Annotated in this window: 82 protein-coding genes (2 of these 82 only partly in view); 46 read left to right on the top strand and 36 right to left on the bottom strand. The window is 52.1% G+C overall.

The window, feature by feature from the left end; translation table 11 throughout:
• From ACQ4MZ_RS05445 to ACQ4MZ_RS05425, 5 genes are all read left to right on the top strand, one after another.
• On the top strand, positions 1-1,081 hold the 3' portion of the coding sequence (locus ACQ4MZ_RS05445) for a homogentisate 1,2-dioxygenase (RefSeq protein WP_430843567.1). It extends 80 nt beyond the left edge of the window; only the last 1,081 of its 1,161 coding nucleotides appear in the window; its start codon lies off the left edge, out of view; its stop codon occupies positions 1,079-1,081.
• A gap of 172 nt (positions 1,082-1,253) precedes the next feature.
• On the top strand, positions 1,254-2,381 hold the full coding sequence (hppD, locus tag ACQ4MZ_RS05440) for a 4-hydroxyphenylpyruvate dioxygenase (RefSeq protein WP_430843566.1): 1,128 nt from the start codon (positions 1,254-1,256) through the stop codon (positions 2,379-2,381).
• An 18-nt stretch (positions 2,382-2,399) separates the two neighbouring features.
• Positions 2,400-3,128 carry a phenylalanine 4-monooxygenase gene (locus ACQ4MZ_RS05435; protein ID WP_430843565.1) on the top strand — a complete coding sequence of 243 codons (729 nt, stop codon included), beginning with the start codon at positions 2,400-2,402 and terminating at the stop codon, positions 3,126-3,128.
• A 12-nt stretch (positions 3,129-3,140) separates the two neighbouring features.
• Positions 3,141-4,376, top strand: coding sequence for a fumarylacetoacetase (gene fahA / locus ACQ4MZ_RS05430; RefSeq protein ID WP_430843564.1), 1,236 nt, complete (start codon positions 3,141-3,143; stop codon positions 4,374-4,376).
• Between the two features lie 80 nt (positions 4,377-4,456).
• Positions 4,457-5,059: a TetR family transcriptional regulator C-terminal domain-containing protein gene (locus ACQ4MZ_RS05425; RefSeq protein ID WP_430843563.1), complete on the top strand. Its 603-nt coding sequence runs from the start codon at positions 4,457-4,459 to the stop codon at positions 5,057-5,059.
• 69 nt (positions 5,060-5,128) lie between these two features.
• On the opposite strand, the gene ACQ4MZ_RS05420 is transcribed toward ACQ4MZ_RS05425, so the two are convergent.
• Together ACQ4MZ_RS05420 and ACQ4MZ_RS05415 are read right to left on the bottom strand one after the other, a co-directional pair.
• A complete protein-coding gene (locus ACQ4MZ_RS05420) occupies positions 5,129-6,289 on the bottom strand; it encodes an efflux RND transporter periplasmic adaptor subunit (RefSeq protein WP_430843562.1) in 1,161 nt (386 codons plus the stop codon).
• Between the two features lie 13 nt (positions 6,290-6,302).
• Positions 6,303-10,688, bottom strand: a complete 4,386-nt coding sequence (locus ACQ4MZ_RS05415) for a CusA/CzcA family heavy metal efflux RND transporter (RefSeq protein WP_430843561.1) — start codon at positions 10,686-10,688, stop codon at positions 6,303-6,305.
• Between the two features lie 84 nt (positions 10,689-10,772).
• On the opposite strand from ACQ4MZ_RS05415, the gene ACQ4MZ_RS05410 reads away from it, so the two are divergent.
• Positions 10,773-11,228, top strand: coding sequence for a hypothetical protein (locus ACQ4MZ_RS05410; RefSeq protein ID WP_430843560.1), 456 nt, complete (start codon positions 10,773-10,775; stop codon positions 11,226-11,228).
• Positions 11,229-11,327: 99 nt separating this feature from the next.
• A complete protein-coding gene (locus ACQ4MZ_RS05405; protein WP_430843559.1) occupies positions 11,328-11,699 on the top strand; it encodes a hypothetical protein in 372 nt (123 codons plus the stop codon).
• A gap of 61 nt (positions 11,700-11,760) precedes the next feature.
• Here ACQ4MZ_RS05405 and ACQ4MZ_RS05400 read toward each other — a convergent pair whose 3' ends face one another.
• Together ACQ4MZ_RS05400 and ACQ4MZ_RS05395 are read right to left on the bottom strand one after the other, a co-directional pair.
• Entirely contained in the window at positions 11,761-12,228 is a 468-nt protein-coding gene (locus ACQ4MZ_RS05400; protein ID WP_430843558.1) for a hypothetical protein, read from the bottom strand.
• Positions 12,229-12,312: 84 nt separating this feature from the next.
• Positions 12,313-12,600: an SDR family NAD(P)-dependent oxidoreductase gene (locus ACQ4MZ_RS05395; protein WP_430843807.1), complete on the bottom strand. Its 288-nt coding sequence runs from the start codon at positions 12,598-12,600 to the stop codon at positions 12,313-12,315.
• A 166-nt stretch (positions 12,601-12,766) separates the two neighbouring features.
• Here ACQ4MZ_RS05395 and ACQ4MZ_RS05390 point away from each other — a divergent pair, with 166 nt between their 5' ends.
• Positions 12,767-13,519: a hypothetical protein gene (locus ACQ4MZ_RS05390; RefSeq protein ID WP_430843557.1), complete on the top strand. Its 753-nt coding sequence runs from the start codon at positions 12,767-12,769 to the stop codon at positions 13,517-13,519.
• A gap of 49 nt (positions 13,520-13,568) precedes the next feature.
• On the opposite strand, the gene ACQ4MZ_RS05385 is transcribed toward ACQ4MZ_RS05390, so the two are convergent.
• From ACQ4MZ_RS05385 to ACQ4MZ_RS05375, 3 genes are all read right to left on the bottom strand, one after another.
• Positions 13,569-14,120 carry a carboxymuconolactone decarboxylase family protein gene (locus tag ACQ4MZ_RS05385; RefSeq protein ID WP_430843556.1) on the bottom strand — a complete coding sequence of 184 codons (552 nt, stop codon included), beginning with the start codon at positions 14,118-14,120 and terminating at the stop codon, positions 13,569-13,571.
• 266 nt (positions 14,121-14,386) lie between these two features.
• A complete protein-coding gene (locus ACQ4MZ_RS05380; protein ID WP_430843555.1) occupies positions 14,387-15,448 on the bottom strand; it encodes a cobalamin-independent methionine synthase II family protein in 1,062 nt (353 codons plus the stop codon).
• A 98-nt stretch (positions 15,449-15,546) separates the two neighbouring features.
• Positions 15,547-15,939, bottom strand: coding sequence for a hypothetical protein (locus tag ACQ4MZ_RS05375; RefSeq protein ID WP_430843554.1), 393 nt, complete (start codon positions 15,937-15,939; stop codon positions 15,547-15,549).
• A 260-nt stretch (positions 15,940-16,199) separates the two neighbouring features.
• Here ACQ4MZ_RS05375 and ACQ4MZ_RS05370 point away from each other — a divergent pair, with 260 nt between their 5' ends.
• Positions 16,200-17,903 (top strand): hypothetical protein, encoded by a 1,704-nt coding sequence (locus ACQ4MZ_RS05370; RefSeq protein ID WP_430843553.1) that lies wholly within the window; start codon positions 16,200-16,202, stop codon positions 17,901-17,903.
• Between the two features lies 1 nt (position 17,904).
• Here the strand turns inward: ACQ4MZ_RS05370 and ACQ4MZ_RS05365 are convergent, their stop codons facing one another.
• The 3 genes from ACQ4MZ_RS05365 to ACQ4MZ_RS05355 form a co-directional block, all read right to left on the bottom strand.
• Positions 17,905-21,735, bottom strand: a complete 3,831-nt coding sequence (locus ACQ4MZ_RS05365) for a T9SS type A sorting domain-containing protein (RefSeq protein WP_430843552.1) — start codon at positions 21,733-21,735, stop codon at positions 17,905-17,907.
• A gap of 65 nt (positions 21,736-21,800) precedes the next feature.
• On the bottom strand, positions 21,801-22,823 hold the full coding sequence (locus ACQ4MZ_RS05360; RefSeq protein ID WP_430843551.1) for a phage tail protein: 1,023 nt from the start codon (positions 22,821-22,823) through the stop codon (positions 21,801-21,803).
• Between the two features lie 31 nt (positions 22,824-22,854).
• Complete coding sequence (locus ACQ4MZ_RS05355) at positions 22,855-23,364, bottom strand: phage tail protein (protein ID WP_430843550.1); 510 nt, start codon at positions 23,362-23,364, stop codon at positions 22,855-22,857.
• 240 nt (positions 23,365-23,604) lie between these two features.
• On the opposite strand from ACQ4MZ_RS05355, the gene ACQ4MZ_RS05350 reads away from it, so the two are divergent.
• Positions 23,605-24,000 carry a hypothetical protein gene (locus ACQ4MZ_RS05350; protein WP_430843549.1) on the top strand — a complete coding sequence of 132 codons (396 nt, stop codon included), beginning with the start codon at positions 23,605-23,607 and terminating at the stop codon, positions 23,998-24,000.
• A 279-nt stretch (positions 24,001-24,279) separates the two neighbouring features.
• Here ACQ4MZ_RS05350 and ACQ4MZ_RS05345 read toward each other — a convergent pair whose 3' ends face one another.
• The 5 genes from ACQ4MZ_RS05345 to ACQ4MZ_RS05325 form a co-directional block, all read right to left on the bottom strand.
• Positions 24,280-25,800 (bottom strand): RagB/SusD family nutrient uptake outer membrane protein, encoded by a 1,521-nt coding sequence (locus ACQ4MZ_RS05345; protein ID WP_430843548.1) that lies wholly within the window; start codon positions 25,798-25,800, stop codon positions 24,280-24,282.
• A gap of 19 nt (positions 25,801-25,819) precedes the next feature.
• Positions 25,820-29,164 (bottom strand): TonB-dependent receptor, encoded by a 3,345-nt coding sequence (locus tag ACQ4MZ_RS05340; RefSeq protein ID WP_430843806.1) that lies wholly within the window; start codon positions 29,162-29,164, stop codon positions 25,820-25,822.
• Between the two features lie 174 nt (positions 29,165-29,338).
• Positions 29,339-30,448 carry a FecR family protein gene (locus ACQ4MZ_RS05335; RefSeq protein ID WP_430843547.1) on the bottom strand — a complete coding sequence of 370 codons (1,110 nt, stop codon included), beginning with the start codon at positions 30,446-30,448 and terminating at the stop codon, positions 29,339-29,341.
• A 101-nt stretch (positions 30,449-30,549) separates the two neighbouring features.
• Positions 30,550-31,167 (bottom strand): RNA polymerase sigma factor, encoded by a 618-nt coding sequence (locus ACQ4MZ_RS05330; protein WP_430843546.1) that lies wholly within the window; start codon positions 31,165-31,167, stop codon positions 30,550-30,552.
• A gap of 135 nt (positions 31,168-31,302) precedes the next feature.
• Positions 31,303-32,079: a hypothetical protein gene (locus ACQ4MZ_RS05325; protein ID WP_430843545.1), complete on the bottom strand. Its 777-nt coding sequence runs from the start codon at positions 32,077-32,079 to the stop codon at positions 31,303-31,305.
• Positions 32,080-32,420: 341 nt separating this feature from the next.
• Here ACQ4MZ_RS05325 and ACQ4MZ_RS05320 point away from each other — a divergent pair, with 341 nt between their 5' ends.
• A complete protein-coding gene (locus tag ACQ4MZ_RS05320) occupies positions 32,421-32,903 on the top strand; it encodes a DUF7678 domain-containing protein (RefSeq protein ID WP_430843544.1) in 483 nt (160 codons plus the stop codon).
• A gap of 132 nt (positions 32,904-33,035) precedes the next feature.
• On the top strand, positions 33,036-34,061 hold the full coding sequence (locus ACQ4MZ_RS05315) for an ankyrin repeat domain-containing protein (protein WP_430843543.1): 1,026 nt from the start codon (positions 33,036-33,038) through the stop codon (positions 34,059-34,061).
• Here ACQ4MZ_RS05315 and ACQ4MZ_RS05310 read toward each other — a convergent pair.
• Positions 34,027-34,230 carry a hypothetical protein gene (locus ACQ4MZ_RS05310; RefSeq protein ID WP_430843542.1) on the bottom strand — a complete coding sequence of 68 codons (204 nt, stop codon included), beginning with the start codon at positions 34,228-34,230 and terminating at the stop codon, positions 34,027-34,029. The two genes, ACQ4MZ_RS05315 and ACQ4MZ_RS05310, sit on opposite strands and share 35 nt — an antisense overlap.
• A gap of 73 nt (positions 34,231-34,303) precedes the next feature.
• Between ACQ4MZ_RS05310 and ACQ4MZ_RS05305 the strand changes: the two genes are divergently transcribed.
• From ACQ4MZ_RS05305 to ACQ4MZ_RS05245, 13 genes are all read left to right on the top strand, one after another.
• The gene (locus ACQ4MZ_RS05305) at positions 34,304-35,548 is read left to right on the top strand and encodes an ATP-binding protein (RefSeq protein ID WP_430843541.1); all 1,245 of its coding nucleotides are present in this window, start codon (positions 34,304-34,306) and stop codon (positions 35,546-35,548) included.
• Between the two features lie 15 nt (positions 35,549-35,563).
• The gene (gene xth, locus ACQ4MZ_RS05300; protein WP_430843540.1) at positions 35,564-36,337 is read left to right on the top strand and encodes an exodeoxyribonuclease III; all 774 of its coding nucleotides are present in this window, start codon (positions 35,564-35,566) and stop codon (positions 36,335-36,337) included.
• 19 nt (positions 36,338-36,356) lie between these two features.
• A complete protein-coding gene (locus tag ACQ4MZ_RS05295; RefSeq protein ID WP_430843539.1) occupies positions 36,357-37,070 on the top strand; it encodes a hypothetical protein in 714 nt (237 codons plus the stop codon).
• 64 nt (positions 37,071-37,134) lie between these two features.
• A complete protein-coding gene (locus ACQ4MZ_RS05290; RefSeq protein WP_430843538.1) occupies positions 37,135-38,136 on the top strand; it encodes a TolB family protein in 1,002 nt (333 codons plus the stop codon).
• 324 nt (positions 38,137-38,460) lie between these two features.
• Positions 38,461-45,561 (top strand): SDR family NAD(P)-dependent oxidoreductase, encoded by a 7,101-nt coding sequence (locus ACQ4MZ_RS05285; protein WP_430843537.1) that lies wholly within the window; start codon positions 38,461-38,463, stop codon positions 45,559-45,561.
• A gap of 26 nt (positions 45,562-45,587) precedes the next feature.
• Entirely contained in the window at positions 45,588-49,931 is a 4,344-nt protein-coding gene (locus tag ACQ4MZ_RS05280; RefSeq protein ID WP_430843536.1) for a beta-ketoacyl synthase N-terminal-like domain-containing protein, read from the top strand.
• Positions 49,919-50,215, top strand: a complete 297-nt coding sequence (locus ACQ4MZ_RS05275; RefSeq protein WP_430843535.1) for a phosphopantetheine-binding protein — start codon at positions 49,919-49,921, stop codon at positions 50,213-50,215. The genes ACQ4MZ_RS05280 and ACQ4MZ_RS05275 overlap by 13 nt, the downstream gene beginning before the upstream one ends.
• Positions 50,206-51,015 (top strand): alpha/beta fold hydrolase, encoded by an 810-nt coding sequence (locus ACQ4MZ_RS05270; protein ID WP_430843534.1) that lies wholly within the window; start codon positions 50,206-50,208, stop codon positions 51,013-51,015. The genes ACQ4MZ_RS05275 and ACQ4MZ_RS05270 overlap by 10 nt, the downstream gene beginning before the upstream one ends.
• 232 nt (positions 51,016-51,247) lie before the next feature.
• On the top strand, positions 51,248-52,444 hold the full coding sequence (locus ACQ4MZ_RS05265) for a glycosyltransferase (RefSeq protein ID WP_430843533.1): 1,197 nt from the start codon (positions 51,248-51,250) through the stop codon (positions 52,442-52,444).
• Positions 52,437-53,639, top strand: coding sequence for a glycosyltransferase (locus ACQ4MZ_RS05260; protein WP_430843532.1), 1,203 nt, complete (start codon positions 52,437-52,439; stop codon positions 53,637-53,639). The genes ACQ4MZ_RS05265 and ACQ4MZ_RS05260 overlap by 8 nt, the downstream gene beginning before the upstream one ends.
• A 3-nt stretch (positions 53,640-53,642) precedes the next feature.
• The gene (locus ACQ4MZ_RS05255) at positions 53,643-54,938 is read left to right on the top strand and encodes a condensation domain-containing protein (RefSeq protein ID WP_430843531.1); all 1,296 of its coding nucleotides are present in this window, start codon (positions 53,643-53,645) and stop codon (positions 54,936-54,938) included.
• Positions 54,935-56,221 carry a condensation domain-containing protein gene (locus ACQ4MZ_RS05250; RefSeq protein ID WP_430843530.1) on the top strand — a complete coding sequence of 429 codons (1,287 nt, stop codon included), beginning with the start codon at positions 54,935-54,937 and terminating at the stop codon, positions 56,219-56,221. The genes ACQ4MZ_RS05255 and ACQ4MZ_RS05250 overlap by 4 nt, the downstream gene beginning before the upstream one ends.
• Positions 56,218-57,489 carry a condensation domain-containing protein gene (locus ACQ4MZ_RS05245; protein ID WP_430843529.1) on the top strand — a complete coding sequence of 424 codons (1,272 nt, stop codon included), beginning with the start codon at positions 56,218-56,220 and terminating at the stop codon, positions 57,487-57,489. The genes ACQ4MZ_RS05250 and ACQ4MZ_RS05245 overlap by 4 nt, the downstream gene beginning before the upstream one ends.
• On the opposite strand, the gene ACQ4MZ_RS05240 is transcribed toward ACQ4MZ_RS05245, so the two are convergent.
• Together ACQ4MZ_RS05240 and ACQ4MZ_RS05235 are read right to left on the bottom strand one after the other, a co-directional pair.
• Entirely contained in the window at positions 57,486-59,243 is a 1,758-nt protein-coding gene (locus ACQ4MZ_RS05240) for an ABC transporter ATP-binding protein (RefSeq protein WP_430843528.1), read from the bottom strand. The genes ACQ4MZ_RS05245 and ACQ4MZ_RS05240 overlap by 4 nt on opposite strands.
• Positions 59,227-60,972, bottom strand: a complete 1,746-nt coding sequence (locus ACQ4MZ_RS05235; protein WP_430843527.1) for an ABC transporter ATP-binding protein — start codon at positions 60,970-60,972, stop codon at positions 59,227-59,229. The genes ACQ4MZ_RS05240 and ACQ4MZ_RS05235 overlap by 17 nt, the downstream gene beginning before the upstream one ends.
• A gap of 118 nt (positions 60,973-61,090) precedes the next feature.
• Between ACQ4MZ_RS05235 and ACQ4MZ_RS05230 the strand changes: the two genes are divergently transcribed.
• From ACQ4MZ_RS05230 to lpdA, 5 genes are all read left to right on the top strand, one after another.
• Positions 61,091-62,593, top strand: coding sequence for an arylsulfatase (locus ACQ4MZ_RS05230; protein ID WP_430843526.1), 1,503 nt, complete (start codon positions 61,091-61,093; stop codon positions 62,591-62,593).
• A 1-nt stretch (position 62,594) separates the two neighbouring features.
• The gene (locus ACQ4MZ_RS05225; protein WP_430843525.1) at positions 62,595-63,326 is read left to right on the top strand and encodes a DUF6597 domain-containing transcriptional factor; all 732 of its coding nucleotides are present in this window, start codon (positions 62,595-62,597) and stop codon (positions 63,324-63,326) included.
• 72 nt (positions 63,327-63,398) lie between these two features.
• The gene (locus ACQ4MZ_RS05220) at positions 63,399-63,839 is read left to right on the top strand and encodes a VOC family protein (protein ID WP_430843524.1); all 441 of its coding nucleotides are present in this window, start codon (positions 63,399-63,401) and stop codon (positions 63,837-63,839) included.
• A gap of 12 nt (positions 63,840-63,851) precedes the next feature.
• Entirely contained in the window at positions 63,852-64,244 is a 393-nt protein-coding gene (locus tag ACQ4MZ_RS05215; RefSeq protein WP_430843523.1) for a VOC family protein, read from the top strand.
• Between the two features lie 77 nt (positions 64,245-64,321).
• On the top strand, positions 64,322-65,731 hold the full coding sequence (lpdA, locus tag ACQ4MZ_RS05210; protein ID WP_430843522.1) for a dihydrolipoyl dehydrogenase: 1,410 nt from the start codon (positions 64,322-64,324) through the stop codon (positions 65,729-65,731).
• 34 nt (positions 65,732-65,765) lie between these two features.
• On the opposite strand, the gene ACQ4MZ_RS05205 is transcribed toward lpdA, so the two are convergent.
• Positions 65,766-66,749, bottom strand: coding sequence for an NAD-dependent epimerase/dehydratase family protein (locus ACQ4MZ_RS05205; RefSeq protein WP_430843521.1), 984 nt, complete (start codon positions 66,747-66,749; stop codon positions 65,766-65,768).
• Positions 66,750-66,838: 89 nt separating this feature from the next.
• Here ACQ4MZ_RS05205 and ACQ4MZ_RS05200 point away from each other — a divergent pair, with 89 nt between their 5' ends.
• Entirely contained in the window at positions 66,839-67,825 is a 987-nt protein-coding gene (locus ACQ4MZ_RS05200; RefSeq protein WP_430843520.1) for a helix-turn-helix transcriptional regulator, read from the top strand.
• 15 nt (positions 67,826-67,840) lie between these two features.
• On the opposite strand, the gene ACQ4MZ_RS05195 is transcribed toward ACQ4MZ_RS05200, so the two are convergent.
• The 3 genes from ACQ4MZ_RS05195 to ACQ4MZ_RS05185 all read right to left on the bottom strand — a co-directional run bounded on the left by ACQ4MZ_RS05195 (position 67,841) and on the right by ACQ4MZ_RS05185 (position 71,346).
• Positions 67,841-68,758 (bottom strand): cation diffusion facilitator family transporter, encoded by a 918-nt coding sequence (locus ACQ4MZ_RS05195; RefSeq protein ID WP_430843519.1) that lies wholly within the window; start codon positions 68,756-68,758, stop codon positions 67,841-67,843.
• A gap of 138 nt (positions 68,759-68,896) precedes the next feature.
• The gene (locus ACQ4MZ_RS05190; RefSeq protein WP_430843518.1) at positions 68,897-70,018 is read right to left on the bottom strand and encodes a YncE family protein; all 1,122 of its coding nucleotides are present in this window, start codon (positions 70,016-70,018) and stop codon (positions 68,897-68,899) included.
• 14 nt (positions 70,019-70,032) lie between these two features.
• Positions 70,033-71,346: a Gfo/Idh/MocA family protein gene (locus ACQ4MZ_RS05185; RefSeq protein WP_430843517.1), complete on the bottom strand. Its 1,314-nt coding sequence runs from the start codon at positions 71,344-71,346 to the stop codon at positions 70,033-70,035.
• Positions 71,347-71,899: 553 nt separating this feature from the next.
• Between ACQ4MZ_RS05185 and ACQ4MZ_RS05180 the strand changes: the two genes are divergently transcribed.
• The 6 genes from ACQ4MZ_RS05180 to ACQ4MZ_RS05155 all read left to right on the top strand — a co-directional run bounded on the left by ACQ4MZ_RS05180 (position 71,900) and on the right by ACQ4MZ_RS05155 (position 81,157).
• On the top strand, positions 71,900-72,448 hold the full coding sequence (locus tag ACQ4MZ_RS05180) for a DUF4136 domain-containing protein (protein ID WP_430843516.1): 549 nt from the start codon (positions 71,900-71,902) through the stop codon (positions 72,446-72,448).
• A 293-nt stretch (positions 72,449-72,741) separates the two neighbouring features.
• Positions 72,742-74,364 carry a L,D-transpeptidase family protein gene (locus tag ACQ4MZ_RS05175; protein WP_430843515.1) on the top strand — a complete coding sequence of 541 codons (1,623 nt, stop codon included), beginning with the start codon at positions 72,742-72,744 and terminating at the stop codon, positions 74,362-74,364.
• Between the two features lie 149 nt (positions 74,365-74,513).
• Positions 74,514-75,113, top strand: coding sequence for a TetR/AcrR family transcriptional regulator (locus ACQ4MZ_RS05170; RefSeq protein WP_430843514.1), 600 nt, complete (start codon positions 74,514-74,516; stop codon positions 75,111-75,113).
• 91 nt (positions 75,114-75,204) lie between these two features.
• The gene (locus ACQ4MZ_RS05165) at positions 75,205-76,386 is read left to right on the top strand and encodes an efflux RND transporter periplasmic adaptor subunit (RefSeq protein WP_430843513.1); all 1,182 of its coding nucleotides are present in this window, start codon (positions 75,205-75,207) and stop codon (positions 76,384-76,386) included.
• 136 nt (positions 76,387-76,522) lie between these two features.
• Positions 76,523-79,678, top strand: coding sequence for an efflux RND transporter permease subunit (locus ACQ4MZ_RS05160; protein WP_430843512.1), 3,156 nt, complete (start codon positions 76,523-76,525; stop codon positions 79,676-79,678).
• A 57-nt stretch (positions 79,679-79,735) separates the two neighbouring features.
• Positions 79,736-81,157, top strand: coding sequence for an efflux transporter outer membrane subunit (locus ACQ4MZ_RS05155; protein ID WP_430843511.1), 1,422 nt, complete (start codon positions 79,736-79,738; stop codon positions 81,155-81,157).
• A 111-nt stretch (positions 81,158-81,268) separates the two neighbouring features.
• Here the strand turns inward: ACQ4MZ_RS05155 and rpiA are convergent, their stop codons facing one another.
• On the bottom strand, positions 81,269-81,949 hold the full coding sequence (gene rpiA / locus ACQ4MZ_RS05150; RefSeq protein WP_430843510.1) for a ribose-5-phosphate isomerase RpiA: 681 nt from the start codon (positions 81,947-81,949) through the stop codon (positions 81,269-81,271).
• Positions 81,950-82,102: 153 nt separating this feature from the next.
• Here rpiA and ACQ4MZ_RS05145 point away from each other — a divergent pair, with 153 nt between their 5' ends.
• Complete coding sequence (locus tag ACQ4MZ_RS05145) at positions 82,103-82,339, top strand: hypothetical protein (RefSeq protein WP_430843509.1); 237 nt, start codon at positions 82,103-82,105, stop codon at positions 82,337-82,339.
• Positions 82,340-82,379: 40 nt separating this feature from the next.
• Here the strand turns inward: ACQ4MZ_RS05145 and namA are convergent, their stop codons facing one another.
• The 5 genes from namA to ACQ4MZ_RS05120 all read right to left on the bottom strand — a co-directional run bounded on the left by namA (position 82,380) and on the right by ACQ4MZ_RS05120 (position 87,465).
• Complete coding sequence (namA, locus tag ACQ4MZ_RS05140) at positions 82,380-83,444, bottom strand: NADPH dehydrogenase NamA (protein ID WP_430843508.1); 1,065 nt, start codon at positions 83,442-83,444, stop codon at positions 82,380-82,382.
• A 33-nt stretch (positions 83,445-83,477) separates the two neighbouring features.
• Positions 83,478-84,719: an RNA polymerase sigma factor gene (locus ACQ4MZ_RS05135; RefSeq protein WP_430843507.1), complete on the bottom strand. Its 1,242-nt coding sequence runs from the start codon at positions 84,717-84,719 to the stop codon at positions 83,478-83,480.
• Between the two features lie 63 nt (positions 84,720-84,782).
• Entirely contained in the window at positions 84,783-85,118 is a 336-nt protein-coding gene (locus ACQ4MZ_RS05130) for a YciI family protein (RefSeq protein ID WP_430843506.1), read from the bottom strand.
• A 56-nt stretch (positions 85,119-85,174) separates the two neighbouring features.
• Positions 85,175-85,627, bottom strand: coding sequence for a carboxymuconolactone decarboxylase family protein (locus ACQ4MZ_RS05125; protein WP_430843505.1), 453 nt, complete (start codon positions 85,625-85,627; stop codon positions 85,175-85,177).
• A gap of 137 nt (positions 85,628-85,764) precedes the next feature.
• The gene (locus ACQ4MZ_RS05120; protein ID WP_430843504.1) at positions 85,765-87,465 is read right to left on the bottom strand and encodes a T9SS type A sorting domain-containing protein; all 1,701 of its coding nucleotides are present in this window, start codon (positions 87,463-87,465) and stop codon (positions 85,765-85,767) included.
• Positions 87,466-87,654: 189 nt separating this feature from the next.
• On the opposite strand from ACQ4MZ_RS05120, the gene ACQ4MZ_RS05115 reads away from it, so the two are divergent.
• Entirely contained in the window at positions 87,655-88,092 is a 438-nt protein-coding gene (locus ACQ4MZ_RS05115; RefSeq protein WP_430843503.1) for an RrF2 family transcriptional regulator, read from the top strand.
• A 56-nt stretch (positions 88,093-88,148) separates the two neighbouring features.
• Positions 88,149-89,351 (top strand): NO-inducible flavohemoprotein, encoded by a 1,203-nt coding sequence (gene hmpA / locus ACQ4MZ_RS05110; protein ID WP_430843502.1) that lies wholly within the window; start codon positions 88,149-88,151, stop codon positions 89,349-89,351.
• Here the strand turns inward: hmpA and ACQ4MZ_RS05105 are convergent, their stop codons facing one another.
• Entirely contained in the window at positions 89,352-89,750 is a 399-nt protein-coding gene (locus ACQ4MZ_RS05105; protein WP_430843501.1) for a DoxX family protein, read from the bottom strand. It abuts the gene before it with no gap.
• A 124-nt stretch (positions 89,751-89,874) separates the two neighbouring features.
• On the opposite strand from ACQ4MZ_RS05105, the gene ACQ4MZ_RS05100 reads away from it, so the two are divergent.
• Entirely contained in the window at positions 89,875-90,216 is a 342-nt protein-coding gene (locus ACQ4MZ_RS05100) for a winged helix-turn-helix transcriptional regulator (protein ID WP_430843500.1), read from the top strand.
• Positions 90,217-90,285: 69 nt separating this feature from the next.
• Here ACQ4MZ_RS05100 and ACQ4MZ_RS05095 read toward each other — a convergent pair whose 3' ends face one another.
• Together ACQ4MZ_RS05095 and ACQ4MZ_RS05090 are read right to left on the bottom strand one after the other, a co-directional pair.
• A complete protein-coding gene (locus ACQ4MZ_RS05095) occupies positions 90,286-93,978 on the bottom strand; it encodes an FG-GAP-like repeat-containing protein (protein WP_430843499.1) in 3,693 nt (1,230 codons plus the stop codon).
• Between the two features lie 205 nt (positions 93,979-94,183).
• A complete protein-coding gene (locus ACQ4MZ_RS05090) occupies positions 94,184-95,692 on the bottom strand; it encodes a glycosyltransferase family 39 protein (protein ID WP_430843498.1) in 1,509 nt (502 codons plus the stop codon).
• A gap of 241 nt (positions 95,693-95,933) precedes the next feature.
• Between ACQ4MZ_RS05090 and ACQ4MZ_RS05085 the strand changes: the two genes are divergently transcribed.
• The gene (locus tag ACQ4MZ_RS05085; protein WP_430843497.1) at positions 95,934-98,285 is read left to right on the top strand and encodes an ABC transporter permease; all 2,352 of its coding nucleotides are present in this window, start codon (positions 95,934-95,936) and stop codon (positions 98,283-98,285) included.
• 68 nt (positions 98,286-98,353) lie between these two features.
• Here ACQ4MZ_RS05085 and ACQ4MZ_RS05080 read toward each other — a convergent pair whose 3' ends face one another.
• On the bottom strand, positions 98,354-101,794 hold the full coding sequence (locus ACQ4MZ_RS05080) for a ThuA domain-containing protein (RefSeq protein ID WP_430843496.1): 3,441 nt from the start codon (positions 101,792-101,794) through the stop codon (positions 98,354-98,356).
• 281 nt (positions 101,795-102,075) lie between these two features.
• Between ACQ4MZ_RS05080 and ACQ4MZ_RS05075 the strand changes: the two genes are divergently transcribed.
• From ACQ4MZ_RS05075 to ACQ4MZ_RS05060, 4 genes are all read left to right on the top strand, one after another.
• A complete protein-coding gene (locus tag ACQ4MZ_RS05075) occupies positions 102,076-102,819 on the top strand; it encodes an NUDIX hydrolase (RefSeq protein WP_430843805.1) in 744 nt (247 codons plus the stop codon).
• A 105-nt stretch (positions 102,820-102,924) separates the two neighbouring features.
• The gene (locus ACQ4MZ_RS05070) at positions 102,925-103,563 is read left to right on the top strand and encodes a response regulator transcription factor (RefSeq protein WP_430843495.1); all 639 of its coding nucleotides are present in this window, start codon (positions 102,925-102,927) and stop codon (positions 103,561-103,563) included.
• 51 nt (positions 103,564-103,614) lie between these two features.
• Entirely contained in the window at positions 103,615-104,259 is a 645-nt protein-coding gene (locus tag ACQ4MZ_RS05065; RefSeq protein ID WP_430843494.1) for a LuxR C-terminal-related transcriptional regulator, read from the top strand.
• Between the two features lie 91 nt (positions 104,260-104,350).
• Positions 104,351-105,007 carry a response regulator gene (locus ACQ4MZ_RS05060; protein ID WP_430843493.1) on the top strand — a complete coding sequence of 219 codons (657 nt, stop codon included), beginning with the start codon at positions 104,351-104,353 and terminating at the stop codon, positions 105,005-105,007.
• Here ACQ4MZ_RS05060 and ACQ4MZ_RS05055 read toward each other — a convergent pair.
• The 4 genes from ACQ4MZ_RS05055 to ACQ4MZ_RS05040 all read right to left on the bottom strand — a co-directional run.
• Positions 104,934-107,987, bottom strand: coding sequence for an ATP-binding protein (locus ACQ4MZ_RS05055; RefSeq protein ID WP_430843492.1), 3,054 nt, complete (start codon positions 107,985-107,987; stop codon positions 104,934-104,936). The genes ACQ4MZ_RS05060 and ACQ4MZ_RS05055 overlap by 74 nt on opposite strands.
• Positions 107,988-108,497: 510 nt before the next feature.
• Positions 108,498-111,521: a CBM35 domain-containing protein gene (locus ACQ4MZ_RS05050; protein WP_430843491.1), complete on the bottom strand. Its 3,024-nt coding sequence runs from the start codon at positions 111,519-111,521 to the stop codon at positions 108,498-108,500.
• A 40-nt stretch (positions 111,522-111,561) separates the two neighbouring features.
• Positions 111,562-113,220 (bottom strand): RagB/SusD family nutrient uptake outer membrane protein, encoded by a 1,659-nt coding sequence (locus ACQ4MZ_RS05045; protein ID WP_430843490.1) that lies wholly within the window; start codon positions 113,218-113,220, stop codon positions 111,562-111,564.
• A gap of 13 nt (positions 113,221-113,233) precedes the next feature.
• Positions 113,234-115,343, bottom strand: the 3' portion of a protein-coding gene (locus ACQ4MZ_RS05040) for a TonB-dependent receptor (protein ID WP_430843489.1). It continues 1,343 nt past the right edge of the window; only the last 2,110 of its 3,453 coding nucleotides appear in the window; its start codon lies off the right edge, out of view — the gene reads right to left on this strand; the stop codon is at positions 113,234-113,236.

The following is a 115,343-nucleotide window of genomic DNA, read 5'->3' as shown; positions in this document are numbered from 1 at the left end:
TGAAGAGCTCTTCGGAACCATCGGTTTCGAAGGCATGTCTTCCCTCCTCTATCACACCTGGCGGCCCACTCAAGTGAAATCGCTCGGCGAACCTTACGATGTGGCGCCGCGCATTGCGGTAGCCAACAATATGACCATGCGGAAGCTGATAGGCTTCGATGTAAAACCTGCCGCCGACTACCTCGACAGCCGCACGCCCCTGCTCGTGAACCGCGACCTCATTCTGGGCCTCGCTGCTCCTACCGGCGCGCCTATGTCCTATTTTTACAAGAATGCCGACGCCGACGAGCTGCTTTTCGTCCACCGGGGCTCCGGCAAGCTGCGGACACCTTTCGGGCAGGTACCGTTTACCTATGGTGATTATGTATTGATCCCCCGAGGCACTATTTACCAGATCGAATTCGACGGGCCCGACAACCGCCTGCTCTACCTCGAATCGCATACGCCGATTTATACACCCAAGCGGTATCGAAACCATTTCGGACAGCTCACCGAGCATTCGCCATACTGCGAACGGGACTACATTCTCCCCCGGGATTTGGAGACTTACGATGAGCACGGTGATTTTCTGGTTAAGATCAAAAAGCAAAGCCATATCCACCCTGTAACCTACGAAACCCATCCGTTCGATGTGATTGGCTGGGACGGGTACAATTATCCCTGGGCGTTTTCGATCCACAATTTCGAACCCATTACCGGCCGCATTCACCAGCCGCCGCCGGTGCACCAGACATTTCAGACCGACGCATTCGTAGTGTGCTCGTTTTGTCCGAGGCTCTACGACTACCATCCGTTGGCCATCCCAGCGCCCTACAACCACAGCAACATCGATTCCGACGAGGTACTGTATTACGTCGACGGTGATTTCATGAGCCGCAACGACATCGCGCAGGGGCATATTACGCTGCATCCGGGCGGTATCCCGCACGGCCCGCACCCGGGTGCATACGAACGGAGCATCGGCAAAAAAGAGACCCAGGAGCTTGCCGTGATGGTCGATACCTTCCGGCCCCTGATGCTGACCGAACAGGCAATGGCCATCGACGACGGGCGGTATTTTGGCAGCTGGGCAGAATCGTGACGTAGCGACTTTGTCAGGAATGGTCAGGAATAGTCAAGAGTGGTCGGGTATTGGCAGTGTTGTCAGGTGTTGTCATTTGAATGTCTTTTCAACAATCTATTCGGGGATTAACCTCATCCACTTATTCACTCATTCAATCATTCAGTCATTCAGTCATTCAAAATTCATCAACATGTCCACCCTAACAGCACCATCCGCCCCGCCCGTATCGACCGACTTCCTGCCGATTAACGGTACGGATTATGTAGAACTCTACGTAGGCAATGCACTGCAATCGGCACATTATTTCCGGAATGCATTCGGATTTCAGCCGCTGGCCATGGCCGGGCTTGAAACCGGGCTTACCGACCGTGAATCCTATGTGGTAGTGCAGGATAAGATCCGGCTCGTTTTTACCTCGCCATTGCACGGCGGCACGTCTATCGGCGCGCATATAGACCGCCATGGTGACGGCGTAAAAGCCATTGCATTATGGGTTGATGACGCTAAAACGGCTTACCGGGAGACCGTCAGTCGGGGCGCGAGACCGTTTCTCGAACCAGTCACGGAGAAAGACCATTTTGGAGAGACAGTCAAATCCGGGATATGTACTTATGGCGATACCGTGCACATATTCGTAGAAAGGAAGCATTACGACGGCGTTTTCCTCCCCGGATTCGTGCCCTGGCAACCTGAACATTCGCCGGAGCCGGTCGGGCTGCGGTATATCGATCATATGGTCGGAAACGTGGGATGGAACGAAATGAACCGGTGGGTGAAGTTTTACGAGGATGTGATGGGGTTCAAAATGATGGTTTCCTTCGATGATAAAGACATTTCGACTGAATATTCGGCGCTGATGAGCAAGGTCATGAGCAACGGCAACGGGCGTATCAAGTTCCCGATCAACGAGCCGGCCGAAGGGAAAAAGAAATCACAGGTAGAGGAATACCTTGATTTTTACGGTGGCCCCGGCGTGCAGCACATCGCCGTAGCCACAGACCACATTGTCGATACCGTACGCGCATTGCGCGACCGCGGTGTGGAGTTCCTTCGCGTTCCCGCTGCCTATTACGATAATTTGCTCGCCCGCGTAGGACATATCGACGAAGACATTGAAAGCCTCCGCGAACTCGGCATCCTCGTCGACCGCGACGATGAGGGATACCTTTTACAGATTTTTACCAAGCCGGTCATGCCGCGCCCTACCCTGTTTTTTGAGATTATTCAAAGAAAAGGCGCGCAGTCATTCGGGAAAGGCAATTTTAAAGCATTGTTCGAAGCGATCGAGCGCGAGCAGATGCTGCGTGGTACACTTTAATGCAAACCCTTTTCAATCATGAACCAGGCGTATGAACAATATACCGAAGCTGACCACCGGATGTGGAAACAGCTTTTCAAACGGCAGATGGAGCAGCTTCCGCACATTGCCAGCCGGGCTTATCTCGACGGGATTGACAAGGTACGGTTCGTGGCCGACCATATCCCGCATTTCGAAGATGAAACCAATCCGGCACTGCGCGCATTGACAGGCTGGGAAGTATACGTGGTACCGGGGCTTATCCCCCACCGCGAGTTTTACACGCATTTATACAACCGACAGTTCCCCGCGACAAGCTGGCTCCGAAAACCGGAGCAAATCGATTACCTCGAAGAACCGGACATGTTCCATGACACATTCGGGCACGTACCGCTGCTGAGCAACCAGGCGTTCTGCGACTTCATGGCGCATTTGAGCGAGGTCGCATTGAAACATATCGATCAGGAGGAAATTCTGCAGCGCATTTCGAGGCTGTATTGGTACACTGTCGAATTCGGGCTGATCCGCGAAAATAGCGCGTTGAAAATCTATGGCGGAGGTATCATTTCCTCCTCCGGCGAAAGCCGCTATTGCCTGGGCCACGATGTACCGAAAATCGATTTCGACCTTGCCCTCGTGCTCGACACGCCCTACCATATCGACCGGTACCAGGACCACTATTTTGTGATCCGGTCCTACGACCAGCTTTATGAGTCTGTGACAGGTATTGAGCCGTTACTGGAAGCCTATCTGGCACAACAAGCCTAAATCTCCGCCATAATGTTACAATCCTGGCTTCCGGTCGCACCCGATTCCGATTTTTCGATCCATAACCTGCCCTTCGGCATATTCAGCGATGAACGTCCTGCCCGCGCGGGGCTGGCCATTGGCCACTGGGTCGTGGACCTGGCGGCTGCCTATGCATTGAATATGTTTCCGCAATATCCCGAGGCAGGAAGTGCATTCAGGAAGCCGGTGCTGAATGATGTGATGGCACTCGGTCGTGGTTTTTCCGAATACGTGCGTAAAATCATCCAAACAGCATTGTGTGATCACCAGTCGGATCTGAAACAGCTTGCCGAGCACCTGCTGATCCCACAGAAAAAAGTGCAAATGCATATGCCCCTCAAAGTCGGTAACTACACGGATTTTTATTCGAGCGAGGAGCACGCATTCAGCGTCGGGCAGCTTTTCCGGCCCGACAACCCGCTGTTTCCCAACTGGAAGCATCTGCCGGTCGCCTACCATGGTCGCGCTTCCTCCATCGTCATTTCGGGCACGCCGGTACCACGGCCCTGGGGGCAAATCGGCCAGTCAAACGGCACGCCTGCCTTCAAGCCGACCAATGCACTCGACTATGAGCTCGAACTGGCATTTGTAATCGGTAAAGACTCGGTTATGGGCGAGCCTATTCCCGCCGACGAGGCAGAAGACTACATTTTCGGTGTGCTGCTTTTAAATGACTGGTCGGCGCGCGATATTCAGCGATGGGAATACCAGCCGCTGGGACCATTTACGAGCAAGAACTTCGCTTCGGGCATCTCGCCATGGATCGTTACCTGGGAAGCATTGCAGCATTTTCGCACACCCGCGCCCGCACAGCGGCCCGAGCCCTTTCCCTACCTTACGCACCACCCGCGTCAGAACTTCGATCTTTCCCTTTCGGTCAGTATTAAACCCGAAGGTTCGGGGGAATTTTTAGTATGCCAAAACAATGCGGCCGGCATTTACTGGACTGCCGCGCAACAAATCGCTCATCACACTGTCACGGGTTGCAACCTTCAAACGGGCGATCTGCTCGCCACCGGGACCATCAGCGGCAGCAGTATTACCCAAAAAGGCTGCTTGCTGGAATCCACCCGTAACGGCACTCAACCTGTAAAACTCCGTGAAGGCATCGAGCGGCGATTTCTGGAAGATCACGATGAAGTGATCATGCGCGGTTTTGGACAAAAGGGTGATATCCGGATCGGATTCGGGGAATTAAGAGGAAAAGTATTCCCGGCGCTCCGCTAACTTTTTACCAGTCGATTTTAAGAGTAAAATCGACATCCCGCCTATTTGTAAAAATAAATACCAATTGGTATATTTGTTATATGAACATAGGAACAACCAAAGCCGAGCGCACCCGGAATTTCATCATTGAGAAAACCGCCGAGATTTTCAACCGGAAAGGCTATGCGGGCACCTCCATGTCGGACATTACCGAAGCAACCGGCCTCACGAAGGGCAGCATTTATGGAAATTTCGAGAACAAGGAGGAAGTAGCGCTGGCTGTATTTGAATATAACCGGTCGCTGGTATTCAACACCGTACAGGCGCAGCTAAAAAAAGCGGAGACTTATTTCGAAAAACTGATGGTTTACGGCCGCGTGTACAGGGATGTGATCTCCAGTGTAGGCGATCGCGGGGGGTGCCCCATCCTGAACACGGCAGTGGAGGCCGACGATACCAATGTCCCGTTGCAGCTGAGTGCCGCCAAGGCATTGTTCAGCTGGAAAAAGAACATTGTTGAGATTATCGAAAAAGGGACCGAAGCCGGCGAATTCCGCCAGGACGTCAATGCTGAACAAATGGCCGTTTCCATTATCGCATTGATCGAAGGCGGAGTAATGTTTTCAAAGGCTACCAATGATTACGGCAATATGGACCACGTGTTGGCAACGGTACAGACACTTGTAAGGGTCATCAAAGCATAATCAATCGGTAGCCGCGCTAGGGCAGCCGCACCGCGATTAACCCAGCGCGGCTACCGATTGATCAACAATTTAGTGTCCTTCCTCCTCTTCCGAGTTTTTCAGCTTCGAAAGCAATGTATAGGCTCCCTTCAACACAAACTGAGGGCTTTCAGCGGCGCCGGCCGGCATTTTTACTTCTGTGAAACCATTTTCCGAGATACCTTTTGTAACCTCCACCATATCGAAACTCCTTTCGCCTTTGGGGTCTTTTACAAAAACATAAGATTTCCCTTCAAAATCGACCACGGCTTCATCTGGTAATGCATTCACCGGATTGGCGCCTGTTTCGATAATGGCTTTGACAAAATTCTGCGGCAGCAAGTTATTGTCCTCTCTTTCAAGGTGGCAGTGTACCCGCACGGTACGATCGTCGTTGATTTTCTGGTTGATGAGGTAAACTTTGGCCAGGTCTTCCTGTGCCGGATTATTGCTCACGCGAAACCGCACCAGTTGTCCCAGCTTCACTTTTGGAATATCCTGCTCGAAAACAGACAGTTCCACATGCAGGTGATCGGTATCTACAATCTCAAACATGACGTCCGTTGGGTTCACGTATTTGCCCAGGTTCACATTCACGACCGTCACCGAACCCGCAATCGGAGAACGAATAGAGGCAACACTCGTAATATTCCCTTTTTCCAGCCCGGCCAGATCCACACCCGCGGTACGGACGCGCTCCTTCAAGCCTGCCAGCCGCGCGCGCAACATTTTCAGTTCCGACGCAGATTGCTGCAATGCCTTCTGCGCATTCACATTTTCCTTGCTGAGGTCGCTCTGGCGCTGGTATTCCTGCTCTGCGAACTCCAGCTTGCTGCGTGTTTCGAGGTAATCCTGTTGAATGGGAATAAAATCGGGGTTTTCGATCACCGCGAGCACTTCGCCTTTTTGCACCTTCATTCCCTGCAAAAGCTCCGATTTGCGTACAAACCCGCCCAGCGGTGCTGAAATACTCACCAGATTCTGCGGCGGAATGTCGATGACCCCGTTCGCCGCGACCGTCCCGCTCAGTTTCCTGACAGAAAACCCGCCCGTTTCAACACCTGCAGTTTCATATTGGGCTGCTGTGAGTTCAACATGATTGGTTTCCTCCGCAGCATGCTCGCCCCTTGCCTCCGCGGCCTCCTTTTCGCTCCCCGGCTTGCAGGCAGCTATTACCAGGAAAAGTACCAGACCTGATACTATATTTTTCATCGATATATTCGGATTACTGCTCATTTAAAAAATATTCTATTTGGATAACCGATTGATTGTAAACACTCAGCAAATCGAGCCAGTTGAGGCGGATGCTCAGTGCGCGGTTCCACGCCTGTCCGTACTCGATATACCCGATCTCGCCCGATTCATAAGCTTTGGTAGCGTTGCTTTGAATGGTGCCTGCCAGCACGAGCGTACCGGTTTCATACAGATCGAGATTTTGCCGGGCTGTTTCCAGGCTTCGGATCGCCTGTTCCAGATCACTTCCGAGCCGCATACGCGCCGTCTCGACTTCGTTTCTTGCGACTTGTTCTCCTATCTGAGCGGCTTTGATTCTGGCTTTGGAAGCACCATTGAAAATCGGCAACTGCACACCTATTTGCACGCCCTGAAAACGCTTGCCTGAGCCGTAGAAAACTTCTCCGCTGCCCGTGTTCTGAAAGCCCGCGAGCGACTGGTTGAAATACCCGATATTAAACTCAGGTAATAGGGCCGCCTTTTGCAAGGCGGTTTGCCTGCTTCCCACTGCTACCTGCTGCGCGAGGAAGCGCAGGTAGGGATTGGCGCTCAGCGCGGCGGTGTCGGGCGCAGGTGCGGCTAAGCTCCTGCGTGTAAGCGAGTCCGTTTCGGCTTCGGCAGGCGCGTTGCTGTTCAGCAAAGTCTGCAACGCCCGTTGCAAATTGCGCAGATCGCCCTCATTCCGGATGCGCTGCGCACGGACATCCCCCAACTGGCTTTGCGCCGTAGCATATTCCAGCTGATTCGTTTCTCCGGTTTTGAATCGCATTTCGGCCGCCTTTACGAAACGCTCCGCACGAAGGAGCTCGGCATCCAGCAGTTTTTGGCGGGATTTGAGTAAAACCTGCTGCTGATAATTGATTTTGACCTCCTTCACGAGTTCCGCTTTGGTGACTTCCATAGCTGCCTTCACGCCATTCACTTCTTCGGACAGCAGCGATTTACGTTTTTTCACTGCCACAGGGTTCGGCAGGTTTTGGGATAAAAGAAAATGATTATCAAACTTGACACTATTGTACTGCCCCCCCATCCAGGCCAAATCCGTTTTGCCCGGATCGCCGGCGGTTTTCATCAGCGCCTGCTGATAGCCAATGCGGTACAAATCTCCTTTAATCAGCATATTGCGTTCCAATGCCTCATCCACAGCCTGGCGGAGTGAGATTTTCCGGGTCGGCGCCATCTGTTGAGCGCTGGCATGATCAGACAATAGCATTGCCAGCATGACGACGGTACCCGCCACCGCCACTTTGCTGCCACGCCCTGATCCCCACCGCCTTTCTACGATCCCATACCAAACCGGAAGGACCAGCAACGTAAGCAAAGTAGCCGACACCAGCCCGCCGATCACCACGGTCGCAAGCGGGCGCTGTACCTCCGCTCCCGCGCTCGACGACAGCGCCATCGGCAAAAAACCGAGCGATGCCACGAGGGCCGTCATCAGCACCGGCCTCAGGCGCGTTTCGGTCCCCTCAAAAATCACTTTGCGCAGATCCGCCTCGCCCGATTTGCGAAGCATATTAAACTCCGCGATCAGCACAATCCCGTTCAATACCGCCACCCCGAACAATGCGATAAAGCCTATCCCGGCCGAAATACTGAATGGCATGTCTCGTACCCAGAGCGCCAACACGCCGCCAACCGCCGAAAAAGGAATGGCCGTGAGCACCAGCAGACTCTGCCGCAGGGAGTGAAATGTAAAATAGAGTAGTACGAAAATCAACAACAATGCCACCGGCACCGCTACGGCCAGGCGGCTGTTAGCCTCCTGCAAATTCTGGAACTGTCCGCCATAAGTCACAAAATACCCCGGCTGCAATTTGATCTCCCGGTCGATGCGCCCGCGCAGTTCATTCACAATACTTTCCACATCCCGGCCACGCACGTTGAATGCGACGGTAATGCGACGCTTGGCATCCTCGCGCTGGATCTGGTTGGCACCAACCAGCATTTCGATGGTTGCTATCTGACCGAGTGGTACCTGCTGGCCTTCCGCGTTAGCAACGAACAGGCCCCGAACGTCGTCAATGCTCCGGCGATCGGCTTTTTGCAGGCGTACCACGAGGTCGAAGCGCTTCTCGCCTTCGTAAACCAGCCCTGCGCCGGCACCGGCGAATGCGGCATTGAGCGTTCGGTTCGCTTCGGCGACCGGAATGTGAAACTGCGCCAGTTTATCACGGTCGAAGCGAACGACGATCTGCGGCAAGCCGGTCACGGACTCTACATAAACATCTTCCGCGCCGCGCACCGCGCCCGCGAGCTTGCCTATACGCGCGGCCTGGCGCGCGAGTTCGTCAAGGTCTTCCCCGAAGATTTTGACTGCCACATCCTGCTTTACGCCCGTCATCAACTCATTGAAACGCATCTGGATAGGCTGCTGGAACCCGAATGTTACCCCGGCAATGGATTCGGTCAGTACCGCCTGCATTTTCTCAGCCAACTCCTCCCTGTTTCCAGCTTTTTTCCAAAGCGATTTTTCTTTCAGGATCACCATCATATCACCGGCTTCCACGGGCATCGGGTCGGTTGGGATTTCGCCGGAGCCGATTTTACCGACGACTTCCAGCACCTCGTCGGGGAAGTTCTTTTGCAGCACGGCTGCACCTTTGCGCGTAGCGTCGATCGTTTCGGAAAGTGAGCTGCCGGTAAGCACGCGCATTTCCACCGCGAAATCGCCTTCATCCAGCTGCGGGATAAATTCGCCCCCCATCCGCGAAAAGAGCCAGAAGCTCCCGCCGAGCAGCACAACGGCTACGAACGAGACCAACCACTTTTTTCGTAGCGAAAAATCCAGCGCGGGTAGGTAAATGCGCCGGAAAAAACCGACGATCCGATCGGATATGCCTGGCTTATATTCGTTTTTCTTGCTCAAAAACAAGGCCGACATCATAGGAACATAGGTTAATGACAGGATAAATGCACCAAGGATTGCAAAACTCACCGTCTGCGCCATCGGCCTGAACATCTTGCCTTCGATTCCCACCAGCGCCAATATCGGCAGGTATACGATCAGGATGATGATCTCGCCAAATGCCGCCGAATTCCGGATTTTGGAGGCCGATTCGTACACCTCCCGGTCCATTTCGTCCTGGGTGAGGCGATGCGTGTAACGTTTAGAAACAATGTGGTGCAAGGTGGCCTCCACGATAATGACCGCACCATCGACGATCAGCCCGAAATCGATCGCTCCTAGGCTCATCAGATTCCCTGAAACACCGAAAAGGTTCATCATACTGACCGCGAAAAGCATTGCCAGCGGGATCACCGAGGCCACTACCAGCCCGGCACGCATGTTACCGAGCAATAGTATCAGCACAAAAATGACGATCAGCGCTCCTTCGACCAGGTTTTTCGAAACAGTACCTATCGCATTGTTGACCAGCTTGGTACGATCCAGGAACGGCTCGATCACGACGCCGTCGGGCAGGCTCTTACGGATCTGCGCAATGCGCTCTTTCACATTGCCGATTACCTCCGAAGAATTAGCGCCTTTCAGCATCAGTACCAGCCCTCCTACCACTTCCCCCTCGTCGTTGCGCGTCATGGCCCCATACCGCACGGCGTTGCCGAAACCGACCTCCGCAATGTCGCGTATGAGCACCGGCAGACCGGTTCCGGTTTCTCCTACCTGGATTTTACGAATGTCATCCAGCGAACCTATCAAGCCTTCGCTGCGGATGAAATAGGCATTGGGCTTCTTATCAATATAAGCTCCGCCGGTATTCTGGTTATTTTGTTCCAATGCTTCAAAAATACGTGCGATGGAAATTCCCGCGCTCCGGATCCTCAGCGGATCGACAGCGATTTCATATTGTTTCAAAAAGCCGCCAAAACTGCTCACATCCGCCACTCCGGAGGTACCCAGCAGTTGCCGTCGCACGATCCAGTCCTGAATGCTGCGCAGCTCCATCGGTGAATATTTGTTTTCAAAACCCGGTTTGGTATGTAAAACATATTGGTAGATTTCCCCCAAACCCGTGGTAACCGGCGCCAGACTCGGCGTTCCCGAACCAGGCGGAATCTGCTCCACGGCACTGTGCAACCGCTCCGATACCTGCGCGCGTGCCCAGTAAACATCGACGTCGTCTTCAAAAACAATGGTTACCACCGACAATCCGAAGCGCGAGATCGAACGGATTTCTTCGGTACGCGGGATGGTCGCCATCACCGTCTCGACGGGAAAAGTAACCAGCCGCTCCACTTCCTGGGCGGCCAGCGACGGGCTTGTGGTGATGATCTGCACCTGGTTATTGGTAATGTCAGGTACGGCATCAATGGGCAACCGGGTAAGCGAGTAAGCCCCCCAGGCCACCAGGGCAAGCGTGAATATTCCGATCACCAACTTATTGTGGATCGAAAAATGAATGATTTTATCTAACATTTCTGATTTAAAAAGAATGGATATACCGCGTCACGCCGGATGCTCGAATGCAACAGGCGAACGACTTGTCCGATAAATTGCCCATTGGGGCACGGATTATACCCTTTCCTGCGGCGGCTGCCAGATGCCGGCCATATCGCCGCCGTACAGAATTTGGAGGTAGGAGAAACCTGCTGGTGGTATCAGTTGGGAAACAGCGTTTTCGGGCAGAGCGGCGACGTTTGCACTGATCGTCACGCTTGCGCAGCAGGCGCAAATGCAAAAGGGAGAACACAGGTCAATTGCTTCCCGGTGGGAGCCTCCGGCGGCCGTAGCGAGCGCCGTGGCCTCAGTTCCGTTGCTATCAGGCAACGGCAGGGCCTCGTCCTGGCAGGGAATGCAGGAGAGCGCGAGCACGCAAAACGCCAGCAGATATGCAACGATGACCTTCATGCCTCAAAAGTAGGGGAAATGCGAATGCAACAGGTAGGCAAAAACAAATTCGCGGCAAGTAAGCAGTGCATTGCCGTTAATCAGCCATTAACACCGATAGTAATTTAGTTACTGAAAATATAACATTGCCGGGATCGCAACCTATTTGCTTTTTTCTAAATTTGATGCCATTCCATTTAGTAACCAATCGCATAAACCATCAACACAATGAAAGTAAAGTATTTGCTAACCATGATCCTGGCCGTTACGATGTTCGCTGTAACTGCCAAAAACCTCAAAACAGCCAACGATCTTATCGGAACCTGGAAATATACCGTTTCCAACGTGCCACCTGAATATGAAACCGGCTTCATGACGTTCGAACAAAAGAACGACAAAACCACGGGCTACCTAGGTCAGCAGGAACGTATGGAAATGAAGGAACTGACCATCGACCAGGGCAAAGTTACCTTCAAACTCGACTTCCAGGGCGGCATCCTCACCGTGACCATGACGCAGGACGGCGAGAAGCTGAGTGGCACAATCGTTTCACAAGACGGCGAATTCCCGATCACGGCAACCAAGGAACCCGCGAAATAAGGTTTTGCAAATCAAACAAAAAAGCCGGAAGCAGCGCTGCTTCCGGCTTTTTCTTTGCATATTACTTCACCCGCACGTACTTTTCAATATTCAATCGCTCCACACCCGCCGACTCTACTTTCTCGACGCCACGCTGCACCAGCGTATCGTTGTGAATCGAAATCGTGAAGTGGAACTCGTTTCCTTCCCAGTCGCGGGCGGTACAATATTCCAGCTTTTCGGTGTAGGCGCTGTCTTTCAATGTGTAGGCTCCGCCGCCAGCCGAAAAACTTGCAGTGGAATCCTTGCCTTTGTTCAGATCGTGCTGCAAAAAGGCAAAATGGCTATCGTTAATGACTTTGATAAAGGAAAGCTTCTGTGTGTAATCCGTTACCGTCGTGTCGCCCTTCTCGATCAATGTGCCGCTCAGTAGTTTCCAGGTGCCTTCGAGTTCGTTGGGAGCTTCTTTTGCGTCCTGTCTGGCTTCCGGGTTTCCACAGGCTGCCAACATCGAAGCGGCAAGAAGTAATACAGAGAAATGTCTTTTCATAACTGGCTGAAAATGTTAAGAGTCCTGATGTAAATACCAATTGAACCTTCCAAAATCTATAAAAACCGGCTATTTTCATAACATTCACCTATTGCCGGCCGGGTAAACGACTTTTGTAGCCTCCCCAGCCCATTGCCACAGCCGCGTACAGCGACGGCAATGCCCCTGCCAGGGATCCATCAGCTCGCCGATGCGGGCGATCGCATAATGTCCCAGGAAATTCACCCCGAATTGCAGCTCGAAACCATCGTCGGTCATGGAAGGAGGCTGCGTCATTACGCCCGCATTGTTGATCAGAATATCGAGTCGATGATGTTTTTGAATAAATGAATAGGCAAAATCGCGCACAGCATCGAGCTTAGCAAGGTTCAGAACCGCGATTTCAAGACTTCCTTTTCCGCCTTACTTACGCAGGCGTGCCTCCGCGTCCCGTGCAATGCACTGTAGGTGGCCGGTCTGTCCCGGTTACTGTCATTCAAACAGCATTGTTTTACAGCCACTTAAAATCACTTTTTTACACGTAAATCAATTTTCAAAAATGACTTTAATTCAAAAATTACCCTGGGGATTGGCGCTGGCTGCTTGTATGATGATGAGTAGTTGTTCGCAGGAGAATGTGGCAGAGCCCGAGAGGGAAAAACTAAGTAACGGTTTCAGCGCGGCTCATGGAATACCAGTTATCATCCCGTACATCCCCACAACCAATGGTCCAGCGGGTGACAACATGTTTGCGCCTGGCTGGTCTAAATACATTACGTTCAATCCTGACGACCTGGTAAAGTATGCTACTGGAACGTCCACCGTGACCCACCTTTGGGGTGACCCTTCTACGCCTTGGCTGACACCCCTGCTTGCTCCGCTCCCGAATGCCAACAAGGTTATCACTGTCATGTACCAAAAAGGAAACTTTGGTTCGCCCGGTAGCACCGAATCACGTGTAAAAACGACTATCAAGAATTTGAAACCCGGCCACAAATATGCTGTGACTATTCTTGGGGCCAGCACCATCCGAATGCTCAACGGACAGCCTACGCAATATGCACCAGCCATAGGCCTAGAGATAACCAATGTCATTCATTTGAATCCGGTTTCGAATATTGCCTTGATAGATCTCGTTGGGAAAGAATGTGAATGGGTAAGTAAAACAATCACTTTTGAGGCCAAAGGCACGGAAGCCGATTTGTATGCTTATTGCACTTCGACAGCTGCATACTATGAATCGCAACAATCATTTTTTCATTATGCCAACATCTTTGTTGGAGATAACGCCGTAAAGGAAATATTCCAATAACGAACAAGGATCTTAACAGGAGAAAGCTGTCCCGCACGGGCAGCTTTCTTTAATCATACCCCTTCACCGCCGAATACCCGTTCTTCATCACATTCACTGCCCTGGCCCGGTACACATCCGGGTCGGTCGGCGCAGTGGTGGCGAGCCCGTCGACGTAGCGATTGAACATGCAGAATGCTGCGGCGATGAGTACGGTGTCGTGGATCTGGCGGTCATCGGCGCCGTACTCGCGGGCGCGGGCGATTTGCTCGGGCGTAACATGCTTGCCTCCGCGCTGGACGCTGCCCGCGATCGACAGCAGGGCTTTCATCCTGTCGGAGAGTGCAGTTTCGTCAAAATTCTCCTTGACACTTTTGACAAACGACCAGTCCTCGTCTTCCAGGTAGGCGCTGGCAATGGCACCGTGGATGGTCTGACAGAAAAAGCAATCATTTTGGGACGAAACATACGTCGCGATTAGCTCGCGTTCGCCACGGCTTAATCCTTCGTCCGAACACATCAGCGCGTTGGCCAGTGCATTCATCGGCTCGGCGGTGTGGGGACTGAACCGCATCGGGCCCAAAATGCCCGGAAAACCTTTTTCAAATTCGATATGTGGCATTGATAAAAGTGAATGAGTCAATGATAAGGTCAGATGTGGTCATGGCGGTCATATTTTGTCATTAATGGTCAGGTATTGTCATGTGTAGTCAGGTAAGGTCCGGAATGGTCAGATATTGTCAGTAAATGGTCAGGTATGGTCAAACGTAGAGTCAAATCAGCATCTGACAATACTTGACTACACCTGACAATACCTGACTACACATGGCTACACCTGACTACCACATGACTACACATGACCACACTGACAATCCCTGGCCATCCGAATTATAGCCTCGCTCCCGCCAGCCTCGTGCCTTCCACACGCGCGCGGATTTTTTCGAAAGCGATCTCCCGGGCGGTTGAAACGTCGTCGGCGAAGGGCGAGAAACCGCAGTCGTCAGTGGAACCGAGCTGATTGAGCGGAATATATTCGGCGGCTTGCAAGAGCAGGTCACGGATTTCCTCCGGCGTTTCGATTCTGGCATTCAGAACATCCGTTACGCCGAGAAATACACGCTGCCCCGGCCTGATATTCTGCCGGATCGATTCCAGAACGGAAACTTTGTCCTTTTCTCCGGCATATTCCAAGTAAAAATTGCCCGCCTTCAATTGAAAAAACAGGGGTAGCAAGTCCTGGTAAGGCACATCGGCGCTGTGGGTCGAATCGTGGTCGCCGCCGGGGCAGGTATGAATGCCGATCCGGCTCCGCTCTTCCGCAGTAAAACGATCGAGAACCTGGTTATTAAGCGAAATAAACTGTTGTAAAAGCCCCTGACTGGGATCGAGTTTCAGGGCCAGCCTGGCTTCGGTGAAATCGATCTGTACATTGTAAGCCCGCTCGTCGAGGCATTTGCGGATATCGGCCTCCGCCTGATCGAGCAAATCGGCGATAAACTGGCTTTGCGGGTAACCGTCGATGCCGCCAGCTGGGTATAGCAGGCTCATTGCCGAAGCAGAAATAACGGCTTGCTTGACGGGCAATGCGGTATGTTTACGTGCCTCCCGAAGATAATCTACCGCGAAATTACGGTAACGAAACGGCCCCGATGTCAATACGGGCAGCTGCCTCGTGTGCCCATCCTCAAACGGGATTACTACGCCCCCGCCGTCGAGGTTCAGCAAGCCGTGGATTGGGTACGTGGCGAAACTGGGTTTGCTCTGTTCGCCATCGGAAATGACCGGTGAGCCGGTGCCTTCCAGGGATATGATGGTTTCGCGGGTGGCTTGTGAAAAAAGCCGGGCGAGATCGTCGGAGGAAATTTCTGCCTGGGCATAAGCCTGCATGGCTTGTTGCAGGTAAGCGGGCCGCGGAATACTTCCGATCGGCTCGGTAGGTATAGTTGCCATTTTGAAAGAAATGATACGTGAATGAATAGGTACACATGTGCACGCAAGCACCGGGGGAATACGAGTACCCCAGCCGTGGCAGTGCATTTCAAAATATGTTATCCGATCATTTCCGGTGGAGGCGTGGCACAGTTCGACACACCGGCCACGGCGATGTGAAATGGTTCCGCAAAAGGGACTGCCGCAGGAGGCAAGTCGATCTCCCCTACCCAGTCACTGTGGATATGCGTGCCCGGCAGATAAGTCTTTGCCAGATCCCCAAACGTTTTCAAGACGCTTCCAAGAGGTGTAAGCGGCGTTTTGGCAAGCTGCATTTCCCGCATATGCTCCGACAATTCCGCAAACCGGTGCCAGGCCGACGCTTCTGACTGCAAAGTTTCGCTCCGTTCCGTACTACCAGCCGTCTTACCTGCAAAAAGCACTGCTACCGACCATCCCAACGAATGGGATAGCAGCAGTACTAACAGACCAAGGCCGGCAACCGTTTTCATAAATAAGAAGATGTACCTTAAATCTACAAGAATACCGCATCATTCGTTGTAGCAATTATTCATTTCATTTAAATCAATTTATAAAAAATCCCATTTCAGGTAGTTCAGTTTGAAAAACTTACCGGATCAAGCTCACAACCGCAAACTAATTCTATACAAAACCTCCATGTATCCAAAAGTGATTAGTGTTAGATTTACTCCGATAAACCCTTTATTCGCTGATCCGCCTTCTGTCGGGACAGACTCCCGTTACTGAACTAATGAAGCTATTCCGTTCCCTCCTGTTTTTGCTGGTGCTGAATACGGCCCCTGCATTCGCCCAATGGAATCATTTACTTCATAAAACCTACCCCCAGCGCTTCAGAAGCCTGGATACTGTGTATGTCAACATCCTCAATATGCGGGATACAACTGCCGCGTTTGCGTCGGTCACTTCACTGAAGGAGTTTGCGGTGCAGAATCATGATAGCGACCTGGAACTGGAGGCCGATCTGCTCAAAGCCTATTACCTCACATTTTGGTACAAAAGCCAAAGCACCCGCATTACAACCCTGCTCCAAGACCTTTCAGCCAGAGCTGCCGCACAAAATAATATTCAGATCAATACACGGGCACATAAGGTGCTGGGAGATTACTATTGGGCGGATGTCAAGAACTACGAGCTGGCATTTGAAACTTTTATCAAACAGGAAGCTCTGCTGAACACGGTCAGCAGTGAGGAGCTTCCCGACAAGACTTACCATTTGACGAATATTGCGCATGCCTACCACAATTTTTCGGATTACAAAAAAGCGCTGTTGTTGTTCAGGCAAGTGCTCGCATTGAAAATCAACCCGGATATGCACGCCGGGCACAACTCCGCGCTTTATACGATCGGCGTTATTTATCGCCAGCAGGGTAACCTTGATTCCTCCGATCATTATTTCAGGCGGGTGATCCGCAGGGAGTCGGAGGGCAATTACAAGTTCTGGGCCGCCATTGCGAAGGGCGGATTAGGCGAAAACAGTTATATCCGGGGCGATTATGCGGCCGCCTTACCGCTGCTGCAGGCCAATATCGACGAGGCTGTTGTTCAAAAAGACTTCGGGCTGGCGGCAGAATCGCTCATTACACAAGCCAATATTTACCTGAAAAATAACGCATTCGATAAAGCCGAGCAACTGGCAGTACTTGCACGCAGGTACCTGAGCGACACCTATCCCGATCGTTATCGTCACTTCCAGGACCTCTATCCTATTTTCGTAAAAGTATACGCGGCAAGGGGCAAAGCCGGGCTCGCCGGAGCCTACCTGGACTCCGCATTGTTTGCCCGCGACAGTCTGACCAACAAGTACAATGCCAAACTGATGATGCGCGCCCATCAGAAGATCGAATTGCAAGCGCATCGTTCAGAAATGGAGAAGGCTGATTCAGAGAAAAAACTTAAAATCACCGAACGCAACCTTTCACTCGCATTAATGCTCATCGTAGCGGCTGGTTCAATATATGTATACACCACGCAGCGAAAACGGCACCGCCAGGAGCAGCATTTAAAAGAGCTGAAAATCAAGCAAAAAGAACAAGAACTGGAAAACGCCGCGTTACAGCTTAATGAATTTGCCCGTAATATTTCTGAGAAAAGCCGGCAGATCGAAATACTGGAAAACAAGCAGGGCCCAGATGCCGAGGCCCTGATGCAACTGCGCGAAAGCACGATCCTGACACAGGAGGATTGGGATTATTTCAAAAAACTCTTCGGCAAGGTCCATGGCGATTACCTCCACCGGCTGCGCAAGAAGTTTCCCGACCTTACCCAGGGCGAAATCCGTTTTATCGCGCTGGCTAAACTGGGATTGGGTTACCAGGAAATGTCGGCTACGCTGGGAATCAGCAGCCATGCCGTGCGCACTACCAAATACCGCTTGCTGAAAAAGATCGACGTCCCCGACGACCGTAGTCTGGAAGAGGTAGTAATGCATATCTGACCTATTGGATCGCCACTTTTTGCGTTTGAATGCCTGCGCTCCCCTGCACGCGCAGGAGGTAAATGCCCTTGGTTAGATGCCCGACATGCAATTCCGCCTTTCCGTTCGCGAGTTTGCTGCGGATAACCGCAGTCCCTTGCGCATTCAATAACTCTGCATTACCCGTAAGCTGACCTGCCCCGGTACTTTCAATTTGCAATAGCGCGCCCGCCGGATTAGGGTAAATCCGCATTGGGACCGCATTACGATGCTCCACCGCGACGATGTGGCTGAATGCGAAAGAGCCATCCATGCGATCCGTCGCGCGGTCGATCATTTTCAGACGATAGTAATTCAAGCCGGCCATGGGCTCGTGGTCGATTGAATTATAGCGGTGGCCTCCGCTCCCCACAGCAGCGGGCTGCTCCGGCAGAATTTCCCAATGGCGGGCATCTGCGCTGCGGTGAATTTCAAAATGGCTTGTGTTCACTTCCTCCGCAGTCAGCCATTCTAGTTGCGTTGTATTTTCAACTGCTTTGGCCGTAAAACCAACCAGCTTCAAAGGCAGCGGATCGGCATTACTGATAAAAAAACCGCTGAAACCGGTTACGTCGAAACTGATTTCCCACCGGTTCAGGCTCCCATTCCATATTACATCGTTATCGTCGGGGTTAATTGTTGTAATGCCCCCGCTGTATGACCCGGGCTGTCCCGTGGCCGAAGTACCGTGGTACTGGACCACAAGCAGGTTCGCGATGCCCGTACCGTCCGAAGCGGACGCAGGCAGTTTCGAGCCACCGACCGCCAGGTTAAAGGCATCAAACTCCGATTGTTCAAAAAACAGCTTAACTCGTGCAGTAGCATTAGCCGCATTGTCGGATGGCAGGATTTCATAGTGACGTTGTACAAATTTGATTGCACTCCCCGTGATCACGCCTGCCTCCACGAATGTCTTCGCGCGCACATTTCCGCTCACGGGCGCACCTCCCACAGGCGTCACCTGCGTGATCACGCGACAGCCCGCGGCGACGAAACCGTTGGTAGTCCCGCCGGTGATTGGCTGGAAAACCTGGTCGCCGTTTTGAGATAAACTACTTCCGTCACGGTAGGACTGCAGCTCATAAGCACCCATATCGGTTGCGAGATCAAAAGTACGCGGCCGGGCGGTAATATCGATCGCCGGATCAACCATATTGAACCCGGCATTAATAGCGGGGCTGCAAAGCGAAAGCCGGAGGCCATCGTCGGCGGTCATCCATTTGTTGTCTTCGCCATCCGGATCCGATTGATGAGCAAAAAGAACATCCGAACTCAGGTTACCGGTCCCGGCGTGCCCTCCCTGCACCAGGCTGAAAGATACTGCCGGATTTGCAATCTGATCATACATCCCAGCGCCCTCCGAAGCGCCATTGCCCCATATGACGGCATTGACAAAAACGGGGTTTGACAGCAGGAAGTTAAATACTCCTCCACCCTGCGCCGAAGCAGAGTTGCGGGCAATGGTGCAGTTCAGATAAGTCGCTCCGGTTTTATATGCGTTAAAAACACCTCCGCCGCTACCGTTGGTGGCTGAGTTATCACTGAAAACACAATTACGAAAACCGGGTGAAATTCCTTCACCGGCCAGGAGTATTCCACCTCCCTGCTCCGCAGTGTTTCCTGTGATTACACAATTGGAAATCACGGCCGAGGAAAGGTACATGACCATCCCGCCACCCTGGGTCGCGGGAATCGAAGCGCCACGTATAGAGGGACTGATACCGACACCATTGCCGTTTCCATCACGGATGATGAAGCCATCCAGCAGTGCAGTGGGACCATTATTGACGGAGACCACCGTGTGATAAGAATTGTCGCTATTGTCACCCACCCCGAGGTTACCCGACAGGATCGTTTGATTGAGGCCCGGATTGCGTTGTGACAATGTCGTTTCATTCCCTGCGAAACCGCCATAGATCGCCAGGTTATCCAGCAGATAAAACGCATTGTGCCGCACCCCAAAAAGAGTGGTATTATAAGGCGTGCCCGTCGGAATGTAAGTGCCGGTTTTTACCCAAATCTCGGTAATTCCCGGGCAACCCGAGGCCGCATTCAGCGCTGCGCTCAGGCTTCCCAGCGCATCGCCCCATCCCGAGCCCTCACCCCATGCGCCCGCCGCGACGTACAGCCGGCCGGCGATCACATTCAGTGCTGCGCTGTTGGAGGTCACTTCGCCGCACGAATTGATTACTTTCACATTAAACTGGTTACCGTGGTCGCCAGGAACGATATGATAGACCGTCAGCGTCGCCGTTTGGGTTCCGCTGTATTTGCTGCCGTCGGACAGCGGCGTATCACCCCGGTACCATTGATACGACGGCGTTTCAAGGCTGCTGGCCGAGACGCTGAATGAAACCGAGGCGGAGCCGGCACAGGTGGTCAATTTGGCAGGATGTGTACCGATAACTGGAGCTGTTCCCGTCTGGATTGTGGCCCGGGCGTTGGCGTCCGTGTTCGTCAGGTAGCCACCTATTACGTTTACGCTGCCGCTGCCAATGCCGCTGCTGGTGTAAGTAGCCGTTGCTTTTCCATTTGCCTGAATCGAACTTTCTGCTGACGAAATGCTGCCATTCATCGCATTGAAACCAACTGGCAAGCCGATCACGGTGGTCAGGTTACCGACTGGCACTGGGGTTCCGGCAGAGTTATTCAAAAAACTGGCGGCCACTTGGGTCTGGGTTTGCGAAGTCGTGCAAAGAACCGCATTTGCGACAACAGGTTTCAGCACCAACCACGGGCCGGTTGTGAGCGTTCCGCCCCCTACGGTTCCTACTACCCTCGCGGCCTCGCTGCATGATCCCGGCGCTTGCGGGTCCGTATTGCATCCCCACCAGTTATTTGTGGCATTGATAGCTCCGTTACCGAATTTCCGCACAGAGAGCGCTTCCCTGCTCCCCTGCGCGATACTTCCTGAAAAGGCGTTATACTGGATATCCACCGCAAAGCTGCTGAAAATCGAAATAGCACCGCCTTCGCCGCCGCTGGTACTATTCCCCACGTTATTGTTAACAAACCGGTTTTTCTCGATTTTCCCGTAAAATGATGGACTTGCATCGGAATAACTGGCCCTCAGCCCAATAGCTCCGCCCGAGGTCGCGAAAGAAGCTTCTACGGAATTATTGGAGAAAACGCAGTTGGCAATGGTGACGCCTGCCGAAACGGGGGTTGATCCGCTTCCATAATAATCAATAGAAATGGCGCCTCCCGTGCCGTTACCGGACGATACGTCGGCGACCACCCTATTGTTTGTAAACGTACAGTATTCGACGGTCATCGTACCACCTCCCGACATCGCCAAAGCGCCTCCGCCAAGGAAATTGGTCATATTGTTGTCGAATGTGCAATTGGTAATGCTAATGACATTGTTTGGTCCTCCGCAAAGTATTGCTCCTCCCCCGTAGTGATCGGCGGGGTTCTTCCCATTGGTAAATTGAATACCCGAAATCGAAACCTGCACATCTTGTATCGTTCCCGGCGGGTTGATCAGGAAAATACGGTCCTGCATTGTGGTTGTCATGTTGATGATAGTAGAACCAGCTCCGGCACCGACGATCGAGATATTCTGCGCCTGTGACCCAAATACAATCGGCCCCATTGTAAGATTGTAGGTACCTGCCGGAAGGTTAATGGTATGCGGTCCGCCACCCAGGGCATCCGCAGCCAGGATGGCCCCACGCAGCTGGAAAGTGGCAGTACCATCGGTCGTTTGGGTCACGTTGAACGTATCGGCAATCGCCGGAATGTCCAGGATGGCCAAACACCAACCCAGCGCTACGGCTATCCATTGCATTCGTTTGTTAAATAATAGCTTCATTGGAATGTTCAGATAAAAATAAAGAGGAGGGTACGCTGCCGGAAAATGCCCGGCAGCGTGAGCGTTTATGCGATCACCGGATCATCCCCTCGTGAGCAGATCATGAACTCCATTGCCTGATAGGGCATCATATTGCTGTGGGCTTTGTTGTCCCCCATAAGTCCGAATGCCTTGGGATTCATCACCGCTCCATCCCCTTTTTCCTTTGCAAAGCTGTTGGAGGACGGGCGTAAAATTGAATTAACGGCCCACCCGCAATTGTTGGGTTGCTGCGAATTACAAGTCGCACTGGCCAGCGCCCTGTGATTATGCCGCGGAATCTGGTCTTTGGTCAGTTTTACCTCTGATTGGCCGGCCGTCTCTCCCATTTTGTAATGCGTGAGTTCCGGAGGCGTACCACTTGACACCAATGCACGGCCTCGCAAGTCTGGAAGCCGGAATGTCCTGTTTTCCACACCTCCATAGGTATAACCAATAACTTTGAATAAATCGAGATACGCTACGAGTTGCAGCTCCCTACCATCGCATCTTAGCCATACACCTTCATCCACGGATTTGCCAAATGGTCTGATAGCACCGGTAAATTCATTTACCTCCCGGTAACCGCCGTCGGGATGGTCGCCCCTGATTGCAATGCAATAGTTTAGTGGTAAATAAGGCGACATATTATTATGCGCGACGTCGCCGCCTGCATCGCTTAGCGTACCCGGGTGCATCTGATTATCTATGGTCGACACATAACCTACATCCGAGGCCCAAAAGCTGTCTTTAGGCTCGTATGTATCGACCCCCTTGGAACTTGCCACCGCAGAATGACTGTGTGCAGGCATTTCCTCAATGGTAAGGACGTGTTTTTCTTTGCCGGAACGCAGAAAGTCTGGTCGGGGCACTTCTCCATTGGCGATCATCACCTTGCCCCTCAGGTCGGGGAGACAAAAATTATCGCCGCTGCCGCCGAACTTGTGCCCTAGCATCTTAAACAAAACGACATTGTTCGCAACAGAGTAGGTCGCTCCATCACATTTGGCCCACCCCTCAGGAGCAAATGGAAAGGAGAATAGTCTGATTTCAGATATATATTGAGACATAAGCATGTAAGTTTGGATGTTTGAAGAGATATCAGGGACGGCTGGGATACATACCTGTCAATGCAATAATAAATGACACCGCAAACAGCGGCATGCGGTTCTCGTGTCCCTCTCCCTTTCCTTCTGCCTGGACGCTCTCATTGTTCATTTCTATCTTTCCGGGGACCGAATTGTACAAAAACCCCTTCGCGGCGGAAGCGCTCCAGAGTCCGTTCGCAGCATTTGGGAGATTGCTCGTGCTGGAGGTGCTACATGCCACCGGATGTCTGTGCTTGGGCAGATTTTCGGTGGTCAGTTTCACTTTTTCCTCACCGCCCGGTTTGCCCAGGTCGTAACCTGGCCCTTCCCCCAGCGGTATTCTCGATCGCAGATCGGGCAGACGGAACTTGGTGTCGCCGGCACTACGGCCGTAAATAAATCCGATCAATGAAAATAAGGCCTCGTACTCGCTCACTAGCAGCTCCGAACCATCGCAAAGGTGCCAGCCCTGCGGAACACGACTACCGGCAAACGGCCGGATTTCTCCAACGAAACTCTCCATAACGTGAAAGGTTTTTGAATAGGTAAATGATAGAAGATGATTGATATCCGGTTTGGCTCGATGGGTGCCCAAAGGCCGCCCCGGACATTAACAAATAAAGCAACGGATGTCACCGGAGGCCTAAAAAACGGTGTCACAAAAACGTCACAATTATCAAAATGCAGTCACAAAAGCACAAAAACCCGCCCTGAATCATTCCAGGACGGGCTTTGTTGATTATATAAAGAAATTCTGAAAACTATGTCACTCCCCGCAAGGTCACCTTATATACGCGTACTCCCACGCCCCCACACGCTCGACATTATCCTTAAAAACACCCATTTCCCTGACGGCCTTCTCAGCGAAACCAATCAAATCCAATGCCATGTGGAGTGGACACACGGGATTCCGGTTTTGGTATTTCAATTCAAAAGCGCTGTCCATGATTTCGGCGAACCGCTCGTTCCTGCTGAGCTGAGAAATAGCGAGCAAGGCTGGCTCGATCAACAACCCATTCAAGTAAGATTACTACTCGCCGATAATGTAATTACGGATCAGGTAACTGAGCGGACGTTTCTCCTTGCAAAGAATGAGAGCAATGAAATCCGGAAAGCCCTCGAACTGTCAAAAGCCAAAACAATGCCGTCAGGCATGTAATATCGGTACCAACCAAAATATACGTATTCGCGGGAATGCCCCTGGCATGTAACAACAATGTATCGCCTGCGCGTCGCCACGGCATTGTCGTCACATCCCTGACGGGATTTTCGTCCAGCCATAACCCATTCAATTGCTACCAATCTTACATCGCTACGCGATTTTCACCGCATTGGTCATTCCCCGTTCCACGGCGGCTCATTCAATCATTCAGTCATTCACTCATTCAATGATGCTATCATCGCTCCGGCGACCGGTCAATCATTCAAAACTATCTGGCTAATACCCCGGATTCTGCGGCGCCAGGTTCGGATTCACCTGCAACTCTATACGCGGCAACGGCATGAGGTAATCCCTGCCCGCATTGAATGTTTCGTGAGGTTCCAGCGAGTTAGGGCCTTTGAAAACCTTTTCTCCCAGGTTCCGGCGTTTGATATCGTACCAGCGTTTGTATTCGAAGGCCAGTTCGAGGCGACGTTCATCGAGGATCAGGTCGATTAACGCGTCTTTGGCCAGCCCCGCTTTCACATCCTCCGGGAAGGTCGTCTGCTTGCCGGCCCAGTTTCTGGCCCGCGCCCTGATCTGGTTGATATATCCCAGCGCCTCCGCATTCGGCCCGTTCACTTCCACCGACGCCTCGGCGGCTATGAGCAGGATCTCCGCATAGCGCATGGCCGCATAGTTATGATCGGAATAGCGGCCTTCAGAATTGGAATTACCTGCAAAACGTGCATATTTGGCAATATGCGGACGTTTCGTATTCGTAAACTCGGTGTATGGAACGAGCTTGCCGCCAACAAGCAGCGAATCGTCAAAACTCACCTCCTTGCGGTAATCGCGATCATCCCAGGTACTATACACTTTCAGCGACGGCACGATGACACTCCATCCGCTGCGCGGCGCATCGCCTCCGCGCACGCCCGTCATAGGCGCCATAATGTCGTCATTAGCGCCACCGTCACCGGATTTCAGGCCCAGGAAGTCGATGTCGAAAATGTGTTCTTTCATATTCGGGGCTTGCGGTGCCTTGAAGAGGGTTTGAAAATCCGGTTCGAGTGCGTAACCAAACTTGTCCTTGTTGTCGATCACCCATTTCGCTTCGGTGTAAGCCTTCTGATATTGGGCCATCGTAAGATACACCGAGGCCAGGTAAGAAGCTGCCGTACCTTTGGTGGCGCGGCTCCGGACTTCCGACGGCTGCTTGTCCGGCAGCCATTGTTTCGCAAATTCCAGATCGGCAATGATATTAGTGTAAATCGTAGCAGCAGGCGTTTTGGAAATAGACTTGACGGATTCCGGGTTACTGATAAAATAGTCGATATAAGGAATATCGCCGAACACCTGCACGAGGTGGAAATAGGCGAATGCTCGGATGAAACGGGCCTCCGCCATCAGCGGATTTCCGGTATTTTCGGGCAGGTTGAGCTGCTGCGCACCAAAAATGGCCGCATTCGTGGAGCTGATCACCTGGTACCATACCGGCCAGAACTGATTGACCATGTTATTGTTATCATCCATATTGAAGTCGTTCACCTGCTGGCGTTCGGCCGGCGTACCGCGGTCGCCGATGTCTTCCATATCACTTCGCAGCATGAGCGCCGATACAAACTGACGGCCATAGAGCCTTTCGGTGGCGATCCACCCGTAGGCGCCCATAATGGCCGTTTCCACATCTTTGGAAGTCCTGAACAGGGATTCGGGTGCCAGCAAACCTATCGGCTTTTCGTCGAGGTCCGCGCAGCCCAGCAGCAGCGAAACCGCAGCGGTCAGAAATATTGATTTATTAAATAAGTGCTTCATTTTGATGTCCGTTTAATGCTTAAAAACCCAGGTTCAGGCCGATGGTGTACGATTTCGCGTTCGGGTAGCTGCCGTAGTCGAGGCCGAGGTTGCGGTTGCTGTCGGTATTGCCGTCCGACGAGTAGTTCACTTCGGGATCGTAGCCTTTGTATTTGGTGAAAGTCAGGATATTCTGGGCACTGGCATAAATGCGCAGCTTGCTGATCCTGAGCTTTTCGAGCACGGGTTTGGGAAAATTATAGCCAACTGCCAGATTTTTCATCCTTATAAAACTGCCGTCCTTGACCCATCGCGTGGACACTCTGCGTGTGCGGCCGACAGCGGCTTTGGGCACGTCTGTATCGGTATGGGTCGGTGTCCAGCGGTCCAATGCCTCGGTTGTCGCATTGTTAATGGCCGACAGCAAATTGAGCTCCATTAAAGTATAGCTCAGCAGGTCGTTGCCTTTCGAAGCCTGGAAGAACACATTGAGGTCAAATCCCTTCCAGCTGAAATCGTTATTCATACCCCAGGTAAATTTCGGGTGCGGATTACCGATAATGGTACGGTCGTCGCTGTTCAACATGCCGTCGGGCTGGCCGGTCAGTTGGCCATTCGAGTCCTTTTTACCATTAATATCCCTGAATTTCTCCCCGCCTGCTACGGTTTCAAAACCACCGCCGGGAACGAAGCTGTCACCTTCCTGGTATACGCCGTCGTAGATCCATCCGTAAAAGCTGCCTACCGGGTAACCTTCACGCAGGATTTGCGTCTGACCCATCCCTACCATATGCCCTGGCGCCGAACCGTACAGAATGTCGGTTCCTGCGGGCAGTTTCAGGATTTTATTTCTGTTTAAGGAAAAATTGATGTCGGTGCTCCATTTGAAAGCGCCTACGAGATTGCGGGTATTCAATGTAAACTCAAATCCCTTGTTTTCGACTTCGCCGATATTCTGCAACTGGTTGGTATACCCCGAATATTGCGGCAGCTGCACACTGAAAAGCAGGTCTTTGGTCACGCGGCGATAGTAATCGGCCACGAGGTTAATGCGGTTGTTGAACAAGCTCACATCCGCGCCCACATCGAACTGGTGCGTCGTTTCCCAGGTAAGGTCGTCGTTGGCGACGGTGGTCGGGCGGACCGCATTCACCGGTGTACCATTGATAATCGCGTACACATTCGAGAAACGGGCCATGGTCTGATATGGCTCAATGGCCTGATTACCCGTCAAACCGTAACTCACACGCCACTTCCATTGGCTGATCGCGGAAAAGTTCTGCATGAATGGCTCGCCCGACATTTTCCAGGCAAATGCCCCCGACGGGAACGTAGCCCATTTGTGGTTCTTGCTAAAATTCGAGGAACCGTCCTGGCGAATATTGGCCGTGAAAAGGTATTTGTCGGCCAAAGAATACGTCAACCGGGCATAGTAGGATGCCAGCACCCATTCCGTCAACCCCGAATTCGGGCTTTGCCATACCGATGAGCCACCCAGGTTCCAGTAAGAGACGGCGTCTGTGATAAAATTCTGTCCCGAACCTCCCCAGGACTCGCTGGATGACTTCTGGTAGGAATAACCTGCCATCACCGACAAATCGTGCAATGCTCCTATCTTTTTGTTGTAGGTCAAATAATTCTCGTTCAAAAGCAAGGTGCTTTTCGAGCCGTTCACCGTTGCTGCTCCGCCTACATTGCGGCCATCATTCAAAGTCGTGGGCGTGAATGTACCCGTACGGCCGCTATTCGTAGTAGCGCCCAGCGTCACCCTGAATTTCAAGTCTTTGAGAATATTGTATTCCGCATAAAGATTACCCTGGATGCGATCGGCCAGCGACTCGTTTTGCAGCTGCGTCGCAATCGCATATGGGTTATCGATCGGATCGCTGAGGCGCCCCACGGTAAAGCGGCCATTGGCGTCGCGGATAGGCTGGTCGGGCTCGAATTTCAGTGCCGCCGACATCACGCCGGGCGTAAGCCCACCCGATCCCTCCTGGGTACGCGATTGCTGGCGCGACACTCGTTGTGCGAAGAGGTTCAGCCCTAGTTTCAGCCGCTTGGTGGCATTGATATCAATATTACTCGTCACTGAATACCGTTTGTAGCCCGAATTGAGAATAATGCCTTTCTGATCGTAGTAGGCACCCGAGACGTAATATTTCACCGCCTCGCTACCACCCGCTACCGACAACTGGTGGTTCTGAATACCGCCGCGGCGAAAGATCTCATCCTGCCAGTCCGTGTCACCGCCCAGCGGCATGACAGTCGGCCGGGCCTCCTGTATATAGTCAATGAACTGCTTCGCATTCAGCAGATCAAGACGGTTGATTTCCTTTTGGCTCGAAAACGAGGTATTAAAATCGATACGCGGTTTTCCGGAAGTCCCCTTTTTGGTAGTTACCATAATCACGCCGTTGGCGCCGCGTGATCCGTAAATAGCTGTTGCCGAGGCATCTTTCAGGATTTCGATGGATTCGATATCCTCGGGTGGAGGCAATGTACCGCCCACAAACCCATCGACTACGTAAATCGGGTCGCTACTGGCATTGATGGAGGTACCTCCGCGGATCCGTACTTTGAACGACGAGCCGGGTTCGCCGTTGTTGGCCTGAATCTGCACGCCGGCCGCGCGGCCCTGCAATGCCTGAACGGTCCCGAGCGCCGGATAGGCTGTCAGTTCCTGTGACTTCACGGACGCGACCGAACCGGTAATATCGCTTTTCTTGACAGTACCATATCCTACCACGAGCACCTCTTCCAGTGATTTCTCGTCGGTTTTGAGGGCAATGTCAATCTCCGTCCGGCCCCCTGCCTGCACCTCCTGCGGCTCGTAACCTACAAAACTGTAAATCAAGGCAATATCCGAATTATCAACTACCAAGGTGTAGTTCCCGTTAGCGTCCGTGGACGTGCCCGTTTGCGTACCCTTAACCAGAATATTCACGCCCGGCAGAGGCTCCTTACTCTCCGAATCCGTCACGCGGCCCTTGATGGTGATCTCCGCACCTGCCTGCAAGCCGCTTTTCACCGAAGCCTCCGGCTCCCCCGATCCCCATTTAGGCGTTTCCGACGGGCGTATCACAATATTTTTACCCGAAACTTCATAGGTAAGTCCCAACGGCACCAGAAACTCTTCCAATACCTTGGAAAGCTCCTGATTCGATTGCTGGATAGACACTTTCCTGCCCGATTGGATCAATTTGGAACTGAAAATGAACCGGACGCCGGCTTGCTTTTCGATCTGGTGCAGGACTTTCTTCACTTCCAGGTCCTGGGCTTGCAGGCTGATACGCTTATTGAGCAACTCCTGTGCGCGCACGTCCGCCGCGAACGCGCTCCCGACCAGCCAAACCGACATTACCAATTGCGCGACGCTTATCCGCATAAGAACTAACCATTTACGATGGAACTGTACCGGTATTTTCATAAATTTGAACGGTTTTGTTAATTGATACTTGGCAAAATCTTCCTCCTCATCCCATTTGCATGAGATGTGACGGTCTGCTAACCACTGAGGATATCCAAGCCGGCCATGTTGGCGCATGGGCCGGCTTTTTATTTAGTTATTTCTGCACCCTTTTCCTTCCACCACGATCCGCCCGTCGATGCTCTTATAGCTGGCATCTACGGCTTTGCAAATCAGGTCGAGCTTCTCGTAAAGCGACATTTCGGTAAGCGTGGCGGTGATGGGGCACTCGTCCATGACGTTCTTGTCGTAAATAATATCGATACCGTAAGCGCTTTGCAACACGCCGAATACGGCCGAAACCGGTGCTTCGTCGAATTCAAAATTTGGTGCTGCACCAGTCTCCGCAACTACTTCCGGCTCAGGCACGAGGCTTTTAGTGATTTTGACGGTTTTGCGAACAAATACTACCTGCTGATTGGGCTCGATCACCATGCCCGTCAGCTCCCGGGAACTCTGCTTGTCGGCCGCTTCGGGATCTTCCCTCGAAAACACAGCCACCTTGCCGGTCTTCACCGCTACCGAAACCTCTTGCTCATCAGCAAAGGACCTGACCGTAAAACTGGTACCCAAGACTTTGGTTACCAACTCATTGGCATACACAAAAAAAGGTTTGGAAGGATCTTTGGCAATGTCGAAAAATGCCTTTCCTGAAAGAAAAACTTCCCTGCGCTGTGTTCCGCTGAAACGCGCAGGATAGCTCATCCGGCTTCCCGGATCGAGCATAATACGACTGCCATCTTCAAGGTCGACCGCCAGCGGCTCCGCTGTGGTGTTCACCGTTTCGCGCATTTCCACGTTCGCCCCGGCCACAAGTTGGTCATAACTGATGACCTTAGGCTGTTGATGACGCAGCCAGAATAGCCAGGCAAATCCGGCCAGCAGCACCAGCATCGCAGCAATGCGTACTATGCGGCCTGCGTACCAGGACGATTGGCCGTTTTCCGGTTGGTTCATCGCATCTAGCTTTTCCACGATCCGCTCCACCGCCTTTCGTTTTTCAGGATTTGATAATGAGGCATTTGCCGGCCGGATCGAAAGCACCAACTGCCGGGCGCGCTCCACCATTTCACGCTTGTCGGGATGGGCGGCGAGCCAATTCTGCCAGGCTTCGTTGTCCTCCCGTGTGGGGTTCAACACCCAGTTGCGGAACGACTTATCCCATACAAACTCCCCCAAACTGAAATTGCGGTAACGGTCCATGTTCAAAATTTAGCTTTTCAAACACCATTAGACCGTTCCTGGGGCGGGATACTGTATTTTTCTGATTTTTTTTGAAATTTTTTAAATGAGGCATTTCAGGCTCAAAACGGCAGGGCCAGTACGAGTGAAACAATGGCCTTCCAATGCGATTTGATAAACTTGAATGCTTCTTGCAATAAATTGGAAACGGACTGGGGCTGAATGTCCATCACGAGCGCGATCTGTTCACGCTCCATATCATTGTAAAAACGCAGAAAAACGGCTTCCTTTTGCCGTTTGGGAAGTTCATTGAGCATTTTGGCCATCCGGGAAGCCAGCCGCCGGTCATTTTCGGATTCGATCAGTCGGTACTCAACACTGAACTCAATATCGAAAACGATGTCCGATTCATTGTAGTAATCCATGCAATCCATCCGTAAGCGGGAGGCAAGGCGATGCAACCGGCGACGGAGCGAGGCAAGTAAATACGGTTTAGGAGGAATTTCGGGGTTCAATGTACCCCTCTTTTCCCAAACACCGAGAAAAACATCCTGAATGCAATCCTTGATCAGCTCGCGATCGCTGTTGAACTTGGTTCCGTAATGGAAAAGGAGGTCGTACGTACGGTCGATAAGGTGTTCAAAAGCGGTGACATCCCCCACCAGCATTTCCCGCCACAGCTTCTGCTCTTCTTCCAAATCCAGGTCGAGACGGAGTTTCAAACGGGTTAAAGGCTTCATGAAAACGGATGAATTTTAGCCAGGTATGCAGACAAAAAGCAGCCCAGGCTGCATTCTTACTACCATTCCTCACATTTAATCTTAAGACTATTATACCCACCCAACTAACGCTTACAACATACGTTATCTCCCTCCTTACGATTTGAACATCGGCAGCGGGTTGAGTGGATGGCGCAAAAGGTTGGCGCTGATCTTCCGTATCAAAAACCAATGGAATCCTGCATTCGGGAACTTGCGGCGAAGGCGACGAAGCATTTGCGGGTCAGCACCGAATGTAAGCAGGCCAAGCGAGACGTCTGTCCAGTCCGCCTTCCGGAAAGTTTCGACCGTTACCGAAAATGCGCCATGATAAGGCCGGATTTTATGGTGCCAGTAGATCATGGCCGTGATTTCGCTCACGCCGGCGCCTCCTTGCGCGGTATTCAGGTAATGCTCGGCTTGCTCGATGGAAGGCGGAAGGTAGTCGATCGTACGGGCTGTCCAGATGCCGATATCGTGAAACACAGCTGCGATGGCATATTTATGACGGTTAGCAGGGTCGGTATCACGCATCACACAGGTTTCGAAAATCCGGTGAACGTGAAATGCGCCATGATAAGGCCGGATTTTATGGTGCCAGTAGATCATGGCCGTGATTTCGCTCACGCCGGCGCCTCCTTGCGCGGTATTCAGGTAATGCTCGGCTTGCTCGATGGAAGGCGGAAGGTAGTCGATCGTACGGGCTGTCCAGATGCCGATATCGTGAAACACAGCTGCGATGGCATATTTATGACGGTTAGCAGGGTCGGTATCACGCATCACACAGGTTTCGAAAATCCGGTGAACGTGATTGGCGTACTTTTCAAGGTCTGCGCCGATCTCCTGTTTGAAACGTCCCAGGAGCTCGTCGATAAGCGGTTCGTGGTCTCGCATTGCCCAAATTTTGAGTGAATGCGATAATTTACAGATAATCAAGCCAAAAACATCAATGATGCTTTCCCTGCTGCTACCAGAACCTGATAAGCACCCATGGCCATGGCGTTGTTGCCCCAGAACACACCGTCGATACCCGGGTGCGTTCAAATACTCTCGCTACTATTAGTGTCTTAATCGCAACGGTTTGAAAGCGCTCCGGAATGAAAAAAGGCCTGCAAACATCTTATCAAGAATCGGTATAAATCCAAATTTCTATCCCTACGGCACAAAATGCCGGCAAGCCGTTGAATCCGTCCCGGAAGCTGCGTATGTTTGAATGTGCGCTACTTAGAAGGGTTATGGTGAAGCAAAAAGCATATCGAAAACACATACAACTTACTGAATTTCAAATCAAAAGATTATACGAACTCAGCGAGTTCGACGGGATCGATCCGGCCGAGCATGCTATGCGTGCCATTGATGCCTATCTGAAAAGTAAGAAGACCGACTTGCCGCTGAAAGGTCAGGTGCCAATCCGCCCAAAAGTAAAAGATCAAAGCAACGATCCGCAGATCGAAGGTGCGGTTTGGGTGTCGGGAACCGTGAACCAGTACGAGTTTTCGGCATTGATACTGAAAACGCCGGCCAAAACGGCCATGGAAAAAGGCCGCATTTCCAAACTCTCCATCTGGGATCCGGCGGTTAGGAAAGCGACCAACAACTTCATCGGGGCTTGCATCGTCAATTACGACCGCGGCTGGGATATACGCCCGAGCCGTCGCGCGGAAATCTACTACCACCCCGTGAAAGCAATGCTCGACGAATTCATCGCCACGCATTGAGCACGCGCCCAGCCGGGGGCGCCTAGCCGGGGGCACCTAGCCGGCCGCGCCTAGCCGGCCGCGCCCAGCCGCTCAATAAAAAGGTGATTTACCCATACATAAGGCAACACTCCGGGTAGCTAATTTGGCAGTATGAAAACAATCACCCTCGTAAGCTGGTGCCTTCTGGGCCTCTACACGGCAATACTCATCGGATTGCTGCTATTTGCCCGGTCGGATTCCTCCGACGACCGCACCGCCAGCGGCTACGTGATCATGCTGTTTATTCCGTTGGGCATTCTGGCGGCGATCAACCTGCTACCATTCCCATTTACGCGTATCATGGTGCTGGTACTCAGCGCCGCACCCGCCGTGATGACCGTGATTATGCTCATCGCCTCGCCGATCATTCAGAAATGGCGCAATGCCAGCTGGGCCGACGAAGACACCGCCCGTGCTAACGGCTCCTATTATTTCAAAGATGCGCCCCGGCAAAAACTCGCCGCAGCTATTGCAGCGCTTAACGCCGAACAACTTAGCACAGACCTCGCCCAGCCTGTGCCAGAGCTCAATCAAAGCGGCCGCGATCAAGTTACGCTGCTCGATTTTGTGGCCTTACAAGGCTTTGAGGCCGATCCGGCCCAACTTATAGCTTGTTTCGACGTACTTTTAAAAAGTGGCGCCCAAATTGATAACGGCGATCCGAAGCATTCCCCCACGCATTTCAGGGTAATCGATTACGACCCTGCCATATTGAAATGGTTCCTCGAACACGGGGCCGATGCGAACGCCCGCGAAGCCGGAACCGGAACACCCATTCTTTTCCAGGCCATCCATCGCGACAGGTCCGATACCACCAGGACAGAGAAAGTCCGGCTGCTGCTCGAACACGGTGCGGATCCCAATATCATCCCGCCTCAGCAGGATAAGCTCGTGATTATCACATCCATGCTCCTGTCTGCAGCGAGTGCCGAAGCCTGGGATATTTGCAATGTCATGCTCGATTACGGAGCTGATCCTCATTACAAAACACAAAGCGGCTGGGATATTTTTCAGGCCGTAGATTATCAATCGAAGCAATTCAAGAGCTGGGGACAAATCCCGCCTTCCGGTTTTACCCGGCTCGCGGAACGCCTTGCGGCCGTCAATGCGAACGGAGATAAAAATACGCGGCAATGAATGCGATAATCGCGGCGAGGGGTCCCAATACGAATGCCGCCGTCATCGTAGCTTCCATCGACTTATCATGGGTATTCGACGACAATTTATGAATCAGAAAATATCCACCCACCGCTGCGACCACATAAGCCGCCACTGCAATAAGCAGAGAAAGAAAGAAAATTTTCATCAGAAGTAAGTTTAGGTTATCCGGAACCCGGCATCTAAATTTACTAATCCACCCACTATCCCACATTGGAAAAATGGTACAACCTGACGACTTTTTATTTGCCGATGTTGAAAAGGTAAACCGGATACCGATCGTCAGAACCGTGCTGGAAGTAATATGCCGTTCGACGGGTATGGGGTTTGCCGGCGTGGCGCGTGTGACAGAAGACCGTTGGGTCGCGTGCAGCGTGCAGGATGAAACAGGCTTCGGGCTGAAACCCGGCGACGAACTGGAAATCGGAACGACGATCTGCAATGAAATCCGCGACAGCGGGCAAGCCGTGGTGATCGATCATGTGGACGAAAATGAGTTCTATGCCGGGCACCCTACGCCCCGGATTTATGGTTTCAAAAGCTATATTTCCCTTCCGATCAGGTTAAAGAGCGGGGAGTTTTTCGGGACACTCTTCGCCATCGACCCCAAGCCGAACCAATTGCAAAACCCGCGTGTGATCGGGATGTTCCACCTTTTTGCCGAACTGCTGGCTTTTCACCTCGATAGCCTCTCGCTCATGGAGCGCACACGCACAGCCATGCACGACCTGGCCGCCCAGCTGCTCGTATCGGACGACGAAAACAGGCAATACCGCCATATTTCGAGCCATAATTTGCAGGAACCGCTTCGTAAGCTGCGGGTTTTCAGTGACATGCTGGTGAATGCCACCGATCGCCATGAAGCTGAAAAGGTTAAGGAACTGGCTGTAAAGATCCGCAGCAGCGCCCGGCAGTTTTCGATGATGATCAAGGACTTATCCGACTTCTCCGGACTGAACAGCAGCCATGCATTTGCGCATGTCGACCTGGATCACGTGCTGGCCGACGTAACCACGCAACTGATGCCGCAGATCGAACGGCGGAGCATCATCATCGAAGCCGACCGCCTGCCTTCCATCATGGCTGTCCCGGAGCAAATGGAGCAGCTCTTTTTTCAGTTGCTCGACAATGCGGTCAAGTTCGCAGGCCACGAAAACCCGCCGCGCATCCGCATTACCGGCCGTGAACTTGCACTGCACGAAATCGATGATCTGCTGCCCGAACCGCTGCAAATGGCTTACCTGGAAATCAGGATAGCAGATAATGGCATCGGAATAGAGGATTCCCAACTGGAAAAAGTGTTCGATACTTTCGCCCGCCTGCCTACCGGCTCATTCAGGCAGGGCGAGGGCGTTGGGCTGGCCTATTGCCGCAAAATCGTGCGGAACCACAAGGGTGTCATCAAAGCAGAAGTCAGTCCCGGAAAGGGCACGACATTTGTAATACTATTGCCATTATCCTATTAACCCATCGGGTCAATTATGAAAATCGCTACTTACAACGTCAATGGGGTCAACGGCAGATTGCCTGTGCTGCTGCGCTGGCTGGCAGAAACCGCGCCCGATATTGTGTGTTTGCAGGAATTGAAGGCACCGCAGGAGAAATTTCCGGAGCAGGCAATTCTGGATGCCGGTTACAAGGCGATCTGGCACGGACAAAAAAGCTGGAACGGGGTAGCAATCCTTTCCAGGGATGAACTTCCCCGTGAAATTCGTCGCACGCTCCCGGGTGACCCGGAAGATGTCCATAGCCGCTACATCGAGGCTGAGATCGGCGGATTGACGATCGGCGGCTTATACCTGCCGAACGGCAACCCGGCCCCAGGCCCGAAATTCGACTACAAACTGCGCTGGTTCGATCGGCTCCATACGCATGCAGAAAGCCTCCTGGCAGCAGATAAGCCTGTACTGCTCACCGGCGACTTCAATGTAATGCCCACCGAGCTGGACGTTTACAAGCCCGAAAGCTGGGTCGACGATGCTCTTTTCCGTCCCGAAACCCGTGCGGCATTTGCCAAACTGACCGCTCAGGGCTGGACCGACGCGATCCGGACATTATACCCCAATGAAAAGATCTACACCTTCTGGGATTACTTCCGGAATGCTTTCGCGCGCAACGCCGGCCTGCGCATCGACCACTTCCTGCTCAGCCCGCATCTCGTACCCAGGCTCACAGGCGCGGGTGTGGACAAGCAGGTGCGTGGCTGGGAAAAAACCAGCGACCACGCGCCGGTGTGGATCGAATTGAAAGACTGAAAATTTCAAAAAAACATATATGAAAAAACCTGTAACCCTCTTTGTCCTCCTGGCTGCGTGCTCCTATTTCGCACATTCACAGGCACAAAAAGTATTCAAGATCAAAGCAGGCGAGTACCCCGACAAAGTGATACCCTATGCCGACCGCTATCAACTCAGCCAATTTACAACCGGCAAAGCGGAATTTATCGACGGACGTACTTCTACGGCACGTTTCAACTACAATTACATCGGCGGACATATTCTTTTTCTCGACGCGAAGCTGGATACGCTGGAAATCATCGACCAGGCAATCCTGAAAAACATTACGATCGGCGAAAAATCCTACCGGTTCGACAAACGCTTCGGATACGCTGAGGTATTAAGCACTTACGGTCGGGCCGCACTGGGTAAACGGGAAGTGCTTGCCAGGATAGGCACCGAGAAAGGCGGGCCCTATGGTATTTCCTACACCGCGTCGTCCGTCACGACCTTCCGTTCCTATTCCAGCGACCAGGCCCAAACCTCCAAAAAGCTCAATACCAATGCAGAAGGTGTATTCACCTACCGCACAGCCCATTATCTGATCGACAACAACAACCGCTTCTATGTCCCTACCACCGGAAGCATCAAAAAACTCTACCCGGCTCACAGGAAGCAGATTGACCAGTACCTCCGGGAAAAGCCGGTTGACTTCGCTAAGGAAGCAGATCTGACGCGGCTGCTTGCTTACTGTGATACATTGATAAAGTAACTATGCCGCAACACTCGGGGAGCTCTCTTGTGTCTATTCGTGTACAAACTTAAACCGCTGATCTATGAGAAAGCTCCTGCCTATTATCATCCTTTTTCTGGTATTCGGCTGCTGGCCTCCTGGTATGGACCCCGACAGAAAGGACGGCAAATTCCTTTCGGACGTCGTTAATCTGGAAGAATTTAATTCTGAGTACGACGATTACAATTCCTCTTTGCCACTTAACAAGCACGGGGATGCATATCTTGTATTTTCTTCGAAACGAGACAGGAAAGACCTCTTAAATCTCGTACACACACGTGCCTATATGGATTATAGCAAGCGATTGAGTCTTAAAAAAGGTTTAAAGCCGACGGTCGGTGTATATTCCCGTGACATTTACAGTGATGTCGGGCAGCTGGTAGACAAGGCAAATGGTAATTTCAATGTGTACGGTCCCAGGCTGATTTCACTTCGTAACGACCTCACCTCTTTTGGCGATGCGGAGGACGATTTGTTTCTGTTCTATGCCGACGATTCCTCGGGTAAAATGGACATTAAATATGCCAAACGCGGCACCTCCGGGGCTGAGCCTGTTAACTATCTCAATTCGCCGGCAAATGACGCCTACCCTAGCTTTTCCTGGATGGGCGACCGCCTGTACTTTTGCTCCGACCGCGGTGGCAACTTCGATATTTACGAAGTAAAAATCCCCCGCAAGGAAACAGAGCACATTACGATAGAAAGCCTCGTAGCACCCGCCCAATACGAGCTGAGAAAAGTCGAAGAGCTTTCCGGCCCGTACAACGACAAATGCCCCTACGTCCAGGACGATATGATGGTTTTCGTTTCCGATCGCCCCGGCGGACAGGGAGGTGAAGACATCTATTATTCCGAATACAAAGACGGCAAATGGTCGGCGCCGGTGAATGCCGGGCCGCGGATCAACACCGCCCACAATGAATACCGTCCGATCCTACCGCGCTTGTCGAATTTCAACTACTGGCTAATGCTCTTCTCTTCCAACCGCCCGGGTGGCAAAGGAGGATATGACCTATACATGACCGGTCTCAAACGCTTCTGGTAATTCGGATAACAACGACAAGCAATTGCCGTAAAAAGCCGCCATCGCTGCCTGTTGCCAGCGGGGCGGCTTTTTACTTTTATCACGTTGTCATCCAACATAGTCGGAATGTTGAAATTATTTCGCAAATAAATACCACACCAGTGACGATTTCTTGTAGTAAGATTTCAATTTGATATTAGAAGTAATTTCTCGTATTATAATTTACGTATATTTCGCCATGAACCGGACGATATCAGTTAAAACCATCCGTAATTCTCCTGACCCCGCCAGCTACCGCCCTTAACCTGAGCTGATTTATAGAGACTTACTAAAAAGAACTACGTTATGAAAAACCTGGAAATGATCGGTATAGGCCCGATGGAGCGACCGGATGTGGCACTGGCACTGGCGCTCTCAGAAGCCGGAGCTTTCCCAGTAATCCACCTTGGACGAGATCAACAAATCGCTACGAACGCCCTGGGGAAAATGGCTGCCAAAAGCAAAAAGACATTTGGTGTATGTTATTCTGAAAATAGCCCGCTGACGATCACCTTACCCGAACAAGTTAAACTAGTAATTCTACCATATGGTCTGACTTTTCCTAATCCTTCAAATTCTATCCAGGTCATTTTCCAGGTCCACAGCGTAGCCGAAGCAAGAGAGGCAAAAGCAAGCGGTGCAGCGGGCATCATCGCCAAAGGCAATGAAGGGGCCGGTCTGGTGAGCAACGATTCGTCCTTCATTCTGTTTCAACGTATAATGAAGGAGGTTAGCGGTATCCCGGTTTGGGTACAAGGCGGAATAGGCGTCCACAACGCAGCGGCGATTATCGCCCTCGGCGGGCGCGGCGTGGTGCTCGACAGCCAGCTGCTACCTTTCCCGGAATGTTCGGCACCAGCTTCGCTTAAAACGATCAGCGAGAAACTGAACGGCAACGAAACCCGCGTGATCGACTGCTTCCGCGTGCTGGTCCGCCCCAACTCTCCTGCATTACCTGCGCAACCTGTTCGCGGAGATCTGTACCCGTTCCTGCACACACTCGACCTCGACCAGGGTTATATCCCCATGGGACAGGACATTGCCATCGGCACCGACCTTTTTAAACAATACAAGAAGCTTCCGCGACTCGTATTTGCCATCAAAGAGGCCATGTACGGCCATCTGCGGCAAGCCAAACACCTTAATCCGCTGGCGGCGCACAACGCGCTGGCACAAACACTCGGCACACACTACCCTATTGCACAAGGCCCGATGACGCGCGTCAGCGACGTACCTGCGTTCGCCGCAGCCGTTGCCGAAGCCGGCGCCTTACCTTTTGTGGCATTGTCGCTCCTGAGAGGCGAAAAAGCCCGTAACCTGATCCGCGAAACCCGCGACCTCGCCGGCGACAAGCCCTGGGGCGTAGGTATCCTCGGTTTTGCAGACGCCGAGCTTCGCGAAGAACAATTAGGCTATATTACCGAAGAGAAGCCGCCCGTCGTGCTCATCGCCGGTGGCCGTCCGTCACAAGCCAAACCACTGGAAAAGCTGGGTATCAAAACATTCCTGCACGTGCCTTCGGCTCCTTTACTTGATATGTTCCTCAAAGAAGGTGCCAAACGGTTCATTTTCGAGGGACGCGAGTGTGGTGGTCACGTGGGACCGCTTTCGAGCTTTGTGCTTTGGGAAAAACAGATCAACAGGCTTTTGCAGGAAGAGCAGACCGAGCAACTCGAAGTCTTCTTCGCCGGAGGAATCCATGACGCATTTTCAGCCGCGATGATCTCCGTCATGGCCGCCCCGTTGACTGCCCGCGGCGTCAAAGTCGGCGTTTTGATGGGTACCGCTTATTTGTATACGCAGGAAGCCGTCGCTACGGGCGCTATTCTGCCGCAATTCCAGGCGCAGGCGCTGGCACACACCGAAACCGTCCTGCTCGAAACTGCTCCCGGCCATGAAACCCGTTGCCTGGAATCGCCTTTCGCAGCCGATTTTAATGCGGAAAAAGAGAGAATGGAGCAGGCCGGTCTGGATAAAAAAGAGATCTGGGCAGCGCTCGAAAAGCTCAATGTAGGCCGGCTTCGTATTGCCGCCAAAGGAATTGAGCGCCAGGCCGACAACCTGGTCAAAATAGGAGAAGAAGAGCAAATGAGCCGCGGTATGTACATGATCGGACAGGCTGCTGCGATGCTCGACAAAATAATGACGATGAATGAGTTGCACGAAAATGTTGCAACCGGCAATTACGCATATATCGACCAGGCAGATCTGCCCAAGCCGCCAAGAAGGAAAAAGAAGGCATTGAATGTCGCGATCGTCGGAATGGCCTGTATTTATCCCGGCGCACGCAATATCGAAGAATTCTGGGGTAATATCCTGGCTGGCAAAGACTGGGTGACTGAAGTTCCCGACGACCGCTGGAACAAGGCGTTGTACTACGACCCTACCGTTTCCGACGGCAGCAAATCCCATTCGAAATGGGGCGGTTTTATTCCAAAAATCGATTTCGACCCGATAGAATTCGGCATCCCGCCGCAATCGCTGGCGGCGATCGACCCTACCCAGCTGCTGAGCTTGCTCGTCGCGAAGCAGGCCCTGGAAAATGCAGGGTACGGTGCGGATGCGAACCGCGATAATGTGTCGGTGATCATCGGTGCGGAAGGCGGTAACGACCTGGCCAACAACTATGGTTTTCGCTCGCTTTTCACCCAGTTTTTCGGAGAAATCCCCAAAGAACTCGACGACGCATTGCCCAAACTGACGGAAGATTCGTTCCCCGGCGTGCTGGCGAACGTCATTTCCGGCCGCATTACCAACCGCCTGAACCTTGGCGGACGCAATTATACTGTTGACGCAGCCTGTGCCTCGTCGTTGGCCGCCATTGATCTGGCTTGCCAGGAACTGATCCTGGGCCGTTCCGAAATGGTCCTGGCCGGCGGCGCCGACCTGCACAACGGTATCAACGACTACCTGATGTTTTCCAGCACGCACGCGCTCTCACGCAAAGGCCGCTGCGCCACATTCGACTCCGAAGCCGATGGTATCGCGCTGGGTGAAGGTGTAGCGATGGTAGTGCTGAAACGCGAAGAGGATGCATTGCGCGATGGCGACACCATTTACGCCGTCATCAAAGGCGTGGGCGGTTCCAGCGACGGCAAGAGCCTGGGTCTCACTGCCCCGCGTAAATCGGGCCAGGTGAAGGCATTGGAACGTGCTTACGACCAGGCGGGTATTTCGCCGGCCGAACTAGGCTTGGTGGAAGCGCACGGCACTGGGACGGTAGTAGGCGACAAAACAGAGCTCAGCGCATTGACCGAAATGATGCTGGCCTCCGGCGCATTGACCAATCAAACGCATTTAGGGTCAGTTAAAACACAAATAGGCCATACCAAATGCGCCGCGGGTCTCGCCGGTCTCATAAAGGCTGCGTTGGCAGTGTACCACGGGATCAAGCCACCGACCATTAACCTGAAAACGCCAAACACTTACTATAATCCGGAAACGAGTCCGTTCGCATTCCAAACCAGGCCCGCGCTCTGGACCGACGACCGCCGGGTTGCGGGGATCAGCGCATTCGGTTTCGGAGGGACTAACTTCCATGCTGTGATCGAAAGCGCTTCTGCTAAAAAACCGCGTAAATCGGTAAAGGCCTGGCCTGCTGAAATGCTGGTTTTCCGCGGGGAAATGCTTGCGGAAACGGAAAAACTTTTGAAGGCTGCGCATGATATCCTGGAAAATGAATCGGTTTCTCTGCGGGATGTGGCGAATAGCTTGAACTTGCATAGTGAAAAGCCCGTGCAGATTTGTATTGTGGCTGAAAACCATGCGGATGCGCGGGTCAAGCTGAATGCGGCGCTCTCTTATGCCTGGCAGAGCCTGGCGGCATCGGGGCGGGGCACGAAGGAGACCTTCGCGCCAGCCGGTTCGGGAGCGAAGGGTATTTACTATACTAATACGAGCCCGGGTAAGGTAGCATTCATGTTCCCAGGCCAGGGTAGTCAGCGCGTGGATATGGCGCGCGACTTGTTCGTTGCATTTCCCGCGATGCGGAAGTTGTTGAAGAAACATCCTTCTTACCAGCAGATCATTTTCCCCGACGCTGTTTTCGACGAGCAATCGGCGAAGGCGCAGAAGGAGAAAATCAAGGATACCCGGCTGGCACAACCGTTGCTGGGCGTAGTTGATCTGGCGATAGCAGAATTGCTTAGAGAATTTGGCATACAACCTGATATGGTTGCCGGACATAGCTACGGCGAATTGCCTGCCCTGTGTTTTGCAGGCGTATTTGAAGCCAACCAGCTTGTTCCGCTCAGCGAAAAACGGGCAAAATCCATACTCGACGCGATCGGCGACGATAATGGCGCGATGGTGGCCGTAAACTGCCCAGAAGACGAACTGACGCGCATTGTATCGGAGATCAATCATATTTACCCGGTGAACCACAATTCACCGCGCCAATGGGTACTCGCAGGCACCACGCCGGCAATTGCGGAACTAACCGCGAAACTGACCGAACTGAAAATTTCCTTCCGCCAGCTGGAAGTAGCCTGTGCATTCCACAGCCCGCTTTTGGCAGGTTCGAAAGACCTTTACACAGCGGTATTGAATGAGGTAGCGTTCAGCGAACCTACCCTCACCGTGTGGTCGAATACCACCGCGGCGCCCTATCCCACCTCGCCCGAAGCCATCAAGGAACGCCTGGCCGATCACCTTGTGCGGCCGGTCCGTTTTTCGGAAGAAGTTACACAGATGTACGAAGACGGTGCCCGCGTTTTCGTGGAAGTTGGCCCGGGGAAAGTGCTTACCGGCCTTACCAAATCGATTTTGGGCAAAGAAGAAATTTGTCTCCACACCGAAGACAAAGACCAGCAGGGTATTGTGCAACTACTGCACACCCTGGCTGGCTATGTCGCCACCGGCAGAAATATTGATTTTAACAAACTATTCGAGGACCGCGACGCATGCGTACTGGATCTCGACAAGCCCGAACAGTACCGCAAAAGCATCACGACCTGGCTCGTAGATGGCCAGATGGCTCTTCCCCTGAACGGCAAACTACCCGACCATGGCGCATTACCGATGACCGCGCCATTGAAACTGGCCGCATTTCAGCAACCTGCTGTCGCGGCCACGGCGGGTAGTAACGAGGCAGAACGCGTCGTTCACGAATATCTTAATAGTGTTAAATACCTCATCCAGGCACAGCGCGACGTGGTACTGGGCTACCTCGGCCAGTCGGTGCCACCTTCAAGGAATATCGAAATTTACGAGCCTTCATTGAGCGGGCTCGCTGCCAATGCGCCTGCGCCTGTCCCCATTATAATTGAGAAGGCTACGAGGGAAGTACAGCCTGTCGCAACCCATGCCCCGGTAAAAGCGGCGATCGATGTGAAAGCGCTGGTTATGCAGGTTATCAGTGATAAAACGGGCTATCCGCAGGAAATGCTCGGCATGGACATGGACCTGGAAGCCGACCTGAGCATTGATTCCATCAAACGCATGGAGATCATCGGTGAACTGCGCAGGCAGCTGGGCGGTTTCGAAGCCGGGCAGGAAAGCGAAGAAACGGTGATTGAACAGCTGGCAGCCATTAAAACGCTGAATTTGCTGATCAATTGGATTAACGAACATCAGCAACAACCTGCTGTGGCAACCGCGCAGGCAGAAGCTAATGTGCCGTTGAGCAAGCTCTCGGTGACGCAGGACGGGATTATCGAAGAATGGTCGGAAAGTCGTATTAAATCGGTGCTGCTGGAGGCGGTGAGCGCCAAAACCGGCTACCCGCAGGAAATGCTCGGCATGGATATGGACCTGGAAGCTGACCTGAGCATCGACTCGATCAAGCGCATGGAGATCATCGGTGAATTGAAAAACAATATCGACGGGCTGATCCAGATCTACCAGGAGCGTGGCGAGGAACTCGTTGAAAAACTGGCCTCCATTAAAACGCTCAACGGGTTGATCGAATGGCTGTCCGAGGCGTTGGGAGGCGCACAGGATTCCATTCAAAAAGCAGAAAGTTTGAATGTTCCTCCAGTTCCTAAGGCCGCATTGAACGAAAAACTATCACGCCTCCGCTTTGAGCTTACACCTTCGGCGATCCCGCCGCTGAATCCCGCGGTACTGAAAGGCAAACGGTTCGCAGTTACCGACGATGCGGGTGAGGTAGCGACAGCTGTAAAAACGCTTTTCGAACGGAATGGCGCGGAAGTAGGCATCATTTCACCTGATGATTCGTTGCAAGGTTTCGATGGTTTGATCATCCTCAACATCTTCACTTCCCGACTCAAACCGACCATTATCGAATCGTTCTCGCTGATTAAAAAACTGGATTTCAGCAAGGTAAAATGGATTTACACCATCTCCGACACGCAAAGCGCGCTCGATAAGGACACCGACGTGAAGCTCCTTCGCCATTTCCAGGGCTATGCGGGCCTTTTGAAGAGTCTTGACAAAGAATATGAAGAGACCAAATGCCGGCTCGTGAGCTTTACCTCCCAACTTTCGGCAGGTAAAATCGCGGAGATTACGCTAACGGAAATCCTGCATACCGACGAACCTTGCGAGGTGATTTACGAAGGCGATAAGCGGCAGATCATGGAAATGATCCGCTCCGAAATCCAGACCGGCTCCGATCCGGACATTCACCTGGACAGAGAATCGGTGATACTCGCACTCGGTGGCGCGCAAGGCATTACAGCCGAACTGATCGTACGGTTTTCGAAAGATTATCCCTGCAATTATGTGCTCGTAGGCCGCTCAGCCGACCCGCGCTCCCGTGCAGACCAGTCGCTGGCGGGTTTGAAAAACAAGGAGGAAATCCGCAAACGCCTCATCGCTTCCGGCGAGTTGAAAACCCCGGCGGAAATCGAGAAGAAGACGGAAGAAATCCATAAAGCGAACCAGATCCTGGGCACCATTTCGGCCCTCGAAGCCAATGGTTCGACGGTAACCTATCATTCCATGGATCTGCGCGATGAAAAAGCGCTGATCGCGATGGTGGAAGGTTTGTACAATCAATATGGCCGGATCGACGGCGTGATCCACGGGGCGGGCTTGCTCGAAGACAAGCTGTTCCATCAGAAAACGCCGGAATCCTTCGAGCGGGTGATGTCCACCAAAGTAACGCCGCTGCGTGTTTTGGCCGAGCATTTGAAAGATGATGTGCAATTCGTGACCCTGTTTTCGAGCGTCGCGTCGGTGTACGGCAGCCGTGGGCAAACCGACTATGCTGCCGCCAACAGTGTGCTCGATAAGTATGCCTGGGAACTGCGCAAGAAGATCAAGGGCAAGGTGACAGCCATTAACTGGGGCCCGTGGAAAGGCACTGGCATGGTGTCGCCATCACTCGAAAGAGAATACGAGCGCCGCGGAATCCCGCTGATCCCGCTCGGCGATGGCATGGAAACATTTGTCAATGAACTGAAATACGGTACCGAAAGCCAGGTACTGATCATGGCCGAATAGTGAGCTAGACGCATTTGAACAACATCATGAAAAGAAATGCAGATATAGCCATTATCGGTATGTCGGGTATTTTCCCCGGAGCGGGCGATCTGAACGCCTTCTGGGAAAATATCCGTAGCGGTGTGGACGCCATCGAAACAGTGCCGGAAAGCCGGATGGGCAGCCTGTTTTTTCAGGAAAATGAACAGACATCGGCGGCTGTGGACCGGTTTTACTGCCGCCGCGGCGGATTTATAGACAATTACGCTGAATTCGATCCGATTCAGTTCGGCATCTTACCGCTTGCCGTCGAAGGCACGGAACCTGAGCAGTTGCTTACATTAAGCCTCGCCCATAAGGCATTGTTGGATGCCCGCGCATTCAGCAACGGCTGCCGCAGCAACGGCGCTAATTTTGCCAAAACAGGCATTATCATAGGTAAGGGCAACTACACAGGCCCGGGCGCTACGCGCGCGATCGAGATCGTGCGTACCGGGCAGCAGATCGTGGAAGTACTGCAAAGCATTTTGCCCGACCTCAAAAGCGAAGATTTAGAAAAGATCAAAAGCGAATTTCAGCAGAAAAAAGGACGTTTTTCGGCGGATACTGCCATGGGATTGATCCCCAACCTAACCGCCTCGCTGGTAGCCAACCGCCTCGACCTGGGTGGCACCGCCTACACACTGGACGCCGCCTGTGCGAGCTCGCTGCTCGCGATCGACCACGCCGTGCAGGAGCTGAACTCCGGTCGGGCCGATATGATGATCGCCGGCGGCGTGCATGCCTGCCAGAATGCGCCTTTCTGGAGCATTTTCCACCAGCTGGGCGCATTGTCCAAAAACCAGCAAATCAGGCCTTTCGACCAACGCGCCGACGGGCTATTGATCGGTGAGGGTTGTGGTTTTGTGGTATTAAAAAGACTTTCCGACGCGATTGCCAACGGCGACCGCATTTATGCTGTGGTCCAGGGCGTGGGCGTATCGAGCGATGGCGCAGGCGCGAGCGTCATGAGCCCCACCGTGCACGGGCAGGTGAAAGCCATCCGTCAGGCATGGGAGATGGCCGGCGTCAGCACCGACCAGATCGGCTACCTCGAAGCACACGGCACCGGCACGCCGCTCGGCGATAAAACGGAGCTGGAAACGCTGGCGACCGTGTTCGGGAATGCGGGTGCCAAGGTGGGTATCGGGTCTGTGAAATCAATGATCGGGCATGCGATGCCTGCGGCCGGTATTGCGGGTGTTATCAAGACTGTTCTTGCATTATACCATGGACAGCTGCCTCCTACCCTGCATTGCGAAGAGCCGGTCGAAGCATTGGCCTATACGCGTTTTGAACCTGTAAAACAACTTACCGACTGGCAGCAATCGGGTTTGCCGCGTTACGCGGGCGTGAATGCTTTCGGCTTTGGCGGGATTAATGCGCATATTGTCCTGGAAGGATGGGACAAAAGTCCTAAAAAAAGCACAAGTAATGTTGTAAATGGTAGCGCAAATGTCGCCGTTCGCGACGAAGTTTTACTTCTCGCGCGCCCCACACACGAAGCGTTGCTCACGGCATTGGAAGCGGGCGACAAAGAAACCGGCTCGGGCAATTACCGGGTAGCCATCTTCGAACCGACGTCCGAGCGCATTGCCAAGGCCATTAAAATAGTTGCAAAAAATAACGTCTGGCGCAACAAGCAGGACATTTGGTACACCAATGGACCTTTGCTCACCAACGGTGGCAAAACCGCATTCCTCTTCCCCGGCCTCGACGGCCTCGCGGGCGGTGAGATAGACAGCGTGGCGGATTATTTCAATCTGCCCAGATTTGAAGCGAACGAAACCAGCGAAGAGCAATCGGTTTTCAATACGGCCATGAAACTGCTTGAAAAAAGCAGGATACTCGATTCGGCGATTAAGAAACTGGGTGTAAAATCCGACATGAATGCAGGCCACAGCCTGGGCGAATGGCTTGCGGGCCGCTCTTCCGGGTTGGCATCGGAAGCATCGGTTTTACAATTGCTTACCCGGCTGAACCCCGAACTTTTTGAAGTAAAAAACACCAAATTCCTCGCGGTAGGTTGTGGGTATGACCAGCTGAAACCGTGGCTGGAAGACAAGCAGGATATCTATTTGTCCATCGACAACTGTCCGCAGCAGGTAATCCTATGCGGTACCATCGGGGCGGTCGAAGATTTCTCGGCCATCTTGCGTGCGCATCAAATCTTCCATCAACAGCTACCGTTCCAGTCCGGCTTCCACTCACCCTTTGTGAAGGATAAGCTGGACCGGATCCTGGACGGCCTCGAAACCATGGAGTTCCAACCGACCACTATTCCGCTCTGGTCGGCCACTACCCTGGATATTTACCCCGAGTCATACGACGAAATCCGCTCGCTGAGCGTGGAGCACCTGGTGAAACCCGTGCGCTTCCGTGAGCTGATCGACAAGCTGTATGCTGAGGACGTACGCATGTTCATACAGGTCGGTTCCGGCGGGCTGGTAGGGTTCGTGGACGATACGCTGAAAGGCAAGCCATACAGCGCCATCGCCTCGAATGTACCGATCAGGGGCGGCTTGCAACAATTGCAGCGTGTAATGGCGGCATTGTTTGTAGAGGGCAAAAATATCGACCTCGCATTCATGGGGATCGAGACGCAGCAAAATCCGCATCGCAAACCGATGAAGCTTCAACTCGGCTCACCTTTCGTGACTGAGCTGGATTCATTGAAGAAAATTACATTTAGCCAGCCGAAAAAAGAACTGGCACTGGACGATGTGGCGCACCCGGTAATGAAGGCATTATCGGCGAATATGGACGAAATTGCCCTGGTGCAGGCCGAACTCGCGGGGCTGTTCCGCAACCAGTCGGCCGCAGCGCCTGTTGCCCGAACTACCGTTCAACCGTCAGCACGACCAGTAGTTCAGCCCGACGCTTTTAAGCCGCTCATACAAGACATGCGGCCACCCTTCAAAAAGCAGCTCGACATTTCGCTCCAAAACAGTCCCTGGCTGATCGACCATTCGCTCCTCAAACAAAAGCCCAACTGGCACTGCGTGGAGGATATGGACCCGGTGATCCCAATGACGATGATCTTCGAGGTGTTCGGCGACATCGCCCGAGAGCAGGCGCCCGGACTGCGCGTGCAAAAGATCTTGGCCATTAAGGTATTTCAATGGATGAATGTGGTGGAACCCTTCCGCGAGACCGTCACCGGCGAGTGGAAAAGTCCCAACCGTGTTTACCTCGACCTGGACAAATATGCCAATGCCGAAGTACAACTTTCGGAAACGAAAGGCACGCCCGAAACAAATGGTTATGATATCGGCGAGTCGCTCGGCATTACCATTACGCCAGAGCAGATCTACCGGGAAAATATGTTCCACGGCCCTGCCTACCAGGGAATCCGGGAAGTAGTGAGTGTGGCTCAAAACGGCATTACCGGCCTTATTTCCGGTGATGCTGGCAAAGGCTCGCTGCTGGATAATGCAGGGCAACTCTTCGGCCTCTGGCTCCAACTCACACTGACGAAGGACCGCATTGCATTCCCGGTAAAAATCAACGAGGTGGAGTTTTATGGTGAGATGGAAGACCAGGCCGGCGTTTTCGAATGTACCTGCCGCCTTACCGAGCTCACCGACGAAACTGCCACCGCCGATTTCATCCTCAAACGCGACGGGAAAGTATGGTCGATCATCCGTGGCTGGCAGAACCGCCGTCTGGAAATCGACGAGAAGCTCTGGAATGTATCCATGGCACCGTTGCAGAACGTGCTGTCCGACGAAGTGGCGCCCGGGGTGTTCCTTTTCCGCAATGCCTACCAGCGCGTTGTTTCATGGGATTTTATTTTAAAAAGATATTTCAACCAACCCGAAAAACGGCACCAGCGTAGCCTGATACCCAACAAAAAGAAGGAATGGATGATCAGCCGGGTGGCCGCCAAAGATGCCACGCGTATGCTCCTGCTACGCTCGCGCAAGGAGGCGTACTTCCCGATCGAGTTTGAGATACGGTCGGATGAGGTCGGCAAACCGTTCCTCGACGGCCCGATGACGAGGGGCATCCACATTTCACTGGCACACAAGAACCTGGAAGCCGTGGCCATTGCCAGCGAAAAAGGTCCGGTAGGTATTGATATTGAGGAAATACAGCCAAGAAGCGCAGGTTTTACGGAAATCGTGTTCACCGCTGCCGAGCTGGCATTGCTCGACGGCCGCGACCAGGACGAATGGATGACGCGCTGCTGGGTAGCAAAGGAAGCATTCGGCAAAATGCTCGGTAAAGGCCTCATGGGCAATCCCCGGGCCTACCAGATTGAAGAGATCAACGGGGATGCATTGCGCATTCAGGATATATGGATCAATACTATCAAACATTTTAATTACATCATCGGATGGACCAACTGACACAAGACAAGCTGAGCAAAGAGGAGATTTTTGAAACCCTGAACCAATTCATCACCGAGGTGATCGGCGAGGAATTTGTGGAGGAGATGGATATTACGCCTGCCAGTTCATTTACCAAAGACCTTGAAATGGACAGCATCGAAATCGTAGCATTCTCGGAAAAAGTCAAAAATCATTTCGGATCGAATATCGATTTCACCGGCTGGCTGTCGAATATGGATTTGGATGAAATTATCCAGCTGAAACTCGAAGACATCATCACTTATATTCAGGAATGCCAGTAGTCAGCCTGCCGAATGTCCGCCTGCACGTGCAGGAACTGAACCCCGAGGGCGCGGAGACGATCATCATGGTGCACGGGATGTTCAGTAACCTCGCCGTGTATTATTTCAATATCGCTCCCATACTCGCGAAGCATTTCCGCGTGGTGCTGTTCGATATGAAGGGTCACGGCATGAGCGAAAAAGTACCAACCGGCTACGACCTCACTTCAATGACCGACGACCTCCGCGACCTGATGGACATCCTCGGCATCGAAAAGGCGCACCTGGCCGGTTATAGCTACGGCGGATTGGTAGCCTTGAAAATGGCAACCCGCTTTCCGGAGCGCGTAGGCAAACTGGCCATCATCGAAGGCCCCGACCCGAGCGAACAGGAAACGCTCACGATCATCGACACTTACAGCAAGGAGTTTTTGATCCATTACATCGAAAACTTTGCGGATACAACGCGCCTGCTTGCGGGTAAAAGACAATTGGAGAAGAACCACCGGATGTACGAGTTTCTGTTCAATGAAACTTCCATCCGGTCGGATATGGAGGGAGAAAAGGGCTTTTTCAGCGATCCTTTGGTAACAGCAATTCAGCACGAGACGCTATTGATTTATGGAGAAGATTCCAATTGCGTGCCTTCCGGCCGGACGTTGGCTAAGAGAATCCCGAACGCCTCGCTCGTACTGGCTCCCGGCGACCATAATGTGCCCGTACAGCAGCCGGAGGTAATAGGAAAGGAACTCGAGAAATTTCTCGAACCGTCCCCGTTGCCCGTCGCCCGAAATGCCCCGTCGCCATCGCCCGTCGGCTGAAGCCAACGGAAATAGATAAGAGAGAACGCAATCCACAACCCCGGACTTCAGTCCGGGGGAGGTACCATAAAGCAACAACGCTACGGCACCAAACCACCCGTCGGCTAAAGCCAACGGAAATAGATAAGAGATAACGCAATCCATAACCCCGGACTTCAGTCCGGGAACGGTACTAAAAAGCAACAACGCTACGGCACCAAACCACCCAAAAAGACCGATACGATACCGCAAGATGCCCAAATACACCTTTATCGTTCCGCCGCTAACCGGCCACATCAACCCGACGCTCAGCGTTGGCGCGGAGTTACTGGCGCTGGGCCACGAAGTGGCGTGGATCAGCCTCGACGAACAGTTACAGGAAAAACTGCCAACCGGCGGCCAGTTGCTCGTAATCCGCTACAACCAAGATGATTCCGAGAAGCAGGCCAACGCCGAATACCTCGATATTATCACCAAAAAGAACGTCTACGGCATCGAGAGCATTAAGTTTCTCTACGAAGAGGTGCTCGTGCCGCTCAACCGCTACATGTTCGACGGCATTATGCAGTTGCTCCAAAGCTGGCAGCCCGATGTTGTGATCAACGACCACCAGGTATTTGCCGGCGGTATGGCCGCGCATTTGCTCGATATTCCTTACGCGACGTCGGTAACCGCTCCGGCCGCCGTAAAAATGATGGAAGATTTGCCCAAAATTCATGAATGGGAGGTAAAGCAGATCATGGGATTGCAACAGGAACTTGGTATCGAAGGTGACAAATCACTCGCGACCTCCGAATTGCTGACGCTGGTATTTACTTCGAGGGAATTTTTTGGAGAAATGGAGTTGCCGGAATATTACCGTTTCCCCGGCCCGGTGATCAGCAACCGTATTGCCGACATTCCATTCGACTGGGAAAAATTAAAGGCTCAAACCGTTCCCAAAATCCTCATCTCCATAGGCACCACATTCGATCACCAGTTCAAGAAGGACTTCTTTGCCAAAGTGATTGAGGCATTCGGCGGCGAGGAGCTATTGGTAGTGGTGGTTTCCGACGAAACGCTGTTCGAATCGTGGCCTGCCAATTTTCTGGTAAAACATCGCATACCCCAACTCGAACTGCTCCCTCACCTCGACGGCGTAGTGTGCCACGCAGGCCATAATACCGTCTCCGAAGCATTATCCAACGGAATACCGCTGGTGGTGATCCCGATCGCGTACGACCAGTCACACGTAGCCGGTCGCGTGGTCGCGAACAGGTGCGGGGTGAGGCTCAATTTCAACCGTTTTAAAGCCCCGCACCTCAAAACCGCGGTCAATGATATTTTAAATGATCCGGGCTACCGACTCGCAGCGCACCGTGTCCAGGCCTCTTTCGAGCAGGCGGGCGGCACCCGCACCGCGGCGCAGTGGCTCGATCAGATACCCGTTAAAGTCTTGCATAATGGCTAGATTCCTCTTTGTAGTACCCCCTTTTTTCGGACATATCAGTCCTACACTCAGCGTTGGAGCAAGCCTCCTCGCCAATGGGCATGACGTAGCATGGACGGGCCTCATCTCCCTGGCCGACAAGCACATTCCCGAAGGCGGCCACTACATCCTTCCCGAAGCAGAACTCGCACCGCACCAGGAAGAGATCGCACGCATCCTGAAACGCCAGGACGACGGTCCGTCCCTCTCCGGCCCCGAAGTGATGAAACTTGCGTTGGAAGAAACCTATATTCCCTTTGCGCGCATTATGTTCCCGGGCGTATCGCGCGTGGCCGACGATTTCCAGCCGGATGTGATCGTGAATGACTGCATTACCTTCGCCGGAGCATTGGTGGCGCATCTCAAAGGCATCCCATGCGTGACCACCACACCCGTGCCGCCGGATGTGATGGGCGATACCGCCATCTCCGCCCCGAAAATCTTCGAATGGCAACAGAACCTTATCAAAGGCCTGCAGCGCGAGCTCGACATTTATACCGACGAGTTTGTGATCCATTCCCATGAGATGAACATTGTGTTCACTTCCAAGGAGTTTGCCGGCTTCCCGGAGCCCGATCCGCATATGAAATTTGTGGGGCCGGTGAAAGGCAGGCCCAACGATACCCCGTTCGACTGGGAAAGGCTCGAAAAAGCTACTACGCCCAAAGTATTTGTATCGCTGGGCACATTGCTGGTCGATATCCGCAAGGAATTTTTCATGAAACTGATCGAAGCATTCGGCAACGAACCGATCACGATCGTGGCGGCCACCGATCCGTCGGTGATCGACGAATGGCCGGAGAACTTTATTGTACAAGGATTTGTGCCTCAGGCCGATATTATCCCAAAAATGGATGCGGTGATCTGCCACGGCGGGTTCAATACCGTGAACGACACGTTCATGAACGGCCTTCCGATGCTCATTACCCCTATTGCTTATGACCATTTTCACACCGCCGCTTTGATCGAAAATGCAGGCTGTGGGATCAAAGTCAGGTACAAGAGGCTGCGTGTGCCCGATGTAAAAAATGCGATGAAGGAACTGCTTGAAAATCCGCAATACCGCAACGCCGCGGAGCATATCCGCGACACGTTCAATGCCGCGGGCGGCAATGCCAGAGCCGTTTCATTACTCGAAGATTTCGCAATCGCCAACCGTGTAACCGAAACCGCGTAACCGATGAAACGAAACCTGCTTTTCCTCGAAAGGGTGCTTTTGGGCGATGGTACCGAGCCGTTTCACGGCGTTTACGCATTGAAAATCAATGGTGTGATCGACCATGCAGAGCTCGTCGGCGCCCTCGCCCGCTTACAGGAGAAGTATGTCATGCTGCGCACTGCTATTGGCATAGACACATTGGGGAGACCTTATTTCCACACCCCGCCAACGCCCCCTGCGATCCCCCTCAGAATCGTGGAACGAACAGGCGACGAAGACTGGAACCGGGAGACTGTGCATGAGCTCGGTACCTCGTTTGATATAACTAAAGGCCCGCTGTTCCGCATTACCTGGATCCGTTCAGCCGAAGTATCGGATCTCATTATGGCTTTTCACCATTGCATGTGCGACGGCGGCTCGGGTGTAGCATTGTTGTCCGACCTGCTGGCATTGCTCGATGATCCGCAGGCAGAGATCGGCAAAGCGCCGGCATTCCAAAGCATTCGCGACCTGGTACCGGCCGAAATACTCGACAATGGCCGTAACCGCTTCAAGGCGAAGTTCTCGGCCGCGCTGGTAAACCTGGGACTTTCATTAGGCTCATTGTTTATATCAACCAAAAAGAAACCCGCACCACGTTCTGCCGACTACCTGGTCAACTGGAAGCTCGGCGTAGAGCAATCGAAAGCGCTGTTTAGCCATTGCAAACAAGAAGGTGTGACGGTCAATACTGCTATCGGGCTTGCATTGATGGAGGCATTCAAAGCGGTAAATGGTGCAGGGGCACATGGTAAAGCAACTTGCCCGGTGGATATCCGCCGTTATATGCCGGAGGTAAAGCGCAATATGCTGTTTTCCTACGGACTGGCTTTGAATATCAGTCTTCAACAATCCATTGGAGCCGGTTTCTGGGAGAAAGCCAAATTGCTTCAAGCCCACGTTTCCAAACAGATGGCAAAGCTGAACCCCTACGAATTTACGATGATCATGGAGGCATCGCACGGTTCTGTTCATAAGTTACGCCGGTTTCTGACCTATGCCAAAGTGGGCAACGACTTTATGTTTTCCAACATGGGTAAGCTTGACATTCCGGTACAATACCGGAATGTCACGGTTGAAACCATTTACAGCCCCACGGTCATCGGCCCGTTTGCGAATCCCAACACCATCATAACCACCACTTTCAATGGCCAAATGGATTTCTCATTTGTTTCAAATCAGGAATTCCTGCCGCGGGATACTGCCATGCAAATCCGGGAAAAAGCCATGGAAATCCTTTTTGAAACCGTGGCCATACCCCATTCCATGCGCTTATGAAAAGGAGGTTGGGCTTTCTGGAAGCTTCCATGTACGCAGGCGCGGATACGCCCGTGAATGTGGTATTTCCGGTAAAGATAGCCGGAGCGATGGAAGAAGCTGCGTTGATCGGCGCATTGCAGAGAATCCAGCGAAAACACCCTTTCCTGAACGTTACCGTGGAAACCGACGCCAAAGGTATTCCCTGGTATGTAACACCCGGCTCAATATTACCCATTCCGCTGCGGATCGTTGACAGGCTTTCGGAAGAGACCTGGATTGACGAAGCAGAAACGGAATGGAGCGCCCCCTTTAACCAAACCAATTTACCTCTGGCCAGAATTACCTGGGTGCGTTCCGGACAGGTTTCGGAGTTGCTGGCGGTCTGCCACCATTGTATAGGCGACGCCACCTCAGCCATGACCATCATGCGGGAACTGCTCGAATGCCTCGCTGACCCGGCAACCGATCTGCTCCCCTATCCGGCTATTTCACCCGATGCTTTGGTACCCGTGGCTGTCAGACAGAATATCCTCAACAGGCTCGCAGGCAAGGCCATCGCGGGCATTACGCGGGTCTTCCTTCTGGCCGTGACAGGCATGAAAGAAGTGGTAAAAGATCGTTTCTATACCATCCGCTGGAAGCTCAGTGAGGAGGAAACGGCTACTTTGCTTTCCGTTTGTAAAGAGAAAGGCATTCACCTCAACGCCTCGCTGATCCTCGTGTTCATGCGCGCCTTCGAGCGTGCGGGCAATGTGCGCACGAGCGGGAGAATGTTCGCGTCCGTGGATATGCGCCGGTTTTTACCTCAGATTAAAAAAGACCACCTCTTTCCGTTCCCGTCGATGGTAGGCCTCGAAACGCCCAGGGACAAGAACGGATTTCGCGAGCAGGCCAATGCGTTGAAAGCCCGCCTGCATAAACAGCTCGAAAAGACCGATGCCGCACGGTTACTGCTGTTCAGCGAATACCTGGTACCGCTTTATCCGCGCAGCATCAAATATGCGAAAGCCGGAAAGGGCGGTCACGATTTCGCATTCGCTAACATCGGCCGCATTCCGCTGAATGAAACTTATGGGCCGCTCAGGGTCGTCGAAGTGCATTGCCCGCTTTCAAGATTCCCAATGGGAAACCCTTCGAAAGTGTCGGTATCGACGTTCCGCGGGCGTATGGATTTCGCATTTCACTCCGAAGAAAAATATATTGCACGCCAGGATGCCGAATTTATTATCGGCACGGCGATGAAACTGCTCAGAGAGCATTTACTCGAAACTAAACCCCTTACCATCCCGGATTTGAAATGAACAGACAAATGATTGTCGGAGAGCGTATTATGTACGCTGATGGGCTCGCACCCGTGAATTGCGTTTTTACGGCTACTATTGAAGGACATTTTTCCGAACAGCAGGTAGCCAGTGCGCTTGCAAAAATTCAAAATCGGCACCCCCTACTCCGCTCAAATGTCAAAAAAAATAAGACAAATGTCCCGACATTTATCGCCAATCCGGATATTCCTCCGATCCCAATTCACATTATTGAACGGACATCCGACATTCAATGGGAAGAAATAAGTCTTTTGGAATGGGAAAGACAGTTTGATCTGACGAAAGGACCGGCTGCAAGACTCATATGGCTACGATCGGAACAGGTATCGGATATGCTTCTCGTATGCCCGCATTGCGTCTGCGACGGTTCGGGGTTCGTAACCCTCATGCGCGAGCTCCTGCTCTTGCTCGACGGCGCTGAAATGGATCTGGAATCCTACGACGGCTTCCAGTCCGTCAATTCCCTCGTTCCGGCTTCGATCCGCGATAGCCGGATGATCCATTGGAAAGGAAAACTTTTTTCGGCAATGGCAAAAGGCCTTTTTACCATCCTGAATCCCAAACCGGCGCCGCGCACGGGCGACTACTACTTCCTTACCCACACACTCGATAAAGAAACAACCAGCGCATTGGTCAAAAAATGTAAGGCTGAAAAAACGACCGTCCAGGCGGCATTGTGTACTGCCTCATTGATCGCGCACCGGTCGGTAAAGGGAAAAGCTTCACGGAACAAAGTCATCAGCCCCGTGGACATACGGCGGTACCTACCCGCCATCGGCCGAGACCATCTGTTCGCATTCGCCCCGATTGTGGAGCTTTCGCTGACTCAAAAAGATCCACAAAATGACTTCTGGACGGAAACACGGAAAATGAAACAAGCGCTGGTTGAGAAAGCCGAAGGCGTGAATGCAGCCGAAATGATGTTCATCACCGAGTATTTCCACAGCTCCACGGAGGCATTACTCAGGCATATGCGCTCTACCAAGGGCAGCCACGACATTACGATCTCCAACATGGGCGTGCTGGATATCCCAGTGAGTTACAATAATTTCCGCGTCCGCGCTATCCACAGCCCATCCGTGGGGTTCCCCTGGCGCAACCCCAACACCCTGGTCGTGAGCACCTTCGCCGGCAGAATGGATTTCTCCTTCTGCTCGCACGAGAGCTTCCTTCCGATGATCGATGCAGAGAAGATTTGCCGGGAGGCGATGTGGATGTTGCTGGAAGGCACGCAAGTCACCGCCTAGCTAGCCCTATTCCCCTTCAGCAACATTCCCATCGCATCATCCAGCGACCCGGCACGGTTTACTTCACCGGAGTTGACGAAGAAGATTTCGTCGGCATTTTCGATGGTGTTAAGGCGGTGGGCGATGATCACTTGAGTGGTCGATTCGGGGAGCTGTTTCAGGATGTCGCCGAGGAGTTTTTCGGTGACGATGTCGATGTTGGCGGTGGCTTCGTCGAGGATCAGGAGCTCGGGGCTGCGTAGCACGGCGCGCATGAATGCGATGAGTTGCTTCTGCCCCAGGCTCGTACTGTCGCCGGTTGCCGAAACCTTTGTTTCCAACCCGTCTTCAAACAATGTGAGTATTTCTCCCAGGTTAGCACTACGGATTACCTGTTCCAGTTTATCATTGGAATAATCTTTCAACTGGTCGTTGCCATAAAGGATATTCTCACGAATGGTGCCGGAAAACAGGAATGGTTCCTGCAAAATGAAACCAATCTTCCGGCTTCTTTCTTCGGGCGTATATGTGCGGATGTCGCGGCCATCAAGCAACACGGTTCCCTGGCGCGGGTCGTACAGGCGCGCGATGAGCGAGGCTGTGGTGGTTTTTCCACCGCCGGTAGGGCCGATCAACGCGTAGGTTTTGCCGCGTTCCAGTTTAAAATTGACCTGATGCAAAATCTCACGGCTGTCATACCCGAAACGGACATCGCGGAATTCCAGCAATGCACCGCCGGCTTCGCAGGTCGTTTCGGGTACAGGTACCAGATCGGTTTCCAATGCCAATATCTGCGAAATACGGTTCCAGCCTGCCATCGCCACCTGAAAACTCGTCCATAACGCCGCCAACTGCCGTAGCGGGTTATAGAAATTGACCGCATAAGCCAGGTAACTCACCAATAACCCCACACTGAACTCACCCATGCTGATCAGGTGAATGCCGTAGGTAAGCACTACCAACTGGGCGATGTTGGAGAAGAATGAATAGGTGGGTAGAAAAATATTGTTGGCCAGGCCGGCACGAATGGCGGTACGATAGTTTTCAAGGTTCGCCAACTGGAAACGCTGCCTGAAATAGTCGCGGCGGTTGAATGCGATCACCACTTTGAAATTGTTCAGGCTTTCCTGGATCTCGGCGCTCAGCGCACCGGTACTTTTGAGGTTTTTGGCATTGGTAGCCTTCACCCAGGGCGAAAGCACGACCGTAAAAATCAGGATCAGCACGGCAGGTGCCAATGCCGCAGCGCCAAGTTTTATATTAATCACCAATAGAAAAATACCGGCACCCAGCATTGTAAAAATACTTCCCACAAACTGCATGAGCGATTGCGAGAAGAACTGGTTCAGCTTGTCGGTATCGTTATTGACACGGGAAATCAAATCACCGGCTTTGTTCTGGTTGAAAAACGCGACGGGAAGCTGTTGCAATTTGTTGAAAATGGCATTTCTGAGCGTAAACAACAACCGCTGCCCTACTCCGCCCATCAGCTTGGTCTGGGTATAAGCGGTAGCCAGGCCGAGCAAATACATCGCCAGTAATATCCCCCCAAAAACCAGCAGTCCATCAAACTGCTTCGTCACCACATACTTGTCAATGGCGTGACCGATAAGATATGGGCCAAACAGGTTTACTGCCGTATTCAATGTAATGGCCCCCAGCGCCAGAGCCAGGTTACCCCGCTCATGCGCGATCAATTTCAGCAACTTCCTGAGCGCCTTCAACGTGGAGGTCTTCTGCTGCTCTTCCGAAATTTTGTTAAGATCGTAGTTCATAGTTGCTCGTGCTTTGTTGCGAATTGAAAATCTGCACGTATTCCGGACTTGTGAGCATCAGCTCGTCGTGCGTGCCGCAGCCGATCAGCTCACCCTCCATCAGCACCACAATCTGGTCGTAATGCTCGATGGCTGCGATTTTCTGCGTCACGGAAATCAAAGTAATACCGGGATAGTTCCGTTCCACATTCGCCAGGATCTTCTTTTCAGTGGTATTGTCGACCCGCGCCGTAAAATCGTCGAGCAGGAGTACTTTCGGGTTCATCGCCAATGCACGGGCCAGCATGATGCGCTGCTTCTGCCCGCCGGAAAGGCTCGCCCCGCGTTCGGAGACGATGGTATCCAGGCCGTCGGGCAAGGTTTCGATAAAGGCAGTCAGCTCGGCGGTATCGATCGCTTTCTGCAGAGATTCGTTCGTGACGGTCGCGCTGAATGCGATGTTTTCACGGATACTCATATTAAAAATGATGCTATCCTGAAAAACGAAACCCACCTGGCGGTGAAACGACTCACTGTCGTAGTAGTCGATCGGATGGCCGTCGAAGGTAATACGGCCCTCCTGCGGCTTGATGAGGCCCGTCAGTAAATAAAGCAGCTGCGTTTTCCCCGCGGCTGTCGGGCCGATTACAGCAATGCGCGAACCTGCATTCACCGAGAAAGTAACGTCCTTCAACGCCGGCTTTTCGCCGTACCGGACCGTCACCTGCTCCAAGCTGACATTCCCGCGCAGCGCCTCGGTAGAAGCACCGCCCGGCACGGGGTCCGCAATATTCAAAACGCCCGAAATCCGCTGGTAGGAAGCGGTGGCCTGGGCAATCACATTGCTCATAAAGCCAATAACCAGGATCGGAAAAATAAGGATACCCAAATAGCTGTTGAATGCCGCGAAACTTCCCAAAGTCATATCGCCTTCGATCACAAAATGCCCTCCGAGGACGAGGATCGTCAGCATGGAAACGTTGGCCGTAAACGTCACCACGGGAATAAGTCCGGCAAACAGGCTCAGAATTGCAAGCCCGAAACCTTTGGCTTTAGTATTCGCTTCCAGGAATTTGGCATATTCCAGCTGCTGGGAATTTACGACCCGAATCAGCGCGGAACCGAGGATACTCTCGTTGATGATCTTGTTCAGCCAGTCGATCACCTCGCGGCTTTGTACAAACAAGGTGCGGACTTTCTTCAGGGTAATGGCAAACATCCCGCCGATAATCGGGATGATAGCAAGTACCGTTAATGCCAGTTTCCAGTTAATGCTCAGCAACAAAACGCTCGCGCCTATAATGAGGAACAACGACGAAACGATCGCCACAATAGCCTGTGACACAAACATTTTGATTGAATCAATGTCGGCAGTAAGATTGGTCAGCAGCTTCGCGGCAGTAGTTTCTTCAATAAATGCGTGGCTTTGTTTGGAGATTTTGTCCGCCAGTTTCGTCCGCAGGTCGCGGGCCACTTTTTCGGAAGCGTAAGTCTGGACAATGCTTTGCAGGTATGCAAAAACAAAAATGAAGATCACCGCGCCGGTGAACTCGGTCAGAATAGCATCGAGGTCGAACTGCTGACGGGTGTAGTCGTCGATCCCGTCAGCCACAAGCTTGGGAAGCCACAGGTTAACCCCATTGCTCAGCAATGCAAACAGGAGGAGCAGGACGATCAACCCCTTGTATGGAGCCAGTAAGCTGACTATGCCGGGCTGCTTGGGCTTTCCCGGATTGGCTTTTTCAGACATATGGGTTTAGCATTAGATACAGCGACAAATATAGCAAGGTATATTTTCGAATCACTCCCGGTCCGGGTGGTTAAATTTTGGTTAAATTTCCGCCCTTCTAAATCCAAACCGCACCTGAATGAAACTTCTGAATCTTTTCTTACTGACGTTATCGGTTACCGCTTCAGCGATGGCTCAAAAAGCCAAATCGTGGCAAAATGCCCTGCCCAACATCATTTACATCTACGCCGACGACCTCGGTTACGGCGAACTCGGCTGCTACGGCCAGCAAAAGATCAAAACGCCTAACCTCGACCGCCTCGCCAAAGAGGGCATTCGTTTCACACAGCATTACACAGGTACGCCCGTGTGCGCGCCTGCGCGTGCCATGCTCATGACGGGCAAGCACGCCGGGCATTCGGCCATTCGCGGAAATTTCGAGCTCGGTACCTTCCGCGACGATGAAGAACGCGGGCAAATGCCGTTACCGGCTTCTGAACTCACCGTGGCTGAACTACTGAAACAAAAAGGCTACGCCACCGCCCTCACCGGCAAATGGGGCATGGGGATGAACAACACCGAGGGCACGCCCAGCAAGCAAGGCTTCGATTACTACTACGGCTACCTCGACCAAAAACAGGCGCATAACCTCTATCCGTCGCATTTGTGGGAAAACGACCGCTGGGACACGCTGGCCCAGCCCTGGCAGGACGTCCACCGCAAGCTCGACCCGGCCACAGCCACCGACGCCGATTTCGATTCTTTCAAAGGCAAGGAATACGCGCCGATAAAAATGACCGAAAAGGCCCTGGCATTTATCGAACGGAGCAAAGGCGCACCTTTTTTCCTGTACATGCCGTACACGATCCCGCATGTGTCGCTGCAAGCACCTGAAGAATACGTTAAGAAGTACATCGGGCAGTTCGACGAGAAGCCCTACTATGGTGAAAAAGGGTATGCATCCACCAAATACCCGCTATCGACCTATGCAGCAATGATAACCTTTCTGGATGATCAGGTTGGGATTATTTTGGATAAACTAAAAGCCCTGGGGCTGGACGGGAACACTATCGTGATGTTCAGCAGCGATAATGGCGCCACTTTCAATGGCGGTGTAAACCCGCAATTTTTCAACAGCGTGGCCGGGTTGCGCGGCCTGAAAATGGACGTCTACGAAGGCGGTATCCGCGAGCCGTTTATCGCCCGCTGGCCCGGGAAGATCAAGCCTGGCCGGGTAACCGATCATATTTCTGCCCAGTTCGATCTTTTAGCCACATTAGCAGAACTGACAGGCCAACCTGCTCCTCCCACTGACGGCATTTCCTTTTTACCCGAACTGTTAGGGCAAACCAACCGGCAGCAAAAGCATCCTTATCTCTATTTTGAATACCCCGAAAAAGGCGGCCAGATCGCCATCCGCATGGGTGACTGGAAGGCCGTCAAAACCGACCTGCGCAAAAACCCGGGCAACCCCTGGCAGCTTTTCAACCTCCGGAACGACCGCAGCGAAACGACCGATCTCGCCGCCAAACACCCGGATATGCTGAAAAAATTCGATGAAATTGTTAAAAAGGAACATCAGGAACCTGCTAATCCGGCATGGCAGTTTGTGTTGCCGGTGATTGCGGCAAGTGCTAAATAATATGGCTTACACGGAGTACCATCCCCATCCGGCGCTCGCGCCGTACATCGATGCCTACTGGAAGATGACGGGCGATAATATGCCTTTGGCAGCCCAAACAATCCTGCCTGATGGCTGCGTCGATATCATCATGAATCTCGGTGATGACGAGTTGCCCGATGCGGATGGTTTCTTCATGAAAAATGAAAGAAGTTACCTGGTGGGAACGATGTCGCACGCCATTGAAACTACCGTTACGCCTGGGTCACTACTCATCGGCGTACGTTTCAGGCCGGCTGGATTTGCCGCATTTTATCGATATGATTCCCTGCACGAATTCACTGATCGGGCGGCTGAATTCGATCCAGCGCTCGCCCCGGACCTCCGTACGGCGGAAATGGCGCCCAAATCCTATCTCGATCAGTTCTTCCTCCGGAGGTTACAGGACGGGAACCGCCTGCTCACGTCGGTTATCACGGAAATTGAATCAAAAAATGGCTTGATTGACGTCACAACGCTGGCACAAAATAGTTGTATGACAATGCGGCAATTGCAGCGGACATTCAAACAGCATATCGGCCTCAGTCCCAAAGAATTCCTCAACATCATGCGTTTCCGGTACGCGGTGCAGCTCATCAAAAAAGGTGAAAAGCAGTCCCTGCTCGACATTGCACTCGAAGCCGGTTATTACGATCACGCACATCTCAGCAATGAAATCCGCAGATATGCAGGCATAGCTCCTTCCCTGATTTGATTTTGTCGCATTTTTCCAAACAACCTTCCCACGACGGCTGTTAGTTTTGTTGCATCATTCAACAAACATCCTATGGAACAACGACTCAGCGTCCTCACGCTCGCTGCCGACGATCTCCCGGCGCTCCGCGATTTCTACACCCATATTCTGGACTGGAAGATTGAAGCGGCTAATCAGGAGATCGTTTTTTTCAAATTGAACGGTATGCTACTGGGCTTATTTGGTCGGAAAGACCTCGCGAAATTCAATAATCAGGATCCGGAAGGAAGCGGTTTCCGCCCGTTTAACATGGCTTTGATGGTTAATTCCCGTGCGGAGGTAGAGGGTATTTGTGGTGAATTATCCGGGAAAGATGTGGAGATTGTCCAGCCCATAACCGAGCCGGCGTTTGGCGGCTGCTATTTCCTGTTTGCCGATCCGGAAGGGAATATTTGGGAAATTTCATACAACCCTCTCATCCCCATTGACCAATCGGGCAACGTGCTCGAACATCAATCGATCGACCATCTCTAAACCTCCGTAACAATGGCGAATTTCACATATACCATCCTGTACGTCAGGGACGTAACAGCGACCATCGAATTCTACGAAAATGCATTTGGCTTCCAAAGGAAGTTCATCACCCCTGACGGCGATTACGGCGAGTTGATCACCGGTAATACGACACTTTCATTTGCCCAGACGGAACTGGCCAGAACCAATGTTCCCGAAGGTTTCACGGAAAGCGATCCGGCTGCCAAGCCATTTGCATTCGAGATCGGGTTCACGGTCGTTAATGTGGAAGAGGCACTTCAAAAAGCATTAAACGCCGGAGCCACGCTGGTCTCAAAACCTAAAACCAAACCCTGGGGACAAGTAGTGTCTTATGTGCGCGATTTGAATGGGTTTTTGGTGGAGATTTGTACCGTAGTGGATTGAAATTCACCGGCGGTTGCATTACATTGGGCAGCAATTGAAATATCATCACTCATTACTGCCAAGTATAATAATTTCCCATGATTAACCAGGATTATGATCTGATCGTTATCGGCTCCGGGCCGGGCGGATACACTGCGGCCATACGCGCCTCCCAACTGGGCTACAAAACAGCCATTATCGAAAAGTACAACAACCTTGGTGGCACCTGCACCAACGTAGGCTGCATTCCCGCCAAAGCGTTGCTCGACAGCTCCGAGCATTATCACGACGCCGAAACGCGTTTTGCGAATTTTGGTATCAAGGTCAAGGGACTTTCGCTCGATGTCAAGCAGTTTTTCGGACGCAAAAGCGAAGTGGTATCCCAAAATGTGGCAGGGATCAATTTTCTCATGAAGAAAAACAAGATCGCCGTGATTTATGGTACCGCACGGTTCCTCTCCAACGACCGCATTACCGTGAAAGGCGCTGATGGTTCTGAGCAGGAGTATCAAAGCAAATACACGATCATTGCGACGGGCTCCAAGCCGATTTCCCTGCCCAATGCGGCGATCGACAAAAAACGCATTATCTCTTCCACAGAGGCATTATCGCTGAACGAAATCCCGGCCACAATGTCGGTAATCGGCGGCGGGGTGATCGGCGTGGAAATGGCGTCGGTGTACGCGCGGCTCGGTACCAAAGTTACGATCATCGAGTACGCAGCCAATCTGGTGCCGACCATGGATAAGGAACTGACGACCGAACTGAAAAAGATCCTGACCAAATCAGGTATCGACATCCTCCTCAGCCAGCGTGTCGATTCGGCGGTAAGCGACGGCAAGAAAGTGACGGTGAAGTACACCGGTGCCGACCAGAAACAGCAGGAAATCACCAGCGACTATTGTATGGTGGCTGTGGGCAGGAGGCCTTATACCGACGGTTTGGGGCTTGAAAATACTTCGATCCGGAAGGACGACCGTGGCCGGATCGAGACCAATACGACCTTCCAGACCTCTGTACCCAACGTGTACGCGATCGGCGACGTCATCAAAGGTCCCATGCTTGCGCATAAGGCCGAAGATGAAGCGATTGCAGCGGTGGAAGGCATTCACGGCCATCCGCACCACATCAATTACGACCGCATTCCGGGTGTCGTGTATAGCTGGCCGGAGGTAGCGAGCGTAGGCCTTACCGAAGAGCAGCTCAAAGAACGGGGCATTCCCTATAACAAAGGCAAATTCCCATTCTCCGCAAGCGGCCGCGGACGCGCAGCCGGCGATACGTCCGGTTTCGCCAAAGTGCTTTCCGATCCCAAATACGGCGAGGTGCTGGGCGTGCACATTATCGGTGCCCGCGCCGCCGACCTGATTGCCCAGGCGGTGACGATCATGGAATATGAAATTACGGATCTGGCGTCGTCGACGATCTCCTACGCACACCCGACCTACGCGGAGGCGCTGAAAGAGGCCTTCCTCGCGGCATCAGGACGTGGCGCTTTGAATATGTAAAAGAAATGGCGCGAAGCTGGACCTTCACGCCATCTTACTCCACCGGAAACGGCCCTTCTTCGAATTCTTCTTCATGATATCCCTTACTGCCGATCTCCCTCGCCAGCTCGCTTCTGAAATCAGTACCGTTTCGCAAACTCCGGAGTACGTGGGTAAAATCGTATTCCGGTTCCCACCCCAGCTCCCCCCGCGCGCGCTCATTCACGTACACGCGGTCGATTTCGGGAAATACCTTCCAGCCCCGGGCATTAAAAAGCGCTTCGCATTCGGGATATAACGAGCGGATAACCGCGGGGGCATCGGTATGCAGCTGTGCCAGATGCGAAAGGGTAAACGGCGTGGTCGCGGAGATAATATACTTGCCGAAACCAATTGTTCCGGCTTTTTCCATGGCTAATAAATGTGCTGAAACGGCATCGGCAATATCGACGCGGCGGTAGAGCAATTCCAACGCCTGCACGTTGGGCGTATCGTAAAGCCGGCGGGTTTCCGCATTGTCGTCGTCCTCGGGAAAGAAGCGCGACGTGCGCAGGATCAACACCGGCAGTCCGTTTTTACGGTAAAAAAGCTCGCAAAGATTTTCCGCCGCCAGCTTGGTGACGCTGTAAATGTTTTTCGGGAGCGGAACCACTTCTTCCGTAATCCAGGCTGCGGGCTGCCCTTTCGCGGGGTTCATCGCCGCGCCGAATGTGCTGGTGGTACTGGTAAACAAAAAGGCCGAAACACGTTGCAACACTGTCTCTTCGAGCAAGTTAAGCGTGCCCGTAATATTGGTATCCACAAAATCCTGCTTACTGTGTGTGGCAACATGCGGCTTGTGCAGCGTAGCCGTGTGTATGACGGTACTAACTCCGCGCATCGCTGTTTTTACAAAATCCCTGTCTGCAATGTCGCCCACCAGATCGGTATATGCAGAATGTTTAATATCAATGCCCGTGGCCGCTATGCCGCGATTTCTGAGGGTACGCATAAGCGCCTCGCCCAAATGCCCGGCACTACCTGTTACCAGAATACTCATGATTGCTTCAAACCTGTTTTCCGGCAAAGGTAGGTGTCCCGGGTTCTGAAAAATATTGGGATAGCCGATAAAAACATTGAAATTTGTGCATGGCTTATATCATTGATAATGAATCATACCGGGAAATCGCAGGCAGGAAGTTTCTTTCACAGCCTTCGGTGGATACTTTCGAGCACGATGCGCCGCGGATACCTTTCGTGAACCATCGTGTGAAGAATATCTATGCCCGTAATTTCGGTATTATCCGTTTCCAGGCCGATTTTTTGCAGGATATGCAAATCCGCGGGATGAAAAGCGATCCGCACATCAGCCTGCATTTCCAGTTGACGGGCCATTCCCATGCGCATTTCCGCGATATTCCCGGCGAACACCCGTTGCGGCCGGCAGAGTATAATATTTATTATTCCGAAAATTTCGATTCGGACATCTTCTACAACCGTCAGAAAGGCTTTGAATACCTTGCATTGATTTTAAAAAAGGAGCATTTGCTGCAATTCCTGCAACAAAACGGCAGTCCGGTAAAACCACTGGAAAGAGCGCTGGAAAACGGGCAACCCCTTGCACTTTTCAGTAAAGCCGCACCCGTGAATGCCGAAATGCATTCGGTATTGCACCGCATATTGCACGCGCCGGTAGCCGACGATCTTTCGGAAATGTACCTGAATGGAAAAATTCTCGAATTACTCGCCCTGCAATTGCAGCAATATCGGCAAGAGCGCCATGTCCCCAATCTGCACGCGGCTACCGGACGAGAGTTAGCCGACATTTACGAATACCTCAGCACGCATTTTTTAACGGTGCATTCCCTCGAAAGCATTGCCGAAAACTCGCGGCTATCGGAACACCAGATCCGCGAGGGTTTCAAATCGAAATACAATACCACTGTATACGGGCTGATCCACGAAAAGCGGATGCTGCACGCCCGCCAGTTGCTGCTCGATTCTGGCCTGACGGTCGACGAAGTAGCCGAGGCCGTGGGATATTCCACCGGCAGCAATTTTATACAGGCATTTAAGAAAAAGTTCGGTATTACGCCCAAGCAAATGCAATTGCAACGTGGGACCGCCCAGCGGTAGGCCCCCTTGTCCCCCTCAAATCATCCATTTACGTTCGGTGGTAAATGAAATGGTAAGCCACATTTTATAATCTCCCCGGATGCGCTCGTAAAGCTCCTGCCGGATCCCGTCGAGTTCCTTCACCTGCGTATGTGCGAGCTCTTCGGGGAGTAAAAAATCGATTTCAATCGTATAACTGCTCCCTGTTTTGGCAACGCGCACATATTCGTCAACAAAGCCGTAATGCTTCGAGATGGCTTCGGCCTCCTGGTGAATTTTCTCTTCCACCTCGTCGTCGGGCGCGAATTGGAGCAGTTCGCGGATGTTTTTCCAGAATGTCCGGACGGGTATGCGCAGGAAAAGAATAGAAATAATGATCACCATTCCCGGATCGAGGTAGGGAATCAGGAAAGCCACGGACGTATCCCGCAGAAAGTATCCCAACGACAGCACGACGAGTACACCCGTACTCAGCAGGGCGTCGAGCTGCCACTCGGTGGCCTCAATGCGCACATATTCCGAGCGGATTTGCAGCGCTTTTTGCCTGAAATACAACCAGAGTAAAAAACAGCCGATAATGGAGGCTATCAGATAAGGCAAGGCTATGTCGAGCTCGACGAGCTTTCCGCCGCCAATAATGTCCATCACCGACGTCGCGAGTGAGTACAAACAGAGGAAAATGATCACTGCCGATTGCAGCGTCATTGAAAAAGGCTCGAATTGCGCGCGACCGAAAGGCAGGTCATCATCGTCGGGCTTGCGGACGAAGTTGTTCACCAGCAGCGATACGCCCGACAAGCTGATCCCGACCATCGAAAAAAGGGCGTCGAAAATAATGGATTTGGAATCACCGGCTATACCGACGATGATGGCCCAGATCGTAAATGCCGAACCGGTAATGATCGAAAGCTTGATCAGCCGCCGCTCCCTGAGCCGTTTTTGTCTCTCATTCATAAAGCCGGGCAAACGCAGGATACCGCGCGATCACCCTGAATAAGTTAGAAATACCTTTAAAGGAAAGCAAGTTCCGTAGAAGGTATTACCATTTTGTAAAATCGCGGTAGTGTCGTTATCGTGCTGTCATGCTTCCTGTCATTTACCTGCACGACCGACGCCGAACTGGTCGCCTGCGCGTACCGGCTTGCTCCCCGTAAACTGGATCTCCACCATCTTCTCACTGGCCACATTGTTATGAAACTCGTCCTTCAATGTACCGATGATTTGGCGGGTTTTCACATCGATCACCTCTCCGCTCGACGGGTAAGCATAGCGGCCGTCCATACTGAATGTAACCCAACCGGGCATGTCTTGCACAGGGATCGTAGTGAGCTGCTGGTAGGGCGGCTTTGCACTGAAAACGTGCATCCGCATATTGTGCCCATCGCAAAGCCAGATTTCCGTTTCATCGGGCGTGAGGCCGATTCCGTGGCTAGGGTTACCATGCCGCCGCACCGGGCCGCGCTCCCATCCTTCCACTTCGATATGTGCAATTTTAGTCCCTTTTTGAATATCGCCTACTTCAAAGCCGAGCAGACTATCGACCGTAATGTAAGCCCGCGATTCATCGGCGGTAATGGTGAATGGCCGTACATAATTCGCGAACGGCCCTACCTTCCGGGTGAGTTCATGCGTTTTCGGATTGGCTATGTGCAGCCACGGACTTGCGATATCGCCCATGTACACCGCATTTCCCGAAGCGCCGTAAATCGTATTATGCGCCCTTTTATGCACGTTGATCTTTTTGAGGATGTCGCCTGTCTCACAATTAACCACATTCCAGAACCCTTTTTCCAGTGACGGCAGATACATGGTGCGGCCATCCGGCGAGATAGCCATCCGGTCACAACCGCCTTCAAATGCCTTTTCCCAAACCACCTTTTCCGTCGTAAGATCAATGCGCTGCAATCCTTCGATCGTGCTTACGAAAATGCTGTTCAGCGGAAGGCTCACCGCAACACCTTTTACATTGGAAGGCTTTCCGTTTGGGTGCAGCCCGCGGGTAGCAATCCGTTTTACGAACTGGTGGTTGTTGTCCATATCAAAAACCAGTAACCCGTGCCCGCCGTAGCCCAGGTAGTCCCTGATACCGGGCGTCGCTACATACAGGTACCGTTTCGCGCCCGCAGGCGTGCCCGCCTTGCGCGTCTGCTGGGCAATACCCACGTGTGTGAAAGCTATTTGGAGGAAAATCAGCCAGAAAGGGATCCTTTTCATATTAACAGTAAAATTTAGGAGACAGAAGGCATCTTGTAGCCATTGTGGTATTCCTTGGCTATCAACTTATTGGCTTCATCATCCGTAAACTTCCCTTTTTCCTTATCCCAATAAATCTTCTTGCCTGTACGGTAAGCGATGTTACCCATTTGCGAGAATACAGCGATGTCCGAACCCACTTGGATAGGCGCATTCAGATCGGTCATTTTTCTGGATTTGATTACTTCGATGAAGTTCTGGGCGTGCAGGTCTAGGCCATTGTCCACCGATTTCTGAAATGCAACGGCTTCCATGCGCTTGCCTTCGGGAATCACTTCCCAACCGTCACGGTTCAAAACGAGCGTTCCGTTGTTCCCGATAAATGCGATGCCGTGCCCGCGCGCGTACGGGCCGCCGTCGATACCCATAGCGTGCTCCCACTGGATGTTAAACTCGTCGAATTCGAATACGGTCGTGAGAGTATCGGGCGTCTCAGCGCCGGAATCCTGATTGGCAAATTTGCCTCCGGCGGCCATAATACTGTTGGGAGTGGCAGATTTCATCCCCAGCAGCGCATAATCGAGCAAATGCACGCCCCAGTCTGTCATTAACCCACCCGCATAATCCCAGAACCACCTGAAATTGAAGTGAAAACGGTTGGGATTAAATGGCCGGTTCTGCGCTGGTCCAAGCCAGCTTTTATAGTCGACACCCGCAGGCGGGTTGCCGTCCGGCAGTTTGCTGATCGGGTTTACCCAGGCGAAGTATCCCCATACTTTCACGAGCCTGACTTTCCCCAGCTTGCCGGAATGCACAAAATCAATGGCATCGCGGAAGTGTTTCTGACTTCGTTGCCACTGCCCTACCTGCACCACGCGATTATAACGCTGCTGTGCAGCCACCATCGCCCGGCATTCAGCAATGGAGTTACCGATCGGCTTTTCCACATAAATATCCTTTCCAGCCTGGCAGGCTTCTACCATCATAAGGCAATGCCAGTGGTCGGGTGTGCCTATGACCACCGCATCGACGTCTTTATCAGCCAGCAACTGCCGGTAGTCATTATAAGTTTTGACTTTTGCACCACCCTTGGCCAGTTCCGCGGCACGCTTGTCGAGCACATTTTTGTCTACATCACAAAGCGCCACGCATTCCGTACCCGGATTTTTAAGGATGGCGTTCAGGTCGGCCCAGCCCATTCCGTTGATGCCAATGGCGCCAATGCGGATCTTGTCGGCAGGCGAGACCGGTGCAAATGCGGAAACGGATGAAGGTACAATAGCCGATAAGCCAGCTCCTGTGGCCAGGGCAGAAGCGGTACCAAGAAAACTACGTCGTGAATGGATCATAGGTCGGTTCAGGTTGGTTGCTTGATAAAAGTGACCTGTTGACAGATATTACCCATCATTTGAGAAAGGAACGCCGGCGACGTCAAGCGTTATGTGTTCACGCCACCGGCCAAAGACATCAGAAGGGGTTGCGTGGAGTTGTTACAATACTGTGAATCAATCTGTCCAGCTCTCTCTCCATATCTTTCAGGCGAGCGAGAACGTCAATATCGCGCGTGGCAGCGTAGGAATTTTGTAAATCCCTGACTTCCTTGATCCGAAGTGCAAAACTGAGGAGCGTCATGAGTTCGTTGAATTGGTGTTTCAGAATATGACGGCAAAGTAAATGCGAATCCGGTGCTTGTGTACGGGGGTGATGTGATTATAATAAAAATCTAATCCCCGCTATACGATATGTCCTTCGGGACATTCCACTGTCTTTCCGGGCTAACCTGCTTCCAACCGGAGAAACTAATTTTGCATCATTCTAATACGAAACACTTCGGCCGGACGGTGCGTCCAGCGAGTCACCCCCCGGCCGCGATCGAGTCAATTACGTTAAAACATTTGGATCATGAAAAAGAACATCATATGGGCGGTCCTGGCGATGTCAGTCTTCTTTACCGCTTGCAGCACAGGTTACAAACATCTGAAAACTTCGAAAGAAACCGGCTTTTCGGTCCGGAATTACCATACTTTCGATCTTCAATATACCTTCCCGGAGGGCGCCGATACCCTCGCTCCGCGTTTCGCCGAAAGCAAGCGACTGGCTACGAAACTGATCACGGCCAATTTGGCTCAAAAAGGTTTGGTCAAAAGCCAGAGTCCGGAACTAATGGTAAACCTGTCGGTACAATTGCAGGAAAAAACGCAGACCCGCACCACCGATTTCCGGACGGACGGTTTACCAAAATACATGGGGCAGCGGCGCTACTCCTGGAAGAGCGAGGAAATCGAGGTAGGAAAGTACCAGGAGGGCACGCTGATCCTCGACATCATCGACACTAAAAACGACAAGCTCGTGTGGCGGAGCGGCGTGAAGGGCATTCTGCCCGAGAATACTGCCAAAGCCGAAGCCGGCCTTACAGCGGCGATTAACGATCTCCTGGGCAAGCTCCAATAGCACGATCCCCAGGTCAATTCAGGCCCGGACACCAGATAGGTGTTCCGGGGGCCTGATGTCGGCGGTTACTTCCTCACACAATGTACCGCCAAGTTTCCGAGGGCATAAAAAAACCCGGAGTCAAGTATCAGCACCTTGGCGTCCGGGTAGAAATCAACAACAAAAAACCAAATCTCTCGACCGAAGCTACTAAGTAAGGAACGAGGTCGTGAAATTTTATAATCCTGCGGCACGAATGGGATTTCTAACGGCAAAGGCACTATATTGGTGCAATCCGCGACCTTGTTATGTTTATGAAGAAAATCGCATTGTTCCTTGCTTTGGCCGTGGCCGGGGCCGCCTGCCGCCAAACATCCGGAAAGAAAACCGAGATTGCCGTACGCGATACCACTATTACGGTCGAAAACTCTTTCACCGAGCTCTTTATCGACACGACGGCCCTCGCTTCCTACATCACCGCCCACTCGCTCGGTGATAGCCTGAATGCCAAGCTGCGAAGCTTTTATAACCACCGGAATTACCAATATGCCTGGTTTTTCCCTGACGGCATGGCCGAATTTGTGCCGATTTTCCAGAGCCTGCGGAACGACTATATCCATTACTCGGGAGATAGCACACTCTATAATCCGACGCTCGACAAGACCATCGACTCGCTTTCGCACCTGAAAAAGATCAGCCCGGATAATGCGCTGGTCGTCGATGCGGAGCTTGCTCTGACGGAACAGTTTTTCCGCTATACCGATCTCGCCTATTCCGGCGACCACAAAATCAATACGCAGGAACTCAACTGGTTTATTCCCCGCCGGAAGCTGAACCCGGAGGTCTTCCTGGATTCACTTTTGAAGAATAAGGGGCAGAACGTCGCGGCATACGAGCCTGTCAACAGGCATTACAATTTATTGAAACAGAAAGTATTAGAATATTATGCACTGACAAAAAATGGTGAACCGGATACGGTCGCAAGCGCCCGAAAATTCCGCGAGGGTGACCGCGATACGCTACTCGTAGCACTGAAAAGCCGCCTGCATTTGCTCGGCGATCTTCCGGAGCCGGACAGCACCCCGACCTTCGACTCCACACTGGCTAACGCCGTTAGGCATTTTCAGCAGCGCGTAGGTCAAAAACAGACGGGTGTTACCGGCCCTGCATTTTTCAAAGAGCTGAATGTTCCCATAGCGAGTCGCATCCGCCAGATGCTGATCAACATGGAACGCATTCGCTGGATGCCGGCCGCTCCACCTACCGATTACATTCTCGTAAACATCCCAGAATTCACTTTGCACGCTTATGAAGATGGCAAATTGTCATTCGACATGGTGATAGTAGTGGGTTCCGAGGCCAATAACACTGTCATTTTTTCAGGCACATTAAATCAGATCGTTTTCAGCCCTTACTGGAACGTTCCAACGAGCATTTTGAAAAAGGAAGTTTTACCGGGAATCAAGAAAAACCCGAACTACCTGGCGCGGCATAATATGGAATGGAACGGCGGCTCGGTGCGGCAGAAACCGGGCAAATCCAATTCGCTGGGACTTGTAAAATTCCTCTTTCCGAACAGTTACAGCATTTATTTCCACGATACCCCGAGCAAAAGTTTATTCAAGGAAAGCCAGCGGGCTTTCAGCCACGGGTGCATCCGCCTGGCTGAACCTAAAAAATTGGCGGAGTGGCTCCTGCGCCGCGACAGCACCTGGACGAGCGAAAAAATCACCGCAGCCATGCATGCCGGAAAGGAGAAATATGTGCGGCTCCGCGGCAAAAATGAGGTCCCCGTTTTCATAGGCTATTTCACCTCCTGGGTAGATCAGCATGGTAATTTACAATTCCGCAAGGATGTATACGGTCATGACCGCAAGATGGAGGAAAGGCTGTTCGGCCACACGGAAACGCCTCTCGCCCAAGTTGTAGCTCGCTGACACATTGCCCGGGAAAGGCGCTCCGGGCACGGTTTTAGTCTTTGAAATTTCCGGAAGCAGAGGTTACCTGCAGGTAAGCGGGTGATGGTTGATATTCTGAAAAAGCCGCCTTACCTTTGCTAACATCGTTAGGTAAATCTTGAATTACCATGGGAATCCTCGAGCGAAAAATTCGGCAAAAAGAAAATATGCGGACCAATATCCTGGCGGTAGCTATGCAATTGGTCAAAGAAGAAGGCTGGCAGTCCCTGTCAATCAGGAAAATAGCTGATGCCATCGAGTACAGTGTACCGGTGATCTACGATCACTTCGAAAATAAAGAAGCGATCCTCTTTGAACTTTCTATGGACGGTTTCCGGTTACTCGATAGATTACTGGAAAAAGACAAGCGCAAATATCCGGATCCGGAAGAACGGCTGAGGGCCCACGCCGAAACTTACTGGAACTTTGCTTTCAAAAATCCCGAATACTATCAGCTCATGTACGGTTTGGGAATGCCCTGTTCAAGCCCGGGCAAAGCGAAGCCGGAGTTCAATAGCTTCCGTGATCACATCGGCGAGGCCATTGAGGGAATCGTTAAAGATAAAAAATCTTCCGATGAGGAAACTTGCTTTAAAATTCATGCGTTCTGGTCAGTACTCCACGGCCTGATTTCGATCGTAATGATGCGCTGCTCGGATATCGACGACTCTCAAATGAACAAAAAAGTAATGGACGATTCTGTAAACGCTTTCATTAAGAACCTGTAATTTTTTTTCATTTTTGGTTAACACCGTTAGTATTAATAACTTCACTACCTATTCACAAACAACTGATTATCACCGCAAAAAGTCCACATCCATGAAAACCGTTCAACTAAAAAAAGCAAAAGGGCTAGCCGCATTCCTGCTACTAGCCGCGGGCTCCGCAGTCCTATATAGCTGTGGTTCCTCTACCGCCAACGCACCCGCTTCAGCACCGCCCGCTCAGGCACTGCCGGTTATCACCGTTAGCGATCACCAAGTGACCGCACACCGTGAATTCACCGCATCCATCCAGGGCAGCCGCGATATCGAAATCCGCCCGCAGGTGGATGGTTACCTCGACCGCATCTCCGTAGACGAAGGCGCATACGTACGCAAGGGACAGGTTCTGTTCCATATCGACGCCCGCCCGTACACCGAGCAACTCAACACCGCAAAAGCCAGTCTGCAATCGGCGAAGGCCGCATTGGAAAGCGCATCGATCAACGTTGAGAAACTGACGCCGCTCGTTGCCAACAAAGTGGTTTCCGACGTTCAGTTGAAAACCGCGAAAGCGGCTTACGACGCGGCGAAAGCCAATGTAGCGCAAGCGCAGGCAGCCGTAGACGCAGCGAAGATCAACCTCGGATACACTTCGGTAACGGCCCCGGCCGATGGTTATATCGGCATTATCCCTTTCAAAACGGGTAGCCTAGTGGGTAAGAATACCGTAGAAGCACTGACCGTCCTCTCGGAAACGAAAGACATTCACGTGTACTTTTCGATGAGCGAGCTCGATTTCCTGGATTTCAAGCAGGAATTTGAAGGGAATACCATTGAGCAGAAGATCAAGAACATCCCGCCGGTGGAACTCGTCCTGGCCGATAACAGCATTTATCCTCAAAAAGGAAAGGTACAAGTTGTTGAAGGGCAATTTGATAAAACGATGGGCGCTATCAACTTCCGCGCGACGTTCCCGAACGGAAACGGATTACTGCGCTCGGGTAACACGGGTAAGATCCGCATCCCGCGCCAGCTCGCGAAATCGGTACTGATCCCGCAGGAAGCTACCTTCGAGTTGCAGGACAAGGTGTTGGTATACACCGTGCTCGACAGCAACAAGGTGGAAGGCCGCCCTGTGACCGTTGCCGATCGCAGCGGACGTTACTATCTGATTTCCAAAGGCCTGAAACCCGGAGAGAAGATCGTATACTCAGGACTTGACAGGTTGCGCGACGGAATGGCCATTGCTCCGCAGAAAATGTCTATGGACAGTCTGCTGCACGCCAATCCGATCTGACCAGCCGGGTGTAAAAGGTTCGCAAATTCCACACCAACGAGCAGAGCACCATCGCATTACCCAATGCGATGGACAGCTCCCGCTTTGCCAAAACACTCGATCATGAGCCCCGTGAACGGGGACAAACTCTAATAATATGTTTCAGAAATTTATAGAAAGGCCCGTCCTTTCGACGGTAATATCCATCCTGATATTGCTCCTGGGGATTATATCGCTCACTACGCTGCCGATTACGAAATTCCCCGACATCGCGCCGCCGACGGTCCAGGTGACCGCCGTATATCCGGGAGCGAACGCCGAAGTAGTTGCCCGCGCAGTGGCAACACCCATCGAAGAAGCCGTGAACGGAGTGGAGAACATGACATACATGACCTCCTCGTCCAACAACGACGGTACCATGGCCCTGAACGTGTATTTTAAACAGGGTACCGACCCGGATATCGCTGCGGTGAACGTGCAAAACCGCGTTTCCAAAGCCGTAAGCCAGATTCCGCAGGAAGTTGTACAAGCCGGTATCTCTACGCAAAAGCAACAGAACTCGATCATCATGTTCGTGGCGCTTTCGAGCGAGGACAGCACTTACGACGAGACGTTCCTTTTGAACTACATTAAAATTAACCTGGTACCCCAGCTGCAACGTATACCGGGGGTCGGTCAGGCACAACCATTCGGTACACGTGATTATTCGATGCGCATCTGGCTCAAACCCGACCGCCTTGCAGCCTATGGACTTTCACCTCAGGAAGTAACAGGGGCCATTCGCGAGCAAAGCCTTGAAGCCGCCCCGGGTCGTTTGGGTGAAGCAAGCAAGGAGGTTTTTGAGTATGTTTTGAAATACAAAGGAAAACTCACGCAGAACAAGGAATACGAGGACATTATCATCAAAGCCAATAGTGATGGCTCTGTAATCCGCCTCAAAGACGTAGCACGGGTTGAATTCGGTTCTTATACTTATTCTTCCAATGGTAAACTGAATGGCAATGCGTCGTCCGGTGTGGCTGTGTTCCAGACTGCCGGTACAAATGCGAACGACATTCTGATCCAGGCCGAGAAACTGGTCGAGGACTTTTCCAAAACACTACCCAAAGGGCTGAAAACGACCATTATGTACAACTCGAAGGACTTCCTCGACGAGTCGATCAACCAGGTGCGTTCGACGCTTTTCGAGGCATTCATCCTCGTGTTTATCGTCGTGTTCATCTTCTTGCAGGATTTCCGTTCTACATTGATCCCGGCCATTGCGGTTCCGGTGGCGATCATCGGTACGTTCTTCTTCATGCAGCTTTTCGGCTTCACGATCAACTTCCTCACGCTCTTTGCATTGGTACTCGCGATCGGTATTGTGGTCGACGACGCCATTGTGGTCGTCGAGGCGGTGCACTCGAAGATGGAACGAACGCGCCTCGGAGCCAAGAGCGCGACGATTGAGTCCATGAATGAGATCTCCGGCGCGATCATTTCGATCACCCTTGTGATGGCGGCGGTATTCGTACCGGTCGGATTTATGCAAGGTCCCGCGGGGGTATTCTACCGGCAGTTTGCATTTACATTAGCCATAGCCATTTTGATTTCCGCTCTTAATGCGTTGACGCTCAGTCCCGCGCTGACCGCACTTTTCCTGAAAAACCCGCATGCCGAAGAAGGTCATGACGGCAAACGGAAAGGTTTTGGCGCGCGCTTCTTCGCCGCTTTCAATGCGGGTTTCGAGTCGATGACCGGCCGTTATGTAAAAAGCCTTCAATTCCTGATCCGCCAGAAATGGGTAACCATCATCGGGCTGATCGTGATCTCGGGGACGACCTTCTGGCTGACCAAGACGACGCCTACCGGCTTCATCCCGACCGAAGACCAGGGCTTCCTCCTGTACGCGCTCAACACGCCTCCGGGCAGCTCGCTCGATCGTACGTCGAGGGCGATGGCGCAGGTAGACAGCATTGTGAAAAAGTCGCCTATCGCCGACCAGCGCTATATTGTAGAGGGGATGAACATCATTTCGAACTCCAACGCATCGCCTTACGGGGTAGGATTCATCCGCATGAAACCGAAAGAACAACGCGGGGAGGTGCAGGATTTCAACCAGATCGTGGGCATGATGTCGCAGCAGGTACGTTCGGTGAACGACGCGAATGCGTTCTTCTTCACCTTCCCTACCGTGGATGGTTTCGGTAACGTCAGTGGCTTCGAGTTTATGTTGCAAGACCGTGGAAACGGCTCTTTGGAAAAACTCAGCACCACTACCAATGCATTCATCGGCGCATTGATGCAACGGCCTGAAATCGCCTATGCATTCACCACATTCGCGACGGGTAACCCGCAATTCCAGCTTGAAATCGACAATGCGAAGGCGAAGCAGCTGAATGTACCCGTAAACGAATTGCTGCAAACGCTGCAAATCTATTACGGTTCCAGTTTCGTGTCGGATTTCAACCGGTTCGGTAAATACTACCGCGTGATGGCGCAGGCCGATCCGCTGTACCGTCAGAACCCGGCTTCGCTCGATGGTATTTATGTAAAAAACACCGAAGGCGAAATGGTACCGGCCAACCAGCTGGTGACCTTGAAACGTGTGTTCGGACCTGAAACCGTGACCCGCAACAACCTGTACAATGCGGTAATGATCAACGGAACGCCAAAGCCGGGTTACAGTACTGGTGATGCCATCCGCGCCGTGCAGGAAACTGCGGAGAAGGTCCTTCCGAACAATTACAAAACCGAATGGACCGGTATGACACGTGAAGAAATCAACTCGGGCTCGCAGATCATCCTGATCTTCGTATTGAGTTTGGTGTTCGTATACTTCCTGCTGGCCGCTCAATATGAAAGCTACATCCTGCCGCTGGCCGTGATCCTGACGATCCCGCTGGGTGTGTTCGGGTCGATGGTGTTCATTAACTGGATGGGTATTGAAAACAATATCTACGTGCAGGTGGGCTTGATCATGCTTGTGGGGCTCCTCGCGAAAAACGCGATCCTGATCATCGAGTATGCCGTTCAGCGGCGCGAGGCGGGGATGAGCATTGTCGAATCGGCATTGGAAGCTTCACGCCTGCGCCTGCGCCCGATCCTGATGACCTCATTCGCATTCATCGTCGGTCTGTTGCCGCTGATGCGCGCCACCGGTGGTTCAGCGCTCGGAAACCGTTCGATCGGTACCGGGGCGGTAGGTGGAATGCTCACGGGGGTAATCTTCGGGGTATTTGTGATCCCGGTACTGTACGTGATCTTCCAGTATTTGCAGGAAAAAGTCGTCAAAAAGCCCGCTAAGCCGGAGCTCGTTGAAGCAGAAGCCTGATAGTGGCGCCTGCTTCGGCACCGAATTGCGATGACTATTTTATTTAAGATTAACATCATGAAAAATACATTCAGATTAACGCAAATACCCGTTCTGATCCTGCTGGTAACTTTGCTCGCCTCTTGCAAGGTGAGCAAGGACTACCAGCGCCCGGAACTGGCACTGCCCACCGGGTACCGCAGTGTGCCTTACGGCGACACCGCCACCATTGCGGACATGGGCTGGAAGGAATTCTTCCCCGATACCACGCTGCAACGGCTCATCGAGCGCGGCATTGCCTACAATTATGACCTGCAAATTGCCCTGAAACGCATCGATATTGCACAGCAGCAAGTAAAACAGGCCAAAATGCTGCAACTCCCGCGCCTTGACCTGCGCATTGCAGGCACGTACAACCGTCCTTCGAGCAATAGCTTGAACGGGATCAGCGCAAGCAGTTTCCTGGGAGCTAAACACATCGAGAACTATATCACAGCCGTGGATCTGTCGTGGGAAGCCGATATCTGGGGCAAGATCCGCCGCCAGCAGCAGGCGACCATGGGCCAATACCTGCAAACCTATGAAGCCACCAAAGCCGTACAAACGCGCCTGGTAGCCGATATTGCCAGAGGCTTTTTCAATCTGCTGATGCTGGACAAACAGCTCGAAGTAGCGAAACACAACCTCGAACTAAGCAACAATACGCTGAAACTGACAACCCTGCTCAAAGACGCCGGCGAAGTCACTTCGCTCTCGGTGCAACAGGCGGAAGCGCAGCGCGAGGCCATTGCATTGCTCATTCCACAGCTCGAACAGGATATTGCCATTCAGGAAAACGCATTGCAGGTCCTGACCGGCCAAATGCCGAACGCGATCGAGCGTAAAGTGAAACTGGCGGATTTCAAAGCGAACGACAGCCTGGCTACCGGTGTACCGGCTGCCTTGGTAAGCCGCCGTCCCGATGTACGGGCGGCCGAAATGTCGGTACTTGTCGCGAATGCGCAGCTGGGCGTGGCGCAGGCGAGCATGTACCCGTCGCTTATTATCTCGGCGAGCGGAGGGATTGAATCGTTCAAATCGAGCAACTGGTTCAATATTCCAGGCTCATTGTTCGGCATCGCGGCCGGTACCATTGCCCGCCCGATCTTCGCGAGACGCCAGCTGAAAACCAACCTGGAAGTAGCTAAAATCGAGCGTGAACAATCGGTAATGGAATTTCGTCAATCGGTGTTGAATGCGGTAGGAGAAGTTTCAAACTCGCTCGTTCAAACACAGAAACTGAAAGAACAGGAAGCCATCGCCAGCAACCAGGTCAACATCCTGACACAAGCCATTTCAAATGCGCAATTGCTGTACCAGAGTGATATGGCCAACTATCTGGAAGTGATTACCGCGCAAGGCAATGCATTGCAGGCGGAACTCAACCTCGCATTCATCCGCAGCCAGTCGCTCGTAGCGCGCGTCGACCTCTATCGCAGCCTCGGCGGCGGCTGGAAATAGATTCCAATCAGACCTACATACACTATGGTTAGCGTCTTTGTTAAGTGTAGTTAAGCACAAAAAGCCGTTGGACTCGATCCGACGGCTTTTGTATTTTCAATTAAGTGCGGTTCAGGACTTCGTGAATATCTCGGTAGTTTCATCCACGCCCATAATCACTGTCGTTGCGATATTAATAAACAACCCGTGCTCCACTACTCCGACAATTCGGGTCAGTTGGTCAGCCAGCGATGCCGGATCCTGAATTAATCCAAAATCGCCGTCGATCAACACATTACCTTGCTCGGTGATCAACGGCTTGCCATCCACCAAGCGTATTTTCCCCGAGCCATTCAGCTTCCTGATCTGTGCTAAAACATAGTTTTGCGCATAAGGGATCACCTCGATCGGCACTGTAAACTTGCCCAGGAGCTCCACCTTTTTGGTTGAATCCGTGATAATGACCTCCTGCTTCGAGAGCGAAGCGACCACCTTTTCTTTCAGCAGGAAGCTCCCGCCGCCTTTAATCAGCTGCAAATCGGTGGTGAATTCGTCGGCACCGTCGATGGTAATGTCTATTGAATCTACATCTTCAATTTTAAGCAGAGGAATATTCAATGACTCGGCCAACTCGCGGGTTTTTTCCGAGGTAGGTACGCCTTTAATATTCAATCCATTCTTCACCAGTTCGCCAATTTCGGCAATGGCAATATAGGCCGAGCTCCCGGAGCCGAGGCCTACAATCTGGCCATTGGAAAGGTATTTAACCGCTTCTCTGGCGGCTAATGTTTTTTCGTGTTTGAGGTCTTTCATATGTGTCGTCTACCTTAACGGCAAAGAAAATCTATTTTTCTGATAGGGAAACCCAATTATAGGGCAAGGTTTTTGCATAAAAGCTGGCAAAGGGAGTCCCTTTACCAGCTTACGGACACATTTTTTAGATAAATCACATATAACAACAGCCTTATGCCCAAATATATGCTCACCATATCGGCGAAAAAAGATGGGGTAATTTTAACCAATTCGTACAATTTCGAAGCAAAAATTCGCTTCTCCGAAGATACGCTGATCAACGATTTTCATGAATTTCATCCAGGCTACGAAGATATTCGTGTAATCTCTTACATTGAAATTGCCACCGACCTTCGGATGACGCCCATCATCGATAATTCGTCCGTCCTGGGCAAGCTCGCTTACGCGTAAGGCAGTGGCCGGAAAGTGATCGATGCGGCAAAGGTACCTTTCACCACTTAGCCCGCTCATATTGCACCGGCCACGCAACGGTATCCTTTAAATCTCGCGCAGCTTCCAGCGGAAAGTAAGGATTCCGCAAAATCTCCCGTGCCATGATAACCATATCCGCATCGCCATTGACCAGGATAGTTTCTGCTTGAATAGAATTGGTAATCATCCCCACTGTGCCCGTCAGAATGCCGGTCTCACGTTTGATGCGAGTGGCGAATGGTAATTGATAGGCCGGGCCTACGGGAATTTGCTGGTGCGCCGCCAAACCACCTGTCGATACGTCGATCAGGTCGATGCCTTTCTCTTTAAGAATATAGGCGAGTTGTACCGATTCATCGGCATTCCAGCCGCCTTCGGCCCAGTCGGTGGCGGAAATGCGGGTAAATAGCGGCAAGTCAGCCGGCCATACGGTTTGGATGCTGTCGATAATGCGGAGCAGGAGACGAATGCGGTTTTCGAAACTTCCGCCATATTCGTCGGTGCGGTGATTGCTGAGCGGCGACAGGAACTGATGCACCAGGTAACCATGCGCGGCGTGGATTTCGATCACTTTGAAACCTGCCTGCAATGCGCGTTTGGCAGCGGCGGTGAAGTCCGCAACCACTTTATCAATACCAATCAGATCCAGGGCGACGGGTTTGGGATAAGTATCCGAAAAAGGAATAGCCGATGGCGCTACCGTTTGCCATCCACCCTGGCTTTGAGGCACTTCGGCACGCCCTTTCCACGGAACCGCCGTACTCGCCTTCCTGCCCGCGTGGGCGAGCTGTACGCCCGGTACACATCCCTGAGCACTGATAAATGCGGTGATTTGTGAGAGTTTTTCAATATGCTCGTCCTTCCAGATACCCAGATCTTCGGACGAAATCCGGCCCTCGGGCGATACGCCGGTAGCTTCGGTGATGATCAGCCCCGCTCCACCCACAGCACGACTGCCGAGATGGACAAGGTGCCAGTCGCTGGCAAAACCATCGACGGACGAATACTGGCACATGGGCGAAACTACGATCCGGTTTTTGAACTGGACACTTTTAATAGTAACAGGTGAAAATAGCTTTGACATGTTTGCAAGATTAGAATAGCCTAATATAGGATATCAACCCACATTATCCTGCAAACGTGCGATATTCCTGAACAGGATTGCCTTATCCGACTCCGAATGTGCTAGCTGGATGGCCGTTTCGTAATGTGCCACGGCCTGCGCCTGGTCAATGCCGGTGTAGAGGTTACCAAGCAGCGAATAGTAGAAATGGTTGCCGGTCAGGTTCAAATGCTTCGCTTCGGCGATTGCAGCTTCCTTTCCATGCACTTTGGCAAGGGCATAAATGCGGTTCAATGCGGCAACAGGTGAATATTCAACAGCCAGCAAATGGTTATACAGGTCGAGAATGCTCTCCCACTTTTCAGACGAATCTTCCTTATGTGTATGCCAATAGGCAATGCCGGCTTCGAGATGGTAGCGGCTGAGTTTTTCGCCGGCAGAAGCACGACTGAGATAATAGGCCCCGCGTTCGATAAGCTCCCGATTCCATAGCGATTCGTCCTGGTCTTCATAAAGCACCATTTCACCGTTCTGATTCGTACGGGCTTCGAACCGCGACGAATGGAAGCACATCAACGAAAGCAACGCGCTCACTTCCGGGCGGTCGGTCAGCTCGCTTTCCATTAAAAGAAAATTCAGCCGCATGGCCTCCGCGCAAAGTTCCTTGCGTAACGTGGTATTCTGGGAAATGGAATAGTAGCCTTCGGAATAAAGCAAATAAATGGTCGTCAGCACGGTTTCCAGCCGGTCGGTGATTTCGGTCGCGCTCGGCGGCGCGATGCTGATCTCCCCTTCTTTCAGTTTTTCCTTGGCGCGCTGAATGCGCTTGTACACTACCTCCTTATTCAGCAAAAACGCGTCTGCAATTTCCTGGACACCAAAACCGCAAAGCAGGTTCAACGCGAGCGCCACCTGTGAATCGGCCGGGATCAGCGGGTTGCAAACGGCGAAAATCATGGCCAACTGGCTGTCTGTAATGTTCCTGGGCGACATATCGATCTCTATTTCCGCCTCTTTGTCAGACGAATAGCGGATCTCCTCCGCCACTTTCTGCTCGAACAGCGCATTACGCTTCAAATGGTTCTTTGTCCGATTTTTAGCAACGGTATACAGCCAGGCAGCCGGGTTTTCGGGGACGCCCTTGATAGCCCACGTTTCCGCAGCGGCCAAAAATGTGTCGCTCGCAATGTCCTCGGCAATCTCGACATGCTCGATCCCGAACAGGTAGCACAGCACGGCAACGATTTTACGGTATTCGGTCCTGAAAAGGTGTGGCAGCAGTTCGTTTTCCCCCATGATAGTAAGGTCCGGCGGGAAAGCCGGACCTTGCAAATATCAAAAAGGATCAGCAAACTGCCATCAGAGCGCCTTCCGGATTTCCACATTTCCGCCGAATTCCAGAATAGGCACAGCCTTGGCCAGTTCGGCTGCCTCTTGATAATCCGCCGCGCGGATAATCACCGCCCCGCCGATCGTCTCCTTGATCTCGGCATAAGGGCCATTCAGCACGGTCTTTTGCGCATTCACCACCAGGCCTTCCCCATCCCACCGCCTCCGGAGCACAATCCGGTCTTCGGCGGTCATTTTATCATACCACGCATGCCATTTTTCAAAATGCGCCTGCAACTGTTCGGGGGATGGCTGAATTTCCTTGTTCTTGAAATCGCGCCGGAATACCAATAAGAACTCGTCCATAATGCGGTAATGTGTTAAAGTGTCTGAATCCGAAAGCTAATCAGTTTTGGGCAAAATCAACCAAACTGGCCGACGCGATAAGTTCCGATTGCTGCGGGGAATGCAATATTGATGCTGTTCCAGCTCCTGATTGCCGAAACGACCATCGTCAGGTCTACGATTTCCTCTTCTGTGAACTGCGACGCAACTTCTCTGTACACTTCGTCGGTTACGTGCAATGCATTCACAGCTTCGGCCCATGCAAATGCGGCGCGCTCACGGTCGGTGTAGTAAGGAGCCTCGCGCCATGCGCTCAACCCGTACAGGCGTTGCTCGGTTTCACCCATCGCCCGCAGCTCTTTGGAGTGCATATCCAGGCAGTAAGCGCATCCGTTGATTTGAGAAATACGGAAGTCGATCAATTCCACCAACTGGCGTCCAAGCGTCGATTTTTTGATATAGCCGTTAAGATTGAAAAGCGGCTTCACTGCATTTTGTCCTTTTTCGAAAAAACTAAGTCTGGTTTCCATTTCTGAGATTTTTTTGAGTTAAAAAACCTAATGACAACCGGGTTTTCAGATCTGGACAGAAATTGGAAAAAATTTTTAAAAAAAATCTCCGGCCGCTATTCCAGCCGGAGAAAATAACTCACTATCAATTAATTAAGTCACAGAATAGCAATCCTTTGTTTTTGCACCAATCCATTCTGCCTCGTAATCTGAACCTGATAAGTGCCCGCAGGCAGGCCTTTTATGGGGACCGCTTCGGGTACTTTGGCCGCCTCGTACACCTTTCTCCCCTCTGCGTTGAGAATCCGGAACAGGACAATTTCTTTGCTATTTTCAACAATCAGCACATCTGAAACCGGATTGGGATAGACCGCAGCGCGAGCTTTGCCGTCAAATGCGAGACTTGCAATCTGGCTGTAAGAATAGGAACCATCGAGGTCTTTCATTTTAAGACGATAGTAGTTCCGTCCAGCGGCAGGCGTGAGGTGCACCCATTGATATTGTACAAGGGCATTGCTCTCTCCTACCGCACTCTGTTCGCCTGCCTTATACCAGGTTACTGCGTCAAAGCTATGCTCCACTTCAAAAACGGCAACACTGCGTTCCTCCGCAGTTGTCCACACCAAAACAGCAGTACCTACCTCCGCCTTGGCCGTAAAATGAGAAAGCGTCACCGGCAGCGCAGAGCAGCCCGCTTGCACTGCCGTCTGGCTACCACAGCCAGCGCCGTTTCCACTGATGGTGGCAGTGTTGGTATTCACAAAATCACACACAGCAGCAATGGAACAGCTAGTCAGCTGGATATTATCCCTGATAACCAACCCGCCCAGTGTAAGTGCGGCCACTCTTCCGCCGGCACTAACCCGTCCGGCGTTCGTGCCCGTTCCCAGGCCTGAAAGGCTCGTCAATGCCGGATTATCGCTGATCTGCAACCAACCGACGCTGGTAAGGCCCTCCAATCCCGACAAATCGGGCAACAGGTCATTGCCCCGTATGATAAAATTGGTTGCCGAAGTAAGGTTGTGCAATCCTGCCAGACTGGTAAGACCGCTATTTTCGCCCACCACGAGCCAGTAGACAGAGCTTATGTTGTCTAAGCCGGACAAGTCGGTTAGCAGATCATTATTGCTAATGTAGGCCTCACTTAAATAATTGAGGCTCGTCAGGCCATTCAGGCTTGTCAGGTTTTTGTTGGAAGTGATATTTATCTGATAGCTGACAGACGTTAATTGCTCTAATCCCGAGAGGTCTGCCAATCCATCGTTTTCGCCGATATTGATCCGACTGACAGCATTTAATTTGGTCAATCCGTTCAGGCTGGCAAGGCTCTTGTTCGAGCCGATCGCCAAAATATCGCTCACTGTTTCGAGGCTGCCCAACCCCGACAGGCTGGTCAGCGAATCATTGTTGGTAATGTAAAATGTGCTCGCATTGGCCAGGCTATCCAGGCCTTTCAGATTAACCAGCCCCTTATTATAGCGGATATGAGTCGTTCCCCAAATCGACTTCAATTTCTCCAATCCGGTCAGGTCGTTCAGCAGATCATTATAGTAAATCAACACGTGCTGCGCTACGGCCAGGTTTTTCAATCCGCTAAGACTCGCCAAAGCCGGATTGTTCTGTATCGTCAGCCTTCCATTCATGGTTTCGATATTCTGTAAAGGGGTAAGGTCCGTAATATCCGCGCCTGAAACAGTGATATTTCCATTGATCGTCTTACAGGAAGAACTGAATGAATTAACGGCCGATTGGGAGTTCAGGCGCAGGTCTGTAAAGGAGCATGTCTGGGCTTTCAGCGCGGGAAAAATAAGGGAATTGAGCAGACAAATCTGCAAAAACCTGCATAGAGCTGTTTTCATGAGTAGTAGTGATTAACGTTGAGTATACTGAGATGAATATAGTTGATTGATAGGGAAATAGCCATACCAAATAGTAAAATTCCCAGTTTCCGAAAATGGGGCGAAACAATAAAAGACAAAAAACTCCTTTATCAATTCCTCAGTGCTTACCTTTGCAGCTGGTAAGCGGCGAAATACCTGAATCAATCCATGGGAATATTTTCAAAAACATGCGAGTATGCGATGCGGGCGGTGTTTTACATCGCTCAAAAGTCGGAGGAAGGCCAGAAAGTCGGAATCCGCGAGATTGCTTTGCATATCAACTCGCCTGAACCATTCCTGGCCAAAATCCTGCAAAAGCTAAGTAAAGACGGGCTTATCCTGTCCTCGAAAGGCCCAAACGGGGGATTTTATGTGGATTCGGGAGGCTTGCAACGCCCGCTGGCCGACATTGTCCAGGCCATTGAAGGCGACAGCATTTTCACCGGCTGCGGAATGGGCCTCAGCTATTGCTCGGAGGCCAATCCGTGTCCACTGCACAACGATTTCAAAAAGATCAGGAGCCAGATCGTGGTCATGCTGCAAAACACTTCGATCGGTAAGTTCAATGAAGGGCTCCTCGCCGGGCATCTTACCCTCAACAAATAATATTTTTTTACCTAAATAAAGGACAAAAATATCCTTTATTTTTAAACTTCAAATCTATGTCCCCACTACAAAAAGAGCTCGTACAAGCCACAGTGCCAGTCCTGAAAGAGCACGGCGTATTACTTACCACTCATTTTTACAATCGGATGTTTACGCACAACCCCGAGTTGAAGCACCTTTTCAATATGGGTAACCAACAAAATAAACGTCAGCAAACCGCCCTTGCCATGGCCGTACTGGCCTACGCAGAACATATCGAGGACCCGTCGGTGCTCCTGCCGGTGATCGACACCATCGGGCACAAGCATGCGAGCCTGCACATACGCCCTGAGCATTACGCGATTGTGGGCCGGCACCTCATCGCCTCCATTGCCGAAGTGCTCGGCGAGGCGGCCACGCCCGAGCTCCTCGACGCGTGGACCGTCGCCTATGCCCAACTGGCAACGCTCATGAGCGGGCACGAGCAGAAGCTGTACGACGAAAAAGTGAACGTGCCGGGCGGCTGGTCGGGCTGGCGCCCATTTGTGGTACGCAAGAAAGTGAGGGAATCGGATGAGATCACTTCTTTCTACCTCTACCCGGTCGATGGCGGCGCGGTGGCCGATTTCAAGCCGGGCCAATACATCAGCATACGCCTGTTTCTTCCCGAAATCAACCTGCAACAGCCAAGGCAATACAGTCTTTCGAGCGCGCCGAATGGCGAATTCTACCGCATTTCGGTGAAGCGTGAAGCCGGTAGCCAGCACCCCGACGGCATGATCAGTAACCGCCTGCACGATTTCGTAGAGCCGGGCGACGTGGTAGACCTTTCGGCACCGTCCGGCAATTTCACCTTGCAGGCGGAGGATGGCAAACCGCAGGTATTCATCAGCGGCGGCGTGGGCCAGACCCCGTTAATATCCATGCTCGAAACCCTCGTGCGCACCGAGGCGACCGTGCCTATCACTTGGGTACATGGGTGCCGCAACGAGCAGGTACACGCATTCAAGGCCGACTTGCATGCCATTTCCAAAGCCGTGGCCAATGTCGAAAAACATTTCTTCTACGACTCCGCCGATAAATTGGCCGCGAACGAATACCTGGGCTGGGTATCCCTCGACCAGCTTCCCGAAAACGCGCTGCATCCCGACGCCAAATACTACATCTGCGGGCCCGGTCCGTTCATTCGCCAGCACTACCGCTACCTGATCGACCGCGGCATCGAGCAATCGAACATTCATTTTGAAGAATTCGGCCCGCTTTCATGGTCGGTCAACTAACTAGCAAAGGGAGGCGGCCCCTTCCTGCCTCCCCCACGCTACCCATGCGGCAAGCGCGCCGAAGACAATATTGAACACGGGCGACTCACCTCTAGAAAGGTGAAAAACCATCGCACAGGCCATGAGGAGAACTACGCCGGCCGCTGCAACAAAAGTTAATGCCGGCCGGATATTCGTCAATGCGGGTAGTACCAGACCGATGCCGCCCAGCAAGTCGGCAATGCCCGTCAGCTTCACCACCAACCGCGGTACCTGCCCCGTCCACGGCCACATAGCCGACAGCGCTTCTGCGGGTTGAAACAGTTTCATCCAGGCAGCCCAGACAAGTGTTACCGATAACAGTACCTGCGTCAGCCACAATGCGATATGCAGCCCCTTCGAAAATTTCCTGATTGCCATAAAAATGATGTTTTGTGAGGAAGCAAAAGTATTTATCTTCGCTTTCCGTTCGATAGTACTTTCCCGATCGGATAGTACTTTCCAATCGGATAGTAATGCAACCTATCACCCACAAATACCTGAAATGCTGACAGGAAACGGCTGCCCTAAAACCGCACTATCGATCCGCGATGCCCTCGAAGCGCTGGAAGGGCGATGGAAACTGCTGATACTCTTTGCGCTATCGTCGGGGCCTAAGCGATTCAGGCAACTCTCCGCCGAAGTTACCGGCATTACCGATAAGGTTTTATCCAAAGAACTGAAGGCATTGGAGATGAACCAACTTATAAACCGGCGCGTATTTGATACCTTCCCTCCTACGGTGGAATACTCCATTACCGAGCATGGCGCTTCACTTGAAAAAGTGCTGGAAGAGCTGCATTACTGGGGTTTGGCGCATCGGGCGAAGATTATCAGGGGCAATTAAAAGGCGTCCGCGAATCTCGCGAACGCCTTTTGCATTACATGTAAACCAAATGTATGAGGTCTTGTGCAATTATCTGCGTACCAGTATTTGACGGGTGGTATGGGAGCCGTCCGTTTTCGTGATGATCAGGAAGTAAGTGCCTTCGGAGAATTGGCTCACATCGACGACTGACCGGAATCCGGTTGATTGATATACCTCCGACCCGCTTGCTGTGAGGATTTTCAAATTCAGCACCCGGTCATTGTCCTTGAAATCGATATTCAACCGGTTGGAAACGGGGTTGGGATAAATAGTAGCCAGCTCCGATGCTTTACCCTCATCTAAACGGATTGCTTTCTTTTCGATAGTTTCTGATAAATTACCTCCTTTTTCCTCCGGCACAGGCGCAGTACTATTTCCCATCAGATAGGCCGGTAAATAGCGCCATGGCCCATAGGGTTGCCCGGTTAATGCTAAAACGGGATCATATTTGACACGCACCCGCACCTTGGTGCTCGGCCCTTGCTTGTCAATCACATTTTTCAGTTCCAAACCAGTGGTACCCAAGTTCGAATAGGAACTTTGTGAATTTGTGGATTGGGTACTGTTGGTAATGCGGTTGTTGCTGCCTTTGGAAAAGCCTTGTCCTGTCGGCTTGGTTTCCCATACCAGCTTGCCTTTGTTTCGGCCTGTAAACGACTTGGCAAAGAGGCCGGCGCCGAAGTTGGTTTGGGGGAATTGGGTGTGGTTGATGGGGGTAGAGAGGTCGGTGTTGTAGAGGCGGAGGTTGTTGCGGGTGCCTAATGTGCTGTTGCCGTAGTAGACCCAGGCTTTTCCTTCATTTGTTTGGCCATTATCATATTGATGGGCACTTACGATAATGTCGCTGAAACCATCGCCATTAATATCCCCGGCACCGGCGACGGAGTTACCTAAGAATGCGCTCTCTTGATTTCCTTCTATCAATATGTTGTGTGAAGGTGAAATTCCGCTCGATGAACCCAGAAATAGATACGCTGCTCCTTCGTTAACCTGAACATGGGTATACCCGATAGCTCCAACAACCAGGTCACAATATCCATCGCCATTCACATCGCCAACCGATGACACATTGCCAAAATTGCTACTCGCGACATTGCTTTCAATAATGGTTGGCACGTTAGTTAAGCCGTTGGCAGAGCCATAGTATATAAAAATGGCCCCTTCATCGTATTGGCCATTACTTAACCACTGCGCGCCAACTGCAATATCACCAAAGCCGTCGCCATTGATGTCTCCCGCACTGCACACCCCACCCATTTCGGCTCCTTCAATGTTACTTTGAAGGATAGTCGCATTGGCTGGATTAATTTTCAACTGGGAACCGTAGAGAACGTATACGGCACCTTCGTAGTTTTGACCATTTGAATAAAACGGGTGTCCAATTAGAGCATCATCAAATCCATCGCCATTTACGTCTACACCACCAGAAACAGTATTCCCCAGGTAAAATCCATTAAGAGCGCCATTAACTATAACTGGGTTTAGATCTATCCCTTGTGATGAACCATAATAAATAAATGCCCTGCCTTCATCTGTGAATTCCTGATATATGTCGTATCCGGGCTCACCAATAACGATGTCACTAAAGCCATCATTATTTAAGTCGCCAGTACTGGAAACGGATTTTCCGAAATTGCCTTCATGCTGAGTCCCGAGAATTGTCGTTTCATTGATCTGGCTGAGGCCTGATGGAGATCCATAAAAGATGCAGACTTTTCCTTCATCTGATGTGCCAATATCAAATAATGGCATACCTATGATCACATCCCCAAAACCGTCTCCGTTTACATCCCCGGCACTGGACACTGATCCTAAACCCGCGTGCTGTTGATTGCCTTCAAATGTGGCGTTTGGAATGGTGGACAATCCCTGGGCGGATCCATGGAAGACAAAAGCAGTACCCTCAACGGGTTGTCCGTTATCGTAACTGTTTGCTGAGATAATCACGTCACCAAAGCCATCCCCGTTAACATCACCTGCACTTGCCACTGACCAGCCAAATTGGCTTAGAGGTTGATTCATTTCCAGATTTGTAACAACATTTTCTTTAATACCACTTCCTCCCCCATACCAAATAAAAACACTTCCCTCATCGGTCTGCCCATGATCAAATGCATAACTTCCCACCAGCACATCGCTAAACCCATCCCCATTCACATCACCTGCGGACGAGAGCGCATGCCCGAGCCGGGCATCCACTTGATTGCTTTCAATAATTGTCGGATTAGCCGTTATCAACCCATTTGCCGAGCCTTTGAAAACAAAAGCGGCACCTTCCAGGGCTTGCCCATTGCTGTAAAGCCGTGCACCGGCCATTACGTCACTGAATCCATCTCCATCCACATCACCCGCGCCAGCCACCGCAAAGCCCATCATGGCATTGGCCTGGTTGCATTCCAGAAATGTTACCAATCCCAAACCATTCGGCGCACCCAGGATCAGCACGCCTACGCCTTCATTGGACTGACCATTATCAAACTGATGGGCACCGGCCAGCATGTCCGAGTAGCCGTCCCCGTTGACATCGCCCGCCATGGCCACGGAAATCCCCAAATTGGCCTCGGCCTGATCGAGCTTGAAAACGTAAGGGCTGTTGGTGACCAAGCCGTTTACAGAACCCTTGTAGATCATCACCACACCCTCATTGGATACAGATGCATCGTAATATGGCACTCCCACCATAATGTCGGAGAAACCATCGTTGTTGATGTCCCCGGCATTGCTCACCGAATATCCCATTTGCGCATTGGCCTGGTTGCATTCCAGCACCGTAGCAGCGAGGCTGATTCCGCCGGCTGTGCCGGGGTATAAGAAAGCCGCGCCTTCGTCGGCCTGGCCGTTGTCGTATTTGGGAGCGCCTACCAACACATCGCTGTATCCATCGCCGTTTACATCGCCTGCGGTCGATACCGAAAAGCCCAGCCATGCAGAGGTCTGGTTGATTTCCAGTGTTTTGTCGGCATTGGCGGGACTTCCGTTGGCGATGATCGGGTCGATGGTAATCGGGTAGGCTGCATTGGCTACGTCGACGTTGATTTCAATTTGTTTTCCAAGGAGCGCTATGCTTGCAGTAAGAGGCTTGCCTTCTGCATCCCAGCATTTCAAATCGCTGTATGTGAGGCGGTCGGTTTGCTTGCCTCCGTTACCGGAATAGAATACTAAATGATCGGTATCCTGCTGTCGGGCATGCAGGCCGTGGACGGACAGGCGCACGGACAGCTGCCGCGTATGTGTTGGCGCCTGGGAAATAATGAAGTTCTGCCGGATACCCGCATGGTTGTTAATGAATTCTTCGGTAAAACCATCGTGTATGATGGTGAGCGTATCGCTACTATGATCCGTTACAGCATCGGATTCGGGTTTGGCAACCAGCTTTCCATCCGCGTAAACGCCTTCATTGATAAGCTCCATTCGGAAGTTCTGTCCTGTCGAGTCGATGCGGTTCTGAATGGAAAGTTTTCCGGGCCGGTAGTAGGCGCGGAGGTTATGAAGCCGGTTCGGGCTTTGCAGCGCGTGATGCGCCGAATCGTAGGTAATGTGGTACTCCCTCCTGGCAATTTCGTTTTGAATGCTGGTCAATGTGCTGCCCGTTGGGGCGTTTGTCAATAAGGGCTTAGCCGTCTCCGGCGGCATGGAAGGAGTCTGTTTCTCCTGATTGCGGATTATCATTGCCAGAATCACAAGGATTGTAAAGGCGGCCATTCTTACCTCGCTTCCAATGATCGTGTAGTGCTTTTTCATAGAATCATCGTGTTTTATTTGAAGGGATATTATGCTGATTGAAACTACAAGTTGATGCCGAGCAGGTTACGAAGAAGAAAGCAATGTCCGATCGGTTAGGATTCATTGACCTTTCGGAATAAAAAATGCTTCCCGGAATTTCAGGGAAGCATTTGAAACATGATACTGGTATTAAATGGGACATTCGGGAAGCGGTAACGCACCGCTACCAACGCTCCTCAGCAATCTCATCCGCTATTCTTCGATTAATATCAATCCGCGCGTTACGAAAGACGAAAACCGTCGTGCCCCATTCCCTCGAATAGCGATTGTTCACCGAATCCGCAGCGAAACCGGTGGTAAACAAAGGGCCCGTTTCTTTCAGTTCGGTTCCGCTATTGTGCCATTCTTTGACGCGGATCACGTGTCTGTATTTTCGGGTCAGGTCGAACCAATTTAAGTAATCGGCGTTGAATGCGACCGCGCTGACGCCTTCCTTGGTATAGTAATTAATGGCCCCGGCCTGGCCATAGTTGTCGCAAAGCACCAGCGTGACGGCACGGTCGGGCATGGAGGCGTAGGCAGCGTCTACTTTGGCAGCCAGCTCGCGCCAGCCGAGCATATCGGCAAAATCCTGCGGCAGCTGATGATCCCTGCCATCCTCCCAGCGCAGCATGCCCAGCTTCCGGTAAGGCTCCGGATCGGCGATGATCTGCTCAGGGGTTTTATTGGGGAACGCCACATTGAACAGCGGAATGAATAGCACCACGGGGATCAGCACAAATACTGTCCGCAGCCAGACCGCACTGACTTTTTCGGCAATGTAAACAGCCCCGAATGCAATGTAAACAGGGTAAATACCAATGGCATAATAGCCTTTCGCACGCAGGTAGGTAAAAACAGCCAGGGTAATAATGATTGCAAAAAAGAACAAACGGTAGGGTGCAAACGGCCGGTAAGTGAGCAGCCCGTAAAGCCCCGCGACGATCACAAACAGCGCGCCCATGAAGTAGAGCAATTGCTCCTTCAGGAAATCCGCGCGGTTCATATTGACGAGCTGCGTTTCGGCCAGCAATTTCATGTGGTGAAAAACGGGAAAATTGTTTTGGTACTGCCAGATCAGATTAGGCGAAATGAGCAGTAATGCAAGCAGCAGGGCAAAATAAACATGCTTGTTCAGCAGCAGCTTGCGCTGAGGCGTCAGCAAAATGGCGGGCAGCAGCCCCACGACGGCAAACACAATGTTGTATTTATTCAAAAAACCAATAGCAAACACCACCGCCAAACTATAAAGCCACCGTTGTTTTTGGGTACTGATATAACCGATCAGACAGAAATAGAGTGTCGTCCAGCAAAGCACATCGACGGAATTGGGCTGAAAAAGCTGGTTCAACCGCAGCAAAACCGAAAACAGCACGCAGGAACCGGCTAATATGCAGGCAAATAAGCTCCCTCCAAGTCTTTCCACGGCCCTCCATACGACCAGGAGCGTCAGCGCTCCGAACAGCACCGGGAAGAACCGCACGGCCCATTCCCCGTTACCCAACGCACGGATCACCCAGGCGATCCAGGAAGTAACGGGCGGCACCGACATGAACCCCCAGGCCAGGTGATTACCCTGGTCGAGGTGCAGGTACTCATCCCGGTGAAGGTCATAGCCCGGGATGATAAGAAAATATTGGAGCAGGAATTTCAGGACGATAAAAGTCAGCAGCAGGGTGGTTCTCCGGTTCATAGATGTTTGTGATGTGCCAGGAAAAGAATGGGTAATTAAGCCATTTACTTTATTTTCTGAAACCCATTTTCACAGCAGCGTTGTCCGCCAGCCTCCTGCACCTGTCCGAAATCGGACATAGCGCCTCATCAAAACCAATACCAAAACATTGATTCACAATTAAATACATTAAGATCACAAACATGGAACGTATTTTTAGACAACACCGGTTCGACCTTTAACTGTCTTAATCCGGCCTGCCATGCTTCGCAACTATTTTAACATCGCCATCCGCAGCCTGCTCAAAAACAAGCTGTTCTCCTTCATCAATATCTTCGGCCTCGCGCTCGGTATGGCTTGCAGCCTGCTGATTTGGCTGTGGGTTAAAGACGAGTTATCTTTCAACCGCTTCTATCCCGGGATTGCGGATATCTATTACGTCCGCTCTGCCTATAATGAACACGGCCAGACCGGCGTGAGCGACGTTACACCAAGCCCATGGCAGGAAACCCTGGAAAAGAATGTTACCGATGTCCGGGCCGTCACCAAAATCACTTTCGAGCGCGAACTCCTGGTACAGGTCGGGGAAAAATCCACAAAAGAAACCGGCATTTACGCAAGCAGCAGCTTTTTCAAGGTGTTCCAGACACCATTCATCGAAGGCTCAGCCAGCAAGGCGATCGAGCGACCAACGTCCATTGCCATCTCGCGAAAAATGGCCGAAAAGTATTTCGGGAAAAGCAGTGCGGTGGGTAAAGCACTGAGGCTGAATAATACCTCGGACATGATTGTCAGCGCGGTGTTTGAGGACATTCCGCATAACTCGTCCGTCCGCTTCAACTGGATCGTCAACTTCAAGGCCCAGGAAGCCGACTGGATGAAGTGGTGGGGCAATTCCAGCTTCAAAACGTATGCATTATTGGCTCCGGGCGCGGATCCGGCGAAGGTAGAAAAAGTCATGCGACAGGTCATCAAAAAAGCCGCTCCGCCTCAGCTCACGTCTTTCCCGTTGCTGCAAAAGATGGCCGATACTTACCTCTACACCGAGTACGCTAACCTGAAACCCTCCGGCGGGCGGATCGAATATGTACGCATCTTTTCTGTCGTGGCGGTGTTCATTCTGCTGATAGCCTGCGTAAACTTCATGAACCTGGCTACCGCCCGCTCGCTCAAACGCGCCCGCGAAGTGGGCGTTCGCAAAGTAGTGGGGGCCGAAAAGAGATTCCTGGTGATGCAGTTTCTGGGTGAATCACTGATCGTCAGCACATTGGCTTCGATATTGGCGACATTCCTGGTGTTGCTTGTGCTCCCGGTATTCAACAAAATCGTCCTGAAAAACATCGAACTGCATTGGAACGACCCGTTCCTGTGGAGTTCCATTATCGGTTTGACACTCATTACCGGGATCGTTGCAGGCAGCTATCCGGCGCTGTACCTCTCGGCGATGCAGCCGGTGCGGATATTGAAAGGCAAAATGACGTTTTCAAACAGCAGCCTCCATTTGCGGAAAGGACTTGTCGTATTCCAGTTCAGCCTCTCCATTTTCCTGATCGTCGGCACGCTGGTCATCGGCAATCAGATGAATTATATCCAGAATAAACGGCTTGGCCTCGACAAGGAAAATATCGTATATATTCCATTGGAAGGTGAATTGAATAACCGGCTGGAACCCTTTCGCCAGGAAATCCTCGCATCCCCGACAGTCTCCGCAGCCACTACCGTCGGTGAAATACCTACCAATATCTACGGCAACTCTGGCGATCTCGACTGGACCGGTCGCGACCCGGACACCGACAATACCGTATTTGCCACTTATGTGGGTTATGATTTTACCAAAACTATGAATATCCGCATGGCTGCGGGAAGGGATTTCTCCAAAGAATTCGCTGCCGACACTACCAATTACATCATCAATGAGGCAGCGGCCCGCCTGATGAAAATGCAGGATCCCGTGGGAAAACAGGTGAAATTCTGGATGGGTAAAGGCACTATTGTAGGTGTTATGAAAGACTTTCACATTACCTCCCTGCACACGGCAATCAAGCCGCTGATCCTGGTCCACTACAAGGGACTCAATACCGAACACATGATGATCCGCATCAAGGCGGGCGAGACCTCGCGCGCATTGGCACACATCGAGCAGGTAACACACGCATTCAACCCGAACTATCCTTTTACTTATCATTTCCTCGACGAATCTTTCGAGAAAATGTACCGTTCCGAGCTGATCGTGGGCGTTCTCATCCGCTATTTCGGGATCATGGCGATTGTCATATCCTGCCTCGGGTTGCTCGGACTGGCCGCATTCACGGCCGAGCAGCGCACGAAAGAAATCGGCATCAGAAAGGTTCTTGGTGCCAATGTCGCCAGTGTGGTGACGCTCTTGTCGCGGGATTTTATCAAACTGGTGTTAATCGCCATTATGCTGGCTACCCCGCCCTCCTGGTATGTGATGGATCGCTGGCTGAGCGACTTTGCTTACCGCACCGAGCTTTCCTGGCAAATATTTTTGCTCGCCGGACTTATCGCTACCGGCATTGCATTGCTTACAGTCAGCTTCCAGAGCATTAAAGCTGCGCTGACCGATCCCGTCCAATCGCTGAAGACCGAATAAACGGCATCAAAATAAAGGCGGTCCGGTTTTCCGGACCGCCACACACAAACCCATGCAAGGCGATAACGCTACTGAGCCGCCGATGCCAGCACTGCCTGTGCACTCATAACAACCATCAGACTGCCGGAAGATTTCGAAGGGTTTACAAAAATCATATATACGTCATGCGGCTTGCCGTCCGATGCCGGAAGTTTCACAGGAATATCGAGGGTCGATGGCTTAAAATCCAGCTTGTCCGACGGTTCGAGGTACGCCGACTCCCCTATCACCTTGCCGGTAGGGCTATCAAGCCGAAGTTCTACCTTGCCCCCCAATGCATTCAGCTGCGGCTTCGGTGCCATCGCCATGACGCGGAATGCCGAAACGCCATTCAGATCGACTTGCTTCAAGCCCATATAAGCCCCCGTTTTCGATGGAATAGCAAGGTTGTTGCCACCATAGGACATTTTATTGACATTGTCATACACGTCGAAGCCGTGCACGTCCAGGTTCGAATTACGCAAGACGAACGTCTGCTCGGAACGTAGCGCAGGCAGGCCTTTCGCGCCCTTGTCCTCGTACGCTGCGCGCACCACGAACACCCCCTTGCCTTTATCGCCGCTAGGCAATGCGGCTGTGTAGCTGCCTTTGACCGGCAAGGCGGCATTTGCCGCGGCGTCTCCCGAAAGGTTCAGGATATATTTAACCATTTCCGAAGCATCCGCTGCCGAAAGCTGCGGGTGTGCGGCCATAGCCGTTTCGCCCCAAACGCCTCCCCCGCCATTGATCACCTTCTTCGTCAGAGTCTCCACCGCCGAGCTGTTGCCTTTGTATTTACGGGCAACATCGGTATAGGCCGGCCCTATCGATTTCTTGCTGATGGCGTGGCAAGCCTTGCAATCGCTCGCTTCTATCAGCTTCTTGCCGGTCGCAAACTGGGCAGCCGCATCGGCGGACCGGTGTCCCTGGGCAATGGCCACCTTGTCGAAGCCTTCGGGTAGATAGTCGATATTAACCGCGACGCGATCCTCGTCAATTCCGCTTCCCAAAGTACCATCTTCCTTATCCTTCACTTTCACATCATACTGGAACGGCTTGCCCGGCACGAAAAACGACTTGTTAGCACCCGGCATATCCAGGCTCAGCACCGGCGCTTCATTACCGACCGTCACATCCACCGATTGCGTCGAAATGCCACCCTTGCCGTCGTTTACAGTCAATGTCGCTTTGTAAACGCCCGTTTTGGCGAGTGTCAGCTGTGCATCCGGGGTATTGATGGTTTTGGTAAAACCGTTTTTGGAAGTGATTTTCCAAGAATAGGTCAATGCATCCCCGTCGGCATCGTCGGTACCGGCCGCTGTAAGTTTCAATGCAAGTGGGGCGGAACCACCCTGCTTGTTCGCAGCCATTTCGATCTTTGGCTTGCGGTTACCGCCATTGTATTCAATGCGGATCAGGCGGGCGTCGTCATTGGCAGAGAACCAGCCAGAGCCATATTCGAGCATGTACAGGTCACCATTTTGTGCAAATTCCATATCCATCGGATTCGAGAACTTGTAACTCGGCATAAAGCGCTCCATCGACGTGTAATTGCCTTCCTTATCCATCGAAACGGCCATAATCCAGCCGCGCATCCACTCATAGGCAAGCAGCTTTCCATTGTAGTATGCGGGAAAGGCGCGGGACGCATTCTTGAAATCATCCGAATAGAACACCGGGCCGGCCATGGCGTTACGTCCGCCTGCCCCCACGAGCGGAAACTCGGGCGAAGCGTCATAAGGATACCAGATAAATGCTTTCTGTGCCGGCGGCAACACTTTCAAACCGGTATTGCTGGGTGAATTGTTGGTAGGAGCAGCCGCGTCCCATTTCTCTCCCGACTGGTTGGCCGTGAAATCGTATTTATTGTAAGCCTTGTTGTCACCCACAAAATGCGGCCAGCCAAAGTTCCCTGGTTTCCGGGCCTGTCCCACCTCGTCGTGCCCTGCCGGGCCGCGGTTAGGGTCCGGCTTGGCGGCATCAGGACCAACCTCTCCCCAGTATACGTAGCCGGTGTGCTGGTCTACCGAAATGCGGAACGGGTTGCGGTGGCCCATCGTGTAAATTTCCGGGCGCGTCTGCGCGGTGCCTTTCGGGAACAGGTTGCCCTCCGGAATGGTATAAGAGCCATCCGGCTGTGGTTTGATGCGGATAATCTTGCCCCGCAAGTCGTTCGTATTCGCCGATGACTTTTGCGCATCCCATGCCTCACGGCCTGCACGTTCGTCACTCGGGCTGTAACCGTTGGAGCCGTGCGGGTTGGTATTGTCGCCGGTCGAGAGATACAGGTTACCGTCCTTATCCCAGGCAATAGAGCCGGCAGTATGGCAGCATTCTTCGCGCTGCGTAGGCACATCCAGCAATACTTTTCGCGAAGCCAGATCCAGCTCGTCACCTTTCAGCTCAAAGCGCGCCAGTACGTTCTTCGATTCGTTCGGGTCGGAATAGTAGAGGTAAATCCAGTGGTTTTGTGCAAAATTCGGGTCTTTGTTCAACCCCAGCAGCCCATCCTCTCCCATCGACTCCTTGCCTTCCTTGCTCACATACTTTGTGCTCACAGGCAGCTTCGCAATGGTTTTGAGTTCTTTGGTTTTGATATTGTAAAGCAAGATCTCGCCTTTTCGCTGGATAAACAGGATTCGACCGTCGCCCAGTACACTCAATTCCATCGGTTCGTCCAGTTTTTCAGCCAGTATGACCTTCGAAAAACGGTTTTCCTCAGGACGCGCCTTGGCAAAATCGACCGGTTTGGGCGTGTCGCCACCCGTGGTGTAGCGAATGCCCGCCCAGAGGTGATTCAGGAAGAGCGGCTCTTCGAAAGTTTCGTCGGTATGCCCCATTGCCGTATAAAACGACCGGCCTCCATCGAACTCCTGGTACCAGCTCATTGGGTGAAAATCCGGGTTTTTACCGCCGGTATAGCTTTTCTCGTCGATTTTCAGGACGACGTTGATTTTCGGGGAAATATTTTTGAAACTGTAAAATTCATCGCTCCGCTCAAACTCGTCGGGCATTCCCTGTGTCGCCCAATGGTTTTTCTGGGTCACGATAAACTTCCCTTTCTGTACATTGTTGGGCATTGGATGGTCTAGAAACCACGCACCGGCCAATGCGCCGTACCACGGCCATTCGTATTCCGTGTCGGAGGCTGCGTGAATGCCCACATAGCCGCCACCCGCCTGGATATACCGCTCGAATGCGCTCTGCTGCTCCGCATCGAGGATATCCCCGGTAGTATTCAGGAAGATCACCGCATTGTATTTTTTCAGGTTGCTTTCTTTAAACTGTGCGGCATCCTCCGTAAAGCTGACGCCAAAGCCTTTCTCAGTCGCCATTTTGCTCAATGCCTTTTTCCCCGCCTCGATCGACGGGTGCCTGAAAGCCGCGGTCTTGCTGAAAACCAGCACCTGCATTTTGGGCGCCTGCGCCATTACGTGGCCAACGAGGAGCCACGCACAGCCAAGCAGCACCCCCTGTAATTTTTTCTTCATCTGGTTAGGTCGTTTGAATTAGTGACCATCAAATGTACAGTAAAAAGCACTATTGTCTATCTTTGAGACAATAAATTTCATTCTATTAATTATTTCAACAATACAATAAATAGTCCTACCCGCACCTACGGAGGTATTGTGCTAAACGGCTTGGAAAATGTTTCTCTCCGTAACTTTGGGAGGGAAACCCTTATCAGCGATATTGCCGGGCTGAAATCGGGCAGCGATTTCAAAGCAATTATTCCATAGCGACTATTCCTAGCGATTACCACATGAAGGACATCCATTCACCCAGCGAACAGAACTATATCCAGCAACTTTCCATCGACTGCGTCATTTTTGGCTATCAGGATTCGCAGCTCAGCGTTTTGGTACCCAAATTGAACTTTCGGGGTGATTTTTGGGCTTTGCCGAGTGGCTTCATTTACCAGAACGAGGGTATCGATCAGGCTGCCCGCCGGATCCTGGAAGACCGCACGGGCATCAAAGACATTTACCTTGAACAGTTCAGGGTGTTTGGCGATGCGCCGCGGTCCAATATCCGTTTTCTCGAACGGCTCATCGAACTGAATGGCGACAAGCTTGGCGACAAACGATTTGACCGAAAGGAGTTCGACTGGATTACCCGGCGGTTCGTTTCGATCGGATATTACGCTTTAGTGGATATTAACAAGGTAATACCCCGGAAAACCGAGCTCGACGAATCCATCGACTGGTACCCGGTCCGGGATCTGCCGCCAATGATCATGGACCATCATGAAATGGTCAACTGTGCGTTGAAAACCCTCCAACTGAACCTCGATCAGAAGCTCATTGCATTCAATCTCCTGCCCGAAACTTTCACCATGCGCGAAGTACAGGAGCTTTACGAGTCCATTTTCGACCGCGCCTTTGCCCGCAATAACTTTCAGAAAAAGATCCTCGACCTGAACGTGCTCGAACGGCTGGAAAAGAAGTTCACCGGGGCTGCCAACAAAGCGCCGTTCTTGTACCGTTTCCGGAGTGAGGGTACCCGGGCCTTGTAATAGAACCATGTGGCTGTAAAGCTACAAACGGGTCGGCGGAGAGCCACCGCAAAACATCCGCGGTTGGTGAATCTTTGCACTGTGAAAACAGACCGCCCCGTTACAATGAAACAAGAGAGTACCCTGAAAGTATTAGTATTCGATTTACACCCGATTTCGCGTAAGGGAATCCGGCTCATGCTGGATACGATGGAGCTGCGCATGAAAGTGACCGAAGCCGCCCGCGAGCGCCAGTTCTACAAATTAATCACCTCGCAACGCTTCGACCTTGTGATACTGAGCGTCAACGATGTCGACAACCTTAGCAACGACGTGATCTGCCCGATACTCCCTAAAACCGCGGTACTTTACACCGAAGAAGGCGCCGAAATCGCGATGGACCTGATGGCCCTCGGCGGCGGCGCGTGCATGTCGAAGAAATGTAACGATACCGCATTGAAGGAAGGTATTTCGGCCGTGCTGCAGCAGCGGCGCTATGTGTGCGCTACGACGCAGGCGCACGTGAACGCGGAGTACTGGCGGTTCAGGGCAATCCGGAATGGCGCCGGAGCCTATCGTCCGCGCGTACGCCAGCTCACCAGCCGGGAGTCGGAAGTAGCATTATTGCTCAAAAACGGCCTGAAAACGGGTGAAATCGCCGACCGTCTTCAGATCCAGCATAGCACCGTGAGCACCCTGAAAGCCCGTGCATTCCGCAAGCTTTCTGTGACCAATCTCGTGCAGGCCATTCAAACCCTGGACTGACGTATACCAAACACCGCATTGCCGGGACACCCTTCGCAGAACCGCATCATTATGCTCCACGTAATTTTATACGACTCCCACCCGATTATCCTGAGAGGTCTTAAAGAGTTTTTCAAAAACCTCGGAAATGAGTTTACATTTTTAGAAACCAGTACAGTTGCCGACGTTTCGAAATATCTCACAAGCCACAAAATTGATCTGGTGGTGGGGGGGGTGAATGAAAAGACAGGGATAGATGCGAAAATCATACAGAGACACAACACCATTCCGTGGGTGATCATGTACAACGACAATCTTTACAAAAAGGCATTGTCACTCGTACTTTCGGGGGCGAGCGCGTGCATTTCTAAAGGATGCTCCGATCAGGAAACAGAAAAATGTCTGCGAGAGGTACTGGCCTCGCGCAGATACATATGCGAAAGCACGCTGCAAAAATTCGGTTATGAATTCCTGTTCGATCCCGGCAATCAGTCGCAGATACGCAACTTCCTCAAATATAATCTGCAACGAAAACCTAACAAGCTATCCCCGCGCGAACAGCAGGTGGCCGGGCTGTTGGTGAGCGGGATGAAGACTTCTGAAATAGCGGCGACGCTCAACGTAAGGCACAGTACGGTGAGTACCATCAAGCGGACCGTCATGTTAAAGAAAAACGTCATCAATATCATCGAATTAGCTTCGGTTTTATCAAACTAATGCCCCGCCGCTGTTTTGTAATTCAGGTTGAAATGCGTTAATTTCAGTCATTACGATCAAAACAGTAGTACTGAAAGGACCCGTTGCCCATATGCCACTCTCTATTCTCATAGCCGACGATCACCAGCTTGTCCGGAAAGGACTTCAGATGGTCGTCAAAGAAGTCCTGGGATTCAGCGTGGCCGTAGAATTTGCCGAAACAGGGCGGGAAGTGATCGAGAAGGTCACCCGGCAGGAGTTCGATATGCTCATTACCGACCTGAACATGCCCGAGACCAATGAACTCGCGCTGATCCCCGATATTTTACGCGTCCGGCCGAAGCTCAAAATCCTGGTCGTCACCATGAAGCCCGACAAGGTATTTGCCGCTCGCTTCTTTCGCGAGGGTGCGCTCGGGTATGTAAACAAAACCGAGCCAGACCAGGTCCTCGCCGAGGCAATCCAGGTAGTAAGCCAGGGGCGGAGGTACATTTCAAGGTCCCAGAGCGAAATTTTCTCCAATGCATTGATCGGCAATGCCGCCAACACGCCGTTCGACAAGCTCTCGAAACGGGAATTCGAAGTAGCCCTACTCCTGCTCAAAGGATACGGCGCCCTGGAAGTGGCCAATGCGCTGTCCATCAGCGCCTCCACAGCCAGCAGTTTCCGCTGCCGCGTTTTCGACAAGCTGGAAATCAAGAACCTGCTGGAACTGAACCATCTTGCACAGATGTATCAGATTGAACCAGATTTTGAAGGAGAATCGTAAACGTGCTGCCCTTCCCGGGTCGACTCTCGATCGAAATGCGGCCGTGAATGTAATCGAGCATCGTGTGGATCAGCAGACTGCCCGTACCCCGATTGCCTGTTTGCCTGTCACGGCTCATAAACAGGGCAATCTGCTCCTCGTTCAACCCCTGGCCGGTGTCGCTGATCGAGATCAGTAGTTGCCCGTTCTCCTCCCGGCATGAGAGGGTGATTTCCCCGTCGGTTGTATTTTTGTTGGCATTATCGATCAGGTTGCGGATGATCACCGAAAGAATCTGATAATCCGAAATGCATTCCAGATCGGTTCGCACAATAGTGAGCCGGTTATGGTTTACTTTGAAGAGCTCCTTGTAAAGCGAAGCAATCTCCTCGAACAACGCATACAGCGGAAACAGGTTCTTGCTGATCTTGAACCCTTGCTGCTGTGTGCTGATCCACATGAAAAACTGCTCGGTAAAGCCCAGCAGATTTTGTGTACCCATATGCAGGTCGCCCAGGTAAGCGTCGAGGTCCGACGACGTAATATCTTTATGGTTTTTCAAAAGATTGCCGCTGATGAGCGAAATAAACCGCAACGGCGACCGCATATCGTGAAGCACCATCGTTATCACATGGTCCTTGAACCGGTTGCTTTCCAACAAAGCCATTTCCGATTTGGCCAGGTCATCAACCGCGCTTTTCAGCTCGCGTGTCCGTGCGGAAATGATATTTTCAAGCTCCTGGGCTTCTTTTTGCAACTTGGTAAGCCTTCGTTTAAACAGCAGATAGCCAATCCCAACCGACAGGCAGATACAGAATGCGTAAAACCACCAGGTGTTATAGAACCACGGCTGCACCTCAACGGGTAAAATCAACTGCGCCTTACTGTCAGGGGTATATGCGCCGTTCCTCCTTACCAATAGCTTGTAATCTCCGGGTGGGAGGCTTGCGATCGTTACCTCCCCATTCTTCTCTACTTTATGCCAGTCGGCGTCCAATCCGGCGACCTGGTATTCAAGGTCAAGATTCTCCGCGTTGCCGAAATATGGGGATGAAACATGAATGGAGAGTCGCTTAAAGTCGGGCGACAGGGTGATACCATTGACATTGAACGGGATCGAACGGCCTTTTACCGTCAGGCTATCGGCAAAAATAGCCTTGTCCGGATAATAGGGTTTGATTTTATGGGGATAAAACCAGACAAGCCCTTTGATGGAAGGAAGCGACAGGAGGCTATCCTTTAACCAAAGGTAGGAAGGGTCGCAACCGCCGTTGAACTCATTCGTAGGAAGGCCATCGGTACGATCGAAGCGGAAAAAATTGACCTTGTCCAGCCGCCTTTCAGCGAATGCTTGTAACTCGGTTTTCCTTACTTTAAAGAGACCATTATTGCTCGGCAACCAGAAAAACCCGAGGCCATCTTCGATAAATGAATGAACCGTGGTAAGCGCCTGCCGCGGCCCGGCCGGCATGTGATAAAGCTTTTTGTTTTGTAAAAGATAAAACCCCTTTCCATAACTGGATATCCATATTTTATCGCCCGTTTCCGCGTGCACCGTCCGTATGGGCATGGATTCCAGCACCGACTTATCGATCCGGTTCCGCTCGTAATCATACCATTTCAGCCCTTTTTCGGTACAAACCAGGAAATAGGACGGGCGGATCTGTTTGGCAAACAGGATATTGGCCTTTTTTTGAGGAAATTTCTTGTACCCCACGGCATGGTCGTTCACGAGCTTGCCAAATCCATTGGCCGTCGCAAAAAAATACTGCCCTCCCGAGGCATGGCTCATGTGGATCACCGAGTGTTCTGACGCAACGACCTGGCTTCGTCCGCTTGCAATGTCCAGCTTGCGAAGTTTATAATCTTGCTCAAAATATAATTGCCCGTTACCCGGAGCGAAAAACCAGGAGCCAATACCGGGATCGAATGGCAATACCCGGGGCGGACGCTCGGTCGATATCAGCATATTTTTGACAATGAGCTGGTCATCGCCCACCCGGGCCTGGGCATACAGGCTCTGGTCGAGGACCTCAGACGAAAACGGTGGTGCAATAAACTGCTTTTTACGGACGACAAACAGTCCGTCGGTTATCGAACCGAGGTAATAGGCTCCTTGCTCAGGCACAAAACGAACACAACTCAGAAAGGGGACATGTATGCCTTCCAGCTGGATTTCTGAATTGAGGTGGCCATTTCGAAGAACTACCTTATAGAGGGTCTTCCCGGCGTAAGCGTAAAATCCATCAGGACAAGGAAAGGTGACAAAATCGCCGGCAAGAAAGCGGTCATCCGAAGCCAGTGGCCCGCTAATGGAGGTGTACCGTGGCATCAGACGGCCATCCTTCCACGCCTCAACCTGATTCCCCGTCAAAATGCACGCCAGAAATTTTCCGGCAAACAAAGCATATTGCGGTTTCCGACCGGTGTAATCCCGGATTTTCGACGGCGCTTTCAGATTTGCCGACAAATAAAGCAGGCTTTCCTCATTCCTGAGGTAAACTTCGTTGTTCGAAATGCTCGATGAAAAAAGGAACAGTTTAGGCCCCAGATGATTATAAAAGTGGGCCAACTTGCGGCACATCTCGTTATCCGTCACCGCCACCCCTTGCCGCCCTACATGCACCGACCATGCCGGGCGTAAAACGGGTGCCGGTCCCATGTGATTGGCCAAAACCGCTACCTTGACAATTTGCCCTCCATATAGTCTCGCAAACAGTGTGCCGCGCGCGTCGCTCGTGAGCCCTTCTACCCGGGCTGATTTCGATCCCGGCAACTCGGAGGTACCGTATGTGACAAAACGCTGCCCATCGTAGCGCACCATCCCCATTTCCGTCGCAAGCCAGCAATAGCCCCATTCATCGAAAGCAACGTCCTTGACGCTGTTTTGGGGAAGACCATTGTCCGTATTATACTGTAAAACAATGTAGTCGTCCTGCTGCGCGAAGGCGGGAAAATCATGCAGTATGAGAGAAATCAACGCGATCAGGAGGATTCTCATAGTTCAATTGTTGCGGGTCGAGGGCTGACAACCCTTTAAATTACTAAAATATACGTTTTCCTGACAATTACTACTTTTATCCATAGAAGTACTACGTCACTCCATTGTTTGTCTTCAATAGAACAATATCCATATTGAATCCACAGCTGCAAAAAACTATCCCATGTTTTTTGTAGAAATTTTTCTAGTCGCGCCGTCTTCATCGGGTATCACAAATCCATTCCCAAGTCCTGACCTTTCGGTTAAGGAATATTTCGATTGCCTCTTCACCTCGGCCGTTGGTCGAGGCCGCCTTTTTCAGCGTTACCTTCTAAATATTCTTACCTATTAAAATCAAACTATTACAAATCGCAAAATTATGCTCCGCGTCCGTATTCGGGCTGAGCCTCCTGGCCACAGCTCGACAAGTACGGAGGCAACCAGCCGGTTCTTCCTTAGGAAATAAAACAAAAGAGGTCTGTAAGCAATCTTGCAGACCTCTTTGATATGACCGTTTTAACCTACTGCCAATTAATTTTTACTGAATCGGGTGTTTTGCACCACACCGTCGGCCGATTCTACTTCCACCACATACATTCCCGCACGCAACGGGCGGATCCCGGGCACCGAAATCACTTCCGCCGGATTGGTGTAGCTTCTGGAAAGCAGGCATTTGCCATTCATATCCACGAGCCGTACCATCACTTTTCCTTCCACCGACTCGCCGAGTTTGATATTCAGTTCATCCGCGCCCGGGTTGGGGTAAATGTTAATACGCGATTTGGCATCGTCCGCATCCCGGTAATTCACGGTTCTAATGGCCGACCTCTCGCTTCTGCCATCGAAATCGACCTGTTTCAAACGGTAATAATTAATAGCCCCCATCACCGGCGCGAGGTCATGATAAGTATAAGATTGTTCTTTGGAAGAATCCCCCGCGCCAGCCACTTTCCCAATCGACTTGAATGTCTTCCCGTCGGTGCTGCGCTCGATCACAAACTCCTTGTTGTTGGTTTCATCGGAAGTTTTCCATTGCAGTAATGTGCCTGTATTCGACTTTTCGGCCATAAAACCGATGAGCGTCACAGGCAGGATGGTGTTGCTAAACTCGACAATGGCGGCATCCGCGGCTGGTATGGTGATTGAAAATGTGCCTTGCACCCGGGTAGCCATTTGGCGAGCGCTCTGGGCGCCACTGAAAAGTTCACGGGCCGAATAGTTATCGGACCCGCTCATGCCCGCCCGCTGCAAATCGATATTGAACGTTTTAGCTGAACCGCCGTAATTGAAAATAGCCAGATATGATTTATTTCCCATATTTTTCACAAACACCTCATTGGCCTGATTGCCAGTGTTGCCTTCCAAAGGCGTAAATACGGTACCGCTGGCCGCCAGACTGAGCAGGTCGTCGTTTTGCAGGAGCGTTTGTGCCTTGGTCGTCCATGCACCGGAGGTCGAGAAATCGTCGCCGGTAATGAGCGTGCCCGTCACGATGCCGGATGCAAAGCGGGCGCGGTTTTCGCCGTCGGTCTGTGTCCCGAACACCAGGTGATCGGCGTCGAGGTAATTGTAGATGTGCTTCTGCCACCAACCGTAAGTGGTGCTGTTCAACGTGTAGGCGGTTTCGTTAATGTCCTTGTACGCATCGCACGCGATCCTGCGCATATGTGCGTAGCGCCCGGTGGCGAGGTTAGGCGAAATGGCGGCATACACGAGCATTTTACCGTCGAGCTGGTCGGTCAGGTACTCCATTCCTTTGCGGTAGGCCTCCATACCGGTATGAATGGTGTTATCATAGTAGCTGTCGGCTTCGAGCGACGCGTGTCCGAGGAAATCGATTTTAATCATTTCGAAACCACAGGCAATGAACTTCCCGATCACCATTTGCAGACGCGCTTTGGTACCCGGGTGGGTAGGGTCCAATGCATAGGCCCCGTCCAGTTCGACGGGACTGCCATTCACTTTCGTCCAGGCGTCCTGGTAGTTGTAGGTACTGCCTTCCATTTGCCGCGCAAATTTGCCCCAATCCACAAACGGGGCCCAGTAAATGCCTGGTTTAAAACCCTTGCTTTTGCAGTAATTGGCAAATTCGGTCAGTTCCGAAAAGTTGCCGTTCAGGCCGCCGCCGGACATATTATCCCAATACGAATCGAGGTCGATGTAAAGCGTATTGTCGCTGTTTCGGAAATCGGGCACACCCGTAGAGAAGAAATCCACGACGGATTTGGCCTTTGGTAAATTAATCGACGACTGAATGGCGCCCCAGCTGTTCCAGCCGAAAGGCGTGCCGGCGGTCCAGTTGAAAATGTAGCGCGGCTCGGCCAATGCGTTCGCTTGCCCATAGACATCGAAACCTGCACGCCAGTCGGCGCCGTAGCTTACGAGAATGCGCGGCGAACGGCAGGCGGTTTGCCCTACCGATACCCATCCGTGGCCCCGTTTGTCGCGGGTAACGCTCTCCTGCGTCCAGCCTGCCACCACCGCCACATAGTTGGTCGTGCCCCTGCCCTCACCCACCAGATTCACGCCCGTTTTCCAAACCGAATGCTCCACCGAGCCGATTATCAGGCCCTTCCGGTTGGCATTATCATAAATTGCTCCGGCTTCGGAGCTGAAAAAGTTGGCATATCGGACTTCTTTCGCATCATAGCGCACCCACGCATCGTTATCGAACGGCACAAATAATGCGCGGCGGTCGATATTCGACTGAATATCCACGTAATTGGACACCAGCGGGGCCATTTTGTAAGAATTGGACCCGTTCCCGGTCAGTACCAGCTCGGTAAAAAAATGCTCCTTACCGGGATAAGTATAAAACACCTGCTGCATGCCAATCGCGCCGCTTTTAGTCATCGTAATCACGTGTTTCGTCCCGCTGCCGAACGCGTCGGTTACCGGCGTAGACGAATAGGTACGCCCCGTAAAGCCGGTGCTCTGATGCACCTGGTCCGAATAGGCCATGGCAGTAGCTTCTCCGATCACCTTATTATTATTAAAATACACGGTATAATGCCCGTTCGCCAGGTCGTAATCGATCCGGTTGTTAGTACCGAATGCTATGCTCTGGATATTAGGCGTATTGATCGGCAAGAATGCGATCTTGTCGATATTCGGACCGTAGTTATTCGGATTATCGAGGCGGATGCTGTTGCTGCCTGCATTCAATACGATACTTACGGTAATGTCCGCGGGGATAGACCACCCTCCCGACGCCGGGCAGGAAACTGCAATAGCCGTTCCTCCATTCGGAGTGACGTTGATCGTGCGCGGATCACCCGTGCTGTAAGTGACAGTAAGGTTGTAGGTACCCGCCGCGGGCACATTCACCGGGATAACCACAGCCCCATTGCCGAGGTTACCCACCTGGCTTCCGCCCGAGCAGCTTCCGCAACTCTGAACGTCGGCGCCATTGGATAGCACGCCGCTTTCCGCTTCAAAGCTTTGCGCGGACGCAGTCGCCTGCACGAGCAGCCATGCACCGAGGCAAAGTGCCAGCCCGCTGCCGAACGGGCGGCGTAGCGCCGTCCCGTTCAGCATTGAAAATAATTTTCTCATACTGAATATTTTTCAGGTTAATATTTTTCAAAAACAGCGGTTAATACCCGGCATTCTGCTTCAATGCCCCGCCCGAAGCCTGGATTTCACTTTGCGGGATAGGCTGCCAGTAGTTTTTGTCCTGGAACTTCCTCCCCTCCAATGCGATGATCTTCACATACTCAATGGAGCCGTCGGGCTTCTTCTCAGGCCGCACGCCGTAAGCAGGCACGTTTTCCGTCACATTAGCGATTTTCCAGCGGCGGACGTCGAAGAACCGGTGCTCCTCGAATGCCAGCTCCACGCGGCGCTCGTTGCGGATGCGTTCGCGCATGGCCGCCTGCGTGAGACCGGCCGGCAAATCGGGCATCCCGGCACGCTTGCGGATCTGGTTAATGGCACTGTAAACGGTCGCGTCCGGGCCGGACGCTTCGTTGCGGGCTTCGGCATAGTTCAGCAAGACTTCGCCATAGCGAATGTACTTCCAGGGCTGGGTGGCCGTCTGGTTCGCATTACGGATCGGATTTTGGTCATTGATAAATTTGTATACATAATAACCTGTCTTGCTCGTATTCCAGTTTTCGTTACCATCCTTGCTATCCTGGCCTCCCGGTACGAATGTCTCCACTTTGCGCTCACGATAAGCTGCGCCATTGTACAACACGGTCATAGTCAGACGCGGGTCGCGGTTTTTGTAAGGATCTTTCGGATTATATCCCGATTTCGGATCGGTGATTTTCGTACCGTCCATCATCTCATAATCGTCCACGAGGTTCTGTAAAGGCGTGTTACCCGCCCAGCCGCCATATCCGTTCGGGCCGTTCACGAGTTCTAGGTTGGTGTGCTCGTTGGTCGGGGAATAAAGGCGGATGAAAATGTCCTCCGAAGTATTGTTGGTAATAAAAAGCTTGCGATAGTCATTATACAGCGAGAATGCATTCTTGTCGATTACCGCCTTGGCGGCGTCGGCAGCCTTCTGCCATTTCGCGGCATCGTTCTGGCCGTTGTTGTACAACGGGCTTGCCGCATAAAGCAGTAACCGCGCTTTCAACGCCAATGCGGCATTCTCTGAACCTCGACCGGGCGTTACAGTGGCCCCAGCCAGACCAGCGGCAGCAGCATCCAGCTCGGTAACGGCGTAAGTAATGCTTTCCTCAATGCTTTTGCGCTGGTAGAGTTCGGTATAATCACGGTCTTCCAGGGTATATACTTTATCGCCGATCACCGGAATACCGCCAAAATTGCGGATCAGGTCATGGTAGCGATAAGCCCGGATAAAGCGCAGTTCGGCTTTCAGCCGCTTCTTGCCCGCTTCGCTCATAGGCACTTTGTCGAGGTTTGCGAGGCCGTAGTTGCACTCACGGATGCTGCGGTAGCTGCGCGTCCAGGTGTTCGAGATCCAGCCGGTGCGGTCGGGAGCGGCATTGCCCTGCTGCACGAAATAGGTGTCATTATCAAAATTACAGATCGACTCGTCGGTCACGGAGCTCATCCAGGCATCCTCGAAACCACGCCCGAAGCCTGGCTTATCCCCTTCGGTCGAAAGCTGCACGCCCACGTAACGGCCTACTACATACGCATCGGCCAATGCGGAGTCGGCCCAGATGGCCTGGTCGGAAATAATATCGGTCGGTTTGGTATCCAGGAATGCGTCGTCGCAGGCGATAATGCACGCCGCCACGCCGGCGAACAAGCTTAGTATCAGTTTATTCAATCTCATGTCTTTGTCAGTTTTAGAATGTCACGTTCACGCCCACATTGTAGATCTTCTGCTGCGGATAAAAGAATGCATTGCCATTGTCCCCTTCCGGATCGAAGTCCTTCACTTTGGTGAATGTGAGCAGGTTAAATCCATTGGTGTAAATCCGCAAACCGCCCAGCCCGATTCTTGAAATAATCTTCTGCGGCACATTGTAGGCCAGCTCCACGTTTTTCAGACGAAGAAAAGCGGTATTCTGAAACCAGAACGTGTTTTTATAGCTGCCATTCACGCCCGTTCCCGTGCGCGAATCGATGCGCGGCGAATTGCCGTTCGGGTTGGAGGGGCTCCATGCATCCTCGGCGCGCGACTGCATCACACTACTGAACTCGCCCGCTTCCACTACCACATATTGCGCTACACGCGCCTGGCCTTGCAACAGGACATTCAAAGTGAGATTTTTCCAACCTCCGCCCAGATTCACGCCATAGGTAATCTGAGGCACATTGCTGTACTGCGAGCGGATTCGGTCGGCGGCGTCGATCTTACCATCGCCATTGTAATCTTCATATTTGAGATCACCCATTCCCGCGCCCGAAACGTGCGGATAGGCATCAAGCTCCTGCTGCGTTTTGAACACGCCGATAGCACGGTACATCAGGTCGGCATTCGGATTACCAAGGTCCGAACCGAGCGGCATGCCGGTGGCGCGCTGGTAATCGAGCGTGTTAGGGGCCTCGTCGATGAAAACCACCTCGCTTTTCGCGAATGCGAAGTTACCACCGATGTTGTAACTGAAATTGTTGTGGCTGCCTGCATACTGGATCTGCGTTTCCAGACCGCGGTTATGCACCTCGGCAATGTTCTCTTTCGGGATTTGCGAGCTGCTGATCCCCGTCAGCGCAGGGATGCTCACATTGCGGCTGGCGAGGATATTGGTACGGTTCTCGAAAAACAGGTCGAGATCGAAGGTCAGCTTTTTGAAGAGCGTCGAATTGAGCCCCAAATTGTATTTCTTGGCCACTTCCCAGGTAATGTTCGGATTGGCGAGCAACGAGTACTGAATGAGCGGCACGTTGTCGGCATTGTTACCGGTTGAGAATGCGCCATTGCGCACCTGGAAATTGTCGCGGAACTGATTGGGATTCACGCGGTCGTTACCCAGCTCACCATACGAAGCCCTGATTTTGAGATCGTTGATGGCATTACCTGTCTGAAACCAGGGCTCCTGCGACACCCGCCAGCCCAACGATATGCCCGGAAAAAAACCATAGCGATTGCCCTTCGGAAACACCGACGACCCGTCGTAACGCAGCTGTACTTCCGCCAGGTACCGTCCCAGGTAGTTGTAATTTACCCGTCCGAACACATTCCTGCGCGAGGTACGGTAGCTGCTTCCGCTGTTGCCGAAATCCACCGGCTGCGCACCGCCCTGGCTCAGGTCGGGTAGTTGCGTGGTGATGAAGTTGTTCCTCGACGCGCTGAAAAACTCCTGCGTCTCCCGGCTCTGCTCGTAGGCAATGAATGAAGACAATGCGTGGTCGCCGAAGTTCTTTACGTAATTCAGTTTGATATTGCCCGTCAACAAAGCCTTATTTGTCTGGCTTTCGTACATCTGCGCCTTGGCGGGTCCCCCTAGCACGGTGTTGTATTGCTGGGTGGTCTTGTTGTATTGATAAACGATCCAGTTGGTTCTCATTTCCTTAGTAAATGCGAAACTCTGGTCGGCGGAAAAGAAGCCGTCGACCGAAAGCCCGTCGATCGGCAACTGGTAACTTGCCCGCAGAATACCGTTCGAAACCGTGGTAGGACTGTTGTTCGTCCCCGCCAATGTCGCCATGGCGATCGGGTTCTTGCCTTGCTCCACCCCCGCTCCGAGCTTTCCATCAGGATAGCGTGCAGGAAGTGTGGGATAGGTTCTGTACAAAAACTCGAACACGTTGCTCGCCCCGAAACCGGCAATATAGCTGCGGTTCTCACGGCGCGTCGCGAGCTGGATCCCAAAGCTCAGTTTCTCATTTACATTTACATTGATATTCGACCGGACGCTGTACTGGCGGTATTTATTCACGCCGTCGCGGTAGAGGCCGTCCTGGTACAATGTCCCGGCCGACACGAAGTAGTTGATCTTTTCAGTCCCGCCG

It is taken from the genome of Dyadobacter sp. BHUBP1, assembly GCF_050587785.1.
In the GTDB taxonomy this organism is placed as follows: domain Bacteria; phylum Bacteroidota; class Bacteroidia; order Cytophagales; family Spirosomataceae; genus Dyadobacter.
The sequence above is the reverse complement of the archived record's forward strand: the minus strand, read 5'-3'. Positions and strand labels throughout refer to the sequence as shown.

Bases quoted from the DNA above. Each gene is read 5' to 3' on its own strand.
- ACQ4MZ_RS05280 (WP_430843536.1), top strand. From the start codon at position 45,588: ATGAAAAGAAATGCAGATATAGCCATTATCGGTATGTCGGGTATTTTC.
- ACQ4MZ_RS05380 (WP_430843555.1), bottom strand. From the start codon at position 15,448: ATGGCAACTATACCTACCGAGCCGATCGGAAGTATTCCGCGGCCCGCT.
- ACQ4MZ_RS05370 (WP_430843553.1), top strand. From the start codon at position 16,200: ATGAAGCTATTCCGTTCCCTCCTGTTTTTGCTGGTGCTGAATACGGCC.
- xth (WP_430843540.1), top strand. From the start codon at position 35,564: ATGAAAATCGCTACTTACAACGTCAATGGGGTCAACGGCAGATTGCCT.
- rpiA (WP_430843510.1), bottom strand. From the start codon at position 81,949: ATGAAAGACCTCAAACACGAAAAAACATTAGCCGCCAGAGAAGCGGTT.
- namA (WP_430843508.1), bottom strand. From the start codon at position 83,444: ATGTCAAAGCTATTTTCACCTGTTACTATTAAAAGTGTCCAGTTCAAA.
- ACQ4MZ_RS05330 (WP_430843546.1), bottom strand. From the start codon at position 31,167: ATGAAGCCTTTAACCCGTTTGAAACTCCGTCTCGACCTGGATTTGGAA.
- ACQ4MZ_RS05435 (WP_430843565.1), top strand. From the start codon at position 2,400: ATGAACCAGGCGTATGAACAATATACCGAAGCTGACCACCGGATGTGG.
- ACQ4MZ_RS05320 (WP_430843544.1), top strand. From the start codon at position 32,421: ATGGTGAAGCAAAAAGCATATCGAAAACACATACAACTTACTGAATTT.
- ACQ4MZ_RS05375 (WP_430843554.1), bottom strand. From the start codon at position 15,939: ATGAAAACGGTTGCCGGCCTTGGTCTGTTAGTACTGCTGCTATCCCAT.
- ACQ4MZ_RS05220 (WP_430843524.1), top strand. From the start codon at position 63,399: ATGGAACAACGACTCAGCGTCCTCACGCTCGCTGCCGACGATCTCCCG.
- ACQ4MZ_RS05185 (WP_430843517.1), bottom strand. From the start codon at position 71,346: ATGATCCATTCACGACGTAGTTTTCTTGGTACCGCTTCTGCCCTGGCC.
- hppD (WP_430843566.1), top strand. From the start codon at position 1,254: ATGTCCACCCTAACAGCACCATCCGCCCCGCCCGTATCGACCGACTTC.
- ACQ4MZ_RS05235 (WP_430843527.1), bottom strand. From the start codon at position 60,972: ATGTCTGAAAAAGCCAATCCGGGAAAGCCCAAGCAGCCCGGCATAGTC.
- ACQ4MZ_RS05405 (WP_430843559.1), top strand. From the start codon at position 11,328: ATGAAAGTAAAGTATTTGCTAACCATGATCCTGGCCGTTACGATGTTC.
- ACQ4MZ_RS05160 (WP_430843512.1), top strand. From the start codon at position 76,523: ATGTTTCAGAAATTTATAGAAAGGCCCGTCCTTTCGACGGTAATATCC.
- ACQ4MZ_RS05425 (WP_430843563.1), top strand. From the start codon at position 4,457: ATGAACATAGGAACAACCAAAGCCGAGCGCACCCGGAATTTCATCATT.
- ACQ4MZ_RS05065 (WP_430843494.1), top strand. From the start codon at position 103,615: ATGCTCCACGTAATTTTATACGACTCCCACCCGATTATCCTGAGAGGT.
- ACQ4MZ_RS05310 (WP_430843542.1), bottom strand. From the start codon at position 34,230: ATGAAAATTTTCTTTCTTTCTCTGCTTATTGCAGTGGCGGCTTATGTG.
- ACQ4MZ_RS05350 (WP_430843549.1), top strand. From the start codon at position 23,605: ATGTCACTCCCCGCAAGGTCACCTTATATACGCGTACTCCCACGCCCC.
- ACQ4MZ_RS05135 (WP_430843507.1), bottom strand. From the start codon at position 84,719: ATGGGGGAAAACGAACTGCTGCCACACCTTTTCAGGACCGAATACCGT.
- ACQ4MZ_RS05175 (WP_430843515.1), top strand. From the start codon at position 72,742: ATGAAGAAAATCGCATTGTTCCTTGCTTTGGCCGTGGCCGGGGCCGCC.
- ACQ4MZ_RS05360 (WP_430843551.1), bottom strand. From the start codon at position 22,823: ATGTCTCAATATATATCTGAAATCAGACTATTCTCCTTTCCATTTGCT.
- ACQ4MZ_RS05230 (WP_430843526.1), top strand. From the start codon at position 61,091: ATGAAACTTCTGAATCTTTTCTTACTGACGTTATCGGTTACCGCTTCA.
- ACQ4MZ_RS05125 (WP_430843505.1), bottom strand. From the start codon at position 85,627: ATGGAAACCAGACTTAGTTTTTTCGAAAAAGGACAAAATGCAGTGAAG.
- ACQ4MZ_RS05245 (WP_430843529.1), top strand. From the start codon at position 56,218: ATGAACAGACAAATGATTGTCGGAGAGCGTATTATGTACGCTGATGGG.
- ACQ4MZ_RS05105 (WP_430843501.1), bottom strand. From the start codon at position 89,750: ATGGCAATCAGGAAATTTTCGAAGGGGCTGCATATCGCATTGTGGCTG.
- ACQ4MZ_RS05165 (WP_430843513.1), top strand. From the start codon at position 75,205: ATGAAAACCGTTCAACTAAAAAAAGCAAAAGGGCTAGCCGCATTCCTG.
- ACQ4MZ_RS05385 (WP_430843556.1), bottom strand. From the start codon at position 14,120: ATGCCACATATCGAATTTGAAAAAGGTTTTCCGGGCATTTTGGGCCCG.
- ACQ4MZ_RS05305 (WP_430843541.1), top strand. From the start codon at position 34,304: ATGGTACAACCTGACGACTTTTTATTTGCCGATGTTGAAAAGGTAAAC.
- ACQ4MZ_RS05420 (WP_430843562.1), bottom strand. From the start codon at position 6,289: ATGAAAAATATAGTATCAGGTCTGGTACTTTTCCTGGTAATAGCTGCC.
- ACQ4MZ_RS05095 (WP_430843499.1), bottom strand. From the start codon at position 93,978: ATGAAAAAGCACTACACGATCATTGGAAGCGAGGTAAGAATGGCCGCC.
- ACQ4MZ_RS05340 (WP_430843806.1), bottom strand. From the start codon at position 29,164: ATGCGGATAAGCGTCGCGCAATTGGTAATGTCGGTTTGGCTGGTCGGG.
- ACQ4MZ_RS05285 (WP_430843537.1), top strand. From the start codon at position 38,461: ATGAAAAACCTGGAAATGATCGGTATAGGCCCGATGGAGCGACCGGAT.
- ACQ4MZ_RS05130 (WP_430843506.1), bottom strand. From the start codon at position 85,118: ATGGACGAGTTCTTATTGGTATTCCGGCGCGATTTCAAGAACAAGGAA.
- ACQ4MZ_RS05265 (WP_430843533.1), top strand. From the start codon at position 51,248: ATGCCCAAATACACCTTTATCGTTCCGCCGCTAACCGGCCACATCAAC.
- ACQ4MZ_RS05050 (WP_430843491.1), bottom strand. From the start codon at position 111,521: ATGAGAAAATTATTTTCAATGCTGAACGGGACGGCGCTACGCCGCCCG.
- ACQ4MZ_RS05365 (WP_430843552.1), bottom strand. From the start codon at position 21,735: ATGAAGCTATTATTTAACAAACGAATGCAATGGATAGCCGTAGCGCTG.
- ACQ4MZ_RS05250 (WP_430843530.1), top strand. From the start codon at position 54,935: ATGAAAAGGAGGTTGGGCTTTCTGGAAGCTTCCATGTACGCAGGCGCG.
- ACQ4MZ_RS05115 (WP_430843503.1), top strand. From the start codon at position 87,655: ATGGGAATATTTTCAAAAACATGCGAGTATGCGATGCGGGCGGTGTTT.
- ACQ4MZ_RS05190 (WP_430843518.1), bottom strand. From the start codon at position 70,018: ATGAAAAGGATCCCTTTCTGGCTGATTTTCCTCCAAATAGCTTTCACA.
- ACQ4MZ_RS05155 (WP_430843511.1), top strand. From the start codon at position 79,736: ATGAAAAATACATTCAGATTAACGCAAATACCCGTTCTGATCCTGCTG.
- ACQ4MZ_RS05240 (WP_430843528.1), bottom strand. From the start codon at position 59,243: ATGAACTACGATCTTAACAAAATTTCGGAAGAGCAGCAGAAGACCTCC.
- ACQ4MZ_RS05275 (WP_430843535.1), top strand. From the start codon at position 49,919: ATGGACCAACTGACACAAGACAAGCTGAGCAAAGAGGAGATTTTTGAA.
- ACQ4MZ_RS05295 (WP_430843539.1), top strand. From the start codon at position 36,357: ATGAAAAAACCTGTAACCCTCTTTGTCCTCCTGGCTGCGTGCTCCTAT.
- ACQ4MZ_RS05255 (WP_430843531.1), top strand. From the start codon at position 53,643: ATGAAACGAAACCTGCTTTTCCTCGAAAGGGTGCTTTTGGGCGATGGT.
- ACQ4MZ_RS05390 (WP_430843557.1), top strand. From the start codon at position 12,767: ATGACTTTAATTCAAAAATTACCCTGGGGATTGGCGCTGGCTGCTTGT.
- ACQ4MZ_RS05260 (WP_430843532.1), top strand. From the start codon at position 52,437: ATGGCTAGATTCCTCTTTGTAGTACCCCCTTTTTTCGGACATATCAGT.
- ACQ4MZ_RS05345 (WP_430843548.1), bottom strand. From the start codon at position 25,800: ATGAAGCACTTATTTAATAAATCAATATTTCTGACCGCTGCGGTTTCG.
- ACQ4MZ_RS05055 (WP_430843492.1), bottom strand. From the start codon at position 107,987: ATGAGAATCCTCCTGATCGCGTTGATTTCTCTCATACTGCATGATTTT.
- ACQ4MZ_RS05215 (WP_430843523.1), top strand. From the start codon at position 63,852: ATGGCGAATTTCACATATACCATCCTGTACGTCAGGGACGTAACAGCG.
- ACQ4MZ_RS05315 (WP_430843543.1), top strand. From the start codon at position 33,036: ATGAAAACAATCACCCTCGTAAGCTGGTGCCTTCTGGGCCTCTACACG.
- ACQ4MZ_RS05090 (WP_430843498.1), bottom strand. From the start codon at position 95,692: ATGAACCGGAGAACCACCCTGCTGCTGACTTTTATCGTCCTGAAATTC.
- ACQ4MZ_RS05225 (WP_430843525.1), top strand. From the start codon at position 62,595: ATGGCTTACACGGAGTACCATCCCCATCCGGCGCTCGCGCCGTACATC.
- fahA (WP_430843564.1), top strand. From the start codon at position 3,141: ATGTTACAATCCTGGCTTCCGGTCGCACCCGATTCCGATTTTTCGATC.
- ACQ4MZ_RS05415 (WP_430843561.1), bottom strand. From the start codon at position 10,688: ATGTTAGATAAAATCATTCATTTTTCGATCCACAATAAGTTGGTGATC.
- ACQ4MZ_RS05120 (WP_430843504.1), bottom strand. From the start codon at position 87,465: ATGAAAACAGCTCTATGCAGGTTTTTGCAGATTTGTCTGCTCAATTCC.
- hmpA (WP_430843502.1), top strand. From the start codon at position 88,149: ATGTCCCCACTACAAAAAGAGCTCGTACAAGCCACAGTGCCAGTCCTG.
- ACQ4MZ_RS05290 (WP_430843538.1), top strand. From the start codon at position 37,135: ATGAGAAAGCTCCTGCCTATTATCATCCTTTTTCTGGTATTCGGCTGC.
- ACQ4MZ_RS05145 (WP_430843509.1), top strand. From the start codon at position 82,103: ATGCCCAAATATATGCTCACCATATCGGCGAAAAAAGATGGGGTAATT.
- ACQ4MZ_RS05205 (WP_430843521.1), bottom strand. From the start codon at position 66,749: ATGAGTATTCTGGTAACAGGTAGTGCCGGGCATTTGGGCGAGGCGCTT.
- ACQ4MZ_RS05060 (WP_430843493.1), top strand. From the start codon at position 104,351: ATGCCACTCTCTATTCTCATAGCCGACGATCACCAGCTTGTCCGGAAA.
- ACQ4MZ_RS05170 (WP_430843514.1), top strand. From the start codon at position 74,514: ATGGGAATCCTCGAGCGAAAAATTCGGCAAAAAGAAAATATGCGGACC.
- ACQ4MZ_RS05045 (WP_430843490.1), bottom strand. From the start codon at position 113,220: ATGAGATTGAATAAACTGATACTAAGCTTGTTCGCCGGCGTGGCGGCG.
- ACQ4MZ_RS05085 (WP_430843497.1), top strand. From the start codon at position 95,934: ATGCTTCGCAACTATTTTAACATCGCCATCCGCAGCCTGCTCAAAAAC.
- ACQ4MZ_RS05070 (WP_430843495.1), top strand. From the start codon at position 102,925: ATGAAACAAGAGAGTACCCTGAAAGTATTAGTATTCGATTTACACCCG.
- ACQ4MZ_RS05400 (WP_430843558.1), bottom strand. From the start codon at position 12,228: ATGAAAAGACATTTCTCTGTATTACTTCTTGCCGCTTCGATGTTGGCA.
- ACQ4MZ_RS05325 (WP_430843545.1), bottom strand. From the start codon at position 32,079: ATGCGAGACCACGAACCGCTTATCGACGAGCTCCTGGGACGTTTCAAA.
- ACQ4MZ_RS05195 (WP_430843519.1), bottom strand. From the start codon at position 68,758: ATGAATGAGAGACAAAAACGGCTCAGGGAGCGGCGGCTGATCAAGCTT.
- ACQ4MZ_RS05335 (WP_430843547.1), bottom strand. From the start codon at position 30,448: ATGGACCGTTACCGCAATTTCAGTTTGGGGGAGTTTGTATGGGATAAG.
- lpdA (WP_430843522.1), top strand. From the start codon at position 64,322: ATGATTAACCAGGATTATGATCTGATCGTTATCGGCTCCGGGCCGGGC.
- ACQ4MZ_RS05080 (WP_430843496.1), bottom strand. From the start codon at position 101,794: ATGAAGAAAAAATTACAGGGGGTGCTGCTTGGCTGTGCGTGGCTCCTC.
- ACQ4MZ_RS05180 (WP_430843516.1), top strand. From the start codon at position 71,900: ATGAAAAAGAACATCATATGGGCGGTCCTGGCGATGTCAGTCTTCTTT.
- ACQ4MZ_RS05355 (WP_430843550.1), bottom strand. From the start codon at position 23,364: ATGGAGAGTTTCGTTGGAGAAATCCGGCCGTTTGCCGGTAGTCGTGTT.
- ACQ4MZ_RS05270 (WP_430843534.1), top strand. From the start codon at position 50,206: ATGCCAGTAGTCAGCCTGCCGAATGTCCGCCTGCACGTGCAGGAACTG.
- ACQ4MZ_RS05200 (WP_430843520.1), top strand. From the start codon at position 66,839: ATGGCTTATATCATTGATAATGAATCATACCGGGAAATCGCAGGCAGG.
- ACQ4MZ_RS05100 (WP_430843500.1), top strand. From the start codon at position 89,875: ATGCTGACAGGAAACGGCTGCCCTAAAACCGCACTATCGATCCGCGAT.